Source organism: Asticcacaulis aquaticus (assembly GCF_028550415.1).
Classification (GTDB): Bacteria; Pseudomonadota; Alphaproteobacteria; order Caulobacterales; family Caulobacteraceae; genus Asticcacaulis; species Asticcacaulis aquaticus.
The window spans coordinates 1-111,500 of sequence record NZ_JAQQKX010000009.1; the positions used below are offsets into that span (position 1 = coordinate 1).

The 111,500-nt window shown below is 61.7% G+C and carries 113 protein-coding genes and 2 tRNA genes (1 of these 115 running past the window's edge); 37 read left to right on the forward strand and 78 right to left on the reverse strand.

Annotated features, from left to right (window positions below; translation table 11 throughout):
• Window positions 1-116: 116 nt before the first annotated feature.
• The 5 genes from PQU92_RS11575 to PQU92_RS11595 form a co-directional block, all read right to left on the reverse strand.
• On the reverse strand, window positions 117-2,600 hold the full coding sequence (locus PQU92_RS11575) for a lysozyme (RefSeq protein WP_272748382.1): 2,484 nt from the start codon (window positions 2,598-2,600) through the stop codon (window positions 117-119).
• 186 nt (window positions 2,601-2,786) lie between these two features.
• The gene (mgtE, locus tag PQU92_RS11580; RefSeq protein WP_272748383.1) at window positions 2,787-4,310 is read right to left on the reverse strand and encodes a magnesium transporter; all 1,524 of its coding nucleotides are present in this window, start codon (window positions 4,308-4,310) and stop codon (window positions 2,787-2,789) included.
• A gap of 176 nt (window positions 4,311-4,486) precedes the next feature.
• Window positions 4,487-4,571, reverse strand: a tRNA-Leu gene (locus PQU92_RS11585).
• Between the two features lie 109 nt (window positions 4,572-4,680).
• Window positions 4,681-5,079 carry a hypothetical protein gene (locus PQU92_RS11590; RefSeq protein ID WP_272748384.1) on the reverse strand — a complete coding sequence of 133 codons (399 nt, stop codon included), beginning with the start codon at window positions 5,077-5,079 and terminating at the stop codon, window positions 4,681-4,683.
• A 10-nt stretch (window positions 5,080-5,089) separates the two neighbouring features.
• On the reverse strand, window positions 5,090-5,347 hold the full coding sequence (locus tag PQU92_RS11595; protein ID WP_023461359.1) for a FliM/FliN family flagellar motor switch protein: 258 nt from the start codon (window positions 5,345-5,347) through the stop codon (window positions 5,090-5,092).
• A gap of 70 nt (window positions 5,348-5,417) precedes the next feature.
• Between PQU92_RS11595 and lipB the strand changes: the two genes are divergently transcribed.
• A complete protein-coding gene (gene lipB, locus PQU92_RS11600) occupies window positions 5,418-6,176 on the forward strand; it encodes a lipoyl(octanoyl) transferase LipB (protein WP_272748385.1) in 759 nt (252 codons plus the stop codon).
• Here lipB and PQU92_RS11605 read toward each other — a convergent pair.
• The 9 genes from PQU92_RS11605 to PQU92_RS11645 all read right to left on the reverse strand — a co-directional run bounded on the left by PQU92_RS11605 (window position 6,163) and on the right by PQU92_RS11645 (window position 15,124).
• Window positions 6,163-7,215 (reverse strand): DUF2167 domain-containing protein, encoded by a 1,053-nt coding sequence (locus PQU92_RS11605; protein WP_272748386.1) that lies wholly within the window; start codon window positions 7,213-7,215, stop codon window positions 6,163-6,165. The two genes, lipB and PQU92_RS11605, sit on opposite strands and share 14 nt — an antisense overlap.
• 305 nt (window positions 7,216-7,520) lie before the next feature.
• Entirely contained in the window at window positions 7,521-7,934 is a 414-nt protein-coding gene (locus tag PQU92_RS11610; protein WP_272748387.1) for a DUF805 domain-containing protein, read from the reverse strand.
• Window positions 7,935-8,237: 303 nt separating this feature from the next.
• Window positions 8,238-10,007 (reverse strand): TadE/TadG family type IV pilus assembly protein, encoded by a 1,770-nt coding sequence (locus PQU92_RS11615; protein WP_272748388.1) that lies wholly within the window; start codon window positions 10,005-10,007, stop codon window positions 8,238-8,240.
• Between the two features lie 128 nt (window positions 10,008-10,135).
• Window positions 10,136-11,536, reverse strand: coding sequence for a pilus assembly protein (locus PQU92_RS11620; RefSeq protein ID WP_272748389.1), 1,401 nt, complete (start codon window positions 11,534-11,536; stop codon window positions 10,136-10,138).
• 193 nt (window positions 11,537-11,729) lie between these two features.
• A complete protein-coding gene (locus PQU92_RS11625; RefSeq protein ID WP_272748390.1) occupies window positions 11,730-12,617 on the reverse strand; it encodes an RluA family pseudouridine synthase in 888 nt (295 codons plus the stop codon).
• A 39-nt stretch (window positions 12,618-12,656) separates the two neighbouring features.
• Window positions 12,657-13,127 carry a DUF805 domain-containing protein gene (locus PQU92_RS11630; protein ID WP_272748391.1) on the reverse strand — a complete coding sequence of 157 codons (471 nt, stop codon included), beginning with the start codon at window positions 13,125-13,127 and terminating at the stop codon, window positions 12,657-12,659.
• Window positions 13,127-13,366 carry a hypothetical protein gene (locus PQU92_RS11635; RefSeq protein WP_272748392.1) on the reverse strand — a complete coding sequence of 80 codons (240 nt, stop codon included), beginning with the start codon at window positions 13,364-13,366 and terminating at the stop codon, window positions 13,127-13,129. Before PQU92_RS11635 ends, PQU92_RS11630 begins: the two co-directional genes overlap by 1 nt.
• A 2-nt stretch (window positions 13,367-13,368) precedes the next feature.
• Window positions 13,369-13,746, reverse strand: a complete 378-nt coding sequence (locus PQU92_RS11640) for a hypothetical protein (protein WP_272748393.1) — start codon at window positions 13,744-13,746, stop codon at window positions 13,369-13,371.
• Window positions 13,747-13,768: 22 nt separating this feature from the next.
• On the reverse strand, window positions 13,769-15,124 hold the full coding sequence (locus PQU92_RS11645) for a replication-associated recombination protein A (protein WP_272748394.1): 1,356 nt from the start codon (window positions 15,122-15,124) through the stop codon (window positions 13,769-13,771).
• Window positions 15,125-15,215: 91 nt separating this feature from the next.
• On the opposite strand from PQU92_RS11645, the gene PQU92_RS11650 reads away from it, so the two are divergent.
• Window positions 15,216-15,509: a hypothetical protein gene (locus PQU92_RS11650; RefSeq protein ID WP_272748395.1), complete on the forward strand. Its 294-nt coding sequence runs from the start codon at window positions 15,216-15,218 to the stop codon at window positions 15,507-15,509.
• Here the strand turns inward: PQU92_RS11650 and PQU92_RS11655 are convergent.
• From PQU92_RS11655 to PQU92_RS11665, 3 genes are all read right to left on the reverse strand, one after another.
• Complete coding sequence (locus PQU92_RS11655) at window positions 15,506-15,895, reverse strand: hypothetical protein (protein WP_272748396.1); 390 nt, start codon at window positions 15,893-15,895, stop codon at window positions 15,506-15,508. The two genes, PQU92_RS11650 and PQU92_RS11655, sit on opposite strands and share 4 nt — an antisense overlap.
• 101 nt (window positions 15,896-15,996) lie before the next feature.
• Complete coding sequence (locus PQU92_RS11660; protein WP_272748397.1) at window positions 15,997-16,269, reverse strand: hypothetical protein; 273 nt, start codon at window positions 16,267-16,269, stop codon at window positions 15,997-15,999.
• Between the two features lie 154 nt (window positions 16,270-16,423).
• Entirely contained in the window at window positions 16,424-16,984 is a 561-nt protein-coding gene (locus PQU92_RS11665; protein ID WP_272748398.1) for an HNH endonuclease, read from the reverse strand.
• A gap of 160 nt (window positions 16,985-17,144) precedes the next feature.
• On the opposite strand from PQU92_RS11665, the gene gluQRS reads away from it, so the two are divergent.
• The 3 genes from gluQRS to PQU92_RS11680 all read left to right on the forward strand — a co-directional run bounded on the left by gluQRS (window position 17,145) and on the right by PQU92_RS11680 (window position 20,502).
• The gene (gluQRS, locus tag PQU92_RS11670; RefSeq protein WP_272748551.1) at window positions 17,145-17,978 is read left to right on the forward strand and encodes a tRNA glutamyl-Q(34) synthetase GluQRS; all 834 of its coding nucleotides are present in this window, start codon (window positions 17,145-17,147) and stop codon (window positions 17,976-17,978) included.
• Window positions 17,979-18,079: 101 nt separating this feature from the next.
• The gene (gene dxs / locus PQU92_RS11675; RefSeq protein ID WP_272748399.1) at window positions 18,080-20,020 is read left to right on the forward strand and encodes a 1-deoxy-D-xylulose-5-phosphate synthase; all 1,941 of its coding nucleotides are present in this window, start codon (window positions 18,080-18,082) and stop codon (window positions 20,018-20,020) included.
• A 23-nt stretch (window positions 20,021-20,043) separates the two neighbouring features.
• Window positions 20,044-20,502 carry a hypothetical protein gene (locus tag PQU92_RS11680; RefSeq protein ID WP_272748400.1) on the forward strand — a complete coding sequence of 153 codons (459 nt, stop codon included), beginning with the start codon at window positions 20,044-20,046 and terminating at the stop codon, window positions 20,500-20,502.
• A 55-nt stretch (window positions 20,503-20,557) separates the two neighbouring features.
• On the opposite strand, the gene PQU92_RS11685 is transcribed toward PQU92_RS11680, so the two are convergent.
• Complete coding sequence (locus PQU92_RS11685) at window positions 20,558-20,905, reverse strand: RcnB family protein (RefSeq protein WP_272748401.1); 348 nt, start codon at window positions 20,903-20,905, stop codon at window positions 20,558-20,560.
• A gap of 389 nt (window positions 20,906-21,294) precedes the next feature.
• A complete protein-coding gene (locus tag PQU92_RS11690) occupies window positions 21,295-21,699 on the reverse strand; it encodes an RcnB family protein (RefSeq protein WP_272748402.1) in 405 nt (134 codons plus the stop codon).
• Window positions 21,700-21,903: 204 nt separating this feature from the next.
• Between PQU92_RS11690 and PQU92_RS11695 the strand changes: the two genes are divergently transcribed.
• Window positions 21,904-23,505: an AbgT family transporter gene (locus PQU92_RS11695; RefSeq protein ID WP_272748403.1), complete on the forward strand. Its 1,602-nt coding sequence runs from the start codon at window positions 21,904-21,906 to the stop codon at window positions 23,503-23,505.
• A gap of 38 nt (window positions 23,506-23,543) precedes the next feature.
• On the opposite strand, the gene PQU92_RS11700 is transcribed toward PQU92_RS11695, so the two are convergent.
• A complete protein-coding gene (locus PQU92_RS11700) occupies window positions 23,544-24,635 on the reverse strand; it encodes an alpha/beta hydrolase fold domain-containing protein (RefSeq protein ID WP_272748404.1) in 1,092 nt (363 codons plus the stop codon).
• 75 nt (window positions 24,636-24,710) lie between these two features.
• Between PQU92_RS11700 and PQU92_RS11705 the strand changes: the two genes are divergently transcribed.
• Window positions 24,711-25,364, forward strand: a complete 654-nt coding sequence (locus PQU92_RS11705) for a hypothetical protein (RefSeq protein ID WP_272748405.1) — start codon at window positions 24,711-24,713, stop codon at window positions 25,362-25,364.
• 333 nt (window positions 25,365-25,697) lie between these two features.
• Window positions 25,698-25,901: a cold-shock protein gene (locus tag PQU92_RS11710; RefSeq protein WP_272748406.1), complete on the forward strand. Its 204-nt coding sequence runs from the start codon at window positions 25,698-25,700 to the stop codon at window positions 25,899-25,901.
• A gap of 83 nt (window positions 25,902-25,984) precedes the next feature.
• Here PQU92_RS11710 and PQU92_RS11715 read toward each other — a convergent pair whose 3' ends face one another.
• From PQU92_RS11715 to PQU92_RS11725, 3 genes are read right to left on the reverse strand one after another with little or no spacing between them, the layout of a single operon-like run.
• Window positions 25,985-26,899, reverse strand: coding sequence for a polyprenyl synthetase family protein (locus PQU92_RS11715; RefSeq protein WP_272748407.1), 915 nt, complete (start codon window positions 26,897-26,899; stop codon window positions 25,985-25,987).
• A 3-nt stretch (window positions 26,900-26,902) separates the two neighbouring features.
• Window positions 26,903-27,154 (reverse strand): exodeoxyribonuclease VII small subunit, encoded by a 252-nt coding sequence (locus PQU92_RS11720; RefSeq protein WP_272748408.1) that lies wholly within the window; start codon window positions 27,152-27,154, stop codon window positions 26,903-26,905.
• Between the two features lie 22 nt (window positions 27,155-27,176).
• The gene (locus PQU92_RS11725; protein WP_272748409.1) at window positions 27,177-27,749 is read right to left on the reverse strand and encodes a histidine phosphatase family protein; all 573 of its coding nucleotides are present in this window, start codon (window positions 27,747-27,749) and stop codon (window positions 27,177-27,179) included.
• A 250-nt stretch (window positions 27,750-27,999) separates the two neighbouring features.
• Between PQU92_RS11725 and PQU92_RS11730 the strand changes: the two genes are divergently transcribed.
• On the forward strand, window positions 28,000-29,952 hold the full coding sequence (locus PQU92_RS11730; protein WP_272748410.1) for a tetratricopeptide repeat protein: 1,953 nt from the start codon (window positions 28,000-28,002) through the stop codon (window positions 29,950-29,952).
• Window positions 29,953-29,955: 3 nt separating this feature from the next.
• Here the strand turns inward: PQU92_RS11730 and PQU92_RS11735 are convergent, their stop codons facing one another.
• From PQU92_RS11735 to PQU92_RS11755, 5 genes are read right to left on the reverse strand one after another with little or no spacing between them, the layout of a single operon-like run.
• On the reverse strand, window positions 29,956-30,561 hold the full coding sequence (locus tag PQU92_RS11735; protein WP_272748411.1) for a class I SAM-dependent methyltransferase: 606 nt from the start codon (window positions 30,559-30,561) through the stop codon (window positions 29,956-29,958).
• Window positions 30,562-30,582: 21 nt separating this feature from the next.
• Window positions 30,583-31,806 carry an SAM-dependent methyltransferase gene (locus PQU92_RS11740; protein WP_272748412.1) on the reverse strand — a complete coding sequence of 408 codons (1,224 nt, stop codon included), beginning with the start codon at window positions 31,804-31,806 and terminating at the stop codon, window positions 30,583-30,585.
• A gap of 54 nt (window positions 31,807-31,860) precedes the next feature.
• Window positions 31,861-32,280, reverse strand: a complete 420-nt coding sequence (locus PQU92_RS11745) for a DUF2177 family protein (protein WP_272748413.1) — start codon at window positions 32,278-32,280, stop codon at window positions 31,861-31,863.
• 31 nt (window positions 32,281-32,311) lie between these two features.
• Window positions 32,312-32,965, reverse strand: coding sequence for a ChrR family anti-sigma-E factor (locus PQU92_RS11750; protein WP_272748414.1), 654 nt, complete (start codon window positions 32,963-32,965; stop codon window positions 32,312-32,314).
• Window positions 32,962-33,618 (reverse strand): sigma-70 family RNA polymerase sigma factor, encoded by a 657-nt coding sequence (locus PQU92_RS11755; protein ID WP_272748415.1) that lies wholly within the window; start codon window positions 33,616-33,618, stop codon window positions 32,962-32,964. The genes PQU92_RS11750 and PQU92_RS11755 overlap by 4 nt, the downstream gene beginning before the upstream one ends.
• A 136-nt stretch (window positions 33,619-33,754) precedes the next feature.
• On the opposite strand from PQU92_RS11755, the gene PQU92_RS11760 reads away from it, so the two are divergent.
• The 4 genes from PQU92_RS11760 to PQU92_RS11775 all read left to right on the forward strand — a co-directional run bounded on the left by PQU92_RS11760 (window position 33,755) and on the right by PQU92_RS11775 (window position 37,415).
• Window positions 33,755-35,176, forward strand: a complete 1,422-nt coding sequence (locus PQU92_RS11760) for an NAD(P)/FAD-dependent oxidoreductase (RefSeq protein WP_272748416.1) — start codon at window positions 33,755-33,757, stop codon at window positions 35,174-35,176.
• Window positions 35,177-35,384: 208 nt separating this feature from the next.
• On the forward strand, window positions 35,385-36,185 hold the full coding sequence (locus PQU92_RS11765; protein WP_272748417.1) for a DUF1365 domain-containing protein: 801 nt from the start codon (window positions 35,385-35,387) through the stop codon (window positions 36,183-36,185).
• A 101-nt stretch (window positions 36,186-36,286) separates the two neighbouring features.
• On the forward strand, window positions 36,287-36,997 hold the full coding sequence (locus PQU92_RS11770; RefSeq protein WP_272748418.1) for a FadR/GntR family transcriptional regulator: 711 nt from the start codon (window positions 36,287-36,289) through the stop codon (window positions 36,995-36,997).
• A 16-nt stretch (window positions 36,998-37,013) separates the two neighbouring features.
• Window positions 37,014-37,415 carry a hypothetical protein gene (locus PQU92_RS11775; RefSeq protein ID WP_272748419.1) on the forward strand — a complete coding sequence of 134 codons (402 nt, stop codon included), beginning with the start codon at window positions 37,014-37,016 and terminating at the stop codon, window positions 37,413-37,415.
• Here the strand turns inward: PQU92_RS11775 and cckA are convergent.
• From cckA to fliQ, 4 genes are all read right to left on the reverse strand, one after another.
• Window positions 37,393-39,564, reverse strand: a complete 2,172-nt coding sequence (cckA, locus tag PQU92_RS11780; RefSeq protein ID WP_272748420.1) for a cell cycle histidine kinase CckA — start codon at window positions 39,562-39,564, stop codon at window positions 37,393-37,395. The two genes, PQU92_RS11775 and cckA, sit on opposite strands and share 23 nt — an antisense overlap.
• A gap of 161 nt (window positions 39,565-39,725) precedes the next feature.
• A complete protein-coding gene (gene flhB, locus PQU92_RS11785) occupies window positions 39,726-40,793 on the reverse strand; it encodes a flagellar biosynthesis protein FlhB (RefSeq protein WP_272748421.1) in 1,068 nt (355 codons plus the stop codon).
• 3 nt (window positions 40,794-40,796) lie between these two features.
• Window positions 40,797-41,603, reverse strand: a complete 807-nt coding sequence (fliR, locus tag PQU92_RS11790; protein WP_438263820.1) for a flagellar biosynthetic protein FliR — start codon at window positions 41,601-41,603, stop codon at window positions 40,797-40,799.
• A 255-nt stretch (window positions 41,604-41,858) separates the two neighbouring features.
• Window positions 41,859-42,122, reverse strand: coding sequence for a flagellar biosynthesis protein FliQ (gene fliQ / locus PQU92_RS11795; protein ID WP_023461398.1), 264 nt, complete (start codon window positions 42,120-42,122; stop codon window positions 41,859-41,861).
• A 144-nt stretch (window positions 42,123-42,266) separates the two neighbouring features.
• Between fliQ and PQU92_RS11800 the strand changes: the two genes are divergently transcribed.
• Entirely contained in the window at window positions 42,267-43,475 is a 1,209-nt protein-coding gene (locus PQU92_RS11800; protein WP_272748422.1) for a hypothetical protein, read from the forward strand.
• Here PQU92_RS11800 and fliE read toward each other — a convergent pair.
• The 3 genes from fliE to flgB are packed head-to-tail and all read right to left on the reverse strand — an operon-like array spanning window position 43,472 to window position 44,635.
• Window positions 43,472-43,780: a flagellar hook-basal body complex protein FliE gene (gene fliE / locus PQU92_RS11805; protein ID WP_272748423.1), complete on the reverse strand. Its 309-nt coding sequence runs from the start codon at window positions 43,778-43,780 to the stop codon at window positions 43,472-43,474. The genes PQU92_RS11800 and fliE overlap by 4 nt on opposite strands.
• A gap of 3 nt (window positions 43,781-43,783) precedes the next feature.
• Entirely contained in the window at window positions 43,784-44,206 is a 423-nt protein-coding gene (gene flgC / locus PQU92_RS11810; protein WP_272748424.1) for a flagellar basal body rod protein FlgC, read from the reverse strand.
• A gap of 15 nt (window positions 44,207-44,221) precedes the next feature.
• Window positions 44,222-44,635 carry a flagellar basal body rod protein FlgB gene (gene flgB / locus PQU92_RS11815; RefSeq protein ID WP_272748425.1) on the reverse strand — a complete coding sequence of 138 codons (414 nt, stop codon included), beginning with the start codon at window positions 44,633-44,635 and terminating at the stop codon, window positions 44,222-44,224.
• A gap of 185 nt (window positions 44,636-44,820) precedes the next feature.
• Between flgB and PQU92_RS11820 the strand changes: the two genes are divergently transcribed.
• Together PQU92_RS11820 and fliP are read left to right on the forward strand one after the other, a co-directional pair.
• On the forward strand, window positions 44,821-45,150 hold the full coding sequence (locus tag PQU92_RS11820) for a flagellar biosynthetic protein FliO (RefSeq protein WP_272748426.1): 330 nt from the start codon (window positions 44,821-44,823) through the stop codon (window positions 45,148-45,150).
• 2 nt (window positions 45,151-45,152) lie between these two features.
• Window positions 45,153-45,947: a flagellar type III secretion system pore protein FliP gene (gene fliP / locus PQU92_RS11825; RefSeq protein ID WP_272748427.1), complete on the forward strand. Its 795-nt coding sequence runs from the start codon at window positions 45,153-45,155 to the stop codon at window positions 45,945-45,947.
• 15 nt (window positions 45,948-45,962) lie between these two features.
• Here the strand turns inward: fliP and PQU92_RS18900 are convergent, their stop codons facing one another.
• From PQU92_RS18900 to PQU92_RS11840, 4 genes are all read right to left on the reverse strand, one after another.
• Window positions 45,963-46,250 (reverse strand): type II toxin-antitoxin system RelE/ParE family toxin, encoded by a 288-nt coding sequence (locus PQU92_RS18900; RefSeq protein WP_368407108.1) that lies wholly within the window; start codon window positions 46,248-46,250, stop codon window positions 45,963-45,965.
• Window positions 46,250-46,516, reverse strand: coding sequence for a type II toxin-antitoxin system ParD family antitoxin (locus PQU92_RS11830; protein ID WP_272748428.1), 267 nt, complete (start codon window positions 46,514-46,516; stop codon window positions 46,250-46,252). Before PQU92_RS11830 ends, PQU92_RS18900 begins: the two co-directional genes overlap by 1 nt.
• Window positions 46,517-46,573: 57 nt before the next feature.
• Complete coding sequence (locus tag PQU92_RS11835; RefSeq protein ID WP_272748429.1) at window positions 46,574-47,488, reverse strand: hypothetical protein; 915 nt, start codon at window positions 47,486-47,488, stop codon at window positions 46,574-46,576.
• 228 nt (window positions 47,489-47,716) lie between these two features.
• Complete coding sequence (locus PQU92_RS11840; RefSeq protein WP_272748430.1) at window positions 47,717-48,592, reverse strand: SPFH domain-containing protein; 876 nt, start codon at window positions 48,590-48,592, stop codon at window positions 47,717-47,719.
• Between the two features lie 541 nt (window positions 48,593-49,133).
• Between PQU92_RS11840 and PQU92_RS11845 the strand changes: the two genes are divergently transcribed.
• The gene (locus tag PQU92_RS11845) at window positions 49,134-49,778 is read left to right on the forward strand and encodes a DsbA family protein (protein WP_272748431.1); all 645 of its coding nucleotides are present in this window, start codon (window positions 49,134-49,136) and stop codon (window positions 49,776-49,778) included.
• Here the strand turns inward: PQU92_RS11845 and ybiA are convergent.
• From ybiA to uvrC, 10 genes are all read right to left on the reverse strand, one after another.
• A complete protein-coding gene (gene ybiA / locus PQU92_RS11850; protein ID WP_272748432.1) occupies window positions 49,764-50,204 on the reverse strand; it encodes a riboflavin biosynthesis intermediates N-glycosidase in 441 nt (146 codons plus the stop codon). The two genes, PQU92_RS11845 and ybiA, sit on opposite strands and share 15 nt — an antisense overlap.
• 3 nt (window positions 50,205-50,207) lie before the next feature.
• Window positions 50,208-53,264 carry a tetratricopeptide repeat protein gene (locus PQU92_RS11855; protein ID WP_272748433.1) on the reverse strand — a complete coding sequence of 1,019 codons (3,057 nt, stop codon included), beginning with the start codon at window positions 53,262-53,264 and terminating at the stop codon, window positions 50,208-50,210.
• Window positions 53,265-53,332: 68 nt separating this feature from the next.
• On the reverse strand, window positions 53,333-54,178 hold the full coding sequence (locus PQU92_RS11860; RefSeq protein WP_272748434.1) for a MotE family protein: 846 nt from the start codon (window positions 54,176-54,178) through the stop codon (window positions 53,333-53,335).
• A 19-nt stretch (window positions 54,179-54,197) separates the two neighbouring features.
• Window positions 54,198-55,031 (reverse strand): DUF6468 domain-containing protein, encoded by an 834-nt coding sequence (locus tag PQU92_RS11865; RefSeq protein WP_272748435.1) that lies wholly within the window; start codon window positions 55,029-55,031, stop codon window positions 54,198-54,200.
• On the reverse strand, window positions 55,031-56,206 hold the full coding sequence (gene fliM, locus PQU92_RS11870; RefSeq protein WP_272748436.1) for a flagellar motor switch protein FliM: 1,176 nt from the start codon (window positions 56,204-56,206) through the stop codon (window positions 55,031-55,033). Before fliM ends, PQU92_RS11865 begins: the two co-directional genes overlap by 1 nt.
• Before the next feature lie 40 nt (window positions 56,207-56,246).
• A complete protein-coding gene (locus PQU92_RS11875; RefSeq protein ID WP_272748437.1) occupies window positions 56,247-56,891 on the reverse strand; it encodes a flagellar basal body-associated FliL family protein in 645 nt (214 codons plus the stop codon).
• Between the two features lie 269 nt (window positions 56,892-57,160).
• Window positions 57,161-57,790 carry a CDP-diacylglycerol--glycerol-3-phosphate 3-phosphatidyltransferase gene (pgsA, locus tag PQU92_RS11880; protein ID WP_272748438.1) on the reverse strand — a complete coding sequence of 210 codons (630 nt, stop codon included), beginning with the start codon at window positions 57,788-57,790 and terminating at the stop codon, window positions 57,161-57,163.
• Window positions 57,791-57,900: 110 nt separating this feature from the next.
• A complete protein-coding gene (gene brnA, locus PQU92_RS11885; protein ID WP_272748439.1) occupies window positions 57,901-58,116 on the reverse strand; it encodes a type II toxin-antitoxin system BrnA family antitoxin in 216 nt (71 codons plus the stop codon).
• Window positions 58,103-58,366 (reverse strand): BrnT family toxin, encoded by a 264-nt coding sequence (locus PQU92_RS11890; protein ID WP_272748440.1) that lies wholly within the window; start codon window positions 58,364-58,366, stop codon window positions 58,103-58,105. The genes brnA and PQU92_RS11890 overlap by 14 nt, the downstream gene beginning before the upstream one ends.
• A gap of 41 nt (window positions 58,367-58,407) precedes the next feature.
• Window positions 58,408-60,306: an excinuclease ABC subunit UvrC gene (gene uvrC / locus PQU92_RS11895; RefSeq protein WP_438263821.1), complete on the reverse strand. Its 1,899-nt coding sequence runs from the start codon at window positions 60,304-60,306 to the stop codon at window positions 58,408-58,410.
• A 495-nt stretch (window positions 60,307-60,801) separates the two neighbouring features.
• Between uvrC and PQU92_RS11900 the strand changes: the two genes are divergently transcribed.
• Window positions 60,802-62,550, forward strand: coding sequence for a HupA family protein (locus tag PQU92_RS11900; protein ID WP_272748441.1), 1,749 nt, complete (start codon window positions 60,802-60,804; stop codon window positions 62,548-62,550).
• Window positions 62,547-63,872: a surface lipoprotein assembly modifier gene (locus PQU92_RS11905; RefSeq protein WP_272748442.1), complete on the forward strand. Its 1,326-nt coding sequence runs from the start codon at window positions 62,547-62,549 to the stop codon at window positions 63,870-63,872. The genes PQU92_RS11900 and PQU92_RS11905 overlap by 4 nt, the downstream gene beginning before the upstream one ends.
• A gap of 120 nt (window positions 63,873-63,992) precedes the next feature.
• Here PQU92_RS11905 and PQU92_RS11910 read toward each other — a convergent pair whose 3' ends face one another.
• On the reverse strand, window positions 63,993-64,538 hold the full coding sequence (locus PQU92_RS11910) for a tetratricopeptide repeat protein (RefSeq protein WP_272748443.1): 546 nt from the start codon (window positions 64,536-64,538) through the stop codon (window positions 63,993-63,995).
• A 129-nt stretch (window positions 64,539-64,667) separates the two neighbouring features.
• Between PQU92_RS11910 and PQU92_RS11915 the strand changes: the two genes are divergently transcribed.
• Window positions 64,668-65,825, forward strand: a complete 1,158-nt coding sequence (locus tag PQU92_RS11915) for an acyltransferase family protein (protein ID WP_272748444.1) — start codon at window positions 64,668-64,670, stop codon at window positions 65,823-65,825.
• On the opposite strand, the gene PQU92_RS11920 is transcribed toward PQU92_RS11915, so the two are convergent.
• On the reverse strand, window positions 65,758-66,231 hold the full coding sequence (locus PQU92_RS11920; RefSeq protein ID WP_272748445.1) for an NUDIX domain-containing protein: 474 nt from the start codon (window positions 66,229-66,231) through the stop codon (window positions 65,758-65,760). The genes PQU92_RS11915 and PQU92_RS11920 overlap by 68 nt on opposite strands.
• A gap of 212 nt (window positions 66,232-66,443) precedes the next feature.
• Here PQU92_RS11920 and PQU92_RS11925 point away from each other — a divergent pair, with 212 nt between their 5' ends.
• Window positions 66,444-67,193, forward strand: coding sequence for an SDR family oxidoreductase (locus PQU92_RS11925; RefSeq protein WP_272748446.1), 750 nt, complete (start codon window positions 66,444-66,446; stop codon window positions 67,191-67,193).
• 186 nt (window positions 67,194-67,379) lie between these two features.
• Here the strand turns inward: PQU92_RS11925 and PQU92_RS11930 are convergent, their stop codons facing one another.
• Window positions 67,380-68,405, reverse strand: a complete 1,026-nt coding sequence (locus PQU92_RS11930; RefSeq protein WP_272748554.1) for a polyprenyl synthetase family protein — start codon at window positions 68,403-68,405, stop codon at window positions 67,380-67,382.
• Window positions 68,406-68,529: 124 nt separating this feature from the next.
• Here PQU92_RS11930 and PQU92_RS11935 point away from each other — a divergent pair, with 124 nt between their 5' ends.
• Complete coding sequence (locus PQU92_RS11935) at window positions 68,530-69,390, forward strand: tRNA1(Val) (adenine(37)-N6)-methyltransferase (protein WP_272748447.1); 861 nt, start codon at window positions 68,530-68,532, stop codon at window positions 69,388-69,390.
• Here the strand turns inward: PQU92_RS11935 and PQU92_RS11940 are convergent, their stop codons facing one another.
• From PQU92_RS11940 to PQU92_RS11965, 6 genes are all read right to left on the reverse strand, one after another.
• Window positions 69,391-69,756, reverse strand: a complete 366-nt coding sequence (locus tag PQU92_RS11940) for a DUF5615 family PIN-like protein (protein WP_272748448.1) — start codon at window positions 69,754-69,756, stop codon at window positions 69,391-69,393.
• Entirely contained in the window at window positions 69,753-69,983 is a 231-nt protein-coding gene (locus tag PQU92_RS11945) for a DUF433 domain-containing protein (RefSeq protein WP_272748449.1), read from the reverse strand. The genes PQU92_RS11940 and PQU92_RS11945 overlap by 4 nt, the downstream gene beginning before the upstream one ends.
• Window positions 69,984-70,191: 208 nt before the next feature.
• Window positions 70,192-72,771: an ATP-dependent chaperone ClpB gene (gene clpB / locus PQU92_RS11950; protein ID WP_272748450.1), complete on the reverse strand. Its 2,580-nt coding sequence runs from the start codon at window positions 72,769-72,771 to the stop codon at window positions 70,192-70,194.
• 129 nt (window positions 72,772-72,900) lie between these two features.
• The gene (locus PQU92_RS11955; protein ID WP_272748451.1) at window positions 72,901-73,872 is read right to left on the reverse strand and encodes an alpha/beta hydrolase; all 972 of its coding nucleotides are present in this window, start codon (window positions 73,870-73,872) and stop codon (window positions 72,901-72,903) included.
• Between the two features lie 62 nt (window positions 73,873-73,934).
• On the reverse strand, window positions 73,935-74,456 hold the full coding sequence (gene infC, locus PQU92_RS11960; RefSeq protein WP_272748452.1) for a translation initiation factor IF-3: 522 nt from the start codon (window positions 74,454-74,456) through the stop codon (window positions 73,935-73,937).
• A 203-nt stretch (window positions 74,457-74,659) separates the two neighbouring features.
• On the reverse strand, window positions 74,660-75,805 hold the full coding sequence (locus PQU92_RS11965; RefSeq protein WP_272748453.1) for a glycosyltransferase family 4 protein: 1,146 nt from the start codon (window positions 75,803-75,805) through the stop codon (window positions 74,660-74,662).
• 43 nt (window positions 75,806-75,848) lie between these two features.
• Between PQU92_RS11965 and PQU92_RS11970 the strand changes: the two genes are divergently transcribed.
• Window positions 75,849-76,610 (forward strand): alpha/beta hydrolase family protein, encoded by a 762-nt coding sequence (locus PQU92_RS11970; protein WP_272748454.1) that lies wholly within the window; start codon window positions 75,849-75,851, stop codon window positions 76,608-76,610.
• 37 nt (window positions 76,611-76,647) lie between these two features.
• Window positions 76,648-78,390 (forward strand): gamma-glutamyltransferase family protein, encoded by a 1,743-nt coding sequence (locus PQU92_RS11975; RefSeq protein WP_272748455.1) that lies wholly within the window; start codon window positions 76,648-76,650, stop codon window positions 78,388-78,390.
• Here the strand turns inward: PQU92_RS11975 and PQU92_RS11980 are convergent.
• The 3 genes from PQU92_RS11980 to PQU92_RS11990 are packed head-to-tail and all read right to left on the reverse strand — an operon-like array spanning window position 78,387 to window position 80,871.
• Window positions 78,387-79,268, reverse strand: coding sequence for a Rossmann-fold NAD(P)-binding domain-containing protein (locus tag PQU92_RS11980; protein ID WP_272748456.1), 882 nt, complete (start codon window positions 79,266-79,268; stop codon window positions 78,387-78,389). The genes PQU92_RS11975 and PQU92_RS11980 overlap by 4 nt on opposite strands.
• An 8-nt stretch (window positions 79,269-79,276) precedes the next feature.
• Complete coding sequence (locus PQU92_RS11985; RefSeq protein WP_272748457.1) at window positions 79,277-79,537, reverse strand: hypothetical protein; 261 nt, start codon at window positions 79,535-79,537, stop codon at window positions 79,277-79,279.
• A 53-nt stretch (window positions 79,538-79,590) separates the two neighbouring features.
• Entirely contained in the window at window positions 79,591-80,871 is a 1,281-nt protein-coding gene (locus tag PQU92_RS11990) for a Y-family DNA polymerase (protein WP_272748458.1), read from the reverse strand.
• Between the two features lie 140 nt (window positions 80,872-81,011).
• On the opposite strand from PQU92_RS11990, the gene PQU92_RS11995 reads away from it, so the two are divergent.
• The 5 genes from PQU92_RS11995 to PQU92_RS12015 all read left to right on the forward strand — a co-directional run bounded on the left by PQU92_RS11995 (window position 81,012) and on the right by PQU92_RS12015 (window position 85,555).
• Window positions 81,012-82,322 (forward strand): MFS transporter, encoded by a 1,311-nt coding sequence (locus tag PQU92_RS11995; RefSeq protein ID WP_272748459.1) that lies wholly within the window; start codon window positions 81,012-81,014, stop codon window positions 82,320-82,322.
• Window positions 82,323-82,458: 136 nt separating this feature from the next.
• Window positions 82,459-82,535, forward strand: a tRNA-Arg gene (locus tag PQU92_RS12000).
• Window positions 82,536-82,711: 176 nt separating this feature from the next.
• Window positions 82,712-84,433 (forward strand): gamma-glutamyltransferase, encoded by a 1,722-nt coding sequence (ggt, locus tag PQU92_RS12005; protein WP_272748460.1) that lies wholly within the window; start codon window positions 82,712-82,714, stop codon window positions 84,431-84,433.
• Window positions 84,430-85,140: an NAD-dependent deacylase gene (locus PQU92_RS12010; RefSeq protein WP_272748461.1), complete on the forward strand. Its 711-nt coding sequence runs from the start codon at window positions 84,430-84,432 to the stop codon at window positions 85,138-85,140. Before ggt ends, PQU92_RS12010 begins: the two co-directional genes overlap by 4 nt.
• A 10-nt stretch (window positions 85,141-85,150) precedes the next feature.
• Window positions 85,151-85,555 carry a hypothetical protein gene (locus tag PQU92_RS12015; protein ID WP_272748462.1) on the forward strand — a complete coding sequence of 135 codons (405 nt, stop codon included), beginning with the start codon at window positions 85,151-85,153 and terminating at the stop codon, window positions 85,553-85,555.
• Between the two features lie 3 nt (window positions 85,556-85,558).
• On the opposite strand, the gene PQU92_RS12020 is transcribed toward PQU92_RS12015, so the two are convergent.
• The 9 genes from PQU92_RS12020 to PQU92_RS12060 all read right to left on the reverse strand — a co-directional run bounded on the left by PQU92_RS12020 (window position 85,559) and on the right by PQU92_RS12060 (window position 97,278).
• Window positions 85,559-86,116 carry a hypothetical protein gene (locus PQU92_RS12020; RefSeq protein WP_272748463.1) on the reverse strand — a complete coding sequence of 186 codons (558 nt, stop codon included), beginning with the start codon at window positions 86,114-86,116 and terminating at the stop codon, window positions 85,559-85,561.
• 73 nt (window positions 86,117-86,189) lie between these two features.
• A complete protein-coding gene (gene rodA, locus PQU92_RS12025) occupies window positions 86,190-87,353 on the reverse strand; it encodes a rod shape-determining protein RodA (protein WP_272748464.1) in 1,164 nt (387 codons plus the stop codon).
• 7 nt (window positions 87,354-87,360) lie between these two features.
• Complete coding sequence (gene mrdA / locus PQU92_RS12030; protein WP_272748465.1) at window positions 87,361-89,322, reverse strand: penicillin-binding protein 2; 1,962 nt, start codon at window positions 89,320-89,322, stop codon at window positions 87,361-87,363.
• Window positions 89,319-89,954, reverse strand: coding sequence for a rod shape-determining protein MreD (locus tag PQU92_RS12035; RefSeq protein ID WP_272748466.1), 636 nt, complete (start codon window positions 89,952-89,954; stop codon window positions 89,319-89,321). The genes mrdA and PQU92_RS12035 overlap by 4 nt, the downstream gene beginning before the upstream one ends.
• A 4-nt stretch (window positions 89,955-89,958) precedes the next feature.
• Entirely contained in the window at window positions 89,959-91,092 is a 1,134-nt protein-coding gene (gene mreC / locus PQU92_RS12040) for a rod shape-determining protein MreC (protein WP_272748467.1), read from the reverse strand.
• A gap of 144 nt (window positions 91,093-91,236) precedes the next feature.
• Entirely contained in the window at window positions 91,237-92,280 is a 1,044-nt protein-coding gene (locus PQU92_RS12045; RefSeq protein WP_023461448.1) for a rod shape-determining protein, read from the reverse strand.
• Window positions 92,281-92,596: 316 nt separating this feature from the next.
• Window positions 92,597-93,367, reverse strand: coding sequence for a TVP38/TMEM64 family protein (locus PQU92_RS12050; protein WP_272748468.1), 771 nt, complete (start codon window positions 93,365-93,367; stop codon window positions 92,597-92,599).
• 68 nt (window positions 93,368-93,435) lie between these two features.
• Window positions 93,436-93,813, reverse strand: a complete 378-nt coding sequence (locus tag PQU92_RS12055; RefSeq protein WP_272748469.1) for a hypothetical protein — start codon at window positions 93,811-93,813, stop codon at window positions 93,436-93,438.
• Window positions 93,814-94,017: 204 nt separating this feature from the next.
• Window positions 94,018-97,278 carry a TonB-dependent receptor gene (locus PQU92_RS12060; RefSeq protein ID WP_272748470.1) on the reverse strand — a complete coding sequence of 1,087 codons (3,261 nt, stop codon included), beginning with the start codon at window positions 97,276-97,278 and terminating at the stop codon, window positions 94,018-94,020.
• Between the two features lie 800 nt (window positions 97,279-98,078).
• Here PQU92_RS12060 and PQU92_RS12065 point away from each other — a divergent pair.
• Window positions 98,079-99,284, forward strand: coding sequence for a pyridoxal phosphate-dependent aminotransferase (locus tag PQU92_RS12065; protein WP_023461452.1), 1,206 nt, complete (start codon window positions 98,079-98,081; stop codon window positions 99,282-99,284).
• Window positions 99,285-99,438: 154 nt separating this feature from the next.
• The gene (locus PQU92_RS12070) at window positions 99,439-100,521 is read left to right on the forward strand and encodes a glycosyltransferase family 4 protein (RefSeq protein WP_272748471.1); all 1,083 of its coding nucleotides are present in this window, start codon (window positions 99,439-99,441) and stop codon (window positions 100,519-100,521) included.
• Here PQU92_RS12070 and PQU92_RS12075 read toward each other — a convergent pair.
• The 4 genes from PQU92_RS12075 to PQU92_RS12090 form a co-directional block, all read right to left on the reverse strand.
• Entirely contained in the window at window positions 100,511-101,014 is a 504-nt protein-coding gene (locus PQU92_RS12075) for a GNAT family N-acetyltransferase (RefSeq protein ID WP_272748472.1), read from the reverse strand. The genes PQU92_RS12070 and PQU92_RS12075 overlap by 11 nt on opposite strands.
• Window positions 101,004-101,432 (reverse strand): alternative ribosome rescue aminoacyl-tRNA hydrolase ArfB, encoded by a 429-nt coding sequence (gene arfB / locus PQU92_RS12080; RefSeq protein WP_272748473.1) that lies wholly within the window; start codon window positions 101,430-101,432, stop codon window positions 101,004-101,006. The genes PQU92_RS12075 and arfB overlap by 11 nt, the downstream gene beginning before the upstream one ends.
• The gene (locus PQU92_RS12085) at window positions 101,429-102,133 is read right to left on the reverse strand and encodes a DUF2459 domain-containing protein (RefSeq protein WP_272748474.1); all 705 of its coding nucleotides are present in this window, start codon (window positions 102,131-102,133) and stop codon (window positions 101,429-101,431) included. Before PQU92_RS12085 ends, arfB begins: the two co-directional genes overlap by 4 nt.
• Before the next feature lie 113 nt (window positions 102,134-102,246).
• Window positions 102,247-102,711 (reverse strand): Dps family protein, encoded by a 465-nt coding sequence (locus PQU92_RS12090; RefSeq protein WP_272748475.1) that lies wholly within the window; start codon window positions 102,709-102,711, stop codon window positions 102,247-102,249.
• A 276-nt stretch (window positions 102,712-102,987) separates the two neighbouring features.
• Between PQU92_RS12090 and nadA the strand changes: the two genes are divergently transcribed.
• The 6 genes from nadA (at window position 102,988) to PQU92_RS12120 (ending at window position 107,632) form a co-directional block, all read left to right on the forward strand.
• Window positions 102,988-104,103, forward strand: coding sequence for a quinolinate synthase NadA (gene nadA, locus PQU92_RS12095; RefSeq protein WP_272748476.1), 1,116 nt, complete (start codon window positions 102,988-102,990; stop codon window positions 104,101-104,103).
• A complete protein-coding gene (locus PQU92_RS12100) occupies window positions 104,100-104,471 on the forward strand; it encodes a hypothetical protein (protein ID WP_272748477.1) in 372 nt (123 codons plus the stop codon). The genes nadA and PQU92_RS12100 overlap by 4 nt, the downstream gene beginning before the upstream one ends.
• Before the next feature lie 154 nt (window positions 104,472-104,625).
• Window positions 104,626-106,170: an L-aspartate oxidase gene (locus PQU92_RS12105; protein WP_272748478.1), complete on the forward strand. Its 1,545-nt coding sequence runs from the start codon at window positions 104,626-104,628 to the stop codon at window positions 106,168-106,170.
• Complete coding sequence (nadC, locus tag PQU92_RS12110; RefSeq protein ID WP_272748479.1) at window positions 106,170-107,018, forward strand: carboxylating nicotinate-nucleotide diphosphorylase; 849 nt, start codon at window positions 106,170-106,172, stop codon at window positions 107,016-107,018. Before PQU92_RS12105 ends, nadC begins: the two co-directional genes overlap by 1 nt.
• Window positions 107,019-107,123: 105 nt before the next feature.
• Complete coding sequence (locus PQU92_RS12115; protein ID WP_272748480.1) at window positions 107,124-107,381, forward strand: type II toxin-antitoxin system Phd/YefM family antitoxin; 258 nt, start codon at window positions 107,124-107,126, stop codon at window positions 107,379-107,381.
• Window positions 107,378-107,632, forward strand: coding sequence for a Txe/YoeB family addiction module toxin (locus PQU92_RS12120; RefSeq protein WP_272748481.1), 255 nt, complete (start codon window positions 107,378-107,380; stop codon window positions 107,630-107,632). Before PQU92_RS12115 ends, PQU92_RS12120 begins: the two co-directional genes overlap by 4 nt.
• Here PQU92_RS12120 and PQU92_RS12125 read toward each other — a convergent pair.
• The 4 genes from PQU92_RS12125 to PQU92_RS12140 all read right to left on the reverse strand — a co-directional run.
• The gene (locus tag PQU92_RS12125) at window positions 107,574-108,713 is read right to left on the reverse strand and encodes an acyltransferase family protein (RefSeq protein ID WP_272748482.1); all 1,140 of its coding nucleotides are present in this window, start codon (window positions 108,711-108,713) and stop codon (window positions 107,574-107,576) included. The genes PQU92_RS12120 and PQU92_RS12125 overlap by 59 nt on opposite strands.
• Before the next feature lie 197 nt (window positions 108,714-108,910).
• On the reverse strand, window positions 108,911-109,900 hold the full coding sequence (locus PQU92_RS12130) for an HlyD family secretion protein (protein WP_272748483.1): 990 nt from the start codon (window positions 109,898-109,900) through the stop codon (window positions 108,911-108,913).
• A 14-nt stretch (window positions 109,901-109,914) separates the two neighbouring features.
• The gene (locus PQU92_RS12135; RefSeq protein WP_272748484.1) at window positions 109,915-110,643 is read right to left on the reverse strand and encodes an ABC transporter ATP-binding protein; all 729 of its coding nucleotides are present in this window, start codon (window positions 110,641-110,643) and stop codon (window positions 109,915-109,917) included.
• Window positions 110,640-111,500 carry the 3' portion of an ABC transporter permease gene (locus PQU92_RS12140; protein WP_023461465.1) on the reverse strand. It continues 270 nt past the right edge of the window, so only the last 861 of its 1,131 coding nucleotides appear in the window; its start codon lies off the right edge, out of view — the gene reads right to left on this strand; it ends in the stop codon at window positions 110,640-110,642. Before PQU92_RS12140 ends, PQU92_RS12135 begins: the two co-directional genes overlap by 4 nt.

Below are 111,500 nucleotides of genomic sequence, written 5' to 3' on the forward strand. Positions count from 1 at the left end.
TTGCCGACCATTGCACGTCACTAAGCCAGAACTCATGAGCCATAGCTTATCTCCTCGAATAAACGAAGAGAATCAATGTTTGCACCTTAAATCAATAGGATGATTAGGTTTTAAACCTAATCCTTCAACCCGCCCAGACGGCGGAAGATCAGCCACACCGACACGCAGACGCAGAAAATACCCGTCAGGGCCAGGGCGATCGATAAGGTGGTGAAGAACTCGTCATTGCCGTCCCCCAGACGCAGAGATTGCAGCATCTTCTGATAGGCCCCCGCCGCACCGCCCAGCGCTGCCAGACCGATGATCGAGATAAAAATCCATTGCAGGGTCGAGGCGATCATCTGCCACAGGCTGCGCTCATTGGCCTCGGACTCTTCCGCCGAGACCGCGATGCGGCCGTCTTCGCCGATCCACTCGTCCTCGTCGTCGAACTCGTCCGCCGGCAAGCCGACCGGCTGAACCACGGGGGCCGTCGCCAGCGCCGCCCCATGCGCCGCCCCGTGCGCCGTGTGATGATGACCGAGGCTCAGGGAATCGTCGGACTGCGTCGCACCGGAGACCGGATGCTGAAGCTGCTCGCGCCAGTGGACGCCCGGTGCCGGCGATTGCGGTGGCGACACAACCGGTTGCGGCGGCGCGGCGACCACGGTCGGCGGCGCCATCAGCGACGGGTTGGGACGCACGCCCGGCTCGATCTTGTGATGCAGACGCAGGACCTGCGGTGCTTCGTCCACCTCCGGCGCGGGGGCCGGTTCGGACTTGGTTTCCGGCCTTACCTCGGCCTTTGCCTCCCCTTGCGGTCTGGACGAGATTTCAAAGGCCGGTGGCGTTTCGGTTACCGGTGGTTTTGGCTGGGGTTGCGGCTGGGCTTGAGGTTCGGGCGCTTGCGGCTTCGGCTTGACCAGCGGCCCCATGCTGGCATAGGGCGAATAGAGCCGCATCAGCGCGGCCGCGGCCTCGGCCTTGCGGATCTCCTCGGCCTTGCGCGCCGCGTCGTCGGGCGTCGGGGCTTCCTTTGCCACAGCCTGCGCCTCGGCTTCGGCCTTGAACTGAGCTTCGAGCTCGGCCTTGCGGCGCGCCTCGTCCAGACGCACCTGCTCCAGACGCTCGGCCTCGCGGCGCACGATCTCGGCCTGTTCGGCTTCCTGACGCGCGGCTTCGGCCCGTTCCTTTTCCAGACGGTCTGCTTCGAGTCTGGCGGCTTCGAGTCTGGCCGCTTCAAGGCGCGCGGCTTCGAGTTTGGCCGCTTCGAGACGGGCCGCCTCCAGGCGCGCCTGATGTTCGCGCTCCAGACGCTCACGCTCCAGGCGGGCGCTTTCCTCCAGACGACGCGCCTCGTCCTCAAGGCGCAGCCGTTCCAGACGCTGCTGTTCCAGGCGCGCCTCTTCCTGACGGCGGAATTCGGCCAGACGCGCCTCTTCGGCCACCCGCGCGGCAGCCAGGGCCTGCGCCTGACGCAGGGCTTCCTCGCGCAGCAGGGTCTCCTGCCGCAGGGCCTCGTCGCGCAGACGGCTATCCTCACGCAGACGCGCCTCCTCCCGGACGCGCGCCTCTTCGCGCTGACGCACCTCTTCGCGGATACGGGCTTCCTCGCGCTGACGCAGTTCGTCACGCAGGCGGTTTTCCTCGCGGATACGGGCTTCTTCCTGCGCGCGGATCGTCTCGATACGGCGGGCTTCTTCACGCAGACGGGCGTCTTCGCGCGCGCGCGCCTCATCGGCCAGACGCTGCTCTTCGACGCGACGGGCCTCCTCCAGACGGCGCGCTTCCTCGGCCCGGCGCTGAACCTCGGCGGCACGGCGGTCGTCTTCGCGCTTCTGCTCCTCGGCGACACGCACAGCTTCGAGGCGGCGGAACTCTTCCTGAATGCGGGCTTCCTGCTCGGCCTTGAGCAGGGCGGCCTGAGCGTCGAGACCGGAGGCCGCCGATGGAGCCGTCAATGGGGCGGGGCTGGCGGCGATATCGGCTACCCGGACGATGGTCGGCTTGAACGGCGTCGGTTTTACCGTGTTTTCAGGCGCCGCCTGAGGGGCGTCCGTCGCCGGATCGGGCTCTGCCTTTACAGGCGTTTCCATTACAGGCGTCTGGGTCGAGCGAATGGTCATGCCCGGCTGCATCAGGTTGCCGTCCAGCTCGATTCCGTCCGCATCGGGCGTCAGGAACAGGCTCTTTTCGGCGGCGCGGCGGCGGATCAGCGGCGCCAGCACATAGGTCTGACCGTTGAAATCGGCGCTGGTCCAGTTGTCCATGGCGAGCGCCGCCTCGGTCGAACGGCCCTCATTGACACGCCGCAATACGTCCGACGTCGCGAAATGATCCAATCCCACATTGAAGCAGAACGACACCAGCGCATCGAACTGATTCTGGTTCAGGGGCGTGACGGCAAGGTTGTTGACCCCGTCGACGACCGGCAGCAGGTCGAAGCGCAGCAGAGCATCGGCGTCTTCCGGGGTGACGCGCGCGCCCTCACGCGCGGAAAAGGTATGGCCATAGCCGATCATCCAGCGCCCGTCGGGCAACTGCGAGGCCTGCTGACGCAGCCCCTCGAAACTCTTGATCAGCTCGACTCCGGCGCGGGAGACTTTGTGTCGCGCTCTCATCAACTCTTCCTGACCCAAAACGGCACTACCTGCGAGGTTAGGTCACCCCCCGAGCAAGATTCGCGCCTCACGCGTAACCCGGCCGGTGGTCTTTCATCCCGCCCGATCAGGTCTAGCACCCGATCCGTTAAGCTTAAGAAAAGAGATTAACCCCGCAGGTGCAGCATTCCACACAGTCCGTTAATTTTACAACAGAATTATCGCGGCCAGACCGAGGAAACTGAAAAAACCGACGCAATCGGTAACCATGGTCACGAAAATGGGCGACGCCGCGGCCGGGTCGCGGTCCAGTTTCGACAGGGTCAGCGGCACCAGCGTGCCGGCCAGCGCCGCAGCCGTCAGGTTGATCATCACGGCCAGAGCAATCGTGATCCCCAGCATCGGACTGCTGAACACCACGCCGGCGACAACCCCCAGAATTGCGGCAATCACCGCGCCATTGAACCAGCCGACCCTCAGTTCGCGCCACACCGTGCGCAAAGCGTTGGCCGTGGTCAGTTCGCGCGACGACAGGGCGCGCACCGACACGGTCAGGGCCTGCGTGCCGGAATTGCCACCGATCGAAGCGACCATCGGCATGAGCACCGCCAGCGCGACCAGCTTTTCGATCTCACCCGAAAAGACCGAGATCAGCGACGAGGCCATGAAGGCCGTCAGCAGGTTGACGCACAACCACGGCAGGCGCGACCGCACGACGTCGAAGACGGTCGAATCGCGGCCTTCGTCGTCCGACACACCGGCCAGGGCCAGGATGTCCTCGCGGTTTTCTTCCTGAATGATGTTAACGATGTCGTCGACCGTGATCTGACCGACAAGGCGACCGCCCGCATCGACGACCGGGGCCGAAATCAGGTGATACTTTTCGAAGATGTAGGCGATCTCTTCCTGATCCATGCCGACTTCGATTTCGGTGACCGGTTCCATGATCGCCGACAGCTTCACGTCGCGCGGGCTGCGCATCAGCAGCGACACCGGCAGGCCGCCGATGGGCTTGTGCGTCGGGCTGATGACATAGACGTCGAAGAACAGCTCCGGCAGGTCGGCGGCATGGGCGCGCATGTGATCGATGGTGTGGCCGACGTCCCAGAAATCCGGGGCAGCGACGACCTCGCGCTGCATCAGGCGCCCGGCGGTCTCTTCCTCGAAGGCCAGCGACGTGACCATGGCCTCGCGGTCTTCGGGGTCCATGGCCGCCAGAACGGCCTTCTGCTGATCGGCCTCCATGTCCTCGAACACGGCGGCGGCGTCATCCGAATCGAGCTCCTGCAGCACCTCGGCCAGATCGACCGGGCGCAGGGTCTCGACCACCTCTTCGCGGATGCCTTCGTCCAGTTCGGACAGGATGTCGGCCAGGGCGTCGGCGGGAATCCACGGAATGACCTGCTCGCGGTAATCCTCGGACAGGAAGCCCATCAGGTCGGCGACATCGGCCGGGTGCAGGGCGTCGAGCAGTTCGCGCAGGCGCATCCCGTCATTACGGTCAGCGGCGTCGATGACCAGCTCGATATATTGCGGATTGAGCGCGTAGTCGTCCTGAAGCGCGAAGTCCTCGATCTGCTCGGGCGTATTCAGTTCCGGCAGGTCGCTGTCTTCACCGGCGTCTTTGGCGGTTTCGCGGGCAACGGCCTCGGCAAGGGCTTTCAGCGAGCCTTGCATTTCATCGGTGGGGGTGGCCAGCGTATCCAGTTCGGCTTCGGTTTTTTTGACCATGGTCCGCCTCCCCTAAAACACTGAAATAGACGCTGAAATGAACGGGCTGAAAATATCGCTTTGAATGGGGAAGGAATGTGCCCGAATCCCTAATGTTTGCAAGCCTTTTCGGACTTTCCGTTATCAGGCACAAAAAAAGGTTCTGAGGCGAACCTCAAAACCTTTTTTGATCCGATTGGTGCGGTCAAGAAGACTCGAACTTCCACATCTTGCGATACAGCGACCTCAACGCTGCGCGTCTACCAATTCCGCCATGACCGCACACACCGGAAGGCGCGCCACTTAGCAAGCCCTGAGGGGTTTGTGAAGCGGCAAATGCGCTTTATCCCCGAAATTTGCGAAAATTCCAACATCGCCTGCTGTTATCGGCCTAAAGGAGGCGATCAGCTAAAAGCAACGACCAAAACTCAGCATATGAGGGCGCAATGATGCTTCCATCAAATGTATTGATAACAGAGCCACCTGTTAAAGGATTAAATCCAAAGACAAATGAACTCAAAGACCAGTCGGCAAATGCCAGAATTGGTTGTTTGGACCCATTATCCTGCATGGCTTGATCCATCGACCACACCGAAACAAACGAATCCGCTTCAAAATCACCATCGGTGAATCCGTCAAACTCGTTCATCAATCGTCGGACATCCGGATGAATTACACCACCTGCCCAAACCATAAGCCGGTTCAGAGTTTCTTCCTTTGCAGGAGGATTAAGCGCTACGTTTTTAGCTAACAACGCCTCTCGAATAGCCTTTGGATCAAAGGGCTGCATCTATAATCCGTCAATTCCCCAGCGCCATATAGTCGTAGACATTGGCGGGACGGGTCACCACGATCGATATCTTTTCTTCGAAAATCTGGATTTCGCCGCGCGCCACCGGGTGATTATTGGCCAGAATCCACACCTCGTCGTGTTCGCGCGCATCGAGCGGAATCACCGCGCCGCGGCCCATGCGCAGCAATTGCTGCATCGGCAGGACCGAACGCCCCAGAAGCACCGAGATTTCTACCGGTACGGAATTGACCTGATTGGCTGACACGCTCGACTCGGACCTCTAAAACACCCATATAGGGCCCACTGACGCCCTTATCGCTTCAAAATGACCAAACATGCTTAACGACACCCTAAATGCGGACGCCCTCCCCGACTTTTTCTTGCGTGACCCTGAGCGCGGCCTGCCGGAATGGCGCGTCGAGCCTGCGCCCGTCGCCTATCCGGACGCGGTCGCCTTCATGGATCAGCGCGTCGAGGCGATTCAAAAAGGCGAAGCACCGGAGCTGATCTGGCTGATCGAGCATCCCCCGCTCTATACCGCCGGCGTGTCGGCCAAACGGGAGGACCTGCTGACCCCCGACCGCTTCGAGGTCTTCGAGTCGGCGCGCGGCGGGCAGTTCACCTATCACGGGCCTGGCCAGCGCGTGGTCTATGTCATGCTGGACCTCAACCGCCGCACCAAGGACATCCGGGCGTTTGTCAAAGCGCTGGAAACCTGGGTCATCGACACCCTGTGGCGCTTCAATGTCGAAGGGCATATCCGCGAGGGCCGCGTCGGTGTCTGGGTCGAACGCCGTGACCGGGGGGTAACGCCGCCGCCCGAGGATAAAATTGCGGCCATCGGGATCAAGCTGCGCCGCTGGGTCAGCTTCCACGGCATCAGCCTCAATGTCGAACCGGACCTCAGCCACTTCACCGGCATCGTGCCGTGCGGCATCAGCGAACACGGCGTGACCAGCCTCGTCGATCTGGGCCTGCCGGTGACGATGGACGAGGCAGACTACGCCCTGCGCGCCAGTTTCATGGAGATTTTCGGACCCGTAGCCCCTGCCTCGCAACGCCGTGGCGAGGAGAACAACCTCACCGTCGGTTAGACGCGTCTTCGACGATGGACGGCGCGGGTTCAGGTGCGGACGGTTCCGGTTCCCCTTCTCCGTCCGGGCCACCCTCCGGCGCATCCGAAAAGGTACGCGTTGTGGCGGGTGTCTTCTTCCCGAACAGCTTGCCGAACCACGCCTTGACCGCGCCCGCAGCCAGGATCAGCAGGAACCAGCCCTTTTTCAGCACCACCAGAAGCAGGGCCAGCAGGCCGAACTTCTTGGCTGCCGCCAGCCCCAGCCCCGCCGCCACCATGCCGCCGACGCCGAAGGCTGCCTTGGCATCGCCGGGCTTGTACTGGGCATAGAGGAAGCCGTCGTCGAACTGACCGGTCCCCGCCAGTTGCCGGGCCTGTTCGCGAATGACCGGCAATTCCGGCAGGGTCGCGATCATGTTGATGCTGAGGACGCCCTGACGCCCCAGAAGCCGGATGTCGTAGTTGAGCGAATTGACCTCGGACCCTTCGAACTGGATATTGCGCGCCCAGACCATGCTGTGGCTGGCCTTGTCGTAGGACGGTGCCTGAGCCCAGCCGACCAGATGGGTCGTACCGTAGCCCGCCTCTTTGCGCGCCTTGTTCTCCTCGGCCTCGCCGGCCTGAAGGTCCTTGATATATTTGTCGTAATCCGTGCTGTTGGCGTCGTGATCGGAGACGTAGCCCGTCTCCTCGTAGGTGACGATGGCACCCCAGTCGTTGATCGGCGAACGGCCTTCCGGCACGATCATGCCCAGAACGCCGTCGGCCTGATCGGGCGGATTGCCCCAGATATCGACGATGACCTTGCGCGCCTCGGCGGCATTGAGGAAATAATAGGCCTTGCCGAGATGCAGGGTGGCATGGGCCTCCGACAGGGTGACGTCGCCGCGCATCGGATGCAGCCCGGCCATCAGGGCATCCGAGGCTTTGGCGAGTTCGGCTTCGGCGGAGGCCTGCGCCGCTGCGTCGGGCACAGGCGCAGCATGGACAGCGCCGGAAAAGGCCACGCCTGCGGCCATGACGGCCACGGCCGCCCATCGTGAAATCTGTGGAAGCATGTTTCCCCCGCCCCTATCTTAGAGACTGCTTGGGAAGTCTTCGGGTCGCTCCCGTGGTTATTTATTTCCGCCCGCTATGTTGGAAACTTGCCCCGATGTTCACATCGAGGCTTCGTTTCCGCCTTGCGGCCAAACTACGTTTTGCGAAAAAAATCCCTCACGGGCGCTCAACCGCTGACTTCCCAAACAATCTCTTATCGCGGGGAACCGTGCCATCGATTGCACGGCGAGGCAACGAAAATTACCGCAGGGCGTTAGCGGCCCGCGATTTCATCCACAGCGCAAGTCGCGCAAGCCTTGAGGAATCAGAGCGCTTCGGGCGCTTCGACGAACCGCGTGGCAACGCCATACCGGTTGGCACCGCGCTCACCGGGCATCAGCGCCAGATCGATGATCGCCCAGCCCAGCACCACCACCCCGACGAAATCGAACAGGCCTTCCGGCCGCGGCCACGCCATCATGAAGCCCAGCAGGATCACCGCCGACCACCAGCCGGACCGGCCCCGGTCGTGCAGGCGCTTGGACAGGACGCAGGCGGCGCAGAACAGCAGGACCGGATAGACGATCCACCCGGTCAGAACGCGCGGCGCGCCGGTGATCGCCGAATCGTAGATGAAGAACGCGATCAGCAGAACCGCCATGGCGATCAGGAACGGCATCTGCCGCACGCGTCCCGTCGAGGAGAAGAACAGTTCGCTCCAGTCGATTTTCTGGTTCATGCGCGGCATCCTGACAAAAAGGCGCAGGTACGGGCCCTGCGCCTTTTCGCTTAACATTCCTGTTCGCAGGGGAAAAGACATTACTTCGATCTGGATACGCCCTTTATACTCCCCCAGTTTACTGGGGGAGGTGGCGCCGAGTGAAACGAGGTGACGGTGGGGGGCTCGCATAGATGCCGCAAATAATTCTGTAGCCCATCGTCTACGTTACGACGACAGCGCAGGCCCCCAACCACCACATCTCGCTACTTCGTAGCTCGTGCGGTCCCCCTCCCCACGCTGTGTGGAGGTATAAAGCGCACACTACTTCGTCAGGCGCGTCTTTTTGATCGCCTCGAACACGTCCTTGAGCGCCTGATTGAGCTGCCCCGCATTGGTCAGGTCGTAATAGTATTCAGGCTTGGAGGCACATGCCTTGAGCAGGGCCGAATTGCCTTCCATCACGCGGATGACGAAGACCGTGATGCCCTTGTCCTGCGCCGCCTGACAGGCCAGCTTGGTGCGGGCGTCGATCTGGGCCGACTGCGCCGAATTGGTGATCCAGCGGTTGCGGGTATTTTCGCCATCTGTGACGACGATCATATATTTCAGCGTCACATCGTCCTTGAAGGCTACGCCACCGGTCATCGGTTCGCTGGGCGACAGGACCTCCATACCCCACTGCACCCCGATGGTGATGTTGGTATAGGAATTGGCCCCGCCTTCCTTGAGCGCCTGCACATAGGTCCGCGCCCCGGCGATGTCGGTCGACAGCGGTCGCACCACGCCCAGGGTCGCGGTGACGCAGGGCCGCGCCGGATACAGCGAGGCCGTCGCCGCGCCGGGCGAATCCGCCGAGATGTCGTAGGGCTGGGTCCGGTCGATGAAACAGCCGGTCCAGGCCGCGCGGTTGGCCGGGACGGCGGGCATGTAGATGGTGCGCGGCTTGCCATTGGTCGTGGTGGTCGTCGTCGAGGACGGCTTGCCGTCGTAGCCGTTGCTATAGCTGGCCGGATAGGTCAGGACGCTGGACGCGGCACTGGTATAGCCCGCCGGGGCGGTGCTGTAGTCGGTGAGGTTCGACTTGACGGTCGTCGTGCCGCTTTCGCCGTTATAGGTCGTCGTCGTCACGTTACGCGTACCGCCGGACGTCGTGCTGCAGGCCCCGGTTTCGGCGTTGCAGCTTGTCCCGCCCGAATAGTCCTGGGTCGTGGTGGTGGTATAGGTGCCTTCGGAATAGGTGCGGATCGTGTAGTTCGACCCCACCTGCTCATAGGCATACACCTTGACGTCGTAATAGGTCTTACCGCCGCTGGTCGAGGTCTTGTAATAGAGTTTCAGCGTCGACCGGCAGGCTTCGATATTGACGGCCCCGGTGCACACCTTGTCCGCCGCGTCGATCATGATCGAGCAATAGCTGCCGCTCAGGCCGGAACAGGATTGCGAGCTGGACGCCTGCCCCCAGTCGACCCAGTTATAGGACGTGCCCGGCGTCACGCGGACCTGCGTGTCGAACGGCACCATGCCGACCTTGGTTTCGGAGACATTGACCCCGCCTTCGAGCAGACCGGCCAGCACGGCGTCGACCGACGAGCGCAGATTGACCATCCGCGAATCCTTGGCCATCGAGCCGGTGGAATCGAGCACGAAGACGATCTCGGATTTGCGCATCTGCGCCTTGGCTTCGGCGACGATCTTGAGATTGAAGGTGCTCAGGCCGATCAGGCCCAGAAACAGGTTCTTGTTTGTCGCCTCGACATTGTAGGTCAAGCTGGTATTGGCGCCTTCGGTGACCCGCACCAGATTGCGCGACACGAAGCTCAGGCCCGACCGGTTCATGCCGGTGGCGTTCAGATTGGCGTCGAAGGCCTGATCGGCGGCGGTCTGCTGCGCCGCAGTGGTCGTTCCGCGCGCCATGGTCGCCGCGCGCAGCACCGCCGCGTCGGAGGCATCCTGAATCTTGGTCCGCATATTGACGGCGCGCGTGACGTCGATGCCGCCACCGACGGCCGCCAACAGCGCAAAGGCCGTCAGGCCGAAGATCATGGCGGTATTGCCACCACGGTCGCTACGAAAAGCCTTCAATATACCCATGTCGCGGTGCAGCCTCTTTCGACGGTTCTTCAGGGTGCGCTAAAAAACGACCCTGCCCCCCGACAAGGGGACAGGGTTCGAGGCTAACGCGAAAACCTTAAAATTCCGGCAAATGCGAAACCGATGGATTATTGAGTCAGGCGCGTACTCTTGATCGAGTTGAACACGTCGCTCAGAGCGCTGTTCAGGTCGCTGGTGCTCTTGAGGTCGTAATAGTAGGCCGTCTTGCTGGCGCAGTTCTTGAGCAGGGTCGAATCCCCCTGAAGAACTCTAACTACATAAACCGTGATTTCCAGATCCTTGGCACGCTGACAGGCCAAGGCCGTACGAGCATTGATATAGGAGTTATAATTTTCACCTACATACCAGCGGTTAGCCGAATTTTCTCCATCGGTTACGATGATCATGTATTTCAAGACTTCTGTGTCTTTGAACGCGACGCCGCCTGTGTACGGTGCCGACGGCGAAAGGGTTTCAAGCCCCCACTGGACACCGATGGTGATATTTGTACCACCCGACGACTTCATGTTCTGTACATGCGCGCGCGCCGCAGCGATATCTGTACTCATCTCCCGAACCAGCGACAGATCGCTGCTATCTTGCAGATTCCCGGTGCAGGGGCGAGCTGGATACAAGGCCGTCGTGCCCGAAGGGGCGGTTTCATTCACATCATAGGCCTGATCACGGTCAATCAGACACCCTTCCCATTTCGACTTAGCGTCGGCGATGGCCGGCATGGTGATTGTCTTATTGTTCCCGTTCGGGTTTTTAAGCGTAAGGCTGTAGGCCGCGCGCGCACCGTAACCATTGGCATAAGTAACGCTATATGTTGTGTTCGAGCAACTTGAATTATTACACTGGATATTAGTATAAGCTGCCTGACCATAGTCAACCCAAGCATAGCTTGTTGATGGTGTCACCTTTATTCGACTATCGAAGGGAACCACCGAGACCTTTGTTTCCGATTTATTTACGCCATTGGTCAACAAATCCGCCAAAACACTATCGACGGATGACTTGAGGTTGGTCAGGCGAGAGGGGTCATTGCCCATCGAGCCGGAATCGTCCAGCACCAGCGCGATTTCGGCCTTGCGCATGATGGTCTGGGCCTTGGCCACGGCGCTGATCTTGAGGTTCGACATATTGACCAGGCCGAGGAACATGGTCTTGACCGAGGCCGAGGCCGTATAGGTCGCCGTCATCATATTGCCGGACGTCGTCAGGGCCAGCGATCCGGTCGCCCCGGTCAGGTCGGTGCCGACCAGATTCTGCGCAAAGACGGTATTGGCGGCGGTCTGGGCCGTCGTCAGCCCTTGCTTCGACAGCAGCGCACCGCGCAGCACGGCGGCGTCAGCGGCGTCCTGAAGATTTGATCGCTGCGACTCTGCCCGTGAAAAGTCGATGCCCGCCCCGGCCGCCGACACAAGCGTCAGGGCCGACAGACCGAAGATCATGGTCGTATTGCCACGACGGTCCCGCCAGAGCGCCTTCACGGCCTGTGCCAATTTCGTCATCAAAGGCTTGTTCATATGTTCAGACACCCGACCCGACACACCCAATACGCAGCGTTCACGCGAGAAAATTTACTGAACAATGCTTAATAAGAGGCGAAGGAAAAAAGGTCTTATCGTGTCCAAATGACGTATTTTTGAATATATTTTTAATCAATACGGCACATATGATTTACAACATTCAAAAAAACAAGATTAATTCTCGTTTACTTTAACGACCACTTACCGTGAGCCCCAGCGCCGCGCAAAGCGCCTGTATGTCGTCGTTCAGCGGTGCCTCCAGAGTCTTGCGGCCGCCGTCGGGATGCGGAAATTCGATGGCGCGGGCGTGCAGCATCAGGCGTGGCACCCGTGTCCCGTCCAGACTCAAAGCCCCGCCATAGCGCACGTCCCCGGCGATCGGCGCGCCCAGATGCGCCAGATGGACCCTGATCTGGTGCATCCGTCCCGTAAACGGCTCGCACAGAACCAGCGCCGAGGTGTCGGTGCGGTCCAGCACGCGGTACGTCGTCTTCGCCGTCTGGGCGTCCGGATGATCGGCGTCGCAGACCCGTGAATAGGCCTCCTTGCCGATTTCCTCGCGGCGCAACGGTACGTCGATGACGCCGGAATCGGCCAGCTTATGCGGATTGCCAACGACGCACAGATAGGTCTTGTGCACGTCGCGACCGGCGATAGCCTTGCCCATGAAGGCCGCGCCCGGCTTGGTTTTCGCCGCCAGAATGATGCCCGAGGTATCGCGGTCCAGCCGGTGCAGCAGGCGCGGCTTCTTGCCGTTCGACCTGGCGAAGGCCCACAGCAGGTCGTCGAGATTGTGAAAATCGCCGCGCCCGCCCTGCGACGACAGGTTGGACGGCTTGTTGAAGCCCATGATCGCCGCGTCCTCATAGACCAGCATCGATTTCACCCACTCGATGGCCTCCTGAGGCAGGGTGATCGGACGGTCGATGGCCTTGGGGTGTTTCGGCACCTGTTTTGGGCGGCCGCCATTGGCCTCGCGACGCGCTACGGCTTCGGCGTGCTGCGGCGAATTACGCGACGCCTTCTTGCGGTTGAACTTGGCGATGCTCTTTTCGGTAAAGGTCTTGCGCGGGGTCATGCGCGGGCTTTAGCGCATTATGGACATATTGCCCAGACCTCAGTCGAAAACCTCGCTGACGGTCTCTTCGGGTTGAGATGGCGTCGCCCACATGAAGATCAGAGGAATGACACCCAGACCGAAACTCAGCAAAACCCACCAGCCGGAGCGGTTTATATCGTGCAGTCGCCGTACAGCGACCGATAGCAAGGGGATCACAAACGGATAGGATAAATATACCGGCCACGAAATGTTCGTTAGGGCACCGATACCCGTCAGACCGATATTCAGCCCCGCATAAAACAGATAGAACCACCAGAACTCGGACCGTGAGGCGCGGCCATAAAAGATGGCGTACTTTTTCAGGCAGACACGGATCGCGTCACTAAATTGAAGCGGCGACGGCATATAAGGCGTGTAGCGATTGGCACCGAGAGGCCGTTTGATTAACAATGGCAGGAAGGCCGGCAGAACCATAGTGGCCATTGGCACAAGCTGAAGCAGGGCAGTCACAAGGTTCGATTCAGGCACTATTCCCCCCGTTTACCCGATTTACTAAACGACCCGATCAGCGCCGACAGCACGATGATCGCGCCGATCAGAAACGCGGCCCAGATCACCAGATCCTGAATGCCGACCGTCAGATTCATCCCTCGCAAAAGCTTTACCAGAAGGCTCGGTTCATAGAGGGTCAGCAGAACGCCGACGGCAAATATCCCCGCCAGCGTCCACAGCAGACCCTTAAAAAAGCTTTGCACAATCTTAGGCACAATCATACCCCAGCCTGCGGACGAGCGCTTTTGCCCGAATGACAACGGGCATAGTTGTCATCCCACCCTTTCAATGCGCCTCTGGCCATTTCAGGCGGCATGGTCGTGTATTCACTATCGTTGCGAAGATGCGACCCGGTTGCGCGCGTCCAAAGAAACTTCTGAAATTCACCCCCCGCTCGCGCATATTCACCACAGACCATGCCCTTCCCCGATCGCAAATCCCGAAAGCGGAGTTGCCCCTCAGCCGCTACACGCCTCGATACCGCATCGCGGGCCGCGTTCTGATCAACGACGTTCATAAGACCGAATCCATCGAAGTACGAGAAAGCTGAAATGGCGGCGGCCGTCAGCACGCACCCCACGATAAAATTTCGCATCACCGCCCCTCTTTCGTCATAACTATTCCCCCCGCTGACGTTGCTTTGTGTCCCGCAGTTGCGCCCAATAGTCCAGGCGTTGCTTCGTCTTGCCCTCGTGGCCTTCGCCCTTGGGGTCGTAGAAGGTCGGGCGTTGCATCCCATCGGGGAAATAGTTCTGACCCGAAAAGCCGTCCGGATCATCAGGGTCGTAGATATAGCCCTCGCCGTAACCCAGTTGCTTCATCAGCCTGGTCGGCGCGTTACGGATGACCTCGGGCGGGTCGAGGGTGGCCGTGTCCTTCGCCGTCTTCATCGCTGCCTTGAACGCCGTATAGACCGCGTTCGATTTCGGGGCCGAGGCCATGTGGACCAGCGCCTGAGCGATGGCCAGTTCACCTTCGGGCGAGCCCAGAACCTCATAGGTTTCGCGCGCGGCATTGGTCATCAGCAGCGACATGGGATCGGCATTGCCGATGTCCTCAGAGGCCATGCGCTGCATCCGGCGGACGATATACAGCGGGTCTTCGCCGCCCTGAAGCATCCGCGCGAACCAGTAGAGCGCCGCATCGGGATCGGAACCGCGCACCGACTTATGCAGGGCCGAAATCAGGTTGTAGTGGCCTTCGCGGTCCTTGTCGTAGTTGGGACGGCGCTTTTGCAGGTTCTGCAACAGAGCTTCGGCATTGAGGGGCGCCTCAAACCCCATCGAGTCGAGCGATTCGATCAAGGTCAGCAGGTAACGCCCGTCACCGTCGGCCAGCCCTTTCAGGGTTTCGCGCGCCTCCGCATCAAGCGGCAGCGGGCGTTCCAGATGCGCCTCGGCGCGCTTCATGAGCTTTTCCATCGCCTCGTCATCGAGGCGTTTCAGCACGAAGACCTGACAGCGCGACAGAAGCGCCCCGTTCAGTTCGAAGGACGGGTTTTCGGTCGTCGCCCCGATCAGGGTCACCACGCCTGCCTCGACATAGGGCAGGAAACTGTCCTGCTGGGCGCGGTTGAAGCGGTGGATTTCGTCGACGAACAGGACCGAGCGCACGCCCTGATTGCGGCGCAACTGCGCGTGTTCAAAGGCCTTTTTCAGATCGGCAACACCGGAAAAGACGGCGGATATCTGCTGGAACTCATAGCCGACGGAGGTGGCCAGCAACCGCGCGATGGTCGTCTTGCCGACCCCCGGCGGGCCCCACAGGATCAGCGACGGCAGAAACCCGCGCCCAACCGCCCGCGCGATGGCGCCGCCTGAGCCCAGCAGATGGTCCTGACCGACGACCTCGCTCAGCGACTGCGGCCGTAACCGGTCAGCCAGAGGTTTGAACCCTTCCGGGGCGGCGGTGAGCGTTGGCGCTTGCGGGGTCAGACCGGCGGCCTGAAACAGGTCATTGGAGGCAGAAGACATGCGAACAGGTATAGAACAAAGCCGCTCTGTGCGAAACAGGAAATGACATGGCACGTCGCACGGCGTAGACTAGGCTCACACGGGGGTGGTCATGTCGCAAAAACGCGCCGTCTGGTTCCGGCCTATCCGGTTTTATTCAAGTTACTGGTGGGTACGTACCTTTATCAAAAAGCCGGTCGAACCTGACGAACTGTTCCTGTTTCCGTGCACCTGGCAAGGCGCACTGATCTATTTGTTTGCAGGGGGACTGGCCTATGGAACGGCGCGGCTGGCCTTGTATCTTTATACGATAAAGCCTGAATATGGTTGGGCGGGATGGGGTGGTTTCGCTCTGGTTTGTCTCGCGACAATGATGGTCGCCACCCATTTTTCCGATAGACGCTAACCCGTCCTCACATAGGGTGTTCCATCCGGCCATTTGCCCGTGCGGGCCGCGCGCTGTTCGCGTAAGGCGGCCTGTTTGTCGGACCAGCCCTTTTGCCATGCAGGTGGATCTTTGTCGGATGGGGTTTGCGGCTCCGCCGACACCTCGCCACTGCGTAGGGAGGAGGGAGTGATATCGACAGGCATCGGCGTCTTGTCCGTGGATTTCGTCTTCGTCAGCGGCGTGTGCAACTGCCGGATCAGGCGCGTCGCCACGCACAGGGCGCTGAGAACGGCGACGACCTCTTTCAGGGTCGAGGGTGTGGCGCGCTCGATCTCGGCGAGCATACGCTGGGCCTGAACCATCAGGCGGTCGTGCAAGGGGGCATAGGTACGGTCATGCCCCATGATGCGCACGGTTCGAAACGATGGGGATATATAGGCCTGTGACGCCCCCTCACCCTCGCCGGGCCGCGCCTAACCCTCTCCCCACGGGAAGAGGGGATAAGTCAGAGGCTCTCGAAATCCTCGCTCAGGCGCAGGTGCTCCATGATCGTCTCGCGCGCCTCGTCGTCGATCACCGACAGGTCGAGTACGGCGTCGCCGTTTTCCAGCACTTTCAAGGGGATAATCTCACCCAAAAAGCTGAAACGCGACACCTTGGGCCCGAACAGGCGCTCGCGACGCGCCTCTATGTGCACGTCCAGAGCCCGCGACAGCGCGGCCTCGACCGGTTTCAGCGAAATGACGGTCTGCCCCTTTTCACGGGGAAACCGGATCACGCCGAAATCCCGGCGATCCAACTCGTAGCGCACACGCGACATGCTCAAACAGGCCCGAAAAATACCCATCTACGACATTGAAGTGGTCGCGCATCTGATTCCGAAAACCGCCTGACACCTGACATAAGGTAACTGGGCACTTTTCGGGATGCGCTTAGGGTTCCAATGGCGTATCCCAATACAGATAATCTACCCAACTTTCGTGAAGATAGTGAGGTGGAAAACGACGGCCAAGGTCCTGTAGCTGATACATTGTTGGCCGGTGTGGGTTTTTTGTCAGGTTCATGTGCGCCTGCTGGGGTGTTTTTCCCCCTTTGCGCAAGTTGCACGGGGCACAAGCGGTGATGATGTTAGTCCAGCTCGACCGGCCGCCCTGCGACACGGGCAGCACGTGGTCGAAGGTCAGGTCCGACCGGCACCCGCAATACTGACAGGTGAACTGATCGCGCAGGAAGACATTATAGCGCGTAAAGGCCGGGGGACGGTTCTGGTCGATATAGGATTTCAGCGAAATGACGCTGGGCAGGCGCATCGACATCGACGGCGAGCGGATTTCGATATCGTAGGTCGAAACCACGTCGACCCGGTCTTCAAAGACCGCCTTGACGACCTCCTGCCACGGCTTGGTCGACAAAGGATAATAGGAGAGCGGCCTGAAATCGGCGTTCAGGACCAGGGCACGCCGGTCGGACGGCGGGTTTTTCAGGACCTGCATGACGTCCCTCCATGAAAAGGGTCTGCGGCATGAGGCGGAACAGGATAAGCGTACCGGAAGACGAAGCTCCTTCTGCTAAAAATAGTCCACAGACGAAGTAAGACCCTGATTCCGGCAAAAGGATAGTGAAATTTGCATGACGCCCCTGTAATCGTACGTGATGACCTATCGCACGCGCTTTGCCCCCTCGCCGACCGGCTATCTGCACCCCGGCCACGCCTTTTCGGTGCTGACCGCCGCGGCCGCCGCGCGTGACGCCGGGGGCGAATGCCTGCTGCGTATCGAGGATATCGACGCCACGCGCTGCCGCCCGGCATACGAAGCGGGCCTATACCAGGATCTGCGCTGGCTGGGGATTTCATGGCCTGAACCGGTGCTGCGGCAGTCGGAGCATCTGGCCGACTATGAGGCCGCGCTTGAGACCCTGAAGGCGCGCGGACTGGTTTATGCCTGTTACAGGACCCGCAAGGAACTGGCGCAGGCGGCTCAGGGCGCACCGCAGGCGGGCGATCCCATACTGTCGGACGATGGCGAGCCGGCCGCGCGCGAGCCGGCCTGGCGATTGTCGCTTGAGGCCGCACGCGAACAGCTTGGCGCCGATTGGGACCGGCTGAGGTTTAGCGAAACCGGTTCGGGGCCGGACGGTGAGACCGGCTGGCAGACGGCGCGCCCCGAAATGAACGGCGACGTGGTGCTGGGGCGCAAGGATATCGGCATCGCCTACCATCTGGCGGTCGTTATCGACGACGCGCGGCAGGGCATTACCCATATCCATCGCGGCCACGACCTGTTCGCGGCGACCCACACACAGGTTTTGCTGCAACACCTGCTGGGCCTGCCGACACCGGTCTATTGCCACCACGCCCTGCTGCTCGACAGCGACGGTCGCCGCCTGGCCAAGCGCAAGGGCTCGAAGGCCCTGCGCGACTACCGCGCCGACGGATGGACCGCCGCGGACGTCAGGGCGATGATCGCCGCGTCCGCGAAAGCCTGAGCAAAACACGCAACTGGACAAAACAGCGTCACAGTTTTATGTCCGTTACTGTAGAGACCATAAAAGACTGCCGGGGTTCCGGCGCAAGAGTGCACCCGTCAATGCCGCATCCCGATACCGCCCTCCCCGGCGCGCCGGTTCTCGACACGCTCGAGACCCCCGACGCCATCCGCAACCTGACGCCCGCGCAGCTGAAAACGCTGGCCGATGAGGTGCGCACGGAAACCATCGATGTGGTGTCGAAAACCGGCGGGCATCTGGGCTCGGCGCTGGGCGTGGTCGAACTGACGGTTGCCCTGCACCACGTGTTCGAGACCCCGCGCGATATCCTGATCTGGGACGTCGGCCATCAAACCTATCCGCACAAGATCCTGACCGGACGGCGCGACCGTATCCGCACCCTGCGTCAGGGCGGCGGCCTGTCGGGCTTCACCAAGCGGTCGGAAAGCGTCTACGACCCGTTCGGCGCGGCGCACGCAGCGACCTCGATTTCGGCGGCGCTCGGCTTCTGCGCGGCGCGCGACCTCAAGGGTGAGGACAACCGCGTCATCGCCGTCATCGGCGACGGCTCGATGTCGGCGGGCATGGCCTATGAGGCGATGAACAATGCCGCCGAGACGACGAAGAACCTGACGGTCATCCTCAATGACAACGACATGTCGATTGCGCCCCCCGTCGGCGGGATGAGCGCCTATCTGGCCAATCTGGTCTCCGGCGGCGCCTATCAGGCCGTCCGTCGCTGGGGCAAATCCGTCGCCGAACGCCTGCCGCGCTCGCTGTTCGAACTGGTGCGCAAAGGCGAGGAGTTTTCGCGCACCTACGTTACCGGCGGCACCTTCTTCGAGGAACTCGGCTTCTACTATGTCGGGCCGATCGACGGCCACGACATGGAAAACCTGCTCTCGGTGCTGAAGCGCGTGCGCGGCATCACCGACCGCCCGGTGCTGGTCCACGTGGTGACGCAAAAGGGTAAGGGCTACGTCCCGGCTGAGACCGCTGCCGACAAGTATCACGGCGTGGCGAAATTCGACGTCATCACCGGCGAGCAGTCCAAGCCCAAGGCCAATGCGCCGGGCTATACCGAAGTCTTTGCCGCCGAACTGATCAAGCGCGCCCATATCGACCCCAAGGTCGTGGCGATCACCGCTGCCATGCCGTCGGGTACGGGGCTTGACCGGTTCAGTGAGGTCTTTCCGGATCGCACCTACGATGTCGGCATCGCCGAACAGCACGCCGTGACCTTCGCGGCCGGCCTGGCGGCGGACGGCATGAAGCCGTTCTGCGCGCTCTATTCGACCTTCCTGCAACGCGGTTACGATCAGGTGGCCCACGATGTGGCGCTACAGGACCTGCCGGTGCGCTTTGCCATCGACCGGGCGGGCCTTGTCGGGGCCGACGGCGCAACCCATGCCGGGACCTTCGATATAGGTTATCTGGGGACGCTGCCCGGCATGATGATCATGGCCGCGTCGGACGAGGCCGAGCTGGCGGCGATGATCGCCACGGCCACGGCCTATGACGATGGGCCGTCGGCGTTCCGCTATCCGCGCGGCGAAGGCGTCGGGGTCGAGATTCCGGCTCTGGCCGAACCGCTTCAGGTGGGCAAGGGTCGTATCGTCCGCGAAGGCTCCAAGGTCGCCATTCTGTCGCTGGGGGCGCGTTTGCAAGAGTCGCTCAAGGCCGCCGATTGGCTGGCGGCGCGCGGCCTGTCGACCACGGTCGCCGATGCGCGCTTCGCCAAACCGCTCGACCGCGATCTGGTCATGCAACTGGCGAAACACCACGAATGCCTGATCACCGTCGAAGAAGGCGCGATGGGCGGCTTCGGGGCGTTCGTCCTGCATTATCTGGCCGCCGAAGGCGCGCTGGATCATGGGTTGAAGATCCGCACCCTGACCCTGCCGGACGTCTTCCAGGACCACGACAAGCCGGAGAAGATGTACGCCGATGCGGGCCTCGACGCCCACGGTATCGCGGCGGCGGCCATGAAGGCGCTGGGGTTCAGCGATGCGGACATCGCCAAGGCAGCGGTGAAGGGGTAGATTCTATCTGGCTCGGGGGGATTATGAACCGGTGGTTTAACGCGTTGATCGCGCTGTTTTCGGTTACCTATTTCGGTAATATTTTGCTTGTTCTGCTATTTTCACCCAGCTTTCCTATAGGGTCTGCTGGAGGTTACGATTTGGCTTTGAGTCAAATTTTCGCTGAAAACGGTGATGATTATAGCGCCGCTTTCTCCAGTCTTTATTGGACTGTCTATTATGTAAGCGTGACGCTTCTGATCGGTGGCTTGATTTTTCTGGGGCTTCGCAAAGCTATCGGCATATGGCTTTTCATCGCGTTCATATGTCTGGATGTGCTGGTTTTCTATTGGATGAATACCAATACGGTGATGGTAGCTCACAAAGTGCTTACGATATCCGGTGTGGTAACGTATCCGCTGCAGGGCGCTATTATTGCGCTATATTTTGCATGTAAAAAACAGCTTGGTTTTATAAGGAATTCTCCGGAATCAAGCTTCTGACGCAAAAACGGCGCTCCCGGAAAAGAGCGCCGTTTTGTTTTAGAGCCCTTAAGCCTTAGTGGCTCAGAATGATCGCGGTAATGATGCCGGTCGCGGCGGCGGCCAGGATGTAGCGGTTATCGACCTTGCGCCATTCATAGCCCTTTGGCGGCTTCGACAGGCCCCGGACCTTGCGGTAATCGACCGAGCGACCGCGCTGCCAGTCGTTGTAGGCGACGTGGCCGCCCTTGCGGAAATCGGACTTTTTGTGCCAGCCGCGATTGTCGCGGTCGTCACGGCGATCGTCGTGACGGGCGGCGGGCGCACGGTTGTCGTTATGTTGCGGCTGGGCGGCGGCGATATTGGCTGTGGCCAGCGAGGCCGTCATCATCAGCAGGATGGAAGCGGTAGCGATGCGTTTCATAAGGGTCTCTCCTTTGGTTAGGTCTTTTCGACACCCCCAGAATGCGTCCCGCGCGCTGAACTCTATATGAATGATTAAAGGTATCAGTGTGTTGCTTGTGTAAGCGCGGTGAAATGTTGCCGCAATTTTGACGTGGATGACGCGTTGTATTTCATACCTCCCCAGCTTGCTGGGGAGGGGGACCGCACGACGCGGCGCTTGCGCGGCTAGATGCGGTGGTGGGGGTTCTTGCTTACTTAAGACAGTGGCCGTTGAACCTCCGCAAGATACCCCACCACCACGCCTTTCAGGCGCGGTCCCCCTCCCCGACAAGTCAGGGAGGTATAGGGTGGGTGCACGCAAAAACGGCGCCCCTTGCGAGGCGCCGTTTCCGTTAGACTATGGCCGGTTTAGTGGCTGAGCACGATGGCCGCGATCAGGCCCGTGGCGACGGCGGCGAGGACGTAGCGGTCATCGACCTGACGCCACTCGTAGCCGCGCGGCGGGGCGTAAAGACCGCGGTGGCTGCGATATTCGACGTAGCGGCCGCGATCCCAGTCGCGATAGCCGACATAGCCGCCGCGGCGCCAGCTCGAATTGTCGCGCCAGCCGTCGCGATAGCCATCGCGGTAGTAGCGGCGGTCGTCGCGACGATCACGGCGGTCATCCCGATGGTCGTAGCGATCATAGCGGTCACGGCTGTCGTAACGGTCGTGGCCGTAGGCGTGACCTCGCGGCTGGGCCTGAGCCACATCGGCGATGGCGACGGAGCTGACCATCATGGCCAGAACAGAAGCGGTAACAAAGCGTTTCATGCCAAAATCTCCTTGGTTAAAACCCTCCCAATGACAGGCATCATACGCGCTTCGGCATGAACCCGACATGAACCATGCTGTCAGAATTAATCAAAAATACACCAAGGGTTCCGCTTCTTTTGCCGTGCCATCGATTGCATTTTGTCACCCCCATTTACAGACGCCGATCCTTGGCTAAGGCTGGGATTTTTGCGGGACGCGGACATGGCCAACACCCCTCTTCCGGACGATGCGGCACGACGCAGCAAGGGTTTTCTCGGCGTCATAGAACGCGTCGGCAACCTGCTGCCGGACCCGGTGATGATCTTCGTCTGGCTGATCTTCGCCCTGATGATCCTGTCGACCGTGGGTGCGTCGCTCGGCTGGTCGGCCTCGATTCCCTACACCGGCGAAGAGGCCCCGCACTGGGCGACGCTCGATAACGGCGTGGTCACCTATAGCGCCGAAAGTCTGTTCACCGCCGAAAATATAGGCCGTCTGTTCGTCGAGATGCCCAAGACCCTGACCGGGTTCGCGCCTCTGGGCGTCGTGGTCGTGGTGATGTACGGCGCAGCGGTGGCCGAACGCTCGGGCCTGTTCTCGGCTCTGATCAGATCCAGCCTACGCAATGCGCCGCGCGCTATACTGACGCCGTGCGTCATCGTCACCGGCATGGTCTCGCACCACGCGTCGGACGCCGCCTATGTCGTCTTCATTCCTCTGGCGGGTTTGATCTATGCCTCGGTCGGGCGTCATCCGCTGGTGGGGATCGCGGCGGCGTTCGCGGCGGTGTCGGGCGGCTATGCCGGTAATCTGACGCCGGGTCAGATCGACGTCCTGCTGTTCGGCTTCACGCAGGAGGCGGCGCGCATCATCGACCCGGCCTGGACGATGAACCCGGTCGGCAACTGGTGGTTCATTCTGGCCATCGTCGGCCTGTTTACCCCCATTGCCTGGTTCGTCACCGACCGCATCGTCGAGCCGCGTCTGGGCAAGTGGGGCGGCTCACCCGATACCGAGTTACAGGCCGAACTGGCCAAGTCCGAGGTCACTGCCGACGAGCGCAAGGGCCTGCGCCGGGCGGGCATCGTGGCGCTGATCGTCGTCGCCCTCTTCGCGGCGCTGGCCCTGTGGCCGGGCTATACGCCGCTGATCAACGAAGAGGCCACGGGTCCGGCCCAGCTTCAGCCCTTCTATCAGGCCCTGATTGCCGGGTTTTTCCTGCTCTTCATCACCACCGCCATCGCGTTCGGCACGGCGGCCGGAACGATCCGCTCCGACAACGATGTCGTCCGCATGATGGGCGAAGGCATCCGCTCTCTGGCCCCCTATCTCGTCTTCGCCTTCTTCGCCGCGCATTTTGTGGCCATGTTCAACTGGTCGCGGCTGGGGCCGATCACGGCGATCAACGGCGCGGAGATTCTGAAGGCCTGGGCCCTGCCGACGCCGCTGCTGCTGGTCAGCGTCCTGCTGTTTTCCTCGATTCTGGACCTGTTCATCGGCTCGGCCTCGGCCAAGTGGTCGGCCCTGGCCCCGGTCGTGGTGCCGATGTTTATGCTGGTCGGAATCTCGCCGGAAATGACCACGGCAGCGTACCGGATGGGCGACAGCTACACCAATATCATGACGCCGCTGATGTCCTATTTCCCACTCATTCTGGCCTTTACGCGCCGCTGGGATAAAACGATGGGCGTGGGATCGCTGCTGGCGCTTATGCTGCCCTATGCCCTGTGTTTCATGGTGGCGGGGATCGCCATGACGGCGGCGTGGGTGGCGCTCGACCTGCCGCTCGGGCCGGGCGCGCAGGTACATTATCAGGCGCCGTAACTACATCCTTCCCCGTTTACGGGGAAGGATGTAGGCACTTATTCCTCAACCCCGATCTCCGTCGTCAGGTCGCTCCACAGCCGGGCGATGTCCCGCGTTGCCTCGGCGGCATGGTCCGACACCCCGGCAAACAGCCCGAACCCCAGCGGCAGGGTGTCGTAGCGACGATAGACGACCCGCGTCCGCGCCTCCAGCAACCGTTTGACGTAGCGCTCGGCCTGATCGGCCAGCGGATCGAGCCCGCCCGACACGACCAGCGTGCGCGGTTGGCCGCTGACCAGACCTTCACGCAGGGGGGAAATCGCCGGATCGCTCAAATCTATCCCCGCCCCGGCATAATGACCGATGGCGATGTCGATATCCGCTGCGCTGACCGGCCAGCTTTTGGCATAGGGGCTGGTCCGCAGCCCGGCGTCGCTCAGATCGAGCAAGGGTGAGACCAGCAGTTGCGCCGCCGGCAACGGCTTGAAATCGCGGCGCAGATCGAGGCACAATCGCGCCGCCATGTTCGCCCCGATCCCGGCCCCGCCGACGGCGATCTGATCCGATGTCGCCCCAAGCTTCGTCAGACTGGTCGCCGCCCAGTCCCATGCGGCGCGGGCATCGTCGTAACCGGCGGGAAAGCGGTGCTCCGGCGCCAGCCGGTACTCCGGCAGAAAGACCGGACAGCGCGCCTCGGCGGCCAGCCCGGCGGCAAAGGCGAGGCTCAGGTCCGGCCCGCCCAGTACCCCGTTGCCATCGTGGAAAAAGACCAGCAGCGGCGCGTTGGCGCTGACCTGTGCCGGACGGATCAGACGCCCGCCGATCAGGCCGCCATCGCCGACCGTCTCGACCCTGACCTTGAGGGCTGAGGTATCGCCCATCAGGGTCGCGGCTTCTTGCCAGTCCTCGCGCGCGCCTTCGACCGAGGTGCCGGTGAGCGACAACGGCGTGCGGTGGTCCTGACGCGCGAAGAAGGTCTTCCATAGAAAGGTGATCTGGGTATCGAGGGTGCGGCCCTGCACATGGACCACCCCGCCGCCCGACAGGAATTTCAGCACCGAAAACGGCAGCGACAACAGGCCCCTGAGCCCCCAACGGCGCAGAACGGATTGACGAGGCAGGGGTTGTTTCAGGGAGGGCAGAGGCATAAGGGACCGTCTTGAAATCAGTGGCCTTAGTGTTATGCGTGTTCTTGAGAGCGGGGACAAGCGGGGACGCATCGGGTGCAGCGCGGCGATTTCTACAATACCACACCAAGGTTTTATCGTCGCCGCAACGGGGTGACGACGTTGTGGGGCAATGGCGTCCTGTCGGCGACGGGTATATTGAATATCCTCATGGTGACGATCGCCTTCGGGTTTATCGGCGTCGCGGCCTGGTTCTGCGTCACGGCATTGGCCTACGATATCGTCGTGCGACAGGTATGGACTCCCGGTGTCATGCTGGGGGTTCTGCTGACGGTCCCGGGGTGGCTGATCGCCAGCCGGTATATGGTGCGCGTGCACGGCCTGTGGTGGAAGGCGCTGTTCACGATCGCCGGGCGGCGCCTGCTGATATTCAACAGCCGTCGTCTGTGGGTGCGCGGCCTGACGCCGGGGCTGGGCGTGTCGTGGTCCGACGTTGAGGTGCGTTTCCTCAGCAAGCGCTATATGTGGATGGCCCCGTCCTACAGGGGGTATGGCCTGAAAACCAAAATATTCACGTCGTCCGGGCACCGGTTTTTCAGAGAATGGGACATCTGGCTGGCCGTTGGGCGCGACCTGAAGCCCATGCTCGTTTACGACCTCTGGCGTTATGCTCAACGCAACGGCAATGCGGCCGATCTGATCGATCTGAACGTGAAGCCGCCAATACCATATCCCGAAGGTTACGATTAAGCATAGTCGAACGCCTATACTGCGCAAACGATTGCGCAGCGGAGATTTCCGGCGATCACAGCGAATGTGAGGCGCAATCGGGTCAATAACGACGATTTTTCGTCGTTAACGACCAATCTATATGGGATTTTTATTTGACGGTTGCGGAAAGCTGCGGCTTACTCTCTATCGCAATTCGTTATTCTGGCTGCCGACTAAACGGCGTTAGGTACGTCTTTCCCGACGCCCGACACGCTCGCTATCAAACTGCTGCTACCGAGATACGACTTGTAGAGGAGGTATGGTCCTCCCGAACACCTCGATACTGGCTTTGTTTGATCTAAGGAGCGCAATATGGCTGAAGGTACGGTCAAGTGGTTTAACAGCACCAAGGGTTTTGGTTTCATTCAACCGGCGGAAGGCGGCAACGACGTGTTCGTGCACATTTCGGCGGTTCAGCGCGCGGGTCTTCAGGGTCTGGCCGACGGCCAGAAACTGTCCTACGAGCTGCAGACCGAGCGCGGCAAGACCGCCGCGGTTAACCTGCAAATCCTGTAAGGCGACGACGCCCTACAGTTTTAAGCCGTCCGTGTCCGCACGGACGGCTTTTTCATGCCTGTCTTTCAGGGCTAAAGCCCAAATCAACTTTGGCGTTTCAGCACGAAATCGACGCTGTCGCGCAGGATTTGCGCGTCGCTGCCAAACAGGTCGAGCCGCGCCTTGCACTGTTCCGACAGGAGCTGCACCCGCGCCTTGGCCTCGTCCAGCCCCAGCAGAGTGACGAAATTGGTCTTGCCCTTGGCCGCGTCCTTGCCCCCGGCGGCCTTGCCCAGCAGGTCCGGGTCGCCCTCGACGTCGAGCAGGTCGTCGGCGATCTGATAGGCCAACCCCAGATCCTGCGCGAAGTGGATCAAGGCATTGGCCTCGCGCTCGCTGGCATCGGCAATGATCAGGGGAATTTCGAAGGCATAGACGATCAGGGCCCCGGTCTTCAGGCGCTGCATCCGCGCTACGCCGCCGAGGTCGTCGGAGACACCGATCAGGTCGATCATCTGCCCGCCGGCCATGCCCTGTGCGCCGGACGCCAGTGCCAGACGCGAGATCAGCTCGACGCGCACCTGAGGATCTTCGTGCGTGTCTTCCGAGGCCAGAATCTCGAACGCCACGCTTTGCAGGGCATCCCCAGCCAGCACGGCGGTCGCCTCGTCATAGGCGCGGTGCACGGTCAGTTGCCCGCGGCGGATATCGTCGTCGTCCATGCACGGCAGGTCGTCGTGGACGAGGGAATAGGCGTGGATGCACTCCAGCGCGCAGGCCGCCCGCAGCACCGCCTGAGGGTCGGCGTCGAACAGCCGTCCGGCCTCCAGCGCGAAGAACGGCCGCAGACGCTTGCCCGGCCCCAGCGCCGCATAGCGCATGGCCTCGGTCAGGCGCGACTCGAAGCCTTCGGCGCGCGGCAGAAGCTCATCCAGCGCCATGGTTACCAGGTCGGCCGTCTCCTGCATCCGTTGATGCAGCGGCGGCAGGTCGGAATTGGCGGCGATGATCGTCGTCATGCGTCAGTTGAACTCCGCCGGGGCGACGGACTCGACCTGACCGGCCTTGTTCAGGGTAATCTTTTCGACCTGCAAGCGGGCGGCTTCAAGGCGTTGTTCACACAGGGCCTTCAGCTTCGCACCACGCTCATAAAGCTCCAGCGACTTTTCCAGCGGCGCCTGACCCGATTCGAGCTCCGACACGATACGCTCAAGCTGGGCCAGCGCGTCCTCGAAGGACAGCGTCGACAGGTCGGGCGTGGCGGAATCAGTCATGGAAATCTCACTATCTTAAAGACTAGGCGCGCATTTCGTAGCGGCGGCAGCCCCAGTACTTAAACCCCTGCTCGCAGGTTTGGCTATAGCCTAATTTTTTCAGCTCCAGCGAAATGGTGAAGTTGAAATAACCGTGCGCCAGCAGCAGAACGTCTTCGCCGGTCAGGGCCTTTTCGTGCAGCAGAAGCGCCGCCTCGCGGGCGCGGGCCTCGGCCTGGGCGCGGGTTTCCTCGCCCTGATGGTGATTGAAGGCCCACCACCACCAGCGCGAAATCCCGCCCCAGTATTTCGGCGAAAACTTCATGAATTTCGGGAATTTCGGCGGCGGCAGGGGGGCCTCGACAAAGACCGGCAGCGACACGAACGGCTTGCCGCGCGTCACAGCGCGGGCGGTCTCGATCGAGCGCAGAAGCGTCGAGGAGAAGATATAACCCGCCTCTTTGGCAAATTGCAGCAGCATCGGCGGCGGCATCTGACCTTCGAGCAGGCCTGCCTTTTCGTAGCGCGCCCACCAGTCGCGATAGCCGTCGGAATCGAGCTTCACGCGGCGCGACAAAGCCGGTTCGCCGTGGCGCACAAGCGTAATCGCCCCCACCTTTTTCCGCTCGCTTCCACCCGTAGCCAAACCGACGCCCCGCCGCGAAAACCGATGCAAACGATTCCCGCCAGAAGTTAATAGAACAGGTGTGGTAGCCCGCCCGCCCTGGGGTGACAAGTGTTTTTAACCCGGCCGGCGACACGGCCTGTTTGCAACCGCGCTTATCCACCCTCACCTTTCGGCATTTGTAATTGGCTGGCTTAGGGCTCACCGGATACTCTTGCGCCCTCGGCAAGGGGGATATGACATGCGCGGTCTGATCTTTAGTCTGACTCTGGCAGGGATGCCTGTGGCGAGCATCGCGGTAGCAGAAATTCCCCCAGCACTCCTGCCCGATCGCATCGAACCGGCGAAGGCCACCTTCCTCGCCTATCATCTGGCCCGCCTCGACGGAAAGCCACCCGAAGGCGACCGGGTCGAGGGGCTGGCGCTCAACATACTGATGGTCGACCCGGACAATGGACGGGCCATTGCGCGCTATGTGAATGCCGTGGGCGAAGACACGGACCGGCGCGTGCTGGAGCTTCAGGCCCGTCATCCGGACAATGCCGACCTTAACTACGCCCTTGGCCGCATCCTGTGGCGCGACGATTTCAACGCGTTTTCCGTCCCCTATCTGAGGAAAGCTGCCGATGCGACGGGCAATCGCGACTGGCTGATGGAGACGGCGCTCACGGCCTATTTTGCCGAAGATTACGCTACCTGCGTCGCCTATTACGACCGCGCCTTTGTCGGCAATCAGGCCCACTGGAGCGACCGCATCAAGCGCGGCGAATGCCATGCCTTTCTGGGGCACAAGGCCGAGGCGAAGGCCGATTTCGATCAGGTCGTCTCGGAGAACGAAGGCCAGAAATGGGCCTATTCGGTACGCATGTTCAAGGACGGCGTATTCAACGGTTGCAAGGGCAATCCGGACGGCAAGGTCGAGAGCGGCTGGCGTAACCGCCGCAGCGGCAAATATTACGAAGCCTATCGCGACGCGCACCTGGCCCTGATGTGCAATCCCAAACACATCGGCGCGCTGGAGCTGCGGCTGGAGATCGAAAGCAATGACCGAAACCTGCGTCGGCATCAGCTGTCACACGCGGTGGCGCTGGCCAATGTGAAGGACAATGGGGCCACCTATCGCGACCGCGCGGCGAAGCTGGTGCCGCCCAAGCCGTCGGAAACCCTGAGCGAGGCACTGGCCATCGACATCCTTTCCGGCGGACACGACGCCAATTTCCGACGCCGTAAGGCCGCCTATCTGGCCACGATCGTGCTTCAGGCGGAGCCGGACAATGCGCAGGCCCGGCTATGGCGGGCGCGGGCCCTGACCAATATGGGGGTGGCCAATCTGGCGCCACTGGCCTTTGCCGATGCCACGGCGGCGCTAAAAACCCCGGCCACCGCGGCGGCGGCGCACAATGTGCGCGGCGTGCTCCTGTGGCGGAACAAGGCGACGGCCGAGGCGCTCAAAGAATTCGACACCGCCATCGCCCTTGCCCCCGACCGGCCCGGTCCCTATGGCAACCGGGGAACGTTGCGCGCCGAACTGGGTCAGACCGACGCCGCCCTCGGCGATCTCAACCGAGCCATCGCCGATACGCCGACGGAAGGCCTTCTGATCGTGCGGGCGCAGGTTTACCTGAAAAAGAACGATCCCACCCACGCCCTGGCCGATGCCGAAGCCGTGCGCAAATTCAACAGCCGCAATCCCGTTGCCCGCCGCGTGCAGATCGAGGCGCTGGATCGTCTGGGGCAGAAGGACAAGGCCGACGGCTGGCACATCGACTTCGTCATCGAGGACGAAAAGGCCGCTCGCGCCGACCCCTATCTGAGCCAGCGTGACCCGACCATCTATGCGCGCGCCACAGAGGTGGACTCCAAGATGCAGGCCTATCAGGCCGCCCAGCGCATCGTCGCGACGACCAACGGCATGTTCGAGGATGTGGGCACCGTTACGCGCTATATCGACCGGGCGCGCGGCGCGTCGTCGGCTGCTGCCGCCGTGCGTCCTCTCAGAAGCGCCCGAAATCTGGCCGAGAACTGCGTCAGTCGCGGCAAGGCGCTGCTGGCGCGTGACGGTGCCTATTTCACGGCCGAGGACCGCACGCGCTACGATCAGGCCTTCGGCGCGTGTCAGAAAATGGTCAGCGAACTGGGGCCGATGATCGATCAGCTGTCCGGCACGGACGGTGACGACGGCGATTACGACTGACCGCTATAGTCTTACGGCCAGCCAGATCGTCGCGCCGCCGCAGCTGGCATCACCAACCACGCGCTCAATCAGCCGCAAACCGTTATCGGCCAGCACACCCTCGTAGTCGCTGAGGTCGAGGCTGGCGTGATAGAGCGGTTCGCCACGCCACTGCCCGACCGTTTCGCCGCGTTCGGTGCCGCTGGTAAACATCAGCGGCGCACCGGGCGTCAGGTGCCGGGCAAGGACGGGAAACATCGCTGCCTGATCGTCCGGCGGCAGGTGAAACAGGCTGTGCCAGAGCAAAAGCCCGCCGAACCGGCCCAGATCGATCCGCCGCATATCGGCTACGACCCAGGCCTGATCGGGAAAGCGCTCACGGCACAGGGCGATCAGCGACGGTGAGGCATCGACCCCGGTCACCGTCAGACCGGCCGCCCGAAGGTCCGGCACGATCGGCGCGCCCGATCCGCAGCCCAGATCGAGGACCGATGCGCCCGACCCGGCCAGAGCGGCGAACCGGGTAATCCATGCGGCCTCACCGTCCGGACGGCGGTGACGTCGATCATCGTCCCAGCCCGCCGCGTGGCGGTCATAAAGCCCGGCAATGGAGTCGGCGGCGGTGGTCATGCCGCCACCCTAACCCGGAACTCAGGCTTTCTGAATGCCGAAATGCACGACGTCGGTGCGGCCCGTGCGGAACCCGGCCTCGCAATAGGCCAGATAGAACAGCCACATCTTGCGGAAGGCGGCATCGAAGCCGGTAATCCGGCCCTCGTTCCACGCCGCGTCGAAGCGCTGGGCCCACAGTTTCAGCGTATGGGCATAGTCGTGGCCGAAAGCCATGTCGGACATGACCGTCAGACCGACCTTGTCCGTCTGCTGCCTCAGTTTTTCCAGCGACGGCAACATGCCGCCGGGGAAGATATATTTCTGGATGAAGTCCGGCCGCTGCCGGTACTCCTCGAACAGGTCGTCGCGGATGGTGATGATCTGCAACGCTGCCTTGCCCCCCGGCTTCAGGCAAGCCTGCACCTTGCGGAAATAGTCGCCCCAGAACTGCTCGCCAACGGCCTCAAACATCTCGATAGAGACGATGGCGTCGAATTGTCCCTGCACGTCGCGATAGTCGAGCATCAGGACCTCGACCCTGTTGTCGAGACCCAGCCGCTTCATGCGCTCGACCGCGTAATCGTGCTGAGCCTGAGAGATGGTCAGGCAGGTGGCGCGGGCGCCCACGACCTTCGCCGCATATTCGGCGAACCCGCCCCAGCCGCAGCCGATTTCCAGCACGTGCTGCCCGGCCTTGAGATCGACCATACGCGCCAAGGCGGCGTATTTAGCGGTCTGCGCAGCCTCCAGGTTATTGGTGTCGCGGAACAGGGCCGACGAATAGGTCATGGTCTGATCCAGCCACTGACCGTAAAAGGCGTTGCCGAGATCGTAGTGCGCGAAGATATTGCGCTTCGACCCTTCCTTGGTGTTGCGGTTGAAGAAGTGCGCCACGCGGTTGATCATCTGCACCAGCGGATTGCCGGTCAGGAAGCGCTTCAACCGGTCGATGTTCAGGGTGAACACCTCCAGCAGGGCGGCCAGATCCGGTGTGTCCCATTCCCCGGCCACATAGCCGTCGCAAAAACCGATATCGCCCGCCGCCAGCACGCGCTTGAGGAAACGGAAATCGCTGACCTTGAGCACGCCCGCCGGACCAGGCTCATGACCGCGAATTTCGAACACCTTGCCATTGGGGAAGACGATGTCGAGGCTGCCGCGATGCCAGTTGTGGCGCAGGACTTTCAGCGGTTGCCTAAGCGCGGGTGGCACGATCTTGAGGTCTGCGATCAGGGTCGTCTGATCCAAGGTCGTCGCTATCATCCGTCGCCTCCATTCGTATTTATTAATAAGGGAATGCCAGTCGGCATAAAAAATCTATAGGCGGAATAGTCGCGCTACCATGACCGCCGCATGGGCGCTCGCGGTCGTGATGACCATGCCCCACGCCGTATCGATGAGCGTCAGTTTGAGCGACCAGTCGCGGATCACCGCCAGCGCCGTCAGATTATAGGTACCGTAGGCCAGCAGCCCCAGAAGGGCCGCATTGATCGTCAGGGCGACGCCTGCCGATAAACCGTTGGTCGGCAAGGTGCCGTTCAGCGCCGGAAATACGAGGAACCACGTCACGCCAAAGCCGTACATCAGGTAAAAAGCGACCGCCGCCACCATGTTGAATTTGTCTGCCAGCAGACTGCCCATCAAGGGGCGATAGAGTCGTCCGGTCATGGTCCCGAGCCACAGGCCATCGAGGATCGCAAGGGCAAGAAGGGTGAGAACGAGGGCGATCAGGAACATCTTCATTTCTCACCTATCAAAAGCATTTGATTTAGATACGTGCGAACGGCTTGAGCAGTTTACCCAAAAGCGTTTTTGGCGCGATCGGTGCCAAGGCCGCGATCAGGCACAGGCAGTCCTCGCCCGCCGCGATGGCCGGGGCATGGTGGTCGCCTTCGGCGCAGCTAATGCAGTCACCGGGTCGATAGACGCCATTGTGGTCGCTGAACGTCCCCGTCAGGACGAGCGTCATTTCCAGTCCGTGGTGATCGTGGACCGGCATTTCCATGCCGCCCTTGACGTGCATCAGATAGGTCAGCGACTTGCCGTCCTTCGGCGTATCGACATGCGCCATCCAGACGCCGGGCGCGGCCCAGTAGCGCTTTTTGAACGCCGTCTGACGCAGAGTTTCAGGCAGGTCGATCCCTTGCAGATAGGGAGGCACCACCGGTGCCGCAGGCGCTTCCCCCTCTTCAGGGCGCTCGATCCGCGCCAGAGCCAGTTCCAGCGCGTCGGCGCGCATCGCTACTGGCGGCATATCCTGCAACAGCGCCGCGCCAATGGCATCGAACAGGCGCAATTGCGACCGGCAATGGCCGCACATCTCTACATGCGTGGCGACCAGCAGGCTTTGACCGGCATTGAGCCGTCTGTGGTGGTAGTCGAGCAGCAAAAGCTCGTCGATGTGATGGGATATTTTACTCATACGCGGGTACCTGTATCGAAAGCGGTGCGCAGGCGCATCATGGCCAGTCGGAGGCGCGACTTGACGGTCCCCAGCGGGATCGACAACGCCGTGGCGATATCGCCGTGCGACAAATCTTCAAAAAACGACAGCCGGATGACCTCGATCTGCTCCGGCGGCAGGGTGTCGATCAGGACGGCCACGGTGCGGGCGTCCTCGGCCCCGATCACCGCGACGTCAGCCGCCGCATCGGGTTCCGGCGCCCACAGATCCTCCGGCAAATCGCGGGCGCGCTTCTGCTTGCGCACCCCGTCGATATGCAGGTTACGGGCGATGGCATAGATCCAGGTCGTGGCCGCGGCCTTCGACGGATCGAAATAGCCGGCCTTGCGCCACACGCTCAAAAGCGCGTCCTGCGCCAGATCCTCGGCCTCGTTGGCGCTGAGGCCGCGCCCCATCATGAAGGCCTTCAGTTTCGGCGCGTAAAGGGTGAACAGCTGCGCATAGGCGTCGCGGTCGCGCGTTGCGGCAATGCGGACGATAAGCGCTTCGGGGGAACCGTCCGCCCGGCCCGTCGAGGTGTGGTCGCTGACGATCATGGCGACAGATGACCCCAGAAACGTGTCCGGGTCAAAAGGCTTTTTGTCGGCATGAGCGGTCATTCGCGTGGTCATGCCGGTTCTACGCGGTTGGGCGGCCTGCGGATCAGTCCCTATCGAAAACAGATAAAAATAACTGCGTTGTCAAAGGCCTCATGATCCGTGCGCGGTGTCCGGGCGTACCAGTCGTGAAAAAAGGAAAGACGCCCGCATGTACGATTCCCGCCAATATAATCGCCGCCAGAAGATTGCCATTGTCGGCACCGGCATTTCCGGTCTGTCGGCGGCGTGGCACCTGCATAGGCACGCGGACATCACGGTTTTCGAAAAGGACAGTGCCCCCGGCGGTCACAGCCACAGCGTCAATGTCGGCACCGACTCTGAACCGCTGTGGGTCGACATGGGGTTCATCGTCTTCAACACGCCGTGCTATCCGAACCTGACGGCGCTGTTCGACCATTTGGGCGTTACGCATCAGCTGTCGGATATGTCGTTCGGCGTTTCCATTGATGAGGGCGATCTGGAATATGCCTCGGTGTCCCTGTCGGGCCTTCTGGCGCAATGGCGCAATGTCGCCCGCCCCCGCTTCCTGAAACTGCTGTGGGATCTGATGCGCTTCTATAAGCAGGCCCCGATCGACAAAGCCTCGACCACCTGCGATGACCTGACTCTGGGGCAATATCTCAAGCGGAAACGCTATTCGCGCGCCTTTGTCGAGGACCATTTGCTGCCGCAGGCCGCCGCCATCTGGTCGACCTCGGCGGCGGAAATCATGGACTACCCGTTCCGCGCCTTCATCACCTTCTTCGAAAACCACGGCCTGCTCAAACTGACCGACCGCATTCACTGGCGCACGGTGACCGGCGGGTCTCAGGCCTATGTCAAGGCGCTCATCGCCCCGTTCCGCGATCGAATCCGCACGGGCTGCGGTATCGTCTCGGCCACGCGTCACGCGGGCGGCGTCACCCTCACCGACCAGCACGGCGAACACCACGACTTCGATCAGGTCGTCTTCGCCAGCCACGCGCATGATACTTTGCGGATACTGACCGATGCCGATGCGACCGAGCGCGATATTCTGGGGCAATTCCACTATACCGACAATACCGTCGTCCTGCACACGGACGAGGCCTTGATGCCAAAGCGCAAACACGCCTGGTCGAGCTGGAACTATATCGGTCGCGAAGACGAGGTGAGCTCGGGCCGGATGCTGTGCGTCACCTACTGGATGAACCTGTTGCAGGGTATAGAGCGCATTCCGAAAAGTGTGCAGCGGTTTTCGGACTCAAATGCGCGACAAAATCAAAATCAGGGTCGCGATCTGTTCGTGACGCTCAATCCGGTGCGTCCGGTCGATCCGGCGAAAATCATCAAGACCATGCAGTTCGACCACCCCCTGTTCAATCAGGCCGCCATCGCCGCGCAACACCGGCTGGGCGAGATTCAGGGCGCGCGAAAGACGTGGTTCTGCGGGGCCTATTTCGGGTCGGGCTTCCACGAGGACGGCCTTCAATCAGGCCTCGCCGTGGCCGAAGCGATCACCGGCGTGGAACGTCCATGGGCCTTCGATTGGGGCCGCTCGCGCATCCACTGGCGTCCGGAAATGTCGGTAGCGCTGGAGGCGGCGGAATGAGTGAAGACACCATCTTACTCCCCCGCCACGCGGGGGAGGTGGCACGCTTTAGCGTGACGGAGGGGGGCCTTGCTGGCGTTTCAACAAAGGCCCCCACCACCGCATCTAGCGCTGCGCGCGTCGTGCGGTCCCCCTCCCCATGGCATGGGGAGGTATCAAGGAAGGCCAGGTTTCCCTGCCTTCACCTATCGCGACGGGGAGGCGAATTATGATCACACCTGCCCTTTATGCCGGTCCGGTGACGCACCACCGCTTTGCGCCGAAGGTCCACCACCTCGAATATTCGATCTTTCAGATTCTGCTCGACCTCGACCGGTTAGAGCAAACGATCCGTCCGCTGAAAACCCTCGGCCTCAATCGCTTCAACTGGCTGGGCTTTTATGAGCGCGACCACGGCCCGGTCAAAGGCGACACCACAGCACCGCTGCGCGACCGCATCGTCGCGCTGCTTGCACCAAGGGGCCTGTACAAGGCCACCGATAAACTTTTCCTGCTCGCCATGCCGCGCGTTCTGGGCTTCGTCTTCAACCCCATCGCGCTCTATTTCGTGCAAAAGGCCGATGGCGGCCTGCGCACCGTCGTCTATCAGGTCAACAACACCTTCGGCGACCGTCATTGCTACGTGCTGCCCGTGCGCGAGGCAGGGCCTATCCATCAGGCCGCCTCCAAACGCCTGCACGTCTCGCCGTTTATGGATATGGACATGGCCTATCGGTTCGACCTGATCCCGCCGGAAGAACGGTTCAGCCTGCATATTCTGCTGGAGCAGGTGACCGGCGACCGGCGCGACCGGATGCTGACCGCGACCTTCAAAGCCAGACGCGAGCCGCTGACCGACCGCGTATTGATGCGTTATTTCCGCTCGATGCCGCTGATGACGCTCAAGGTCGTCTGGGGCATCCACTGGGAAGCGCTGAAGCTCTGGCTCAAGGGGATAAAATATCGTCCCGGCCCGAAATCGCCCCCTGAACCGTTCAGCGTCGGCGATAAAACCCCTGAAAACGCCTGATTTTCAAGTCATCGTATGATTGGTACTGGACATTGCGGATAAAATTTGCCGTTTAAATAGCCTATAAAAAGACTCATCTGACGACAGGGCTATTTATCCTCATGCGTACTCCCCAAGGCGTCAGCCTGACCTACGGACTTCTGGAAACCCTGGGACAATCCATCGTCTCCGGCTTTTACGATGGTCGCAGCTTCCCCACCGAAGCCGACCTGTGCACGCAGTTTTCGGCCAGCCGCACCGTGGCGCGCGAAGCCGTGAAGATGCTGACGGCCAAGGGTCTGCTCAGCGCCCGCCCGCGTCAGGGGACCAAGGTCGAGCCCGTCGCCAAGTGGAACCTGCTCGATCCCGACGTCACTCGCTGGCTGATGGAACGGCCCTTCTCCAATACCATCTACCGAGAATTCACCGAAGTGCGTCTGGCGATCGAGCCCGTGGCCGCCTATCTGGCTACTCGCCGCGGTGACCGGGCCGATATCCGCCGTATCCGCGACGGATTGAACGCCATGCGCGACCACGCCGCCGAACCCGATCAGGCGCTGCAGGCCGATATCGACTTCCACGTCTCGATCCTGCGGGCGTCGGGCAATCCCTTCTTCTGGCAGTTGCGCGAGCTGATCAATACGGCCCTGCGTCTGTCGATCGGCATCACCAACAAGGTGTCCGGCCATACGGCCTCGATCCCCGCGCACGAAGCCGTCCTCATCGCCATCGAAAAAGGCGACGCCGACGGTGCCCATGCGGCCATGCGCGCCATCCTGCTGGAATCTCTGGAACTGATCGAAATCTACGACCCGACCACCACGGCGGAATGATTTAGGGCGGCGCCTTATGAAAACGGGTAATTATGGTGTTGTAATCACTTATATTATCGGACTTTTCTCTGCGGGCGTTTTTGCTTATCAAGCCGCTTTGAAGGGCTTTGATGCTGCCTTTTTCAGTCCATACCAGTTGGCGATTTTCATATCCGCTCTATGTATTCCAACCTCTTTGCAGATTAATAAAGATATATCGGCAACACTTAATTCTCAGAAAAATAAGATAAGTGCTCATGCACTCATTTGGATACCAACATTATTAGGCTTAATCTGTTTTTATTTTGCTGTAAGCGACTATCTACCCCTTTCAAAAGACAGAATATATTTCTTCGCCGCAGGCATCGCGTTTTCTGGTCTTATGTGGGCGGCTTACTTCTATTTAAGATTCAAGATCAAGCCGCCAGCTGTTCCTTGACCTTTTCGGCCAGAGTCTTGATATCGAGCGGCTTGGGCAGGAACGACACGCCCGTCTCGTCCTCCAGCAGGTCCGAGAACTCCGCCTCGGCATAGCCCGAAATGAACATCACCGGCACATTGCCCAGATGCGGCCGCGCCTTCTTGAGCATCGACGGCCCGTCCAGCCCCGGCATGATCACATCGGAGATAAGAAGGTCGAACTTGCCTCCGCCTTCGATGATGTCGAGTGCCTCTTCGCCGTCGCAGGCCTCGGTCACCTCGTAACCACGCTGACGCAGCAGACGGGCGGCGATACCGCGCACGATCTCCTCGTCCTCGACGAACAGGATGCGGCCCGCCCCCGACAGGTCCTTAGGCGTGACCTTGACCGGCTCGGCAGGCTTCACCTCACCGGCCGGCTTTTCGACGCGCACCTTGACCGGCAGGAAGATTTTGAACGTCGCGCCGTGGCCTTGTTCGGGGGCCACCACCGACCGAATGACGATGTGGCCGTCGGCCTGATTGACGATGCCATAGACGGTCGCCAGCCCCAGCCCGGTCCCCTCGCCCAGCGGCTTGGTCGTAAAGAACGGCTCGAAGACCTTGGTCATGATGTCGGGCGGGATACCGGGTCCGTTGTCCGACACCTCGATCAAAGCCGCGCCCTGTACCGGCGCATCGGCCCAGCCCTGCGCCACGGCTTCGGCCTGTGACAAGGCCGCCGTCTTGATCTTGACGCGTCCGCCGCCTGCGGTGTGCACCGCGTCGCGGGCATTGACGACAAGATTCATCACCGCCATCTCCATCTGCCCCTTGTCGGCGTGGATATCGGGCAGGTCGCGGCCGTATTCGGTCTCCAGCTTGACGTCTTCGCGCATCAGGCGGCGCAGCAACACCTCGGACTCCGAGATAAGTTCGCCCAGATTGTGCGTCACGCGCTTGACGGTTTGCTTGCGCGAGAAGGCCAGCAGCTTGCGCACCAGGTCTTCGGCGCGGACGCTGATCTGACGAATTTCGTTCAGCCCGTCATAGGACGGATCGCCGAGCGGGTGATTGTGCAGCAGGTCTTCGACGCGAAGCTTAAGGCCCGTCAACAGGTTGTTCAGGTCGTGCGCCACGCCGCCGGCGAATTGCCCGATGGCCTGCATCTTCTGCACCTGAGCGAGGCTCTGCTCAAGCTGCTTCTGCTCGCTGATGTCGAACAGGTAGAGCATGTAGCCGCCGTCAGAGGGCGCGAACAGCACCTGCAACGGCAGGTCCTTGTTGCCGTCCAGCCGCACCTCGAACGGACCGGTGGATTTCAGGTCGAGCTTGGTCTGCATCTCCTCGCGCGCCCCGGCCTCCAGCAGGTCGCCCCACACCGTACCCGTCAGGTCGGATTGAGAGCGCCCCATCAGGCGGGCAAAGGCCGTATTGAGATGGACCAGTTCGCCCCCCAGCAGGGTCTCACCGCGCAGCAGAGCCTGACCGAAGGGCGCCGCCGTCCCGTCGAAGGTCGCGGGCGCGATATCGACCACCGGCGCGCGCGCGTCAGCCTCGCTCTCGACTTCAGTGTCGAGGAAGGCCGGGCCGCTGACCGCCGCCGGGGCGACCTCGTGATTGAGCAGAAGCCCGGTGCCGAGCACGCCCTGCGACCCGGCGCGGACCAGCACCTGTTCGTCGCCCAGCCGCGAGACCAGCATCTCGAAATCGAAGCTGCCGAGGCGAACCAGGGCGCGCCCCGTCCCCTGAGAGCGGGCTTCGCGCATGGCGGTGAACAGGGCGGGTGCCTCGTCGCCCTGAGGCAGACGGCGCAGATGGCCGCCCGCGTCGCGCCACGCCGGATTGACGGACACGATGCGCCCGTCAAACCCGGCAATCGCCGCGGGTTCGGCCAGCGCGTCGACCAGCTGCTGCGTCCCCAGACCGGCGTGGTCGTCATCGGCATCGGTGGTAAAGGTGAACAGGCCCAGCGACACCACGATCCCCATGGCGATCAGCAATATGGCCAGCACCACGCCCGCAGGCAGGTCTCCGGCGATGACCCAGACCGCCGCGCAGGTGACGATAACCCCGACCGCCACGGCGCCCAGCACCCACGGGCTGGCGAAATCGCGGATGCGCTCAAGCGCCGATGCAGGGGAAGCGGACGGGCGCGCAGCGGAAGCGGCAGGAGACGACAGAGACAAGGCCGGACCTCAGTATCAGAGCCCTTTAAGGGCAAACGAATCGGTCGATATTAACCTGTTTTGCCCGTTCTGACTGCTTATTCTGCAAGGTAATCTTTTTAGGAAACGCGCATCTGATCCAAAAACCGGTACCCACTTTTTGGGATGCGCTTGGCCAGTGTCTAAAAGCCACGTTTCTTCCGCGTCATGACGAACGAGATGATCTTCGCCACCGCCTGAAAATGAGCTTCGGGGATGATCTCGTCGACATCGATCGCCGCATAGAGGGCGCGGGCCAGCGGCGGGTCTTCGACGATGGCGATGTCGTGCTCCCCCGCCACTTCGCGGATTTTCAGCGCCACGGCATCGACGCCCTTGGCGACGCAGGTCGGTGCCGGCGTATCGTTATCGTAGCGCAGCGCCACAGCGTAGTGGGTCGGGTTGGTGATGACCACGGTCGCCTTTGGGACGTTCGACATCATCCGCTGGCGCGACTTTTCCATGCGGATCTGCTTGAGGCGGCCCTTGACGTGCGGGTCGCCTTCGGCCTGCTTGTACTCGTCCTTGACCTCGGTCTTCGACATCTTCATCTTCTGCGCGAAGCGGAACTTCTGGATGACGAAATCGGCCCCGCCCTCCACCGCCAGAAACAGGCACACCGCCACCGCCAGCGAAATGAACACCTCGCGCGAATAGGGCAGGATCAGCATCGGCGACGCCCCCGTCAGGCCGTTGATGTCGATCGCTCGCGCCTTCAGGATCAGGTAGGTAATGAAGCCCACCGCGACCAGCTTGATCAGGGTCTTGGCGAACTGAATCAGGGCATCGACCCCGAACAGGCGCTTGAACCCCGCCATGGGATTCAACTTGGTCCAGTCGGGCTTGAGCTTCTCGGCATTGAACATCAGGCCGGTCTGGGCGACATTGCCGATCACCCCGCCCGCCGCCGCGACCAGCATGATCAGCCCGATGATGGGCAGGACCTTCATCATCACCGCATTGGCGATGGTCAGTCCGCCGTCGCCACGCAGCGAGTCGAGCAGCTGGTGCGGCATGGCCACGAAGACCGTCAGGGTCTCGGTCAGGGAGAGGGCGATCTTCTCGCCGTACATGATGACCAGGGCGCAGGCAAAGATCAGGGACAGGGCCTGCGGAATATCGCCTGACTTGGCGACGTCGCCCTTTTTTCGGGCCTCGGCCAGTTTCTGTGCCGAGGCCTCTTCTGTTTTGTCTTCACCTTCCTCAGCCATCTATCACCTGCTTCTGATGAAGATGTTGAGGAACTCTTCGTAGTGTTCGATGAACACCATGCCCGTTGCCCCCAGCCCTACGGCGAAGATGGACAGGCCGAAGAGGACGCTGAGCGGCGACACGGCAAAAAAGACCGGAAAGGCCGGCATGATGCGGCCGACGAACCCGGCGGCGATATTGAAGACCAGCCCGAAGACGATGACCGGGGTCGACATCTGAAGCGCCAGCATGAAGGTATCGGCCACCGTGCGGATCATCAGGCTGCCCGCGTCGCTCACCATGACGGGCTTGAGCGGCGGAAAGACGGCATAGGAATCGAGCATGGCGGCGATGAACATATGGTGCAGATTGGTCGCATAGATCAGGACGAGGCCGAGCATGGCCAGAAAGGTGGCCACGCTGGCGCTGGGCTGCGCCTGGGCCGGATTGGCGGTTTGCGCGAACGACAAGGTCGTTTGCAGCGAGACGATTTCCCCGGCGATGAGCAGCGCCGCGATGAAGGTGCGCATCAGCATCCCCAGCATCAGACCGATCAGCACTTCGTGGATGACCAGTCCCGCCATAGCCCCCAAAGTCGGCGGCAGGGCGGGCATCTGGGTCCGCAGCACGGGAATCAGCATCAGGGTGAAGACCGCCGCGAACGACAGCCTGATCCGCGGCGGTACGGCCTGATCGCCGATGCCGGGCAGCAATGTCGCCACGGCCCCCAGCCGTATGAAGATCAGCATACCGGTGAACACGATCTGCGACGTCCCGAAAAAGGAAGTCACCTCGGTCGCGAAATCGGGCGAAGGCGCGGTGGGGATCATGACCGCGCCTTAATACTCCCCCAGTTTACTGGGGGAGGTGGATCGGAGCGAAAGCGACGAGACGGAGGGGGGCTCGCGTAGACAACATGAAACTGAGCCAGTGGGTGCTTTTCCGAGCCCCCACCACCACATCTCACTTGCTGCGCAAGCTCGTGCGGTCCCCCTCCCCAATGAATTGGAGAGGTATGAAGAATGGCACTTCTGTTCACATTCCGCGTCATAAACGCCACCTATGCCGCGATTCCCGCGACCGGACTACATCCCGGCGATCTTGCCGGCGATCTCCTTCATGAACCCCGTCAGCAGCGCCCCCATCAGCGGCAGCACCAGCAGCAGGGTGACGAAAACGGCAATGATCTTAGGCGCATAGATCAGGGTCTGTTCCTGAATCTGGGTCAGGGCCTGAAACAGGCCGATCACCACACCGACGACAAGGCCGACGATCAGCACCGGCGCACAGAGCTGAATGGTCAGCCAGATCGCATCGCGGCCCACGCCCAGAACTTCGGTACCCGTCATCGCAAAACACCCTTGATTACTTTATAGGCAGATTTTGCCGCCCTCACGGTTAATTTGGAGTTAAGACTTCGCCGCATTGAATAAAGGCCATCGACCTTTCCAACCAGCCGCGCCCGATCTAAACTGAGCCAAACGGGGGAAATCATGAAAATCATCGCAAGTCTGTCGCTGGCTATCGGCATCGTCTGGGCAGCCCCGGGACTCGCCGCGGACCAACCGGCGATTTCGGCGGAAAACCTGCTGAGCGCCCCTCTTCGTCTGGCCGAAGCCGAGACGCTGAAACATCATAGCGACGTCGCCCGCCGTGAAGGCTCTACCCTTATCATTACCCGCTTCGCCGGGACGTCGAGCGCCCGGGAGGCCGGACGTTTCACCGATGATGACGGTGCCTGTGAACGATACCAATTCGTCGGCGTGAAGGCCCTGTTCAGCCCTTACCTTCATGCCATTACGCAGGTACCGGAACTCAACTGCGACAACGGCGACATCGCCGCCCGCTTTCTCCTGCGCGACAGCGGAAAACCTTTCTATACGTTCGGGCGCTCCATCGCGTCGTCGGATGGGCAATTTCTCGTACTGGAAGGCAATCCCGTCTATGCGGCGCGTCCATCGACAGAGGTTATCAACTGGCAATACGCCTTTGCCGAAGCCCGCTTCGATATCGCCTGCCGCGAGGTGACCGCGCAGCCGCAAAACCAGTTCATGGCCACGTGTCTGGATTTCTACGGCATTATTTCGGAGGACAAGAGCTGGAACGTCCGGCTGACGCGTTATTTGAATGGAGACGAACCCTACCAATCTACCCGTTTCGACAGCCGGACCATATCCATATCGAATGGCGGTAATGTCTTCGAAGACACACAGCGCGAAGCGACCCGAATCGCTCTGAAACCCGGCATGGCCCGCCGCGACGGCCCCGACCTCATCATTCTGGATAAGGGCAAAGAGATGCGACGGCTGACCGACGCTCAGGGATGCGAACGGTACTGGTTCGACACGACCATGGAGCTGTACGACGCGGACCTGAGCAAACGTGTCCCGGTCGCCGTGGTGACCTGTCAGCAAGGCGAGTTCGAGATGTCGCAACTGGTGCCAGCAAAAGGCGATATCCTGCAAATCCCGCAGGGCGCGGTAGCGTCGGACGATGGGAAAACCGTTCTACTGATGTACGGATCGACGGAAATCGTCGACTGGCCGACGCGCAAGGTGTTACTCAGGCTCCCGGAACGTTGCGTGGATGCGCAGTTCGTCAGGCCGGGGCTGTTCACGGCCAAATGCGAAAACTACGAAACACATATATCGCGGCGAGTGCGCTTCGAGCGCGATGCTTCCGGCACATGGACGGCGTCTTAAATCGGCATCCGCAGGATTTCCTGATACGCCGAAATCACCTGATCACGGATAGCAATAACGCTTTCCAGAGACGCCTCCGCCGAAGCCACCGCCGTCACCGCGTCGATCAGTTCGGCCTTGCCCTGCGATTGCAGGGCCATCTGGGTTTCCGCCGTCTGGGTCGATTTGTAGGTCTGCTCGATCGCGCCTTGCAGCACCTTCGAAAAATCGGCGCCGGTGCCCGACGCGGCCTTGCCTTCGTCGTTGAGGTTGGACACCTGCTTCTGAACGGCGCCATAGGCGCGGGCGGCGAGTAACGGGTTCATCTATTATCTCTTCAGGATGTCGAGGGTCTTCTGTTCCATCGAGCGCGCGGTCTCGATGACGTTCAGATTGGCCTCGTAGGCGCGCTGGGCCTCGCGCATGTCCATGGTTTCGATCAGACTGTTGACGTTCGGGCGCTTGACGTAGCCATTGGCGTCGGCCGCCGGATGGCTGGGGTCGTAATCCATCTGAAAATCGCTCTGGTCCTTCTTGACCGAGGCCAGCTTGACGCCGGTCGCGCCGTCGATCTTCGAGGCCTCGAACACCGGAATCTGACGGCGGTAGGGCGTCGCCCCCGGCGTCTGCCCCGTCGAATCGGCATTGGCGATGTTTTCGGCGATGATGCGCATCCGCGCCTGCTGCGCCCTGAGCGCGCTGGCGGCGACCGTCATGGCCGGATTGGTTTCGGGCACCTTATTAATAGGCATGGTCCTTACCTTTTACTATCTGCCGGGCGGCTTGGCGGCCATGCGCAGCAGGCCGAGCGATTTCTGATAAAAGCCGATGGCGGCTTCGTACTGCATCCGGCTTTCGGCCATCTTGAGCATCTGTTCTTCCAGCACGACCGAATTGCCGTCCATGGTCGTTTCCGAATCCGGCGTCACCACCGATTTCGGCGCGAAGGTCCCCGCCCCTTCGATGTTCATGTGCCCGCTGCTGGTCAGACTCAGACCGAGGCCGGTCTGTTCCGCCTGCCCCTTCATCATGCCGGCGAAGTCCATCTGCTTGAGATCGCGCGGCTTGAAGCCCGGCGTCGAGGCATTGGCCACGTTCTGCGCGACCAGCTTCTGGCGCTGGGACAGCCAGCCCATCTTGCCTTTCAGCGCGCCCAGAAGGCCGATATCGTCGATACTCATCGCGGGCTCCTTCTGGCTTGGCGCGACTCACCTTAGAGACAGGTGCATCGGCAAATTATGCCCCCTTCTTGGTTAACGAGCCTTTAAGGTTTGCGGCGTAGCAGTTTTTGCAGTTTTAGAGCGCGCATCTGTCCCAAAAACCGCCATACACTTTTTGGGATGCGCTTAATGAGAGGGTTGGCCCGATGGATTTCTTCCTGAGCCTGTTGCGCGCGGCGTTCGCGCTGGTGCTCGTGATCGGGCTGGTCGTCGGCCTTGCCTACGCCCTGCGCCGTTATGCCCCGCAACTGATGGCGAAGCTTCAGGCCCAGCGCGGCGAGCGGCGGATGAACGTGGTGGAAACCCTGGTGCTCGATCCCGCGCGACGGCTGGTGCTGGTGCGCATCGACGATGAGGAACGCCTGCTGCTGCTCGGCGAAGGCCACGAACTGCTGGAACCGCGGCAACTGCCGAAACCGAAACCGGTCGCCGCCCCCCTTCAGCCTAAACCTGTTCAGCCCAAATCGGTGATCTGACCATGGACACCGTTGCCGCGCCCAAACCCTCGAAGCGAGCCTATGCCGCCGCCCTGCTCGGCGGCATCATTGGCTTTGCCCTGCTGATCTTTCCGGTCGACGTGCTGGCGCAGTCGATCAATCTCGACCTGGGTCAGGGCGGCACCCTGACGGCGCGCGTCGTGCAGATGGTCGGCCTGCTGACCGTTCTGTCGCTGGCCCCGTCGATCGTCATCATGACGACCTCCTTCATCCGCATCGTGGTCGTGCTGTCCCTGCTGCGGACCGCGCTCGGCCTGCAACAGAGTCCGCCCAACGCCGTCCTGATCTCGCTGGCCATGTTCCTGTCGGCCATCGTCATGGCCCCCACCTATCAGGCGGCCTACGATTCCGGCATCCGGCCCCTGATGGATCAGGAAATGGAACTGCCTCAGGCGTTCGATGCGGCGTCGGAGCCCGTAAAGGCCTTCATGCTGTCGCAGGTGACCAAGAACGGCACGGGCGATCTCGACCTGTTCATCCGCCTGTCCAAGGTCGAAAAGCCCGCCAACAATATCGACCTGCCGATCACGGTCATCACCCCGGCCTTCATGATTTCGGAGCTCAAGCTGGCTTTCCAGATCGGCTTCCTGCTGTTCGTGCCGTTTCTGGTGATCGACCTGGTCGTCGCCTCGGTCCTGATGAGCATGGGGATGATGATGCTGCCGCCGGTGGTGGTCTCGCTGCCGTTCAAGCTGATCTTCTGGGTGCTGGTCGACGGCTGGCGGCTGGTCTGCGGCTCGCTGGTCGAAAGCTTCCAGCGCGCAGGCGGGGGATAGGGTTTTCAGGCGGCTTTATAGATCGCCTTCGTCAACATGGCGTGTGCTGTGCAGAACCCGGAAAATGGTTACGGTTTCGTCCGTGACGCCATAATAGATGTTGTAATTTTTATGGGGTAACAACTTCACCCCTGCAATCAGGGCCGATCTATTTGCCCCTCGTAAAGGAAGGTCCTTTAAAGATCGGCATTTATCTCGCAATTCCTCGACAAACGACTGCGATCTTCCCGGATCATCAAACGCTATATATCGCCCGATAGCCATCATATCCTGACGCGCAGAGCGGGTGAATCTGACACGCATCAGGCAGACTTTTTCTGTTCCACGCTTGCTATGTCTGCCAACACATCGTCGAACACATCTTCCAGGTCATAAAATTCGGTGTCGTCCATCCCTTTCTGGATCTCCGCACGCAAGGCCTCCAGCCGGCGTTGCTTTTCCGCCTCGCGGTCTTCCAGCATCCTCAGTCCGTCGCGCACGACCTCGCTGGCATTGTTATAACGCCCGGACGCCAGCTGGTCCTTGATGAACTGTTCGAAATGCGCACCCAGCGCCACGGAGGTCGGCATGGTCGTCTCCACTAACTGTTATTAATAGATAATACCATGCCGCCGGTTCAGCGCCAATCAGAAGATATCCAGATTGGTCTTCTTGCGCGCCAGGGTCTGATAGGCCGACACCGCTGCCCCGTGGATCAGGGCATAAAAGACGCCCGAAAGCAGACCGCCAACGACAAGCTGGATCACGAAACCCGGCGTCAGCAGCGCCGACAGAGACGTTACATCCGGCTGGCTCATCTGCTGAATCGAGGACATGAAGTCGCCGCCCGCGCCCATAGTGATCCCGAACATGACGCCATAGACGATGATCATGAGGATAATCGTGGCCAGGACCAGCAGAAGGTAGCCGCCCAGCAGGGTCCAGCCATTGCCCTCGGTCAGCTTGAAGCTGCCGAAGATATTGATCTTACCCTCGGCATAGGTCTGCACCATGACCAGCGACCAGCGGCACAGCACGTAGAAGAAGGCCACAAAGGCGCCAACACCAGCGACGAAGATCAGCAATCCCCCCAGAATGCCGCTGATCTTTGTCACCAGACTCAGCAAGCCGATCACAATCCCGACCGCCAGAGCAAACAGAAGATAAAATACGAAAAACGCGAGCGTCCAGAGAATGGTCGCCAAAATCTGCCGGATTTCGGCAGCGCCCAGTTGAAGATAGGCAAAACCACGGGCCTCAGGTTCAAGCTGGCTTCGGAACACCGCGCACTGAATGACGGCCGCGACGGTTAGCCCGATAATAACACTGAGGATGATCGCCGGTGCCATGTCGCCAATCGCCCCGAAAACGGCCATCGGATCGCTCGGCGGGGACTGTTCATAACCTTTCAGGGTCGACAAGGCGGAACCCGCCAGCACAATCGTAACCACATTGGTCACCACACTGACCACAAGGGCCACCGCCCCCCAGATCAAAACGGCAAGCGGGTTTTTCTTGATAATTTCAATGCCGGCAAAGGCAAAATCGATCGACAGTTTCATATGTCCCCTCATGAATTACCTGAGCGATATGCCAAAAAGTGTACAGCGGTTTTTGGCATTAATATCGCGACAAATTGATAATCTGAGCGGCATGACGATTCTATCCGAAGTCGTGCCGCTCAGGAAGCCTGCAGCCCCCTCCGGGGCGGCAGCCTAACCTAAAGGCGAACCCCGAACAAGGTCGCCTGACGAAGGGAAGAGACTCGCGCCCCTCCCCCATTTGCGTCCTTAATCCGCCTTCTTCAGGTCGATGAACGGCGTGGCCGAACCGGTAACCTGAGGCAGCTTGCCGTCCCACTTTTCGATCGCGCGCAGCTGCACGACCTGCGGGCTGGACGCGATCGACTGCGCCAGCAGGCGGTTGGCCTCGGCCTGACCACGGGCTTCTTCGATCTTGGCGTCGGCCTGCGCCTTGGCGACGGCGACCTGCGCCTGAGCGGCGGAGGCGTCGGCGTCGGCCTTGGTCTTGGCCTGGATCGAGTCGAGGATCACCTGCGGGTAGCGGATGGTGCCGATCCAGTCGAGCTGACTGACATTGACGCCCTGCGGCTCCCACTTGGCGCGCACGCGGGCCAACGCCTTCTGGATCACCTGCTGGCGACCGCCGCGATAGAGGAACTCGACGCTGACCAGTTCGGTTTCCGCCGCGATGGCCGAACGCACGTCATTACGCAGCGGGCCTTCGAAGATCTGATCGAAGGTCAGACGGTAGCGTTTGTAGAGCGCCGGGGCCTTCGCCTGATCGATGCGCATGACCAGCTGAACGTCCGCCGTCATCGGCAGGGCGTTGTTGTCCGAGAAGGTGACCTCCTCGTTTTCCGGTCCGCGCTCGTCGTGTTCGCGCGTATAGGTATAGGTGCGCTGGATCACCGGGAATTCGGCGATGCGTTCGCCCGGCAGGTTGATGTGCCAGCCCGACGGCAGCGGCGTCGGATCGACCCCGGCGCTGGGGCCCAACGTGCGGATCTTCACCCCGACATTGCCAGGCTGGATCGTCTGGCCGCAGCTGGCCAGACCGAAGATGCCCAGAAGGGCTATGCCGCCCAACGGGGCCAGGACCTTCCAGCGGGCGGGGATCGACACCTTGGGGCGGAGGGTATTCATGTTCATATGCGTGTTTCGCAGCCTTGCTTCGGCCGCGACCTTTCAAAGGGTTGAGGTTGAGAGAAAAACGCAAGGGGTCGCGCGCGCGTTCTGATGGTCGCGCATTTATTCCAAAAACCGCTATACACTTTTTGGAATGCGCTTACAGTGAAGCGACAAAATCGTCTTGGTTTCGGGGGCTTGATCGCGAGTAAAGCAAATATGGGCTGTGGCCGAGATTTCGACTACCGGACGGTCTGACAGAGATTTGGTAAACACCCTGACTCTTCGCCTTGATTTTGAGGCCGCGCGTCTAAACTTGCGGCGATGCTTTTTAACTAACGATCATATTCCTTCACTTGGTTCATATTCCCCAAACCTTGGAGAATGGAAATATAATACATGGCCACATATCCGCCTTAAAGCGAAACCGGACAGCGATCACGCGGATGTGATCCTCCCACTTTCAGACAATCGCCAAGCAATCGATTGTATAAGGCCATAATTCCGCCGCCTTGTTTTCGGCTCATCGCGCAAGACCACGCCCTGAGGATTCCCCGACATGACCACCCTGATCGTCCGCCGCTCTGCCCTGACCGGCCTTATGGGGTTGACGGCCCTGAGCCTTGCCGCCTGCGGTCAGTCGGGCCCCACCGGCAAGATCAGCGTCGATGAGATTACAGCTGGCAAGGCCGATGCGCCGGTAACCGTCGTGGAATATGCCTCGGTCGCCTGCCCCATCTGCGCGCAGGTCAATGAGACGATCACGCCCGCCCTGATGAAAAAATATGTCGAGACCGGCAAGGTGCGCTACGTCTATCGCCCGATGATGACCGGCAATGCCGCCGTGGCCGCCGCCGGGCACATGCTGGCCAACTGCGTGGCGAAGGACAAGGCCCTGACGGTTGTCGACGCCATCATGCGCGCCCAGCCCGAGATGGATCAGGGCGGTGCCCCGGAGCAATACGCCAATGCCCGCCCGGTCCTTTTGCGCATCGCCCAGTCGACGGGGATGAACGAGACGCAGTTCAATGCCTGCGTCACCGATCCCGACGGCCTCAGCAAGCTCAACGATCTCAACCAGGACGCCCTTTCGGCCGGCGTCACCGGCACGCCGACCTTCATGGTCAATGGCAAGACGGTCCAGATCACCCGCAACGACGCCAGCGAACTCGAAGCCGCCATCGAACCGCTATTGAAGAAGTAGAAGCTCTGTGCGGACCTGCATGAGGATTTCGCCCAGCCGGTTCAGGCCCGAACCATCACCGCCCGCACCCCAGTAGAAATCATTGGGCGAGGCCTCGGCGAGGGTTTCGTCGCCGGTCGAGAGCAGCAGCGTTTTCAAAGCTGGATGGGTGGTGAATTTCTTCCGGACGGCCTCAAGCATGACGACCTCCCGGCGTTCGTCCCAATCGGCATGGATCGGATGGGCGCGCGACTGTCCCATCGCCTTGGCCATTTTGGGCGTCGAAGCCTTGGCGATTTTCAGCCGGTAATTGGGATCGATGAACTTCTGCGCCTGAAAATAATGCTCGACGGTCGGCCACCACACGCCGTCCATCTCGATACCGTGCGGCGAGAAGTTGGAAAACTCGCCGTAGGCTTCCCCTTTCGAATAGAAGTACAGCGTCAAGCCCTAGGCCTTCTTCGGCGCAGGCGCGGCGGCCGGGGCCTGAGCCTGTTGGGCGGGCGCGGGTGCGGCAGGCGTCTTGCCCTGTTCGCGGAACTTCTGCTTCATCGAGGCGACCCAGCCGGTGAAGCTGTCGGTCTGCGCTGCCGCCATGGCGAAGTCCGACGCGCGCAGCGGACCGTTGTCGAGTCCGGCCAGCGCCACGCGCATCGCGTCGCCGTTCTGCGCCGTGTCGGCGAACTTGCCGAAGCGTTGCGACAGGCGATCGAGCGATTTCTGATCGGACGCCAGACTATAGGCCACACCCGCGCGGATCAGATTGGCCTCTTCGGCGAGGCTCAGATTGCCGTCCTTCTTCCAGCGCTCGCCCAGACGCTTTTCGAGCAGCGCCCCGGCCTTGACCCAATCCTTTTGCCGCCAATAGATGTCGGCGCGCACGTCAAGCGCTTCGGGCGACATGTCGGTCCCCAGCACCTCAAGCGCATTGTCGGTGCGGTTCAGGTCGTTGAGCGCCCGGGCTTCCAGCACCCGGCGCTCGGCCATGACCGCTTTCGGCAGCAGCGTCGTGCGGGTCTTCCAGATGGCTTGCAGGGCTTTTTCCGGCTGACGGTTCATCAGGTGGATGGCGGCCAGATCGGCGGCGACCTGCGACTTCGCCACGCCCTGTAAACGGTTCTCGACCTGATAATCGAGCAGGTCGGCGGCTTGCGACAGCAGATCGACCTCGACCAGACGCCGCGCCATGCGCCGCACCATCAGATCGCCGTCGGCCCCCACCGGCGTCAGATCGCGGAAGTCGTTGAAGAGGCCCAGCGCCTCGACCGGCTGCAGACCGTCGGCCATACCGTCGAGGAACAGGCTGCGGAAGGCGGCGTTGAGCTTCTGGTTGATCTCCACGGCTTCGGGGCGGCTGAAGAACGACATGCCGCCGCTTTTCAGCACCTCCAGCGCCTCGCGATAGCGGCCCTGGGTGAGGTAGATGTCGCCGACCGTGCGGATCAGCTCCAGTTCGGTATCGTCGCCGCGCCAGCGGAACCGCAGGGCGTTCATGGTCGCTAGGGTCTCGTCGGGCTTGGCCTCGCCCAACTCCAGCTTCAGACGCGCCGCGCGCATCTGGGCCGGGGTATTGAGGCGGTCGGAGGTCGATTTGGCGATGGCCGTATAGACACGCAGGGCGCGGCGTTTGTCGCCCTGCGCCTCGATGATTTCGGCCTGCACCAGCTGTGCCTCAAGCCGGTCGAGCGGCTGTACGTCCTGCGTCACCGCATAGCCGATGATCTGCGCCGCGCTGGCCAGATCCTTGGTCGCCAGCGCCGCCTGCGCATTGGCCGTGGCAAAGCGCGTGCGCCATTGCGGCGGGAAACCATCCAGCGCCGGGGCCCCGGCAGCGAAGGCCTTGCGCGCCTCCTCATAATGGCCGGTCTTTTGCGCGATATAGCCGCGCCACAGATTGGCGGCCGGATCGCTGATCAGAGCCGTCGAATCGAGATCGGCCTGCGCGTCGGTCAGACGGCCGGACAGGACCTTGGCCACCACCCGCAGGCCGCGCATCTGCGGGTCGCCGAGGCTGCGCGGATTGGTCTTGCCCAGCAGGTCGAGCACGCCCTGCGCCTCGAAATTCATCCCCTGCCCCACCAGAAAGCGCGCCAGATCAAGCCGCGCCGTATAGGGGCCTTCGGCGCCCAGGCCCTGCTCCTCGGCGGCGCTGACCTGAAGGGCATTATATTTCTTGAGGAAGCCGTCGGGCGGCGTCTCGCTCCACGAGGCGTCAGGCGCGGTCGGGAACAAAGCCGCGCGATAGCCGGTCTGGATGGTGCGCGCCTCGGTGCCGTTGTCGTCGGAGGACATGAGCAAGCCGCCCGGACGCGTCACCGCCACGCGGTCACCATCAAGCGTCACGGTCACATCGGGCGCCATGCGCTCGATCATCACGCCCTGAGCGGTCGAACCGATCGAGGCCTGCACGGTGGATCGATCGTCGCGGACGGCCTTGACCGGACCCGGCGCGGTCACCACGGCGATGCGGTCGCCGACCATCGGGTCGCGAATCCACGCGACTTTACGCGCCCCGGCCAGATTCAGCGTCAGGGTCGCTGCGCCGGACGTATCGTCGCGCTTGACCGCCACTTCGGACAGCGGTGCATCCAGCGCCTTGCCGCCGATACGCACGCGCCACAGCGCCCCTTCGGTATCGACCGACAGGCTGCCGCCCGCCGGCGCGATCAGGCGCAAAGCGGTAAAGCCGTCATTGCGCGCCCAGTTGGCCTGTTCGATCACGACGCCGTCTTTCAGAGTCGGCGGCAGGCGGAAATCGACCTCCTTGTCGAAGACCATCCACACGGCTTCGCCCCGACGGAAGACGGCAGCCCCGGTCACGTCGGGGAATGGAAAATCGATCTGCACCCCGTCTTCGAGTTTGACGTGTTTGAGCGCCACGACGGGATAGGTGGTTTTCGCCGGGGCTTGCTCCGACGCCGACGATGAGGCACTGGCAGACGGGGTTTCGCCCGCCTGTTGCATGATCAGCTTCGCGGTATCGCCTTCGACGTCCTTGGTTTCGATCTGGACATAGACCGCACCGTCCGAGCGCCCGAAACGCGCCTTGGCCCCTTCGGCCAGGGTCATGACGATCTCGCTGGCGCGGCTGTCCTGACGCAGGGCCACCGCCGTCACGCCCATCGGCGGATTGGCACGGAAATCGCCGATATCGGGCGTCTTTTGGCCGGGCAGGCGGATGACAACTTGACCTTTTTCGCTGCGCACCGAGGCGCGCGAGCCGACGCTGCCGTAGATTTCCAGCCGCCCCATCGAAGCGTTGCGCCCGACGCGGAAATCGATCTCGGACTTGGGCGCGATAATCCCTGCGGCCATTTCGGTCATGGCAGGCGCCGACACCGCCAACCCGGCGGCAGCGGCCCCCGACAGGGCGACGATGGCGGCAGTCGATCTGATGGCCTTCACGGACCAGCCCTGCGTCTCGCGCGCATCGTCGCGCCAGCGCGCCTGCGTTTCCGCAGTCAACGCCGCTTTCAGACGGGACAGGTCGGTGGTGGGACGGGTCATGACACGACTATCTTTGGCCCGATGCGGCTTAAACTAGGGTTAATTTCCGCGTAACAGGAATTAAGATTTTACTTCTTCGGCGGGGTTTGCGTATTCGCGGCGGGCTTGGGCGCGTTCGCCGCCTGATTGGCCGCACCGGGGGCCGTGGCCTTGTCCAGCTTGTTTTGCAGGTCGTCGGCCTTCTTCATGCGCTGCGCCAGCTTTTCTGTCAGGTCGCGCGCCTTGTCGGGCGTCATCTGAGCCAGAACGGCGGCCAGATTGCGCTCCTTCATCTTCGAGGCAATTGGCAGGCGCACATCGTCTTTCAGTGTCTCGAACACCTTGGCGGCGTCCTTCGGCTTCATCGATTCGTAGACCTTGACCATGCGCAGGACGTCCTGGTCGCCGGTCTTGCTGGCCTCATCGAGCAGCCCCTGCACCTGACCTTTCAGGTCGGTCAGTTGCTTGATGCGCCCGTCGAGCTTGGCCTCGGCCGTCGCGATCAGTTGCTCCTGCGTGGCGATCTGCTTTTCGCGCGCATCCAGTTCGGCACGGCGTTGAGCGAGGCTTTGCAGAACTTGCAATTCCGACGGCGACATCCCGGCCTGCTTGGCCAGATCCTCGACCGAGGTGGCGCAGACGGGGGCCGCCTTCGCCGCGGCGGGCGAGGCCATGTCGAGGATGCTCAGGGCGTCGTCGCCCGAAGCCGAACCGGCGTCGGCGGCCTCTTCCGTGGCACCTTCGTCACCGGCGGGCTTGGGGTCTGCCTTGGCGTCTTTCTTGGGTTCGGGTTTGGCCTTTTCCGCGCCTTCGGCCCAGGCCGTGGCCGATTTCAGAAAGGCGGGCATGGCCTCGATCGAGCCTACGGCGCGCACGGCGATAACGCCGCCCACGGCGACGGCGATCAGCGGCAAAAGGCGAAGATTATAGGCCATAAAACTCTAACTACTCGAATTAACGCAAGCGCCGGAACAGCGGGCGCGGCGGGGTCGGATCGGCGTCCTCGGCCTTACCGCCGAACAGTTCGTCGTCGAGCACGGACGGCTGACGGCTGCGGGGGCTGGCGGGGCGCGGTGCGGGCTCCGGCTTGCGTTCTGGCAAATCGTCACGCGCGGATGGGCGCGACGAACCGGTCCCCTCAGGATCGGCGAAGGCCCTCAACATTTCGTTAATAGCTTGCAGCCCGAATTCGGAAACCTGTTCCTCATCACGCTTCGGCGCCGATTCCCGACGCGAAAGCCTGTCGTTCAGATCGCGCAACCGCCGCGAATCGGGCAGCGGCAGGTCGTCGTCCTCGATCTCATCGTCGAAGGCCGGACGGCGGTTCCCGGCATAGGTTTGCCGCGCCTCAGCCCCCCGAACGCGGGACCATTCTTCGCGCTGTTGGGCCTCACGCTGTTGCGTTTCGCGTTGTTGGGTCTGCACCCGCAGCGGTGGCTCTTCGACAACCTCCACAGGCTCGACCCGTGCGGTGGCAATCCCGCTTTCCAGATCGCGCTGCGCCCGTTCGGCGCGGTTGATCTGGCTTTCCAGCTTGTTGAGCAGGTCGCGTGCCGCCATGATCCGCCCGTGCAGCAGCTCCTGCGACTCTTCGGCATTGTGGTGCAGTTCGCGCAAGGACGCATGCGCCTTGATCGCCGCCTGATCCAGCTCGCCCACCGCCTTGATGAAGCTTTCCTGTCCGTTGCGCAGGTTTTTCAACCGACCGTTCAGGCGCACGCCGAACCACAGGGCGGCCAGCAGCAGCCCCATCAGCACGACATCCATGATCAGACCGGCAGCGGTCATTATTTCTTCTTGAACTGGGTCAATCGACGCTTGGTGGACGCCGCCAGGGGCTGATCGACCCGGACGGCGATATTGTGGCCCTTGCGCCCCATCCTTCCTTGCGTCAGCGGAATATTCCCGCAACGCAGCTGGACCGGAGAATCAGCATTGGCATTGAGCACGATGGTCTCACCCACCTTCAAGTTCAAGACCTGAGACAGCGGCAATTGCTGTTCGTCGAGCACGGCGCGCACTTCCATCTGAGTCGTCCACAGTTCCGTGGCCAGGTGGCTTTCCCAGATATTATCGCGGCCGAACTTTTCACCCATGAACTGCTGAAGCAGCATCTTGCGGATCGGCTCCAGCGTCGCATAGGGCAGCAGCAGCTCGACGCGCCCCCCGCGGTCTTCCATGTCGATGCGCAGCTTGACCAGAATCGCCGCATTGGCCGGACGTGCGATGGCGGCGAAGCGCGGATTGGTCTCAAGGCGGTCGAGGTTGAAATTGACCGGCGTCAGGGGCTCGAACGCCATCTTGGCGTCGTTGAGCACGACCTCGACCATCCGCTGCACCAGCACGCGCTCGATCGTTGTATAGGGGCGGCCTTCGATACGCAGGGCTGCCGTGCCGCGACGCCCGCCCAGCAGCACGTCGACGATCGAATAGATCAGGTTGGAATCGACCGTCAGCAGGCCGTAATTATCCAGTTCCTCGGCACGAAACACCGCCAGAATCGCCGGCAGCGGGATCGAGTTCAGATAGTCGCCGAAACGGATCGAGGAAATATTGTCGAGCGACACTTCGACGTTGTCCGACGTAAAGTTCCGCAGAGACGTCGTCATCAGGCGCACAAGGCGGTCGAAGACGATTTCGAGCATCGGCAGACGCTCGTAAGAGACCATTGCCGAATTGATGATCGCCCGGATGCCCGAGCGCTCGTTATATTCGTCTTCGGAAAGGTCGAAGCCCAGCAGGCTGTCGATTTCGTCCTGATTGAGGATGCGTTCGGCGCCCGTCGGCACGGCAAAGCGCGCATCGCCGCCCCCGCCGCCGACCATGGCTTCCCATTCGGCCGCCAGATCACCCGCGCCGTCGCCCCCGCCCCCTCCGCCGCCCCCACCGGTCGAGGCCTCGGCCTCGGCGGCAAGTTCGGCCTCCCACTGGGCCATCATAGCTTCCTGATCGACGTCAGCCATATACTCGTTTACTCACTCAGTGGGGTTGAATAGAACCGGATCAGGTGATCAGCATTTCCTCGATCAGCACCGCATTGATCTTGTGCGGAGCCAGAACGAGGTTGACGCGGCGCAGGATTTCCAGACGCAGCTGGTAATTGCCCTGCGAACCCGCAACGTCCTCTGGACGCAGTTCACGCAGGAAACCCTGAAGCACGTCGTCGATGCGCGGCAGACTTTCGGTCAGAAGTTCGACCGTTTCATGGTCGGCGACCTCGAAGGTCAGTTTCAGCTTGAGATAGGTCGCCTTGCCGGTCGTGCTCTGGATATTGGACAGGGTGTCCGGCAGGGTGAAATAGGTGATACCGTCCGGGCCTTCGGCGATCACCGGCTGGGTCTTGGGGTCGACCTTTTCGCCGCCGCCGCCATGACCGCCCTTCTCTTCCTTCTTCTTGCCGTGGCCGTCGTCTTTTTTCTTTTCGCCGTGGCCGTCCTTGGCCTCTTCGCCGTGCGCACCGGCCTCGGCGGCGGGTTTGGGCTTGAGGAACAGGAAATAGGCCGCGGCCCCGCCGCCGCCCAGCACCAGAACCCCCGCCGCGATGGCGATGATCAGGATCGGCGGGCCTTTTTTCTTCGGGGCTTCGCCTTCCGCACCTTCGGCGGGCGGGGCTTCGGCTTCCTTTGCGGGTTTTTCTTTCTTGGCCATTATGCCGGGTACACTCGATCAGGCGTGGCATGGCCACAGACGTAAGGGATGCCGCATCCTCACAAACTATGGTTAATGAAGTGTTGGGATTTGGCCGCCGCCGTTAACCTTTCGCCAGATTCGCGAACCGACGCGACCAAAATTAAATCTTTCGCGCGCACCCAAGCAAAAAGCCTTCAATTTGGATGAGATGGCAGGAGCCTAGAGCCGCAGGTACATAAGTACCTGCAAGCGACGGCGACGAACCAGATCGCCAAATTGAAGGCTTTTTAGAGTTGGTGCTTGGTGCCGATGAAGTATGCCGCTCCGGTCCATACGGAAATCACCGCCGCCAGCCACAGGGCGATATAGGCACCGACAAAGAAGGGGTCGTACCAGAGCGGCATAAGGTCCGTCAGCTTGAAGGCGGCCCAGCTTTCGGTGAGCAGAAGCGCCCCCAGCGCCACCATCTGGAGCGTCGTCTTCCACTTGGACAACAGGGTCACTGGCAGGGATATGCCGCGTCCGGCGACCGATTCGCGCAGCGACGATACGGCAAATTCGCGGAACAGGATGATCGCGCCCGGCAGGACGAAAATCGGGTCGCCCTTGTGCATGGCGAACAGGCCCAGAATGGTGCCGCAGACGAGAATCTTGTCGGCGATAGGGTCGAGGATGGAGCCCCACTTCGAAACGGCATTGAGCCGGCGCGCCAGATAGCCGTCGAGAAAATCGGTCGACGCCGCAATGACAAACAGTGCGAAGGCCCAGCGCTGAAGACCGAAGATCATGTCGGGCATGACCGAAATCAACGGGACCGCGTCACCTGAAACCGCCATGAGCAGAAACATGACAATGCCCAGCAGCAGACGCAGGCTGGTTAGTATGTTGGGTATCGGGTTGACGTTCTCGCTGGTCATGACGGATCGCTCCTTAAGGCACGCCCCGTTCGAGGCTGCGCCTGTTTGGCACTTTTACCGCCAAATCTCAAAGGCAAAATGCGTTTATCCCATAAAGGGAAGATGTCGTCTTAGCCCAACCGCTCGGCGATCCACAGCTTGATGAGCGATTGCCGCGTAACACCCAGACGCTGCGCCTGCCGGTCGAGGCCTTCCACGACCCAAGCCGGAAAATCGACATTAACCCGGCGCGATTCCAGATTGGGACGCCGTGCCGCCGACCAGTCGATCTGAGCGTCGATGTCGTCACCGTCATCGAATTTTGTGTCGAATTCATGCGCCTTCATAATAGTTTATCTCCTGTTTGCGGGCGCGCCGCACCGAAATGATCCGAATGACTTCACCGCGCCGTGCGCATACCGCCGACCAGTGTTTGCCAGTGATTTTCCCAATCACCAGAAACCGTGGCTCGTCACTGGTCAGGGCGGGGGCTTCGACATAGCGCTCATCAAGCCACAAAGCTTGCGCTGCATCGAAATCGATACCGTGCTTGATCAGATTGGCCGTGCTCTTGGCCGGATCATATTCGAATGACATGGGTTATTTTAGCATAAAAACTATACCATTTTCAACTCAGGTTACCCATGAAAGAAGTCGTATATGCGCTGAGCCAGCGCCTCGTTGATACCCTCGACCTTGCGCAGGTCCTCGATCTGCGCCTTGCCGACCTCGCGGCCTGAGCCGAACGCGGCCAGCAAAGCCCGCTTCTTGCGCGGGCCGATGCCTTCGATTTCGTCGAGCGGGTTCTTGGTGATCGCCGCGTCGCGCTTTTGCCGGTTGGCGCCGATGGCGTAGCGGTGGGCCTCGTCGCGCAGGCGTTGCAGATAATAAAGCACCGGCGACTTCGGCTCCATCATGAAGGGCGCGCGTCCCGGCATGAAAAAACGCTCCATCCCCGCGTCGCGGTCCGGCCCCTTGGCCACACCGACGATCTTTATATCTTCCATGCCCAGCTCGCGCATGACCTCCAGCACGGCGTCAAGCTGCCCCTGCCCGCCGTCGACCAGCACCAGATCGGGCCGCCCGAAACCCTCTTCGTCGGTGGCGGTATCCGAGCGATTCTTCAACCGCAGGAACCGGCGGCGAAACACCTCGCGCATCATGGCGTAGTCGTCGCCACTATTGATCTTGTCGAGGTCCTTGATGGTGAACTTGCGGTACTGGCCCTTCATGAAGCCGTCAGGCCCGGCCACAACCATGCCGCCGACGGCATGGGTGCCGCCTAGGTGCGAGTTGTCATAGACCTCGATGCGCTCCGGCGGCGCGGGCAGCTCGAAGATATCCGCCACACCTTTGAGCAGCCGGGTCTGGGCCGAATGCTCGGCCATGCGCCGCCCCAAGGCCGACCTGGCATTATTGAGGGCGTGGGCCACGACATCGGCCTTTTCGCCGCGCTTGGGCGTATGGATCTCGACCTTGCGGTCGGCGCGCAGGGATAACGCCTCCATCATCAGGTCGGGCTCCGACAACGGGTGCGACACGAGGATCAGCTTCGGCACCGGGCGGTCCTGATAGAACTGCCCCAGAAACGCGTCGAGGATTTCGCCCTCACCGCTGTCGGCTTCCTCACCGCTATCGGGCACGCGCGGGAAATAGGCGCGGTCGCCCCAGTTCTGGCCCGCCCGGTAGAACACCGCCTGGACGCAGGCCGAGCCACCCTCCGAGACCACGGCGAAGACGTCAGCCTCGGCTTCGCCCAGCCCGATCGAGGACGACATGGTGATATGGTTGAGCGCGCGCACCCGATCGCGCAGGAAAGCGGCCTTTTCGAAATCCATATCGTCCGAAGCGCGCATCATCTGCTGCGTCAGATCGTCGATAACGACACGCGAGCGGCCCCGGAGGAAGTCCTGCGCCTGCCCGACCAGCCCGTTATAGTCCTCAAGGCCGATTACCCCGGTGCACGGCGCGGAACAGCGGCGGATCTGGTGCAGCATGCACGGCCGGGTGCGCGCGGCATAGACGCTGTCGGTGCAGGTCCTCAGCAGAAACGCCCGTTGCAGCGTATCGAGCGTGCGGTTGACCGCCTGAGTCGAGGCGAACGGTCCGTAATATTCGCCCTTGATCGAATGGGCACCGCGGTGCTTAGTGATCTGCGCCGCCTCGTGGTCCTTGCGCACCAGAATCTCGGCAAAGGACTTGTCGTCGCGCAAAAGCACATTGTACCGCGGCTTGAGCGCCTTGATCAGGCGCGCCTCCAAAAGCAGGGCCTCGCCCTCGGTGCGGGTGCGCACAATGACCATCGACCGCGTCAGATAGACCATCCGTGCGATGCGCTGGGCGTGCACGCGGCCCTGCGCATATTGCAGGATGCGTTTTTTCAGCGACTTGGCCTTGCCGACATAGAGCACCTCGTCGTTTTCGCCGATCATGCGATAGACGCCGGGCTTGTCCTCGGCCAGCCGCGCCTCACGCAGGATCAGGGCCGCGCCGGTCAGTATCGCTTCCGTATCCGGTATGGGCTGGTCTTCTGTCAACGAGTCAGGCCTCAATGTACACTTTATGTTCGCATAAATGCCCTTAGCCGTGTCACGATACAAGCCGCCCTACAGTAAAAATTACGCGCCGAGAGTCATTTCATATTCAAAATATTTCGCACATATAAATTGTAAGTCGCTTTTCCATATGCCATTTAGAGCTGTTTTCCGGCGGTCTGGGTAGATCGCCTGCGTAGAGGGGGCGGGGGAATGAAATCCAGAACATATTTGCTGGCGACGGCCATGCTGATGGTCGGCGCAAGTTTGTCTGCCTGCGGCGGCGGAGGTGGAGGCGGTGGCGGTGACGTCTATACGCCTCTGCCATCCCCACCACCGCCTCCACCTCCACCTCCACCTCCACCTCCACCTCCACCTCCACCACCACCTCCTCCTCCGCCGCCAGCGGGTATCGGTAGCAACGACTGTGCGACCAAACCCGCTGCTATTGCCTGCTTAGGCACGCCTCTGACTCTGACTGGGGCGACGGCCTTCACGGTGAACGCCCTGGCATCGGCATTCAAGGCCGATGATCTCAATGCAAACGCGACAATTACGATGACCGCGGGCAGCGCCGGGACAGCCGGCGACGAGACCTATCGCGTCCTCTATAAGCTCAACGGCCAGACCTACGATTTCGAGGTCGGCGGCGCAGGGGAATCGATCACGGTTTTCGGCTTTCCCACCAAACGCCTGAGCTGCCTCAACCCGGTCAACTGCCCGGCGACGGTAAACCTTATCTACGCCACTACGTCGGAATCCGGCAGCCTGGATTACGTCCTGCCCTATATGCTGTCGAACACCATGACGCAGATATATGGGATCGCCGGTCGCGAGACGGGCGTTTTCAGCCCAGCCATGCAGACGGGTACAGCCCTGTATGCCGGGACGGCCTTCGGTACCTATGGCACGCCGACCAGCGGCGGCACCGCTCAGGGTCGTCTGCGCATGGATGTCAATTTCGGAACCGGCGTTCTGGAAGGCGGCATCGTCGATTTCGTGACGTCGTCTTCGACGCCGATCGTGCTCGATTTCCTGTTTACGGGGTCGCTGAACAACAGCAATGGCAGGTTCACCGGCTCGGCGCTAGCCCGTCAGTCGGGCAGCGCGCTGGTCGGCAATGTCTACGGCAGTTTCTATGGTCCTTCCGGGCAAAAGCCGGACGAGGTCGGGCTCAGCTATTACCTGACCTCGGCGACCTATCAGCTGACCCTCACGGGCGTTGCCGTCGGCGGAGCTGCCAGCGCAGCGGCACCCCTGCCGCCACCGCCACCGACGGCAACGCCGCCCGTGTCACCTCCGCCTCCGCCACCACCACCGCCGTCTCCGCCGCCACCGCCACTGCCTGGCACACCCGTTCCAGGTTCCGACGCTACCTGCGCCAAGTCGAAGTGCCTGACCGGGAAGACCTATTTCAACGGCCCCTCGACCCTGATTCAGGTGCGCAACGCCAATCCGGGTTCGGCGACGCCTATTGCGGGAACGCGTATCGACAACCTCTCAAACATGGTCCACGTCATGATCGATCCGGGCAGCAGCGCCTCGGAATCCGACGACGTCTACAGTGTGCGCTACATGATCGGCGGCAACAGCTATGAGCGCAATTTCAGCGTTCTGGTGCCGGTGACCAATGTGCTGGGGACGCTGAAAGTTGCGCTTCTGGCCGACGGATCGACCGATAGCTTTTTCCTCGTCGACCTCGACTCCGCACTAGCGGGGGCGGCGGACTACGTGCAACTGGCGGCATTCAGTCGCGAAGTCGGCAGCACCGGCGCGGAACTCGGCTTCATAACCTTCGGTCGCCTGACCGACGCCAAGGACATGCCCACCACCGGCAGCGCTACCTATGTCGGTCAGACTCGCGGCATCTATGTCACCACCACCGGCGAGGTGTTCGATACAGCCAGCGCCATCGACATGACGGCAAATTTCGGCACCGGCAAGGTCACCGGCCTGGCCTCGAACTTCAAATTAATGAACGGCAGCGGGAATCTGGTCACGCGACCGGAAAAGCTCGACTTTCTCTATTCAGCCGACATTAACAGCGGTACGGCAACCTTCAGCGGCACGGCCTTCAGTGCCTTTCCAGGTAGCGCCGGCGGGCTGGGAATCACCGGTCAGGTCGAGGGCGCGTTCTTCGGCCCGAAGGATAAGCCACCAGCAGCAGCGGGACTGACTTACAAGCTGGGGGTGCCGGTCACCGGTTCGTTCATGTCTGGCGGCGCGGTGCTGGGTCCCAAGCCTTGAGGTCAGAATATTTCGGCATTGCGCTCGCCTTGGTGGCGGGCGTAGCGGCCATACCGGTCGAGGCACAGACAACACAGACCTCGTCGGCGGTCGCGTCTGCCGACGAAAAGGCTTTTGCCGACGAACTGATGCGGCGGTTGCGGGCAAACGACTATGCCGGTGCGCTCGACTGGCTCGATGCGCGCCCCGATATCGCCGCCCGGCCAGAAGGTCAGAAGCTTCGCATTCAGTTGTTGATGTTTCTCGACCGCGACCGTGAAGCTCAGGCCTTAAGCGAAGCCTATCTGTCGGTGCACCCGGACGACGCCACGGCCCGCTTTCAACTCGGCGAAATCCATTTTCGCGCCCGCCAGGATCAGCCCGCGGCCTTCGCCTACCGGTTGGCTGTCGCGGGCGATCTCGACGAAACCCGGCGTCAGGCGGCATTGGCGCGGCTGACGCAGATCGACGGGCGCAAACGGTGGCGGTTCTGGGTCGGCGGCTCGGTCGCACCAGACTCCAATCTCAACTCCGCGACCGATGCCACGCGTGTCGACCTGTTCGGCCTGCCCTTCGCCCTGAGCGACGATGCTCGCCGGCGCAGCGGCGTATCGGTCAATGCCTTTGGCGGCGTCGATCGCACCGTGCAACTGTCGCCCACCCTTGCCGTGCGTCTGAGCGCCATCGGAAGCCTGACCGACGTGCCGGGTGAGGAGTCAGATCTTCAATACCTATCCCTGCGCGCCGGTCCGCAATGGCGACTGGGCCCCACAACCACGGTGTCGGTTCAGGTCAAACAGAGTCGCCGCTGGTACGGCGGCGCCGTTTGGGAAGATGCTCAGGGCTTCGGCCTGGAAGGCGACACTTACGGCAATAACACCCGCTGGACCGGAGCGTTCAACGCCGAAGGTATCGATGCTAAGGTTAATCCCGCACGCAACGGTCGCCTGTTCAGTATCGAAGGGGCCCGTACGCGGTATCTCGGCACCTCGTCTCTTTGGCGGCTGGGTGCCGTTGCCGTCCGACGCGAGGCCGAATCGTCGACGGAAGCCTACACGCAGGGGCACATCAGTCTCGGACGCCTGTTTCAGGGTCCGCATGCGACGTTCATCTACGCCGAGGCATCGACCGGCCTGCGTCGCTATGACGTCGCAGCCATCGCCTTCGGCACGCGGCGCGAAGATCGCGAAGCCTCGCTCGAATTGCGCCTATCTAAGCGCGACTGGTTTATCTGGGGCGCGCATCCGTTCGTGTCGATGTCCACGTCGCGCAATCGGTCCACCATCAACATCTATACCTACGACCGGACGCGTATGGAGTTCGGTTTCACACGCGAATTTTAGCCACGGCTCGTTCGTAATATTTGCCCGTAATATTGGGTTGTCACAATTTTGTTGGCCCACGGCCACGAATGACCTGCACAGAGCCAGCATCCAGTCGATATAGTGGCTGGGCGACCGTCTTTACCGGCTATCTTTCCTTAAGCTTGCAGCCCTGCGCCAATCCCTCACCGCACCGATCATATCGCCGGTCAGGGCACGCGCCCAGCCCCGGTCCAAAACGGTGCGCGCGAAATCCGGCTCAAGCTCTATGGCGCGCGTAAAGGCCGCGACCGCCGAGGGAAACCGCCAAGCCTCACCAAGGGCATAGGCCAGACACCGCCACAGGGGCGCATCCTCCGGCTCAAAACGCAGGGCCTCACGGAACATCTCCGCCGCCTCCGCCGGGCGTTTGCGCAGCGAGAGAAACTGACCGAAGGCATAGAACGGCAGAGAATCGTCAGCCCCCTCGGCCAGACCAGCCCGGTAATGCTGCTCGGCCTCGGCAAAACGGTCACGGGCAAACAAGGCCTGCGCCCGATTGTGCAGGGCATAGCGATTGCGCGGGTCGCGGATCAGGTGCGCCTCGGTCGCCGCCAGCACGTCGTCCCAACCCAGGTCGTCGTCGATAAAGGCGAAAAAATAGGTCTGGCCGAGCCGTTCGGCATTGGAAGGCGTATCGATATCCATGCCACAGTCTAACCGCTTTCACCGCGCCTGTAACGTTCCGTTGTCACAATTTTGTTGGCCCACGGTCACGAATGACCTATGGGAGACGAACCTCCCTCCACCCGGTTCTCATAAAAAGTGTCGCGTTCCATGCCGGACTCCGCCGTCCCCGTTGCTGCCAAATCCGGTGAAATCCGCGCCCTGACGGGTCTGCGCGGCGTGGCGGCGCTCTATGTCGTGCTCTATCACGCCACCGGCTATTTCCGCTTCCCCGAGCCGTGGCAGCATTACATCAAGCACGGCTATGTCTCGGTCGACCTGTTCTTCGTCCTGTCGGGTTTCGTCATGGCCATGACCTATGGTCGGATGTTCGAGGGCAAGTTCGAAGCGAAGGCGTTCGGCAGGTTCATCCTCCTGCGCGTCGCGCGCGTCTGGCCGCTGTTCGCCCTGATGACGGTGATCACCGCCCTGCTGATCCCGACGGTTCTGGGGACGCGCTACTATTTCGAAGACCTCGGCCACGCGATCCTGCCCAATCTGACCATGACTCAGGCCTGGGGGCTGGCCAATTCCATCGTCCGCCCGTCGTGGTCGATTTCGACCGAATGGGCGGCCTATCTGCTGTTTCCGCTGATGGTCATGGCCGCGCTCAAGCCCACATGGCAAAAGGCCCTGCTGGCCGCCGCCGGGGCCGCCGCCCTGCTGGCGCTGGTCGCTTACGGGCCGCTGTGGTTCGGGCAAGGTCCGCGCCGCACCGGCCCGCTCGATATCGCCGCCTCCTATGCGTCCGGCACCATGCTGCGCTGCCTGCTGAGCTTCTTCATCGGCATGGTTGCCTTCCGTTTCCGCGCCCTCATCCCGTCGCGCGCCGCTCTGCTGATCCTCGGCCTGTCGCTTGTGCTTCTGGCGTGGCGTCCGTCGGACCTGATCCTTGTCGGCCTATTCGCCCTGCTGGTGATGGCCCTGTCAACCGACGAAGGCCCGGTCGCCAAGGCTTTGGGCAGCGGCGTCGCCTACTGGCTCGGCCTGTGGTCCTACGCGATCTATCTGATCCACGATGTCGTGCTGTTCGGCATCTATCGCACGCTGCCGAAGTTCGGTCTGGCCCTGCCGGGCGAGCGCGTCCACTGGCTGTGGGCCTCGATCGCGGTGACGATCGCCCTGTCGGCGCTGGCGCACCACGGGTTTGAAAAACCGTCGCGCAACTGGCTGCGTGCCGTGATCGGGCGGAAAAAGGCCCCTACCACAAAGGATCTGGGGGAAACCCTTGGGTCACTTCCTGTATCCGCCGCAGAGACCCCCCGTTGATATTGTCGGGCAAGGCGTCGAAGTCGAAAAAGGCGGCGTTCTTGATTTCCCCGTGCGACGTGAGTTCGCCCTTTTCGAAGCGGTCGATGCGATAGATCAGCACGTGGTCGCCCGGAAAAAAGCGCTCGTTCGAATGGATCGAGATCAGTTTCGGCGGCTCAAGCACCGTGATACCGGCCTCTTCGCGCAGTTCGCGCATCACCGCATCACCGGTGGTTTCCATGGCATCCACGCCGCCACCGGGCAGCCACCAGCCTTCGAGATAGGTGTGTTCGACCAGAAGCACCCGCGCATTGTCTTCGATGACCATACCGCGCACCCCCAGCGTCTTGCCGCGCGTCATGCGCGAATGCGCAAAGAACAGAGGCCGCGTATAGGGCTCGACAAGGCGTTTCCAGTCTTCCATGTCTTTAGAATGAACGCTGCGCCGCCATTTCTCAAGTCACAGTTGTCGTGCGCACGATTTTAATCCGGCAGCGCCTCTTGAGTTGCGATCCGCACAGGGTTAAGCACGTAAGACAGATTTATTCTCGGAGCGCTTTTCCATGCTGGCCATCGCAATCATGCTGGGTTTCCTCGGCGTCGTCGCCCTGATCAACTTTATCGACTTCGGCCGCATTGACTAAAACGGCGCTCGTTACGGGTGCGGCCAAGCGTATCGGCCGCGCCGTCGCCTTTGCTCTGGCGCGTCAGGGCTACGCTATCGGCGTGCATTACGGTACGTCGGACGCCGCCGCATACGACCTGGTGCGCGAACTCCGGGCGCTGGGCGTGCGCGCCGAAGCCCTGCAAGCCGACCTGTCCGAACCTGACAGCGTTAAATCCCTCGTTCCCGCCGCCGTCAGCGCGTTTGGGTCCCTGAGCCTGCTCGTCAACAATGCGTCGGTGTTTTTCGATGACCGGCTGGGCTCGATGACCGTCGCGTGCTGGGATAAGCACATGCGGACCAACCTGCTGGCCCCGGTGCTGCTGGCGCAGGCCTTTGCCGCGCAAGGCGATGTTCCCGATGGGGCGGCCGTCATCAATCTGATCGATCAACGGGTATTGAAGCCCTCGCCGCCGTTCTTTTCCTATGGATTGTCCAAGGCCGGCCTGTGGCACGCCACGCGGACTCTGGCGCAGGAACTGGCGCCGCGCATCCGCGTCAATGCCGTCGGCCCCGGCCCGACCCTGCCGTCGATCCACCAAAGCGCCGAAGCGTTCGAGCTTGAGGCCGCCTCGACCCTGCTGCAAACGCGCGTGACGCCGGACGAGATCGCCGACGCCGTGGTCTATCTGGCGCAGGCGCGCTCGGTCACGGGGCAGATGATCTGCGTCGATTCCGGCCAGCATCTGGGCTGGCAAACCCCGGATATGGAAGGGCTTTAAACATACCTCCCCGGCTATGCCGAGGAGGGGGACCGCACGAGATCGCGAAGCGATTGAGATGTGGTGGTGGGGGTTCTTGCTTTCTTAAAACCGAGTTTGTTGAAACTCAGAAAGACACCCCACCACCATTTGCTCCGCAAATGGTCCCCCTCCCCGCGCAAGCGCAGGGAGGTAGATTTTGTTGGCTTACTTCGTGCGTTCGACGCTGTAATCGGCCAGAGCTTCCAGCGCCGCTTTCCACTCGCTGGCCCCGAATACCTTCAAGGCATCCTTAGCCTTGCGGGCATAGACCTTCGCGCGATCGATCGTCTGGGCCATGGCACCGGACTCGATCATCAGAGCCTGCGCACGGGCGAAATCGCCCTCCTGCTGCTGACGCAAGCTTACCGTGCGGTGCCAGAAGTCTTTTTCCGCCTCGCCCGTCGCGGCGATGGCGAGGATCAGCGGCAAGGTCGCCTTACCTTCCGCGAAGTCGTCACCGGCGTTCTTGCCCAGCGATGCTGCCGTGCCGCCGTAATCGAGCGCATCGTCCTGAATCTGGAAGGCCAGGCCGAGGTTCATGCCGTAATCGCGCAAGGCTTTCTGCTTCTCAACTGAAGCCCCCGCCGCCACCGCGCCGCTCTCGGACGCCGCCGCAAACAAGGCCGCCGTCTTGGCCGAAATGATGTCGATATAGATGGCTTCCGACAGGCCGACATCGTAGGCCTTCATCAATTGCAGCACCTCGCCCTCGGCGATGACGCCCGCGGCTTTCGACAGGATTCCCAGCGCCTGAAGCGAGTCGGTTTCGACCATCAGTTCAAACGCCCGGGCGAACAGGAAGTCGCCGACCAGTACCGAGGACGGCGCGCCCCAGATCAGGTGGGCGGCGACCTTGCCGCGGCGCAACTGGCTGGAATCGACCACGTCATCGTGCAGAAGCGTGGCGGTGTGGATGAACTCGACGGCGGCGGACAGCTTGTGATGGTGCGCATTGGTCGTCCCGGCGATGCGCGCCGCCGCCACACAAAGCAGCGGGCGCAAACGTTTGCCGCCGGCGCTGATCAGGTGCTCGGCCAGCGCCGGAATGATCGAGACGTCGCTTTGCATCCGTTCGGTGATGGTGGCGTTGACCGAGGCCATATCCGCTTCGCACAGGCGCACGAGCGCGTTGACGTCTGCTTTAGAAGACGTTTCTGCATAACGGGTTTTTTCGATATTGGCCGTATCCAAGGCTACCTGCTCCGGCGGTACAAACACATGATTTCCCCACTTAAACCCGCTTTTCGCCTTAGTCCATGCCCGCGTTAAGACTTTGTGGTATATCGCGGTAAAAGTTGCCGTTACATCACCCTCTATGCACAGCCTTACTCCCCCTCCCTTCCCCGAAGTCGTCGAAACCACCCTGCTGGGCGGTCGCGTCCGGCTGCATCAGCCCGCCAAAGGCTACCGCATCGGCATGGATGGCGCACTATTGGCGGCGGGCGCGGCGGGGATCATCGCAGAAAAAAAATCACGCGAAAGAAATGAGGCACCATACTCCAACAGGGCCCAAGCGGGCCCCGGCGACACTTCGCCGCCCTCGCGGAGGCCTGAGCGTAGCGAAGTAGCCGTGAGCGTATTAGAACTGGGCTGTGGCGTCGGCGGGGTGTTTTTGTCGCTGGCGGCGCGTTGCCCGCAGGTGATGGCCACAGGCATCGAGCGCGACGCGCCGACCTTTGCCCTGACCGAAACCAATATCGCGGCCAACGGCGGCGGACACAGCGCCATCAATGGCGATATTGGCAGGGGATACAAAAGCTTCGACCTGCCGCGCTTCGATATGGTTCTGAGCAACCCGCCCTATTTCGACGATCCCGACACCCTCCGCGCGCCGCATGAACTGAAACGCCCGGCGTGGATCGCCGACGACGGCCTGGCCGCGTGGCTCGACTTCGCGCAGGCGGCAGTGAAGGACGGCGGCGAGATCGTCTTCGTCCACCGCGCCGACCGGCTGGGGGATATCCTTAGCGGTTTGAACAAATGCGGTTCGTTTATCATCCGCCCGATCCAGCCGTTTATCGATAAGGACGCCAAGCGCGTCCTTATCCGCGCCAAACGGTTGGGCAAGGCCCCGTTGCGGCTCCTGCCACCGCTGATCCTGCACGACGACGGCGAGCGCAAACACACACCAGAGGTCGAAACGATCCTGCGCGGGGATGCGGTTTTGGGTTGGTGATTAGGTAAGCGGTAAAAGGCGCAACCGTGAACGTTGTGTATCTATGGTCAACAACGCGCCAGCTTCCAAATCCAATTGCACTTGTCGAATCGCATCGATAACCGCTGCGCCAATGACCTCCGGACTGACATTGTCAGCGCGGATTTGCACGACACTCGGCTTGAGACCCTTGGTCGCCGCCAGTATAGCGCTGAAATCAAGATCATGCGTCAGGACTACAAGATTATGCCCGTGAGCATATTCCATGAGTTCAGTATCTGGTGCATCCATCGCACCTAACTGCGACCAGTGTGACGCTTCATGACCAGCAGCCTGTAGCACAGCGCACCAACGTGGCGTCAGGTTCATATCGATGAGAAACTTCATGCGCGGATCAGGTCGATCTCTCGCTCTTCGGAACGCCACGCCGCGTAAAGCAAGGCTTCCATAACATCTTCGCGTTCAAGGTAAGGATAATCTGTCAGGATTTCGTCCACCGATCGACCCGCACCAATCTGCCCGACCAGCGTACCAACGGTCACTCGCAAACCCCGAATACAGGCTTTACCGCCCATGACATCAGGCTTGAATGTGATACGTGACAAGGCGGGCATAACAAACTCCTATTGGAACAAACTATACCATCTCGGAATAAAATATTCCATCTTGGATTACGGAATACCATTTCGGAATAAACAACCCCGCCGCGTAAACCGCGACGGGGCCATTTGCTCCAACTAACGGGTGCAGGGTCCGCGACCCTGCATTTTTGTTTGTCGCGCAATTGAGTCCAAAAACCGCTGCGCACTTTTTGGATTGCGCTTAGTTCACCGTCGGGCGACCGATCAGCAGATGATCACCGTCGAAGCCCACGCTGATCACGTCGCCGTCGCCGAACTCGCCATTGAGGATGCGTTTAGCGATAGCGTCGACCAGTTGCTTCTGGATCACCCGCTTCAAAGGCCGCGCGCCGTAGGCCGGTTCGTAGCCCAGTTCGGCCAGATGGTTCAGCGCCGCGTCGTCGATGGCCAGCGTCATCTCCCGGTCGCGCAGCAGCTTTTCCAGACCCTTGAGCTGGATACGGACGATATTGCCCATATTGGCCCGGCCGAGGCGCTGGAAGAGGATGGTCTCGTCGATCCGGTTGAGGAATTCCGGGCGGAAGTGGCGCTTGACCTCGTCCATGACCAGCGGGCGGACCTGTTCGATATCGGTGCCGTCCTCCATATTGACGAGGTACTGCGAGCCGAGGTTCGAGGTCATGACGATCAGGGTGTTGCGGAAATCAACCACACGCCCCTGCCCGTCGGTCAGCCGCCCGTCGTCCAGCACCTGCAAGAGGATGTTGAACACGTCCGGGTGCGCCTTTTCGACCTCGTCGAACAGGACGACCTGATAGGGCCTGCGGCGCACAGCCTCGGTCAGGGCGCCGCCTTCGTCGTAACCGACATAGCCCGGCGGGGCGCCGATCATGCGCGAAACGGCGTGCTTTTCCATATATTCGGACATGTCGAGGCGGGTGATCGCCGCTTCGTCGTCGAAGAGGAACTCCGCCAGCGCCTTGTTGAGCTCGGTCTTGCCGACGCCCGTCGGGCCCAGGAACAGGAACGAGCCGATCGGACGGTTGGGGTCTTTCAGCCCCGCCCGCGCCCGCCGCACGGCGTCGGAGACCGCGACCAGCGCCTCGTCTTGCCCGACCACGCGCTTGCGCAGTTCGTCTTCCATGCGCAGCAGCTTGTCGCGTTCGCCTTCGAGCATCTTGTCGACCGGGATGCCGGTCCAGCGCGACACGACCTGCGCGATCTGCGACGCGTCGACGACCTCAGGGGTCAAAGGTGCCGCTTCCGACTTGGTTTCGGCCTCGGCGACCTGCTTTTCAAGCTGCGGGATCTGGCCATAGAGGATTTCCGACGCCCGTTGCAGGTCGCCATTGCGCTGCGCCGCCGCCAGTTCGATACGGGCGCGGTCCAGCGCTTCACGGGCGCGCGAGGCGGCCCCGACCTTGTCCTTTTCGGCCTTCCAGCGCGCGGTCAGTTCGGCAGATTTGCCCTCCAAGTCTTCCAGTTCGTCGGTCAGCTTTTCCAGCCGCGTCCGCGACCCGGCGTCGGTTTCCTTTTGCAGGGCCTCGCGCTCGATCTTCAACTGCACGATGCGGCGGTCGAATTCATCGAGTTCCTCCGGCTTGGAATCGACCGCCATGCGCACGCGCGAACCGGCCTCATCGATCAGGTCGATGGCCTTGTCCGGCAGGAAGCGGTCGGCGATGTAGCGGTTGCTCAGCGTCGCCGCCGAGACGATGGCGCTGTCGGAAATCTTGACGCCGTGGTGCAGTTCGTACTTTTCCTTCAGCCCGCGCAGGATCGAGATGGTGTCCTCGACGGTCGGTTCCTGCACGAAGACCGGCTGGAACCGCCGGGCCAGAGCCGGATCCTTTTCGACGTGCTTCTGGTACTCATCCAGCGTGGTCGCGCCGACGCAGTGCAGTTCACCGCGCGCCAGGGCGGGCTTGAGCAGGTTCGAGGCATCCATCGCGCCGTCGGACTTACCGGCACCGACCAGGGTGTGCATCTCGTCGATGAACAGGACGATCTGGCCTTCGGCCTGAGTCACTTCGTTGAGAACGGCCTTCAGGCGCTCTTCGAACTCGCCGCGGTATTTCGCCCCGGCGATCAGCGCGCCCATGTCGAGCGACAGGAGCTTCTTGTCCTTGAGGCTTTCGGGCACGTCGCCATTGATGATGCGTTGCGCCAAACCTTCGACGATGGCGGTCTTCCCCACACCCGGTTCGCCGATCAGGACGGGGTTGTTCTTGGTGCGGCGGGCCAGCACCTGAATCGTGCGGCGGATTTCTTCGTCGCGACCGATGACCGGGTCGATCTTGCCATCGAGCGCGTCCTGAGTGAGATCGCGGGCATAGCGGTTCAGCGCGTCGAAGCCATTTTCGGCATTGGCCGAATTGGCGGGCTTGCCCTTGCGGAACTCCTTTTGCGCGTCCTTGAGTTGCCCCAGCGACGTCCCCGCCGCCTTGAGCAGGTTCGCCCCGTCGCTGTTGTTCAGCGCCGCGACCAGCAAACGGTCGGCGGTCACGAAGGCATCGCCGCCCTTATTGGCGTCGTTTTCGGCCTCGGTGAACAGTTTGGCCGTGTCGTTATGCAGATAGAGTTGCGTATTGCCGCCGGTCACCGACGGCAGTTTGGCCAGCGCTGCATCGACTGCGCCGATAAAGGCTTCAGGTCGACCACCGGCGCGTTCCAGCAACGGACGCGCGACGGACTCACGGTCCTCGGTGAGCGCTTTCAAGATATGCAGCGGGGTGAAATACTGATGGTTGCGGCTCTGGGCGATGGCCTGAGCGCTCTGGATAAGCTTTTGAGTTTTCTCGGAGTATTTTTCGATATTCATGGCTTTGGGCTCCCCATTTCGGCGGATGAATTCGAGTGGCCCTTGCTCAGAAGCAGCCTCTCATGCTCATCGATATGGTGTGATTATTGCGCCACACAAGAGGCCCTGCCATGGGAATTTTGCCGCAGGTTACGCGCCGATCTTCACCTTGTATTGCGCCATCAAAAACGCTGCCGTGCGCTCGATGGTGGGTGTGAACCACGGCTCGACCAGCCAGAACGGGTGCGGTGTACCGGCGGGCATGTCGATGATCTCCGACACGATACCGAGTGCATTCAGCCGCGCCTTCATCTCCGGACGGCCGGGCAGGACCGGCGTCGGACGGTTGGAATTGATGAACAGGGTCGGCGCGCTCTGCCGACCGACATAGGTCAGGGGTGAGGCCGCGAACCACGTTTCGCGCCGCGTCGAATAGTTGCCGCCCAGATAGCGCGAGGTCGCCCCCAGCCGCTCCTCTTCACGCTTGATCAGCACCGCATCCGGAAAAGACGCCGCGCCGTCGATATCGACTACAGCATCAATACGGCTATCGCCGGGTGCATCGTCGAACGCCGTCACACCGTTGCTGGCCCCCAGAAACGCCGCCAGATGCCCGCCAGCCGAACCACCGGCGATAGCGACGAAGCGGGAGTCGATATCATATTCCGCCGCATGGGCGCGGACCCAGCGCACCGCGGCCTTGAGGTCGAGGACATTGCCGGGAAAACGTCCGCCCTCGCCCAGACGATAGCTGACCGGGATGGCGACGAACCCCAGCGCGGCCATGCGTTTGCAAAAACTGCGTTCCATCTGGCGTGACCCGGACTCCCAGCCGCCGCCGTGGACCATCAGAACCGCCGGGCAGGCCCCGGCCTTGGCCGGACGATAGATATCGAGCGCCAGCTTTTCGCTGCCCCGCGTCAGATAGACCACGTCTTCCTGCGCCGTGATCGTCCGCGTTGGCGGCAGGTCCGGGGCGCGCACATTGGGAAAGTCTTTGCTCTGCTGGCTGATTACGCCTTCGACGGTGAACGGCGACGATCCCGATACCGGGGTTTGCGCCGCCGCGGCCTTGGCCACGACCATACCGGCGGCCCCCATGAGAAGGGTTCGTCTGTCCATTTGTTTCTCCTGATATGCAAAAAGGCTCCGGTTGAACCCGGAGCCTCGTTATTTTGTAAAGCTTACTTCGGCGCCAGGATCATGATCATCTGGCGACCTTCCATCCGGGGCTCGTATTCCACCTTGGTGGTTTCCTCGAAATCGGTCTTGACCTGATTGAGCAGCTTCATGCCCAGTTCCGGGTGCGCCATTTCACGGCCGCGGAAGCGGAGCGTCACCTTGACCTTGTCGCCTTCTTCGAAGAAGCGCGTCATGGCCTTGGCCTTCACTTCGTAATCGTGCTTGTCGATATTCGGACGAAGCTTGATTTCCTTGATTTCGACGACCTTCTGCTTCTTGCGCGCTTCGGCCTTCTTCTTCTGCTCCTGGAAGCGGAACTTACCGTAGTCGAGAATCTTGCAGACCGGCGGGTCGGCGGTCGGGGAGACTTCGACCAGATCAAGACCGGCTTCTTCGGCGGCTTCAAGCGCGGCGGAGGTCGGCATGATGCCTTGTTTCTCACCGTTCTGATCGATCAGGAGGACGCGGGGCACCTTGATGTCCTGATTGATACGGGGGCCGTCTTTAGCGGGCGGGGCTTGCATTGGGCGACGAATAGCAAAGTCTCCATGGACTGTTGATGGGGTTTGGACTCATGTCCGAATTTGGGGCCTAATTATAGGAAGGGCACGGGGGTGATCAATCCCCTTTGTCGCAACCGCGATTTTAATTTTGGTCTGTTGTAAGCGCATCCCAAAAAGTGGGCACCGGTTTTTGGATCAGATGCGCGTCCAGAATAGGCTACCGGCTATATAAGCAACGACCTGTAAACCGCAAGAGTGGCTTCGCACATGGCCTCTAAGCTGAAGTGTTCGCGCACGCGTACCTGACCGGCAGCGCCCATTTCGGCGCGGACGTCGGGCGTGGTCAGGGTCGCGGCCTTCATCGCATCGGCCCAGGCCAGTTTGTCGCCCGGTGCGATCAGCCACCCGCTCACGCCGTCTTCGACCGTTTCGACTGTCGCACCGTGTTTCGCCGCCAGCACGGGCTTGCCCATGGCCTGCGGCTCGACCGCCGTGCGTCCGAAGGCCTCCGGCTCCAGCGACGGGGCCAGCGCGAAGTCGCACAGGGCATAGGCGGCAGGCATATCGGAGCAATGGCCAGCCAGCGCAACCTGATCACCGAGCCAATGGGTTAAAATCCGTGCCTTAAGTTCAGTGGTGTACTCGGCTCGCCCCTGATCATCCCCCGCCAGAATGAGTTGAACCCGGTTATCGGCCAGTTGCGCCAGAGCCTCGATGACCAGCGCCTGCCCCTTCCAGCGCGTCAGGCGACCCGCCAGCAGAAACCGCGTCCGGCCATCGGTTCGATCGATCCCCCATGCCTTGGCCAGCTTGTCGAGGCGCGCTTCATCGACCGCTGCCGGATCGAATTTGCTGAGATCGACGCCGCGCGGAATAGCGATGACCTTGGTCGGATCGACGTCGTAGGTTTTGAGAATATGATCGCGCGTGTAGTTGGAATTGGCGATGGTGATGTCCGCCGTCGTCATCCGTCCGTTGTACCAGCGCTTGGCCGCCGACCCGGCATTATAGATGCCGTGATAGGTGGTCACGGTCTTCACCCCCAGCGCCTTCGCCGCAGGCAACGCCGACAGCGCCGGGGCCCGCGACCGTACATGGACGATATCGGCTTTTTCCTGCTTGATCAGGGCCTTGAGCGCGAAATAGTTCTTCCACTGCACATAGGGGTTCTTCGAATGGACCGGCAGGCGATGCACCACCGCCCCGATCGATTTGAGATACCCTTCCAGCCGCCCGCCTTTCGAGACGACGACGGCCCGCCCTCCGGCCTCGATCACCGCGCGGGCAATATCGACCACGGTCTGCTCCACCCCGCCGGTGTCGAGTTCCGGCACGACTTGCAGCACGGTGTAGGGAAAGGCGTTCGGCATCGGGACTTGTTCGCAGGCAACAGCAGGATTATGGCTTATGCGCATGACCGATAGCGCAAATCAAGACACTCAACTGTTTCTCACCGGCTCCGACGGCACCGAAATCGCCTTCCGCCACGTCGCGGGTGACGGCCCCACCGTCGTGTGGCTGGGCGGCTTCAAATCCGACATGACCGGTTCGAAGGCGCAGGCTCTCGCCGATGCCGCCCGCACCGATGGCTGGGATTTCCTGCGTTTCGACTACGCCGCGCACGGCGCCAGTTCAGGCACATGGGAGGACGCCCGCGTCGGTCAGTGGCGTCAGAACGTGCTGGACGTGGTGGATAGCCTGACCACCGAACCGCTGGTGATCGTCGGCTCCAGCATGGGCGGCTGGATGGCCTCGCTGCTGATCCGCGACCGGCCAGACCGCGTCAAGGCCGCCGTGTTCATCGCCCCGGCCCCCGATTTCGCCACCGAACTGATGCTGCCGTCGCTGTCGCCCGAAGACCGCCGTGCGCTGGAGGTGTCCGGCTTTTTCCACCTGCGCGGCTATGATTACGACGTGCCGATGTCGCAGGCCTTTTTCGACGAGGCGCGCGACCATCTGGTACTCGATAAGCCCCTGCCCTTCGACGGCCCGGTGCACATCCTGCACGGCCTGAACGACGAGGTCGTACCGTGGCAACACGGCGTGCGACTGGCGCAGCATATTTCCGCGAAGGACGTCACGATGACCCTGATCAAGGGCGGCGACCACCGGCTGTCGAGCACGGCGGACCTGACGCGACTGGTCGAGACAGTACGCGGCCTTGCCAAATCGTAAAATCTGATACCACATGGGTCAAACCGGAGTTTGACCCATGCACCGCCGCAGCTTCCTCGCTACCTTGCCAGCCCTCGCCGCATCGCCCGCCTTCGCGCTCGATCCGATCAGGGGCGGCGACCGCGTCACCGGTGCGCAGTTCGCCGGGCGCTCGACCGTCTGGGGGACGCAGGGCGCCGCCGCCACCGCTCACCCGATGGCCAGCCTGATCGGTATCGACATCCTGCGTCAGGGCGGCTCGGCCATCGACGCGGCCATCGCCATCAATGCGGCGCTGGGCTTTCTGGAGCCGATCTCGTGCGGCATCGGCGGCGACGCCTATGTCATGCTGTGGGACCCCAAGGTCAAAAAGGTCATCGGTTTCAACGGGTCGGGCCGCTCACCGAAGGGCATGAGCCTTGAGCACGTGCGCTCAAAAGCAAAAGACGGCCATATCCCGTCGTGGGGCAGCGTCTCGGTCTCGGTGCCCGGCGCGGTCGATACCTGGGGGCAGATGCACGCCAAGTACGGCAAGCTCAAATTCGCCGAGGTGCTGGCCCCGGCTATCGCTTTGTGCGAACGCGGCGTGCCGGTAGCCCAGACCATCGCCTATTACCTCAATGCCAGCTATCGCCGCTTTACCAACCCGGCGTCGGGCATCGAGGAGGTGCAGAACTTCCTCAAGACCTACGCCCCCAACGGTCGCGCCCCGCGTGAAGGCGAAATTTTCCGCAATCCGGATCTGGGGGCGACCTATCGTTATCTCGCCGCCAACGGCCCACGCAGCTTCTATGAGGGCCAGATCGCCGACACCATCGATACCTATTTCAAGCGCATCGGCGGGCACTTACGCAAATCCGACCTCAGCGCGCACAAGGGTGAATATTCTGAGCCGCTGAAAACCACCTATCGCGGTGTCGAGGTGCTGGGGCTGGGGGCCAATACGCAGGGCCTGTCGACGCTTCAGATGATGAATATTCTGGAGAACTTCGACCTGAAAGGCATGGGATTCCAGACCACCGCCTCGCTGCACACCCAGATCGAGGCCAAGCGGCTGGCCTTCGAGGACCGCGCGAAATTCTTCGGCGACCCGGACTTCTCGAAGATGCCGGTCGAGGCCCTGCTATCGAAAGCCTATGCGAAAGAACAGGCGTCGAAAATCAGACAAGACGCTATCCTGCCGCGCGTCGTGCCCTATGAGGCTCCGGCGCGCGGCGATACGACCTATTTCACCGTCTCGGACAAGGACGGCATGATGGTCAGCTGGATTCAGTCGAACTATCGCGGCATGGGCTCGGGCCTCGTCGCCGACGGGCTGGGCTTCATGTTTCAGGATCGCGGCGAGCTGTTCTCCTTGCGCGACGGCTCGCCCAATATCTACGCGCCGGGCAAGCGGCCGTTCCATACGATCATTCCGGGTTTTGCGTGCAAGGACGGGCAGCCGTGGCTCAGCTTCGGCGTCATGGGCGGCGACATGCAGCCGCAGGGTCAGGCGCAGATCCTCGTCAATATGATCGACTACGGACTGGGCCTGCAGGAGGCCGGGGATTCGCCGCGCTGGCACCACGAAGGCTCTTCCGAACCGACCGGCGAAATGGCCACCGGCACCGGGACGCTCAATCTGGAAAACGGCGTGCCGCTGGAGACGCGGGCGGGGCTGGAAAAGCTCGGCTGGGCGATCAAGGCCGCCCCGGGCGGTTATGGCGGCTATCAGGCGATCATGACGCAGAACGATCCGCTGGGCCGCGCCTATGCGGCGGCGACCGAGATGCGCAAGGATGGCTTGGCGCTGGCCTATTAATCCCATCTCCCCGCAAGCGGGGAGAGGGGGTTGAGTTGCCGCCATACCTCGGTCAGCCCCTCACGATAGGTCGGATATTGCGGTCGCCAGCCCAGTTCGGCCTTGGCGCGGGCGTTCGAGACACGCTTGTTTTCGGCATAGAAACGCTTCATGCCGGGGCTTAAGCCCGGGTCGTCGAAGGCGATTTCCGGCGGCACGTCGAAGCCGAAGGTCTGCGCCGCCCAGACCATGACCGCATCCGCCGGGGCCGGTTCGTCGTCGCACAGATTATAGGTCGCGCCCGCCCGTGGCCGCTCAAGGCTGCGCGTCAGGGCGTCGGCGCAGTCTGTATCGTAAAGCCGCGAAAAAACCTGGTCCGGTTTGTGGATGCGGCGCGCCGTACCCTCTCTCAAACGCTCGATGACGCTGCGCCCGACGCCATAGAGGCCAGGCAAACGAAACACGGCGACATCGTGCAACAGAGACAGCCCCAGCCATTGCGATTCGGCCAGAACGCGGCGGCGACCTTCGACTGATAGCGGCGTCGGGGCCTGATCCTCAAACGCCCAGCCCCCGCCCCGGTCGCCATAGACGCCCGTGGTCGACAGGTAACCGATCCATTTGCGCGGGACCGTTTCGAGCGCTGTCGACACAGCCGCAAAGGCCGGACACCCCGCGTCGTCCGGTGCCGGCGTGATCAGAATGGCCGAGGCGGCGCGGGCGGCGGCCTTCAGGGCCTCAGCATCGGTCGGATCGATGGCCGCGATGCCCTGCGCGGTCAGGCAGGCGCGCTTGGCGGCGTCCCGGGCGGTGGCGGTTATGGCGTAGCCCCGCGCGCGGCACAGCTCGGCGAAGGCCGCGCCGATAAAGCCGTAGCCGAAGATAAGGACGGCGGTCATGAAACGGTTTAGTTGACGGGCGCCGCAGAGGCCGCGTCGCCTTCGGCTTGCGCCTGAGCCCGGGCGGCGCGTTCGGCCGCTTCCTCGGCGTGGCGCTTTTCCTTGCGTTCGGCGCGTTCGCGTTCGGCCCGCACCTGATCGGGCAGTTCGATCGCATGACCGAAGGGCGCGGGCGAGCGCACCCCCAGCCCCTGCGGCCAGACGAGGCTGAGAGCCACCATGCCCAGCGCAATCAGCGCGGCGACGGAATAGAAGACCTTGTCGTTCATGCCTTAGCTATAACCGCCCTATCCAACCTTGAAAAGCCTAATTCCCCGGTAAATCATTCCCAGAACTCCTCGACTTCCGGCACACGGTTGAAGGCGATCTTGGCGCCGACGAAATCGTGCAGCTTCGGTCGTGGCCCTATGCTGACGCGGTCCTTGCCGAAGCGCTCGTTCAGGCCGTCCAGCGCCTTCAGAAGCTTCATGTGCCGACCGTCCTCCTGCACCGCCGGACTGTAGCCGAACAGATCCGGCGGCGTGTCGGCGGGGATCATGCGCAGGCACGTCACCGACACCTTCTGGATGCGCGGCTGGTTCAGCGCCCCGACGCACTGGTGCCACATATCGTCGATGGCCTCCAGCAGCCGAAACGTGTCCGACGTCGCCGGAAACACGCGCTCGGCCTGCGCCCGGCCCGACGCTGTGCCGCGGATCGACAGATGCAGGCCGCCGCACCTGAGCCCCATCCGCCGCAGCCGCGTGCCGCACTTGACCGTCAGCCGTCGCGCCACCGGTCGCGCCGCCTCCACAGGCCGCAACTCGGACGCCAGCACGTGCGAATGGCTGATCGAATGGCGCTCGGTCACGGTTTCCGGCGGATCGACCCCGTGCAACGCATACCAGAAGTTATCGCCGCCGATCCCACCCCACAATTGCCGCATCCGCGACGGGCTGAGGTGCCACAACTGCCGCACCTCCGAAATCCCCGCCTTGAACAACCGCCCCTTCATCGCCGCGCCGATACCCGGAAAATCATCGACCTCCAGACCCAGCAACGGCCCCGGCAGGTGATCCATACGCAGGACGGTCATCCCCAGCGGCTTCATCATGTCCGCCGCCGTCTTGGCCAGCATCCGCGAGGGGGCGATGCCGATCGAAGCCGTCAGGCATTCGCCGATCCGTTCCAGAATGCGCTTTTGAATGCGGTGGCCCAGCGCCCGCGCGGCGGCCTCGTGCCGCTGCGGTCCCATCAGAAGGCAGGCGACCTCATCGATGGAGCAGACCTTTTCTACCGGCATGACCGTATCGACCACATCGAGAATACGATGATGGATATCGACATAGAGATCGGGCCGCGCGTCAACGATGGCGAGCCCCGGACACATCTGTTTTGCCAGCTTGACCTGCGTGCCGGTCTTGATGCCCAGCGCCTTGGCCTCGGCACTGGCGGCGATGGCGCAGGTATAGTCGCTCCTGACCGGCACCACGATCAGAGGTCGCCGCCGCAGTTCCGGCCGCATCTGCTGCTCGCAACTGGCAAAAAAAGCGTTCATGTCGAGATAGAGCCATTTCAGCCCACCCCCGTCGTCTCCTGCCTGTCCCGTGCCTGCTTTTTGCATTTTAAGAACATAACAAGAACATGTTTCGCAAGTCAAGTCATTGAGGCGTCTCAAGGGAAAGGCTCTAAAAACTCCGTGATAAGTGCGCCCACAGCTAATCAGACGTTCGCAATCGCACACAAATGGATTATAGGGGGCAAATGTCAGTTACCCCGCCCCAGCCGCACCTGCCGGAACCGGACGCCGAGACGCCTTTGGACGAATCGTGTGCCGAGCCTGCCTCAAAAGCGGCAAAAGCCAAAAAAACCACAATAAAATCAGCCATTCAGGACAATAGCGCCCTCAGCGTCATGTTCGGCGTCGTCTTCATCAATCTGGTGGGGTTCGGCCTGCTGGTGCCCTTGATGCCGTTCTTCGCGCAAAAGCTTCAGGCCGATGCCTGGCAGGTGACTCTGATGTTTGCCGCCTATTCGTTGGGGCAGTTCTTCGCCGAACCGCTGTGGGGCTCGCTGTCGGACAAGTGGGGCCGCAAGCCCGTTCTGGTCATCACCACGGCGTCGAACATCCTGCTCTATGTGTTGCTGGCCTTCGCGCCGAATATCTGGTGGGCGATCTTCATCCGCTTCTTCAACGGCATGGGGTCGGGCAACGTTTCGTGCATCCAGTCCTATGTGTCCGACATGTCCGAACCGCACCAACGGGCCTCGCGCATGAGCCTGATCGGTGCGGCCTTCTCGCTGGGCTTTGTCATCGGCCCCGTGATCGGCGCCATGCTGGTCACGCGCGACACCGGCCCGGCGGGCTACCATCTGCCGCTGTTCGTCGCCGCCGGCTTGTCGGCCATCGCGACGCTGGGCGTGCTGTTCTATGTCCGCGAAAGCCGCGTCCGCACGCCGCAATCGACGCCGTCGGTCAGGTTCGCCGTCCTCTTCGCCGAGGCGCGCAAGGACCCGATCATCAGCCGCCTGATCCTGGCCACCCTGTGTTACATGGCAGCCTTCGCAGGCCTCGAAGCGACCTTCGCCCTGTGGGCCGAGGCGCGCTATGGCTGGCAGGAAAAGGAGGTCGGCTTCATCTTCCTGTTCATCGGCGTCACCGCCGCCCTGATGCAGATGGTCTTTACCCGCCCGCTGGTCCGCCGCTATGGCGAGGCGCGGGTGCTGGCACTGGGCCTGACCGTGTTCGGACTGGGCTTCGTCCTGCAGGGGATCAATCAGTCGCCCCTGCTCATCACGCCCCTGACCATGTTCGCCACCCTGGGTCAGGCGGTAATCTTCGCCTCGATCTCGGCGATCATTTCCAAATGGACCTCGCCCGACCGTCAGGGGGCCATGCTGGGGCTCAACATGGCCACCGGCGCGACCGCACGCATCGCCGGCCCGATCGTCGCCGGATTCCTGTTCAGCCAGATCGGCCCCAACGGCCCGCTGTGGTTCGGCGCCCTGATGTGCTTCCCCGCCGCGCTGCTGGCGCTTCAGGTCGAACGCGTCGAACGGCGCATTCGCGGCTGAATAAGAGGTTTTGACAAAAAAACGCAAAAACAGGGGAAAACTTGGTTTTGGGCCTTGCGTTTGAAAATCGAAAAGACTAATTGTCCGCCCTCGCCGCCGCGGAGGTCACTCACCGGCAGCGGACACGGAACGGTAAGCACTCGTAGCTCAGCTGGATAGAGCATCAGACTACGAATCTGAGGGTCAGGAGTTCGAATCTCTTCGAGTGCGCCATCCAACAAAAAAGCCTCCCTTCGGGGAGGCTTTTTTGTTGGATCGTACCGCCCACGGCCTGAAGATGGCGGACGCGCCCTGATTTAGCGGGCCTCACGATCAGATAAAGGGCTTTTCATTTGCCCTCACGTCCGACGCGCCTATATTGAACCTTGAGTTCAAGAAATGAGGCCGCCATGCGCTCCCCCGCCCTGATGACGCGCCGCCTGTTTGCTTCCGCCCTGCTGGTGCTGGGCCTGAGCGGCTGCGCGACCCTGCCCCCGAAATCCGAACCCGCCACCTTCAAGCCAGTGGTGGCCGCCGCCAATCCGCTGGCGGCGAAGGCGGGTATGGACATACTGGAAAAGGGCGGCACGGCCATCGACGCCGCCGTGGCGGTGCAGGCGGTGCTGGGGCTGGTCGAGCCACAAAGCTCCGGCCTCGGCGGTGGGGCCTTCATGGTCTATTACGACCACAAGACCGGCAGGACGACCGCCTATAATGGCCGCGAGACTGCGCCGAAATCAGCGACCGGCAAGCTGTTCCTCAAGGACGACGGCACGCCGCTCCCCTTCGGTGAGGCCGTCGTGTCGGGCCGCGCCACAGGCGTTCCCGGCGCGATCCTGATGCTGGAAATGGCCCACGCCGAACACGGTAAGCTCAAGTGGAAAGACCTGTTCGGATCGGCGGAAACGCTAGCTGATGAAGGCTTCATCATCTCGCCGCGTCTGGGCGACTATCTGGCGTCGGCCGCCTTCCCGCAGAGCAAAACCACCGACGTCATCGCCTATTTCGGCGACGGTAACGGCGGATGGAAAAAGACCGGTGAGCGCCTGAAGAATCCGGCCTATGCCGCCACGGTACGCACCCTGGCCGACAAGGGCGCGGTGATCTTCCACGAAGGCGCTTTGGTCGACGCCATCATTACCAAAACGCACGAGGGCCCCCTGCCCGGCGATTTGCAACCCGACGATTTCAAGACCTATTTCCCGAAGCAGGGCGAAGCGGTCTGCGACACCTACCGCATCTATATCATCTGCGTCCCGCCGCCGCCGTCGTCGGCCGTGTCGCTGCTTCAGGCGTTGAAGATCGTCGAAGCCTTCCCGATGCGCGACTATGGCGCGGGTGACGCCCGCGGCTGGCAGGTCATCATCGAGGCCGAACGCCTGATGTATGCCGACCGCGATCAGTATCTGGCTGACGACGAGTTCGTCGATGTGCCGGTGAAGGCCCTGCGCGATCCGGACTATATCAAGAGCCGCGTCGCCTTGATCACCATCGGCAAGGCGTCGCCCGCCCCAACGTTCGGTATGCCGTCGAAGGCGGTCGCCTGGGCGAAAGACAATACGCATGAGCCGGCCGGGACGACGCACATGGTCATCCGCGACCGCTACGGCAATGCCGTGTCGATGACCACGACCGTCGAAAGCATCTTCGGCACGGGCCGCATGGTCGGCGGCTTCTTCCTCAATAACCAGCTGACCGATTTCTCGTTCACGCCGGTCACGAAGGACGGGCAAAAGGTCGCCAACGCCGTCGAAGGCGGCAAGCGTCCGCGCTCCTCGATGGCCCCGGTGCTGATCTTCGACAAGGACAAGAATTTCATCGGCATGGTCGGCTCGCCCGGCGGCACCTCGATCCTGTCCTATAACCTCAAGGCGCTGGTCGGTGTGCTCGACTGGGGCCTGTCGATGCAGGACGCCGTTGCCCTGCCCAACGTCGTGGCGCGCGGCGAGGCCATCCGCATCGAAGCCCCGCTGATGAAGCCGGATATCCTGCAAGGGTTGAAAGGCATGGGTTACACGATTCAGGAAGTGACCGGGGAAAACTCCGGTCTGCACGGGGTCATGTTCCGTGGCGATAAGATCGATGGCGGCGCCGATCCGCGCCGCGAGGGCGTGGTGCTGGTAGGGCAATGAAACCGGCAATCGTCATCCTGACCGGGGCCGGGATCTCGGCGGAATCGGGGGTGCCGACCTTTCGCGCCTCTGACGGTCTGTGGTGCGGCCACCGCGTCGAGGCCGTCGCTACACCGGAAGGCTTCGCGGCCAATCCGGTGCTGGTGCATGACTTCTACAATCAACGCCGCGCGCAGTTGAAAGATGTCGCGCCCAATGCCGCGCATGAGGCGCTGGCAAGGCTTTCAGCGGAATACGACGGCGACGTGCTGCTGGTGACGCAGAATGTCGACGACCTGCACGATCGCGCGCATCGCAATATCGTCCCGAAACGCGGCTTCGGCCTGATCCACATGCACGGCGAGCTTTTGCGGGCGCGCTGCGTCGAGACCGGTAAAAGCTGCGACTGGTTGGGCGATATGCTCATTGACACGCCGTCGCCGTTCGGAGCCGAAGGCCTGCGCCCGGACATCGTCTGGTTTGGGGAAATGCCGTTCGAGATGGACCGCATTTACGACGCCCTGTCGGGATGCGGGTTGTTCATCTCCATCGGCACGTCGGGCAATGTCTATCCGGCGGCGGGCTTCGTGCAGGAAGCGACCCGTGCCGGAGCCCATACGGTCGAGCTTAATCTGGAACCTTCGCTGGGGCAGAGTTTGTTCGATGAGAAGATCTACGGACCGGCGACCGAGGTCGTTCCGGCGTTTGTGGAGCGGTTGTTAAGTTAGGGGGAACGCAATGCGCTTAGGTCTTATAGTTGGGCTTTTCGCTTTCGGCCTTGTTGCCTGTGTGGGAACGCGTGGCGACAATATTCAATTGAAACAGGGCTCGGAAGAGCAAATGTCGGGGCAGGTTTTCTCGAATTTTGAGAACTTCGTCTTCATTACCTGCAAACCCGGCATGCCGGTATGCGATCTCGCCTCTCAAACCGAATACTATTCGATCAAATGCGAACCCGAAGTTTGTACCAACCTATTGGCTTACATCAAAACGCATGAAAAAACGCCCGATCAAGCAGTCAACCTCAAAGTCGTTTTGACGGGGCAACGCGATCTGACGAAATCAGAATCTCAATATTTGGGTGATCCCGGCCAGACTGTTCATATTAAACGGATCGATAGATTTGAGCTTTTGGGCAATTGAGGCTTAAAACACCTTCACGCCCGCGCAGCCGTTCATCTCGATCAGCAACAGCAGGTCGATCAACGCCTGAACCGGCGCGGTGCCGAAATCGACGTGCAGATTATCCCCGTCGATGATCAGCGAATGGATATGGCCGGAAAAGCGCGAATCCAGATCGACATTGACGTCTTCCGGGTCGAACCAGGTCTCGAACCATGCCTCGATCCCCTGCACGCCGCCACCTTCGTGCGGCATGGGCGCGTCGACAAGCGTCAGGTTCATGTCGTGCCAGCTCAAGGCCTCGACGGTCATCTCCATCTCGCCCAGCGTCACCTCGATCGGCTCGAAGGTGACCTCTTCTTCGGGGGCCAGTTCGATGATGCGCGGGGCTTCGGACTCTTCCGGATCGACGGTGATAAAGTCGGCACAATAGAGCCCGCGATAGAGGCCGGAGTCCTCGGCGACCATGACCTTGATTTCCGGCGTCCCCTCCGGATAGGTCTTCAACTGCGTATCGGCAAAGTTTACGAATTGCCCGACATAGGAGTCGCGCGCCAGTTCGATCAGTTCTTCAAATTCCATAGTCTTTTCTTTCGCGCTTCTGATTCCAAAAACCGCTGCACACTTTTTGGGAAGCGCTCTCCTCTCTCACGCCCTACTCGAACTGCGCGAAGAAGGACTGCGAGCGCGGCAATTCCTGATAGCGGTGGACCTTGACACCCATGACGAGGCCGAAGCCGATCATCACCGTCATCATGACCGAGCCGCCGTAGGACAAAAGCGGCTGCGGCACGCCGACAACGGGGGCCAGACCCATCACCATCGCCCCGTTGATCAGAACGTAGAGCGCAAACGTCGCCGTCGTGCCGGCCGCCGCCAGCCGCCCGAAATGGCTGTGCGACAAGGTGGCGATCCGTAGCGCCATATAGACAGCCAGACCGTAGAGCGCGAACACCGTGAAGCCGCCGACGAAGCCCAGTTCCTCGCACACCGCCGCCAGAATGAAGTCGGTGTGCTTTTCCGGCAGGAAGTTGAGCTGCGACTGCGACCCCAGCCCCAGTCCCTTGCCCAGCAGACCGCCGGAGCCCATGGCGATCTTGGATTGCAGAATGTGGTAGCCCGCCCCCGACGGATCGGCTTCGGGGTTGAGGAAGGTCAGGACGCGGTCGCGCTGATAGTCGTGCATGACGAAGATGACGAAGAACGGAATGGCCACCGCGCCCGCCGCCGCCGCCGCGCCGATGATGCGCCAGTCGAGGCCCGCCACGATCATCACCGTGACCCCGGTCAGCAGGATCAACATGGCGGTGCCGAGGTCCGGCTGGTGCGCCACCAGAAGGACCGGCACCATGATCATGGACAGGGGAATGATCAGCTTCCACGACAGGGTGGCGTCCTTCACTCCCGCTTCGTGATACCAGCGCGCCAGCGCCATGACGATGGCCAGCTTCATGAATTCCGACGGCTGCATCGAAAACGACCCGATCGACAGCCAGCGCTGCGCCCCCATGCGCACGTCGCCGAACAGTTCGACCGCCACCAGCAGCAGCAGCGAAACGGCATAGATGGGATAGCACAGTTGCAGCCACCAACGCAGATCGACCAGCGACAGGGCGATCATCAGGACGAAGCACAGACCGAAGCGCAGGAGGTGGTTATAGGCCCACGGCTCCCACGACATGCCGCCGACGCTGTACAACACCAGCGCCCCGATCCCCGCGATCAGCGACAGGACCAGCGCAAAGCCCCAGTCGACCTGAAGCAGCTTGACATCGTAGCGTTCGCGTTCACCCCGCCGGGTCATTGCGCTTTCGGCCATGGCGTCCTCAGTCGGCAGGAGGGATGGTGGGGTCGGGGTTCGGCACGTCGGTGATGTCGGGCAAAGCCTCGGCGGAGGCCGCCGCCGCATCCTCGACCGGCACCGGACGCACGATGCGCGCCTGCATGGCCGGGTCCTTGAGCAGGGCCACCTTCATGATCTCGCGCGCCTTGGGTGCCGCGAAGGCCGCGCCGCCGACCCCGTGCTCCAGCACCACGGCCAGGGCGTATTTAGGGTTATCGGCGGGCGCGTAGCAGACGAACAGGCCGTGGTCCTTGAACTTCCAGATACTGGCCTTGCGCGTTTTGGCGTTATCGTAGGAATGGACCTGCGCCGTCCCGGTCTTGCCGCACAGCTTGATGTCGCCCAGATTGAGCTGGGAGTTGCGATAGGCCGTGCCGTCGGCGTCGTTCGACACCATGTACATGCCGTCTCGGACGACCTGAAGATGTTCGGGCGGAATGTCGATCGGCTTGAAATCGAAGTCGGTATCCACCGCCCCCACCTTCTTGATGAGGTGCGGGGTGATCGCGCGGTTGCCGTTGGCGATGCGCGCCGTATAGACGGCCAGTTGCAGGGCCGAGACGTGGGTATAGCCCTGCCCGATGGCCACCGACAGGGTCTCGCCCGGATGCCATTTCGGGTCTTTCTTGAAGGCTTCGCGCTTGTAAGCGGTCGACGGGACAAGGCCCTTCTTCTGACCGCTGATCTCCAGATCGAACAGTTCGCCCAGACCCAGCTTGTGCGCGGTGTCGTGGATGCGGTCGACCCCGGCGCGGTTGCACATGTGGTAGAAATAGACGTCGCAGGAATATTTGATGGCGTGCCGCATATCGACCGGCCCGTGGCCGCTCTTCTTGTGGCAGTAGAAGGTGCGGTTGCCGAAGCGGTAGGAGCCCGGGCAGTTGACGCGCTCGGTGTCCGACACCCCCGCCGCCAGCAGGGCCAGCACCGTGTTCATCTTGAAGGTCGACCCCGGCGCAAAGGTCGAGCCGATGGCTTTGTCGAGCAGCGGCAGACGCTCGTAATCGGCCAGCAGGCGGTACGCCTTGCTGGAGATACCCGACACGAACAGGTTCGGATCGAAGGCCGGGGCCGAGGTCATGCACAGGATTTCGCCGGTATGGATATCAAGCATGACCGCCGCGCCGGAATCCTGCTCGAAGACCTCCAGCGCGCGGGCCTGAATCTCGGCATCCAACGTCAGGGTGATATCCTCGCCCGGCGTTGGCGGCTTGGTGCCGTTGGGGTCTTCGGCGACGATATTGCCGCGGGCATTGACCTCGATCTTCTGCGCGCCCGAAACACCGCGCAACTGCTTCTCGAAGGCCTTTTCGACGCCCTGCTTGCCGATGCGGAAGCTGGGGTGCAGCAGCAGCGAGTCGGGGTTCTCGCCCTCGGCCTTGACGTCTTTCTCGGACACCTTGGACACATAGCCGACGACGTGGGCAAAGGCGCCGCCGTAGTGATAGACGCGGATTTCGTCCATCACCGCCTGCACGCCCGGGATTTCCGAGGCGTAGAGATTGACGCGCGAAAAATCTTCCCAACTCAGGTCCGAAGCGACGACCGTCGGCACGAAGCGTTGCGACTGGCTGACGTCGCGCACGATGCGGCGGCGGTTGGCCTCGGTCTGCGGCAGGACGTAGGAAATCTGATCCAGGGTCTGATCGAGATCCTCGATCTCGTTGCGGATCAGCAGCACCCGGAAGCTGGGACGGTTGCCGGCGATGACATTGCCGTTGCGATCGAGGATCTGCCCGCGCGGCGGCGGCAGGATACGGAAATTGAACTGGTTCGCCGCCGACAGCTTCTTGTACTTGCCGCCCTGCACGATCTGGAGCAGGCCCAGTTGCCCGACCAGCGCGAAGATGCCGAGCGCCGTCACCCCGCCCATCAGGAAGATGCGGCGGTGGAACGTCCCCTGCTTCTCGTTGACGTCCTCGAAAAAGATCGAAGGCTCGCTCAATTGAACCTCACATCGGCGTGGAGATACCGCTCAAGCAGGGCATGGACGAAAAAGACCAGCACACCGGTGGCCAGCATCTGCTCAAAGACGCTGATCAGGCGCGGCACCATGCCGGTGTCGATGACCGTCAGGATCGTGCCCAGAGCGAAGAACAGGAAAACCGCCAGACCATAGGCGACGGTGACGACCCACAGGTCCTGACCGACGATATAGCTGCGGATCAGCAGGGTGACGCCATAGACCGCCATCAGGCACAGCACGTAGAAACCGATCGGTGCGCCCCAGAAATAGTCGAGGAAAAACCCCAGTCCGGCCAGCAGGAACGGCGCGATATAGCTGGGGCGGATCAGCGGCCAGCTGAAGGCCAGGATCATCGGCCACACCGGCTCCGGCAGGTCCCAGCCGAACGGCAGGGGGATGTCGGTGGCCAGAACGAAGGTCGCTACGATACACAGCAGCGCCGGATACAGCAGCCAGTCCTGCGGCCCGATGGTGCGGCCGCCGCTGGTCCGGCGCGGGGCGCGCTTGTCGAAAACCGCCTTAGCCAGACGCGCGCGACGAAGGGCGCGGCTGGCGTTCTGATTGCCCCGACGGGTGCGCGTGGTGTTTTGACGATGACGGCCCTGAAGCACGGCTTTAGCCTCCGCTGGAGGCGCTGGCCGAAGTCTCAGCGGGCGGGGGCGGATTGCTCGCGGAGGACGACGACGCGGCGTTATTCACCGGGCGCGGTTTGGGGCGCGTGACGGGGGTCTGCTGCGATGACGCGGCGGAGGACGAGGACGCGCCATTATTGACCGGCGTAAACCCGGGTGCCGCGCTGGACGCCGAGGCGCTCGACCCGATGCCGGTAATGTTTACCGGCGGCGGGGGCGGCAGGACGTCGGTCACCAGCGGCGTGCGCAGCACCTCGTCGGCGCGCGGCAATTGCGAGAAGTCCTCGAACTTCAGCACCTTGACCATGTCGATGGGGGCGCGGTTGGTATAGAGATCGACGCGCCAGACGCCGTCGACGCCGCGCCTGGCCTCGCCCACCGGCAGGCCGCGCGGGAAGATGCCGCCGTCACCCGATGTCAGGATCTGATCGCCTTTTTTCAGCACGTCCTTGCCGCCGCGCACGAACTCAAGGCGCGGGAAACCACCGCCGTCGCCGACCATCATGGCGCGGGCGTCAGAACGGGCGACCATGACCGGGATACGGCTGACCACATCGGTGACCATCAGGACGCGGCTGACGTCCGGGCTGACGCCGACGACGCGGCCGACAAGGCCATGCTCGTTGATCACCGGATTGCCGAACTTGATCTTCTTGGACGCGCCCGCATCGATCAGGCGGTTATTGTTGAACGGGCCACGCGACACTGAGACCGAACGCGCCGTCACCGTATCGACCGCCGGTTCGGTGCGCAGGTTGAGCAGCACCTCGTAGCGGCGGTTGAGCTCCCTAGCCTGAATGTAGGAGTCGCGGTATTTTTCCAGCTCCGCGACCTTCTTTTTCAGGATGCGGTTTTCATCGGCAGCGAAGAAATAATCGTCGAGCCAGTTGGCCCCGTCTCCGACCACGTGCGCCGGCGTCGAGAGCAGGTTATTGCTCTTGGCCGCCACGCCGTCGAAACCACCGCGATTGCCGTAGGACGCCGCATCCAGCCCGCCGCGCTTGTCGCCGAGGAACATCAGGGCCCCGACGACGCAGACCCCGGCAACGATGATCATCACCCCCCACGTCAGCGGGAGCTTGAGATTCTCGAATGGCTGATTATCCCCGTATGACACGCCGGTTTCCTCAAGAGCCCACCCAGACTCTTTACTTACAAACTTGATATTGAGGGCTTCACAGCCCCAATATCAAGGAGATTTTCGTCAATTGAATGACGGCGCCGATGTTCTTATTAGAACATAGCCCGAGCCGGTCACGGCTCAGAACATCGTCGAGTCGAGGATGCCCTTCATCCAGCGCGGATGCTCAAGCACCTTGCCGCAGCCGATGGCGACGCACGACAGCGGGTCTTCAGCGATGGTCACCGGCAGGCCGGTCTGGTCGCGGATTTCCGAGTCGAGGCCGCGCAGCAGCGCGCCACCGCCGGTGAGCATGATGCCCTTGTCGGCGATGTCGGCGGCCAGTTCCGGCGGGGTGGCTTCCAGCGCGACCTTGACGGCCTCGATGATCTGGGCGACCGGTTCAGCCAGGGCCTCGGCGGCCTGACGTTCCGAGATGCGGACTTCGCGCGGCACGCCCTGCATCAGGTCGCGGCCCTTGACCTCGATGGCCAGACCTTCGCCGTCGTGCGGCACGCGGGCGGTGCCGATGTCCTTCTTGATGCGTTCGGCGGTCGTTTCACCGATCAGCAGGTTGTGGTTGCGGCGCATGAAGTTGGTGATCGCCTCGTCCATCTTGTCGCCGCCGACGCGGACCGACTTGGCATAGACGACGCCCGACAGCGACAGGACGGCCACTTCGGTGGTGCCGCCGCCGATGTCGACGACCATCGAACCGGTCGGCTCATGGATCGGCAGGCCCGCACCGATGGCGGCGGCCATGGGCTCGGGCAGCAGGCCGACGCGGCGCGCCCCGGCGTTCAGGCACGAGTCGTTGATGGCGCGGCGCTCGACGGCGGTGGCGCCCGACGGCACGCAGACGATGACCTTGGGGTTCACAAAACCCTTGCGGTTATGGACCTTGCGGATGAAGTACTTGATCATTTCCTCGGCGACTTCGAAGTCGGCGATGACCCCGTCGCGCATCGGACGGATGGCTTCCATGTGGCCCGGCGTCCGGCCCAGCATCTGCTTGGCCTCTATGCCCACGGCGTGGACGACCTTGCGGCCGCCGACGTTACGCAGCGCCACCACCGACGGCTCATTGAGCACGATCCCGCGCCCTTTCTGATAGACCAGCGTATTGGCCGTGCCGAGGTCGATCGCGATGTCGTTGGAGAAGCTGCCGAAAAAGGGCTTTAACATTGAGCACTACCGCTTGAGAAAGTCTGTCTGGGGGGCGCCGGAACCTCCGGCATACGGGTATTCGTACAGGCAACGCCCTCATATCCAAGCCCGGACTGTACGGAAAAACCTCCCTTGCCCGTATCTGGAGTCAATTTCAAGGCCCTCAATGAAAAACTTGGATTCAACCCCTTGGGGAAAAAGACAAGCCTTTGATTCGCTTTGAAATTACCCCGCGTGACAGCGCATGATCACACAAAATGTCATCGAAAAGAGCGCACCCTTTGCGAAACAATCGCAATTGCGGCAAAACCTTGTCCGCAAATGACTTAAAAGGTTAACCGCGGCGTTCCTGCCACTTGGCGATCAGATGCCGCGCCGCGACGACCAGCGCCAGCCACAGGAGCCCGATCACCGCGATCAGCAGCGTCCCTTTCCAGTCGCCGCCTTCAGTCAGGCGGGTGAAGAAGGTGCCGAAAATGGCCACCAGCGCCGTCTTGGGGATCGAGCCCAGCGCCATGCCTAGCATGAAACCGACGAACGGCGCATTCGATACGCCGAACGCCATATTGACGATGATGAACGGCGCCGACGGCACGTTACGCACGATGAACGAGGCCGAAAAAGCGTTTCGTCCGATATAGTCCGACAGGCGCTGCATGTGACCGCCGCCGATCCTGGCGAAGGTCTCCGCCCCTACCAGCCGGCCGACATAGAAGGTCACCGCCCCCGATACCACCGTCGCCACCCACGAATAGACGAAGCCCCACCACGGCCCGAAGGCCACGACGCAGGCGGCGATCAGCACGAACTGCGGCGCGCCGATGAAGGCCGACAGGGTAAAGACAGCGATGACGATGAAGACGCCCCACGGCGAGTCGCGGTACTCGGCCATCCAGGCTTCGAATTCGTGGGTGACCTCGTGGCCGAAATCGGTCTTGCCGATCAGGAAGACGACACCGATCATGGCGAACAGGGCCAGCGTCACCCAGATGGCGCGCACCGTCTTCGAATCCATCTCGACGAGGAAGTCGTAGCCACGCCGCCAGAGCGGGGCTTTGGGGGGCGGCTTCTGAGCTTCAGGCAGGGGTTCGGGTGCGTCGGTCATGAAAGCGGTTTGTGCGCCTCACGCGCCGTGAAATCAAGACAAGACGTGTTACCGTTTTGTAAAGCCGCTCAGCCGATGCCGGCACAGTGCTGTTTGACTATATTTTCCGTCTCCTGGATTTTAGCCTTAACCTGACTCAGTCCTCTTTCGCCTCCGGCACCGGCGTAGATATCGGGCACGACGGTCCTGGACTCGACCAGCAGCGCATAGGCATTCTGCATCGTGACGACCTGTCGCCGCGCCGTGCGGCAGAGCAGAGTCATATCCTTATTGGCCGCCGCCTTTTCCATCGTGGCCGAGGCCATATCCAGCTCGTCCTTGAGGAACCTTAATTCCTGCCTGATCTCTTCCGCCCGCGCCGCCTTCGACACCGGTTTAGGCTGCGCCAGCACCGGTCCGGAGAGACCAAGGCAGACAGCCAACATGATGATGGAACGAAACGTCATAATATATTCCCCCTCTATGACACCTGTGTCTTAACACCGGGCCATAGCTCTGTCACCCGTCTCCCTGTATGGGGCTCTGCCCACGGATAAAAAACCGCCGCCCCGGAGGAGGGGGCGGCGGCAAGGTGGTTCTCTTGCTAAGGAGATCGAGCGCGTCCAAAACGTGGGTAACAGGTTTTGGACTCAAATGCGCGACAGGAACACCTATTCGAACTTGGCGCGGAAGCCGATATAGAAGCGGCTGCCGTTGTCGGCGGTATCGTAGGTGATGGGGATCGAACCCGACTCGTTGAAGAGCAGGTAGTCCGAGTTGTCGCGGCTGATGACTTCGCGGGTCAGGTTCTTGCCTTCCCAGAACAGCTCGATCGTGCGGTTGACCTTATAGGCGACGCGGGCATCCAGATATCCGGTTTCACGACGGAAGATCGGCGCACCGGGATAGAAGGTGGTGCTGACCGAGGCACCCGACGTTCCCGTCAGAGGCGTCAGGCCCGCCGCGTTACGCACACCGCTGAAGCCGGTACGGTATTCGGCGCGCGCCTGCCAGGCGATACGGGCATTGAGGCGACCATCGTCGTACCACAGGTTGACGTTGTAGTAGTATTTCGACTGCGACAGCAGCGGCAGGTCACGGCCCGTCACCGGGTCCTTGTCCACGGCGCTGCCGGCGACTTCCGAGGTGCCCAGGTTGAAACCACCACCAGTGTAGCGCAGCTTCCACGGCAGGTAGGTGAAGGCCGTGCGGGCGGCGACTTCGTACCCTTCGGTAATGCTGCCCGGACCGTCGGCATAGGTCGGAATATCGTACTTCTTACCGTTATATTCCATGTTGTAATAGGTGACGGCGATCGGCGCGCCGACGCTGGTATTGATGCGGAACACCCCGAAGCTCAGCTGGGTGTCCTTGTTCGGGTACCATTCCAGCGACAGGTTGGTCGTGCGCGCCTTGTAACCCTGCAGGTCCGGATTGCCGAGGCGGCCGGAACAGGTCGAATCGATATCCTCACCATTGGCGTCGGTCAGTTGTTCGTACTGCGCGGCGATTTCGTTACAGGTAATGACCGCGCCACCCGTGACCTGCGTCATGCTGGGGCGGGCCGCGACCTTGGCCAGCGAATAGCGGACGGCCAGCTTGTCTTCGATCGGCCAGACGGCCAGGTTGAAGCTGGGCAGGACGTCTTCGGTGCTGCGATCCGCCGAACGCTTTTCCGTCGACCTAAGGGTGTAGGTATAGGTGTAAACCCCCGCTGTCGACGTCGCCGCCGGCACCGCATCGCGGAAGATGACATAGGTCGTGCCGGTGACGTTCCACTTGTTATAACGAACCCCGAGGTTGCCGGTCACATCCATGCCCAGCAGGCGTTGCTCGAAGTTCCCCATCAGATAGGCGGTCTGAGCCGATTCCTGACCCGAATAATAGGGCTGTTCATAAACCTTGCCGTCCGAGGCCGTGCAGACCTTGAGGCAGTTCATGTTGTAATTGTTCAGCCCGAACCAGTCCTTCATCATGCTGAAGGCCTTGTTGACGTCGATCGAGGTCCAGGTCGTCGGCAATGAGCCGCGGTTCGAATAGCCCGACATGAAGTCCTTGCCCGGCAGGTCGATCAGGGTGTTGGTGACCAGCGACAGATACTGATCCGGCGTCAGCGTATAGACGTTACGCAGCGAGCTGGTGCCTGTACCGGCCGTCGTCCCGTAAACGCAGGGCACGGTCGTCGTGGCATAGGCGGTGTAGCAGGTGCGGAAATTGTCCTGAAGGATGGCGGTCGGCAGGGTGACGCCATTGCCCAGTTCCGCGCCGACACCGCTCCAGGCCGTGTTCTGGTATTTACGCGCCTGAACGCCGAACTTGATGCTTTTCAGCGGCCCAAGCGACTCGAAATTCTTGGTGACGTCGATTTGCGCCACGTCTTCGGTCGTTTCCGACATATAGGGCGTGTAGTCGATCCGCACATTGGAGGAATAGGGGTTACGCGCCGTGCCGACGCCCGCCGGAGCGACCGCGCTGGGCATATAGAGTGCCGGATTGCTGGTATCGACCGATGACGGCAGGGTGTAGGTCCACAGGCCGTTGGTGGGATCGACCTTCCACGAGATCGAGGAAATGCCCGACACCGAATAGGAGATGACGTTCGATTCCGACTGATAATCGGCCGAGGAACGCCCGAAGCGGCCCGTGATCAACCAGCCGTCCTTCTTGTAGTCAAAGCCGGTTTGCAGATAGGTCGTGCCGGTTTCCGCCGCGAAATCGCGGTTCTGCGTCGTCAGACCGGCATTGGCGATATCCGCCGACATCAGGAAGTGATTGTCGCTGAACGTCATGTTGGTCATGGTCGTTTGCACGACACCGGTCGAGACGAGCGTGGTCACCGGCGCCGTCAGACTGAAATTGTTATCGTTCAGGCGACGTTCGATCTTGTTCGGATTATAGTTCAGGAACACAGTCAGGGCGTCGTTGACCTTATAGTCGAGACGGATCTGCAGCGACTGACGCGTGTCGTAGCGCAGCCAGCGGCTATAGCGCGGCAGCGAAGGCACATAGTCGTTCCACTGGTTGTAACAGTTGGCGCGGCTGTTGGTGCCGCCGTTCGACGTGCTGTTCGACAGCGCGGCGCAGCCCGCCTTGGTGGTAACGGCGGCTGCGGCGGCGTCCCACGACGCCGGGATGGTGTAGGTCTTTTCCGCCGAACCGTCGAGGTCTGCGGTCTGGATATAGCCCTGCTGGTTGTTGGACGTGCGGGCGATATCGCCGCCATAGACCGTCTTGTCGTAGCTGTAGTTGACCAGAACCCCCAGACGGCCATCGAGGAACTTGCGCGAGGCGACGATGGTCGCGCGCGGCGTCCAGCCGTCGATCAGACTCATCTGCTGGTATTGCAGATTGAACTGTACATAGGGCTTTTTGAAATCGAGGCCGTTGCGCTGTTCGATGCGCACCGTACCGCCGATGCCGCCCGAGGTCATGTCCGCCGTCTGGCCCTTGACCACGTCGACGCTTTTGATCAGGTCGGACGACAGGTCGGTCAGGTTGGCCGAACGCCCGTCCGCCGACGCTGCACCGAGCGTCGACATACCGTTGACTTCGATGCGCACCAGATCGGCGCCCATGCCGCGGATGCTGATGCCACCGGTCGCGCCGTCTTCTGCACGATCCAGCGCCACACCGGCGATGCGCGAAATGGCTTCGCCGACGTTCTTGTCCGGGAACTGCGCCACGTCGTCGGCGACGATCGAATCCTGGGTCGTCGCGGCCTTCTTCTTACGCTGAATGGCCGACTGTTCGGACTTGCGGACGCCCACGACGACCACGTCCGTGACCTCGTCGCCCTTGGCCGACGTTGCGGTTTGGGCCGGCGTTGCGGTTTGCGCCTGGGCTACGCCCGACGCGCTCAGAATGGCAACCAGGGCCAGCCCCGTGCCACTCATCAGATACCGGGCAAAAGCGCCTCTGGGTAATGTGTGCATTTATATTCCCTCTCATACACCGCCTGTGCGGCGTGCCTCTAAGCACTACGGTCCACAAGGCGGCAGGAAGGGCGCGACAGGAAACGACAGGGCGCACGCTCCCGGCCCCGCGAATGCAGGTCACGAAAGGCACACGACCGGTACGCCAAAAACGGCGAGCAATACGGTCGTCCTGTTCAGAATCGCTGGTTAACTCACTCCCCGGCCAGGACCCTTGTTTTTATGCGGGCCTCAGGCTGACACACCTTGTCGGATAACCGTGATCATTATTGATCGATTTTGAAATGGTCAAGCTACACTTCGACCAAATTCGACAATAATATAACAAATGCTGCAATCTAAATGGAAAAGTGATGAAAATAACACAGACAATAATTGTTTAATTGCTGAATTAATGCTTCATTTTTGAAATAAAAAGCAACTTTATTACTTATTTCTACATGGAAATAGAATTGCCATATTTCATTTCAATTTTGAAATAAATTATTATATGCGTCTGAATTTGCGAAATTATATAGGACGCGCAATCCCTTTTCTTGCGCGAAAATATGGCGCAGCCCATTGCACGATCGATCATGATCGATTTTGCACTTTTATGCCTTAATTGACTCAGGCACGGCCCCCGGCCGCCGCCCTTTGGATACCGTTGCAACCATTTCCCGCCACCAAAGCCTACCTCAGGGAACACACCCGGAGAAAATGTCGCAAAAGCGGCTCATCAAGGCTGGACAAACCTCTCCGCGCGCGCAAAAGAGAGGGCACTTTCCGTTCATACTTCCAGCAGCCAAGAAGCGAAGATCATGACCTTCCTCGAATCCGATACCCTCAAGCGCGTCAAGCCGTCCCCTACCCTCGCCGTCACCGCCAAGGCGCGTGAACTGGCCCGTCAGGGCAAGAAGGTCATTTCGCTGGGCGCCGGTGAGCCGGACTTCGATACGCCGGAAAATATCTGCGATGCCGCCATCAAGGCGATCAAGCGCGGCGAAACGCGCTATACCGACGTCGACGGCATCCCCGAACTGAAGGCCGCCATCGTCGAGAAGTTCAAGCGCGAAAACGGCCTGACCTACAAGACGACGCAGGTTTCGGTCTCGCCGGGCGGCAAGCCGGTCATCTATAACGCCATGATGGCCTCGGTGAACGTCGGCGACGAAGTGATCATCCCGGCCCCTTACTGGGTGTCCTATCCGGACATGGTCCTGCTGGCCGGCGGGACGCCCGTCTTCGCGGTCGGCGAGATGGCCGACGGTTTCAAGCTGAAGCCGGAAACGCTCGAAGCCGCCATCACGCCCAAGACCAAGTGGCTGATCCTCAACTCGCCGTCGAACCCGTCGGGTGCCGCCTATACCGAAGCCGAACTGAAGGCCCTGGGTGAAGTGCTCAAAAAGTATCCGCACGTGTGGATCCTGACCGACGACATGTACGAGCACCTGACCTTCGATAACTTCCACTACACCACCATCGCCCAGGTCGTGCCGGAGCTTTACGACCGCACCCTGACGATGAACGGCGTGTCGAAGGCCTATTCGATGACCGGCTGGCGCATCGGTTACGCCGCGGGCCCCGAGCCGCTGATCAAGGCGATGTCGAAGATCATCTCGCAATCGACCTCGAACCCCTGCTCGATCGCGCAGTGGGCCGCTGTCGAAGCGCTCAACGGACCGCAGGACTTCATCCCGCAACGCGCCGCCGTCTTCCAGAAGCGCCGTGACCTCGTCGTCGCCGGTCTGAACGCCGCCGAAGGCATCTACTGCCCCGTGCCGGAAGGCGCCTTCTACGTCTATCCGTCGATCGAAGGCCTGATCGGCAAGACCGCGCCGTCGGGCAAGGTCATCCAGACGGACGAGGACTTCGCCTCGGAACTGCTGCAAACCGAAACCGTCGCCGTGGTGCATGGTGCGGCGTTCGGCCTGTCGCCGTTCTTCCGCATCTCCTACGCGACCTCGGAAGCCGTGCTGACCGAAGCCTGCGAGCGCATCCAGCGCTTCTGCGCCTCGCTGAAGTAAGATTGCCCCCCCTTCCCCCTCTCCCCTGCGGGGAGAGGGTTGGGGTGAGGGGGAGTCTTAGAACTCCGACCTTTTATTTCCGCACCCTTGCCCCCTCCCCCGGCCTTTCAGGTCACCCTCTCCCCGTAGGGGCGAGGGGTTTTGAGGTGCGCCCATGATCGAAGTGTGGATCGTACCGCCCCTGATCCTGCTGGCCGCGTTCGTTCTGTCCGCGCTGCTCGCCGCCGGATTCACGCAACTGGCCATCCGTGGCGGCCCCGTCGACATCCCGCGCGACCGCGGCGCACACAAGGCCCCGACCCCGACCAGCGGCGGGCTGGCGGTCATGGCCGCCGCAGGCCTGAGCCTTGGCCTTGTCGTCTGGCTCTGTATCCCCGGTAAATCCGACAGCGTCCATTCCGGCGCGCTGCTGTTCGCCTTCGCCAGCCTCGCCGGATTGTCCGGTGCCATCGACGATGTGATGGACCTGCCCGCCAAAGGCCGTCTGCTGTTTCAGGTTCTGCTCTGCCTCGGTTTTGCCTGGCTGTTTCCGGCGCGGGAGCTGGTGTTCGGCCCCGGCCTGTCGCTGGCCCTCCCCTTGCCCGTCGGGATCATCGGCTCGGCCCTGTGGCTGGTGGTCGGCATGAACGCCATCAATTTCATGGACGGAGCCAACGGTCTGGCCATCGGCACGCAGATCGTCTGCCTGCTGATCTTCGCCGCCTTTATCGTCGTGCTGGGGCCGCAGACCTATTCCGGTCTGCTGATGAGCGGCGTCCTGCTGGTCTGCCTCACGGCGGCGGGCGCGTTCAGCGGCTTACTGCCGTTCAACCTGCCGCTCAACAAGGTGTTTCAGGGCGATGCCGGGTCGCTGTTCGGCGGGGCGCTGGTCACCGGCAGCGTGCTGGTACTCAACACTCACGAAATCGCCTCGGTGTGGCTGGGCGGGTTCCTGCTGGCACCCTTTCTGGTCGACGTCATCCTGACCCTGATCTGGCGTAGCCAGCGCAAGAAAGACCTCTTCACCGCCCACAAGGACCATCTGTATCAGCAATGGCTGATCCATCGCGACCCCAGCCATTTCCGTCTGGCCTTACGGGTATGGGCCCTGTGCGCCCTGTCGAGCGCCATCGGCGTCGGCGCGCGGGTTCTGGACGAAGTGTTCAGCACCGACCTGCGTTTCGCCGCCCTGTGCCTGGTCATCGCGCTCTATACGGCGGGCTGGTTCTGGGTGCGCCGACGGCTGGTCAAAGCCTGAGGCCGAAACAGAGGTCGTCCTCGACCGTGCCGTCAGCCAGTCGGACGCGGCCGCGCAACCGGCCTTCGAGACTGAATCCCAGGCGCTCATAGAGTGCAATTCCCCGCTGGTTACCTTCGCGACAGAGCAGTTCCACGCGCCTGATATGCGGCAGGTTCGTCCGGACCTCCGTCAAAAACGCCGAAAACAGCCGATGCCCCAATCCTTGTCCCTGAGCGGCAGGGGCAATGGCCAGGGTCAGGTCGCTCAGAACGTGCGCGAACTGACGCGGAACCGGCGCACAGGCGTGGATTTCCCCTACACAAACACCGTCCTGCACGGCCACAAGGCACAGACCGCGCGACAGGGCGGCGCTGAGATTACCGTCAATATAGTCCGGCGTGATCTCCGACTCGGTGCGCGCCAGTCCCCCGCTGACACGGGCGACCTCATGATACAGCGCCAGAATGGCCGTAGCATCGGCGGCGGTGGCGCGGCGGATCTCATTCGTCATCGTCGCTGACCTTCTGACGATTGGATTTCACCGTCGCCCGGATCGATTTGGCGACCAGACGACGGCGCACCGCCCCTTGGGTCGGTTTGGTTTTGATGCGCGGTGGCGGTGGCGGTGCCGCTGCCTTTTGCAGCAATTCGACAAAGCGTTCGCGCGCTTCTTTGCGGTTCATGTCCTGTGTGCGGTGGGTCTGCACGAAGAGGACCAGAACCCCGTCCTGCGTCACGCGGCGACCGCCGAGTTTGATCAGGCGTTCCTTGACGTCATAGGGAATGGTCTGGTTTTCCCAGATCGAAAAGCGCAGTTCGACGGCGGTCGAGACCTTGTTGACATTCTGCCCGCCCGCCCCCGACGACCGGACGAAGCTTTCGCTCAGCTCGGCGTCGTCGATCGAGATTTTGGGCGTGATGAAGATCATTGGGTCTTGTGCGGGATTTTGGCTGTGGCTTCAACCCCGGCCCGCCATTTCAGATCGAGCATGAACAGGGGCGCCAGACCATCGATCATCGGCGTCGTCGGCAGACCCGCTGCGTCGAGTTGGTCCGCCGTCCAGTGATTGCACAGGCGCAGGATCGAAAAATGCTCCGTGCTGTCGAAGAAGGTATCCGTGGTGGCAATCTTCGCTCGAACGGGTGCGCCCTTGTCTTGCGCAAAGGAGGCTTCCATGCGCTGCGCCAAAGCTTCGAAACCGGCTTGCGAGATTATGACCGGCACGACTTCGGCATCGAAGGCCTCATCCGGGCGTCGTCCGACGCCGAATACGCGCACAACCGACGGATTGCCCGGTTTGAACAGGGCCCGCAGACCGTCGAACGCGCGCGCCACCGAAAAACCTTTGGCTGTATAAAACCCCGCATCGCCCCAACCATAGACGACCCATGCCTTATCACCGGCGGCCCGCCCGGCTTCGGCCAGAAGCCCGCCATGCGCCTGCACTACTTCGCTGGGTAAGACGATGTCCGTATGGAAACCGTTATTGATAACATAAAGGGTCACATCGCCATTCGATGGCGGATAAAGTCCCAGATCACCCGGGCGCGACGTCAGAACGACCGCCACAAAAAACAGGCCGAAAGCGATAAGCAGCGCCTTGCCCGTGCGACGATAAGAAAGCTTCATTTTCCCCTCCCTCAAGGTATCGCCCACCAATATCACGAAACCGTGATCAAAATTAAGGCAACAAAAAACCCGCCGGTTAAGGCGGGCTCTTAATCTCTTAATCTCTTAATCTCTTAATCTTCCAGCGTCGCCGAGATCATCCAAAGGAATTTTTCGTGTGCCGCAAGGCGCGTGGTCAGGAGGTCGACCGTCGGATCGTCACCGGCATCGTCGGCGACCTTGAGCGCGTTTTTCAGCGTGGCGATCAGGGTCTTGTGCCCGTCGGCCAGTTCTTTCAGCATGGCATTGGCCGAGTTGGTCGCATCGCCTTCCTTGATCGAGGACAGGTTGCCGAAGGCCGAGCCCGACATGGGGGCCAGTTCGCCCAAAGCGCGGATACGTTCAGCGATTTCGTCGAGCGCAGTCCACATCTCGGTATATTGCGTCATGAACATGGTGTGCAGGCTATTGAACTGCGGCCCGCGCACGTTCCAGTGATAGCCGTGCGTCTTGAGATAGAGATTATAGCTGTCGGCCAGAACCTTCGACAGTTCGAGACAGACCGGGGTATCGGCCAAATTTTCAGACGCTTTCGCCATAATGAAATCCTTTTGAAATAGAGCCCTGCTGATATGAGCAGAGGCCCATAAACTTTCAATGATAATTCCCGCTTTCACGACATTTTGTCGCGGGGGATGGTGGGAATATACCGCCACGCCCCTCACCGATCCTCCGTGTCCGACACAATAGGTGATCACTTTTTTATCGCCGTCCTCTTGCATTAAGCGGTCAAAGGCGTATTTTAATGCCACTTATGCTGAATTTGAGCATAAGGGTCGAGCGCAGAGACGAACGACCGCACAGGAGACGAAGACATGCTGCACAGCAAAAACCCGATCGTGGATGAAGCGCTTGGCGCGCTCAGCTTCACCGCCGAGGTCGAGGCCGAAACCGCCGACATCTATGCGCGTCTAAAGGGCAAGATTTCGCCGATCGAATGGCAGCTTCAGGCCCCGCTGATCGCTGCGATCAATCGCAAGAAGCGTGAGCTGAACGCGGTCGTGCTGGCGCATAACTATATGACGCCCGAGATTTTCCACGGGGTCGGCGACTATGTCGGCGATAGCCTGGGCCTCGCTCGCGAAGCGGCGAACTCCGATGCGAAGATCATCGTTCAGGGCGGCGTGCACTTCATGGCCGAGACCTCGAAGATTCTGGCGCCGGAAAAGACCGTCCTGATCCCCGACCTGCGCGCGGGCTGTTCGCTGGCATCGAGCCTGACGGGTGAGCAGCTGCGCCTGATCAAGCAGCGCTATCCCGGCCTGCCGGTCGTCACCTATGTCAATACCACGGCCGACGTGAAGGCCGAAACCGACATCTGCTGTACGTCTGCCAATGCCGTGCAGGTGGTCGAATGGGCCGCGAAGGAATGGGGCGTCGACCGCGTCATTCTGGTGCCGGACGAGTTTCTGGCCCGCAACGTGGCGCGGCAGACCAATATCGGCATCATCGCCTATAAGGGCTCGTGCGAAGTGCACGAACGCTTCAACGCGCAGGATATTCTGGACGTCAAGGCCGCCAATCCCGGCGCGGTGGTGCTGGGTCACCCCGAATGCCCTCCGGACGTCATCGCGGCCTGCGATTTCACAGGATCTACGACGGCGATGGCCGACTATGTGACGCAGCATAAGCCAAAACAGGTGGTGCTGATCACCGAATGCTCGATGGCCGACAACGTCACCGCCGATGCCGGTCCGGACGTCGAGTTCCTGCGCCCGTGTAACCTGTGCCCGCACATGAAACGCATCACGCTGGAAGGCATCTATGCGTCGCTCCTGACCCTGACGCATGAGGTGACGGTGGACGCAGCGATCATCGACAGGGCGCGCCTGTCGGTGCAGCGGATGATCGACATGCCGCCGCCCGCCAGGCCCGCGCGTTATGACATGATCAAGGCACGGCACCATGTCGATGTCGAGTTGATCTCATGAGCGGGGACGCACTTACCGTGACCATTTCCTCAAAAATGATCCGGATAAAGGCCACCGATCCCAAAACTCTGGAGCAGGCCTATCGTGAAATCAGTGACGTCAACATCTTGAAAAATTACTCGCCAATCTTTTCGGAGGCGGTGTTTTTCAAACGAACCCACACTGACATAAGCATCGAAGCGCTTCCTCGTGGAAACAATACGCTTTGGCACGCATGTTATTTTGAGTTCCTAAGTTATGCAGAACACCTTAGGCGGCAAGAGAAACCATTCACACCGTCTGACTTACGCATGTGTGTATGGGGTATTGCCGACAGAGTGCTTAAAACAAACGAAGCACATAAATATTACTACGATGTCACTCACTAACCCTCTCCCTTCGCCCCCCAATTCTTAACTTCCGGGGGGAGAAGGTGGCTGACGCGCAGCGGAAGCCGGATGAGGGGGAGTCCGGGGCACAAGTGTTGCCCCCTCACCCTAACCCTCTCCCCACAGGGAGAGGGAATTTAGGAAAGGCGCTAAAATGCCTGAAGTCTATATCCACAACGGTCCCCTCGTTATCGGGGCCGGTCTCGCCGGGCTCTCCGTCGCACTCAATACCGCGCCGCAGCCGACGCTGGTCCTCGCCCCCGTCGCTCTGGGCGTCGCCTGCTCGTCGGCCTGGGCACAGGGCGGGATCGCCGCCGCCCTGTCCGATCAGGACTCCCCCGCCGCGCACGCCGAAGACACGATGGTCGCCGGCGCAGGCATCAACGACGCCAATGCGACGCGCCTTTTGACCGAGATGGGGCCGGGCGTCGTCCATCGTCTCAACGACCTTGGCGCGCCCTTCGATCACAATGCCGACGGGACCTTCGTCCTCAACCGCGAAGCCGCCCACGGGCTGGCGCGCGTCGCCCGCGTCGGCGGCGATCTGGCGGGCAAGAAGATCCTCGAAGCCGTGGTCGCCAGGGCCAAGGCCGCGCCGCACATCGAGATATGGGAAGGCGCGATCGCATCCGGCCTGATCAGGTCCGATGCCGACACGGTGATCGGCGCAGTCGTCGAGCTGGGCGGCAAGGTCATCGAAGTCTTCGCCCCGGTCGTGGTGCTGGCGTCGGGCGGGTCCGGCGGCCTCTATGCCGTCACCACCAACCCGGCCAATCTGCGCGGCGAAGGCATGGCCATGGCCGCTCTGGCCGGGGCCGAGATCGCCGATCCGGAATTCGTGCAGTTCCACCCGACCGCGCTCAAGGCCGGGATCGACCCCGCCCCGCTGGCGACCGAGGCCCTGCGCGGCGAAGGCGCGACCCTGATCACTAGGGACGGCTACCGGTTTGCCTTTGACGATCACCCGGACGGCGAACTGGCCCCGCGCGATATCGTGGCCCGCGCCGTGCACCGCGCCAATCTGACGCTCGGTGGGGCTTTCCTCGATTGCCGTGAAGCCATAGGGGCGCATTTCCCGCACGAGTTCCCGACCGTCTTTGCCTCGTGCATGGCGGCGGGCATCGACCCGCGGGTGGCCCCCATTCCGGTGGCTCCGGCGGCGCACTACCATATGGGCGGCATCCGCACCGACATCGATGGCCACACCAGCCTGCGCAACCTGTTTGCCGTCGGCGAATGCGCCTCGACCGGCGTGCACGGGGCCAATCGTCTGGCGTCGAACAGCCTGCTCGAAGCCGCGGCCTTTGGCGAACGCGTCGGCCATGCGGCGGCGCGCGAGCTTGAAACCTTCACACCCGACACGACGAACGCCCTGCGCCCGGCCAGGCCGCCACGCCTGACGCCCGACGCCGTGCAAACTCTGCGCGATGGCATGGCACAGCACGCGGGCGTCATCCGCGACGCGAAAGGCCTCGAAACACTAATCGGGCTTATCGGAAGTCTCGAACTTTCGTTCAAAGGTGCGTTACCTCTGGTCGCAGCGCGCCTGATCGCCGAATGCGCCTTGCAAAGGCACGAGAGTCGCGGTTCTCATTACCGTCAGGACTTCCCCGCTACCGCGTCCGAGGGTGAACGCACCTTCGTCCGGCTGAAAGAGGGTCGCCTTATACGGACGGAAATGAACAGAGAGATTGCCTGATGTACATCACCGGATTGCCCGACATCCTTGTCGAACCCGTCGTGCGCGACGCCCTGCGCGAAGATCTCGGCCTGGCGGGTGACGTCACCGCCGACGCCGTCATTCTGCCCAAGGCGCGCTTCCGGGCCGAGTTCAACGCTCGCGAAGCCGGGATCGTGGCTGGGCTCGACTGCGCCCGCATCGCCATGAACCTGATGGACCCCCATATCCGTTTCGAAGTCCTCAAGCCCGACGCCGCACACGTCGTCGCCGGTGACGTCATCGCCCGGGTCGAAGGCAGCGCCCGCGCCATTCTGGCGGCCGAGCGTGTAGCTTTGAACCTGCTCTCGCACCTGTCGGGGGTCGCCACCCTGACCCAGACCTATGTCCGGGTGCTGGACGGCCTGCCCGCCCGCATCGCCTGTACGCGCAAGACCCTGCCCGGCCTGCGCGGTCTGCAAAAGCACGCGGTGAAGTGCGGCGGCGGACACAATCACCGCTACGGTCTCGACGACGCCATCCTGATCAAGGACAACCACATCGCCATCTGCGGCGGGGTCGAAAAGGCGCTGGAACTGGCCAAGGCCGCCGCCGGCCACACCATGAAGATCGAGGTCGAGGTGGATTCGATCTTCCAGCTCAAGCAGGCTTTGCCGTTCAAGCCCGACGTCATCATGCTCGACAATTTCGATCTGGAGACCCTGCGCGAAGCGGTCGGCATCGCCGGAGGCAAGACCATTCTCGAAGCCTCGGGCGGCGTCAACCTGACCACCGTGCGCGCCATCGCCGAAACGGGGATCGACGTGATCTCAGTGGGGGCGCTGACGCATTCGGCGCCGGTCTTCGATATAGGGCTGGATGCGGTATAAGCGCATCCCAAAAGAGGCTGAAGCGGTTTTTGGGATGCGCGTCAGAGAGAAATCTGGACTTCCGTTGAAAATTATTGTACAAGTATACGTACAGGAAATTTTCATATGAAACACGTTACCTATTCCGCCTTCCGTGCCGACCTCGCCAGCCATATGGACAAGGTCAACGAGGACCATGCACCGCTGCTGATCACGCGTCAGAACGGCAGCCCCGCCGTGCTTATTTCACTCGAAGACTTCAGCGCCTGGCAGGAAACGGCCTATCTGAAAGCCAGCCCGAAGAATGCGGCACGCCTCGATGCCGCGATCAAGGAGCTACGTGAAGGCCGCGGCATTGTACGCGACCTCATCAAAGACGAATGAAGATCGTGTTCTCAAGTCAGGCGTGGGACGATTATCTTCACTGGCAATCGACCGACAAGGCTATGCTCAAGCGATTGAATGCTCTGATCAAGGACATCACGCGCCATCCGTTCGAGGGCATCGGGCAGCCGGAACCGCTCAAACATGAATGGTCGGGCTTCTGGTCGAGGCGGATCGATCAGGAACACCGGATCATCTACGAAGTAAGCGACGATTCGATTTATCTGGCGCAGTGCCGCTACCACTACTGAGCCGTTGCGACACCAACTGGCTCAAGGGCATGTCGATCAGGGCATCGAACGCAAACGCCACGACGATAGCGGCGACGATCGACAAACCCCACAGCCCCCAGTGCGCGACCGGGTCGACGCCGATGCGCGCCATCAGCATGCCGTCAAGGCCCAGCGCAATCGCACCGACCAGTGAGTGGGTCAGGAACAGCGAGAACGACGCGCGGCCCATGCGTTTCGTCAGGTGGTTCTCATTCAGGGTCACGCTGGCCGACAAGGTCAGCACACCGGCCAGCAGGCTCAGGATCACCACGTCACAGAATGCGTGGCGCGGGAGGCTGGCCAGGCCGATAATGCCCAGCAGGCAAATCGTCAGACCCGCCGCATAGACACGTTTCGGTACGCGCATATGAGCGACCATTCGCTCCAGCAGGCTTCCCGCGATGAACAGTGGAATGGCGCGTACCAGTCCCCAGCGGAACGGCAGATCGACAAAGGCATGATCGGCGAAAGCGGCCACGACAAAGCCCAGAGCCAGTACGGCAACGATCCCACCCGCCAGCGCCCACGGCTTCCAGCGACGCACCATCGGCACATAGAGCGTGAACAGCACATAGCACAGGATCAGGGCCGACAGGGTCCAGGTCGGCACGTTCCAGCCGGGCTCTTCGCTCAGGCCCCAGCCGTGGATCAGGAAAAACTGCTCCCAGAACGACCAGACGCCGTATTTTTCCATATGGCCCGGCGGATGGCCTTTCAGCGTCGCCAGAGTCACCACGATAAACATCAGTAACAGCACGACCACGTGCGACGGCCACAGGCGCAAGAACCGCTTTTTCACGAAATTAAATGGCGACACGCGGCCTTCCTGCAAACGCGGTCCATAGGCGCGCATCAGGATAAAGCCCGATAGCATCAGGAAAAAGTCGGTCGCCAGCCAGCCCTGCGCCAGAACCGGCGACACCTCATGCAGGTCGCGCGGGGCGGATTCACCGAAATGAAACAACAGGATAAACCCGGCCGCCAGAAACCGCAGCACGTCGAGGCTGGCCCCACCGGCGCGCGGCGTATCGGCAGTCTGAGGATGGGTCGGGGCAGGCACGCGGGAAATTTCCTTGGTCACAGAACATTAGGCTTAACGCACCCGGGTTAAGATTTCCCTTGTGGCGCAAGGCTTTCATAGTGACGTGAAACGACCGAAGCATGTCAAGTCCGACACAATACACAAAAAACTCTGGACACAAAAAACCCCGGATCGGTCGACCGATCCGGGGTTTCGATGCCTGAGCAAACGGCTACCTATTTCTTGACGGGGGCGACCGGCTTGGGCACCTCGCGCTTGATACCGGCCTTCTCGCCCGGCTTCATGAACTTGACCAGCACGCGCTGACCAATCAGGAACGGCGCGTCGCCGGCGGTGATCACCACCTCGACAACGCGTTCGTCAGAGGCTTCGTTACCGGAGTCCGAGATCAGCTTGCGCGCGCCGAAGGTGGCGGCCACGCGCTTGACCGTGCCGACAAAGGTCTTGGTCTGGTCGGTTTCCGGGATGATCTCGACCTCCTGACCCGGCGTCACGTCGGGGATAGAGCTTTCGACGATTTCGGCACGGATGATGCGCTCGGTCTGGGGCTCAAGATCGAACATGGTCGAGACGTTGAGCGTCGAGGCGCCCGCCCCCGGATTGGCGTAACGGCGCACGATGCGGCCATCGACCGGCGCGCGGACAAGGGTCTGCTCCAGATCGAAATTGGCCTGATTGAGGGCCGCCTGCGCCGTCTGGACCGAGGCCTGCTGCGCCGCCAGACGGGCCTCGGCTTCGCGGATGGCGTCGCGCTGCTGATCGAGCTTCTGACCGGCGACGAAATTGGTCGCCGCCAGCTTTTCGTAACGCTCATATTCGCGACGCGCGGTGTCGAGATTGACCTGGGTCAGGCGCATCGAGGCCTGAGCCTCGTTGACATTGGCGCGGGCGCGCTGCACCGACAATTGCGCGGAATCGGCCTCCTGACGGGCGAGGATCTGGCCCTTCTTGACGACGTCGCCTTCCTGAACCAGCACCTCCTGCACCACACCGGCGCGGCGGGCGGCGACCTGAATGACGCCACCTTCGACGTCGGCCTTACCGTTAGCGATGGCCGCATAGGGCGACGGCGGAGCCTTGACCTCGGCGGCGGCGTCTTTCTTGGCACCGGGCTTACCGGGTTCCCCCGGCTTGCCGCCACAGGCCGCCAGCGACAGAACCGCCGGAAGCAGGACCAGAGCGAGAAGCGATTTTTTGTATGACATGGGTATTTCTCTGATCACGAAACAGGCGTCTCAACGACGTCTTGAGGTTGATTGACGAAATGATCGCTGAGGATCTTGCCGTCTTCCATATGGATGACGCGGTCGGCATAGGCTTCGAGGCGCGGATCGTGGGTCACGACGATCACCGCCGCGCCGTGTTCCTTGGCCGCGCGATGCAGGAGCTTGATGACCACCTGACCCGACACCGAATCGAGCGCTGAGGTCGGCTCGTCCGCGAACAGCAGTTGCGGGTTTTTCGACAGGGCCCGCGCGATGGCGACGCGCTGCTTTTCCCCGCCGGACAGGGCCGACGGCGTCTGCTTGAGGCGCTTTTCCAGCCCGACCTCGGTCAGGGCGGCCACCGCGCGCTTCTTCGCTTCCGACTTTTTGACCTTGCAATATTTCAGCACCTGCTCGACCTGCTGGGTGGCATTGAGCGCCGGGAACAGGTTGAAGCCCTGAAAGATAAAGCCGCAATGATCGAGACGGAACCGGTCGATCTTGCTTTTCTTCTTCTTCCACAGGCTTTCGCCCAGGGCAATGACCTCGCCCTCATCAGGTTTCATCAGGCCGGACAGGGCCGCGATCAGGGTCGATTTGCCCGATCCCGACGGCCCCATGACCATGGTGACCTGACCGTGATAGGCGTTGAAATCGACGTCTTTCAGGACGGATTGCTTCTGCTTGCCGATCTTGTAGGCCTTCGACAGGCCCTTGGCGTCTATGGCTAGTTTTCCATTCATCGCAACAGATCCGCAGGCTGGCTCTTTTTCAGGACGCCGAGCGACAACAGGCCCGACAGGACGGAGATAATCAGAAGCATGATGGCGATGGTGATGACCGACCACAGGGGATAGAACATGGTCAGGCCCATCGCCCCGGCCAGCGCCGTGACGCCGACCAGCAGGATCGCGGTCATGCCAAGGCCCGCCACGCCGACCCAGAAACTCAGCTCCATGATGATCAGATTGAGGCTACCGATCGATACCCCCAGCGCCCTCAGCGAGGCGAACTCCTTGATATTGGCCAGAATCGCCCCTTGCAGGGTCTGCCAGGTGATGACCACGCCGATGAAGACGCCGACCACCAGCATGAAGCCGAGCAGGATCGAGATGAACGAGTTCTTGAACATCGATTCCTGATTGCGCTTGGACAACTCCGGCTTGGTCCACGCCTTGAACTGACCCTTGCCAATGACGTTCAGTTCCGCCGCGACCGTATCTGTGCGCGCCGGGTCGCTGACCTTGACGAGGATGGCGCCGACGCGCGGCCCTTCGCGGACGAGGCCCAGAAGCTTCGCCGACTGACGCGAGGTGAAGATCATCGAGTTGAACAGGCTGGGGTAGCCGCTGATCGTGGCGCGCACCGTCACGGTACGACCGTTGATCTTGGCCTTATCGCCGACCTTGACGCCCAGCTTGTTGAGCGAGGTTACGTCGAGGATGACCGAATAGGGCTCCTGCAGCGCCAGGATCACGTCTTCGGGGAAGTCGGTCGGCAGGGTCACCGCGCCGGGGATCGGATCGACGACGTAGATCTGTACGCCTTCGCGAACGGCCTTCTGCTCGCCCTCGGGGAAGTTGGTGAACTGCCCCCAGGT

Excerpts from the sequence above, each read along its gene's own strand:
- PQU92_RS11575 (WP_272748382.1), bottom strand. The coding sequence starts at position 2,600 with ATGAGAGCGCGACACAAAGTCTCCCGCGCCGGAGTCGAGCTGATCAAG.
- mgtE (WP_272748383.1), bottom strand. The coding sequence starts at position 4,310 with ATGGTCAAAAAAACCGAAGCCGAACTGGATACGCTGGCCACCCCCACC.
- PQU92_RS11590 (WP_272748384.1), bottom strand. The coding sequence starts at position 5,079 with ATGCAGCCCTTTGATCCAAAGGCTATTCGAGAGGCGTTGTTAGCTAAA.
- lipB (WP_272748385.1), top strand. The coding sequence starts at position 5,418 with ATGCTTAACGACACCCTAAATGCGGACGCCCTCCCCGACTTTTTCTTG.
- PQU92_RS11605 (WP_272748386.1), bottom strand. The coding sequence starts at position 7,215 with ATGCTTCCACAGATTTCACGATGGGCGGCCGTGGCCGTCATGGCCGCA.
- PQU92_RS11610 (WP_272748387.1), bottom strand. The coding sequence starts at position 7,934 with ATGAACCAGAAAATCGACTGGAGCGAACTGTTCTTCTCCTCGACGGGA.
- PQU92_RS11615 (WP_272748388.1), bottom strand. The coding sequence starts at position 10,007 with ATGGGTATATTGAAGGCTTTTCGTAGCGACCGTGGTGGCAATACCGCC.
- PQU92_RS11620 (WP_272748389.1), bottom strand. The coding sequence starts at position 11,536 with ATGAACAAGCCTTTGATGACGAAATTGGCACAGGCCGTGAAGGCGCTC.
- PQU92_RS11625 (WP_272748390.1), bottom strand. The coding sequence starts at position 12,617 with ATGACCCCGCGCAAGACCTTTACCGAAAAGAGCATCGCCAAGTTCAAC.
- PQU92_RS11640 (WP_272748393.1), bottom strand. The coding sequence starts at position 13,746 with ATGCGAAATTTTATCGTGGGGTGCGTGCTGACGGCCGCCGCCATTTCA.
- PQU92_RS11645 (WP_272748394.1), bottom strand. The coding sequence starts at position 15,124 with ATGTCTTCTGCCTCCAATGACCTGTTTCAGGCCGCCGGTCTGACCCCG.
- PQU92_RS11650 (WP_272748395.1), top strand. The coding sequence starts at position 15,216 with ATGTCGCAAAAACGCGCCGTCTGGTTCCGGCCTATCCGGTTTTATTCA.
- PQU92_RS11655 (WP_272748396.1), bottom strand. The coding sequence starts at position 15,895 with ATGGGGCATGACCGTACCTATGCCCCCTTGCACGACCGCCTGATGGTT.
- PQU92_RS11665 (WP_272748398.1), bottom strand. The coding sequence starts at position 16,984 with ATGCAGGTCCTGAAAAACCCGCCGTCCGACCGGCGTGCCCTGGTCCTG.
- gluQRS (WP_272748551.1), top strand. The coding sequence starts at position 17,145 with ATGACCTATCGCACGCGCTTTGCCCCCTCGCCGACCGGCTATCTGCAC.
- dxs (WP_272748399.1), top strand. The coding sequence starts at position 18,080 with ATGCCGCATCCCGATACCGCCCTCCCCGGCGCGCCGGTTCTCGACACG.
- PQU92_RS11680 (WP_272748400.1), top strand. The coding sequence starts at position 20,044 with ATGAACCGGTGGTTTAACGCGTTGATCGCGCTGTTTTCGGTTACCTAT.
- PQU92_RS11685 (WP_272748401.1), bottom strand. The coding sequence starts at position 20,905 with ATGAAACGCATCGCTACCGCTTCCATCCTGCTGATGATGACGGCCTCG.
- PQU92_RS11690 (WP_272748402.1), bottom strand. The coding sequence starts at position 21,699 with ATGAAACGCTTTGTTACCGCTTCTGTTCTGGCCATGATGGTCAGCTCC.
- PQU92_RS11695 (WP_272748403.1), top strand. The coding sequence starts at position 21,904 with ATGGCCAACACCCCTCTTCCGGACGATGCGGCACGACGCAGCAAGGGT.
- PQU92_RS11700 (WP_272748404.1), bottom strand. The coding sequence starts at position 24,635 with ATGCCTCTGCCCTCCCTGAAACAACCCCTGCCTCGTCAATCCGTTCTG.
- PQU92_RS11710 (WP_272748406.1), top strand. The coding sequence starts at position 25,698 with ATGGCTGAAGGTACGGTCAAGTGGTTTAACAGCACCAAGGGTTTTGGT.
- PQU92_RS11715 (WP_272748407.1), bottom strand. The coding sequence starts at position 26,899 with ATGACGACGATCATCGCCGCCAATTCCGACCTGCCGCCGCTGCATCAA.
- PQU92_RS11720 (WP_272748408.1), bottom strand. The coding sequence starts at position 27,154 with ATGACTGATTCCGCCACGCCCGACCTGTCGACGCTGTCCTTCGAGGAC.
- PQU92_RS11730 (WP_272748410.1), top strand. The coding sequence starts at position 28,000 with ATGCGCGGTCTGATCTTTAGTCTGACTCTGGCAGGGATGCCTGTGGCG.
- PQU92_RS11735 (WP_272748411.1), bottom strand. The coding sequence starts at position 30,561 with ATGACCACCGCCGCCGACTCCATTGCCGGGCTTTATGACCGCCACGCG.
- PQU92_RS11740 (WP_272748412.1), bottom strand. The coding sequence starts at position 31,806 with ATGATAGCGACGACCTTGGATCAGACGACCCTGATCGCAGACCTCAAG.
- PQU92_RS11745 (WP_272748413.1), bottom strand. The coding sequence starts at position 32,280 with ATGTTCCTGATCGCCCTCGTTCTCACCCTTCTTGCCCTTGCGATCCTC.
- PQU92_RS11750 (WP_272748414.1), bottom strand. The coding sequence starts at position 32,965 with ATGAGTAAAATATCCCATCACATCGACGAGCTTTTGCTGCTCGACTAC.
- PQU92_RS11755 (WP_272748415.1), bottom strand. The coding sequence starts at position 33,618 with ATGACCACGCGAATGACCGCTCATGCCGACAAAAAGCCTTTTGACCCG.
- PQU92_RS11760 (WP_272748416.1), top strand. The coding sequence starts at position 33,755 with ATGTACGATTCCCGCCAATATAATCGCCGCCAGAAGATTGCCATTGTC.
- PQU92_RS11765 (WP_272748417.1), top strand. The coding sequence starts at position 35,385 with ATGATCACACCTGCCCTTTATGCCGGTCCGGTGACGCACCACCGCTTT.
- PQU92_RS11770 (WP_272748418.1), top strand. The coding sequence starts at position 36,287 with ATGCGTACTCCCCAAGGCGTCAGCCTGACCTACGGACTTCTGGAAACC.
- PQU92_RS11775 (WP_272748419.1), top strand. The coding sequence starts at position 37,014 with ATGAAAACGGGTAATTATGGTGTTGTAATCACTTATATTATCGGACTT.
- flhB (WP_272748421.1), bottom strand. The coding sequence starts at position 40,793 with ATGGCTGAGGAAGGTGAAGACAAAACAGAAGAGGCCTCGGCACAGAAA.
- fliR (WP_438263820.1), bottom strand. The coding sequence starts at position 41,603 with ATGATCCCCACCGCGCCTTCGCCCGATTTCGCGACCGAGGTGACTTCC.
- fliQ (WP_023461398.1), bottom strand. The coding sequence starts at position 42,122 with ATGACGGGTACCGAAGTTCTGGGCGTGGGCCGCGATGCGATCTGGCTG.
- PQU92_RS11800 (WP_272748422.1), top strand. The coding sequence starts at position 42,267 with ATGAAAATCATCGCAAGTCTGTCGCTGGCTATCGGCATCGTCTGGGCA.
- fliE (WP_272748423.1), bottom strand. The coding sequence starts at position 43,780 with ATGAACCCGTTACTCGCCGCCCGCGCCTATGGCGCCGTTCAGAAGCAG.
- flgC (WP_272748424.1), bottom strand. The coding sequence starts at position 44,206 with ATGCCTATTAATAAGGTGCCCGAAACCAATCCGGCCATGACGGTCGCC.
- flgB (WP_272748425.1), bottom strand. The coding sequence starts at position 44,635 with ATGAGTATCGACGATATCGGCCTTCTGGGCGCGCTGAAAGGCAAGATG.
- PQU92_RS11820 (WP_272748426.1), top strand. The coding sequence starts at position 44,821 with ATGGATTTCTTCCTGAGCCTGTTGCGCGCGGCGTTCGCGCTGGTGCTC.
- fliP (WP_272748427.1), top strand. The coding sequence starts at position 45,153 with ATGGACACCGTTGCCGCGCCCAAACCCTCGAAGCGAGCCTATGCCGCC.
- PQU92_RS18900 (WP_368407108.1), bottom strand. The coding sequence starts at position 46,250 with ATGCGTGTCAGATTCACCCGCTCTGCGCGTCAGGATATGATGGCTATC.
- PQU92_RS11830 (WP_272748428.1), bottom strand. The coding sequence starts at position 46,516 with ATGCCGACCTCCGTGGCGCTGGGTGCGCATTTCGAACAGTTCATCAAG.
- PQU92_RS11835 (WP_272748429.1), bottom strand. The coding sequence starts at position 47,488 with ATGAAACTGTCGATCGATTTTGCCTTTGCCGGCATTGAAATTATCAAG.
- PQU92_RS11840 (WP_272748430.1), bottom strand. The coding sequence starts at position 48,592 with ATGAATACCCTCCGCCCCAAGGTGTCGATCCCCGCCCGCTGGAAGGTC.
- PQU92_RS11845 (WP_272748431.1), top strand. The coding sequence starts at position 49,134 with ATGACCACCCTGATCGTCCGCCGCTCTGCCCTGACCGGCCTTATGGGG.
- PQU92_RS11855 (WP_272748433.1), bottom strand. The coding sequence starts at position 53,264 with ATGACCCGTCCCACCACCGACCTGTCCCGTCTGAAAGCGGCGTTGACT.
- PQU92_RS11860 (WP_272748434.1), bottom strand. The coding sequence starts at position 54,178 with ATGGCCTATAATCTTCGCCTTTTGCCGCTGATCGCCGTCGCCGTGGGC.
- PQU92_RS11865 (WP_272748435.1), bottom strand. The coding sequence starts at position 55,031 with ATGACCGCTGCCGGTCTGATCATGGATGTCGTGCTGATGGGGCTGCTG.
- fliM (WP_272748436.1), bottom strand. The coding sequence starts at position 56,206 with ATGGCTGACGTCGATCAGGAAGCTATGATGGCCCAGTGGGAGGCCGAA.
- PQU92_RS11875 (WP_272748437.1), bottom strand. The coding sequence starts at position 56,891 with ATGGCCAAGAAAGAAAAACCCGCAAAGGAAGCCGAAGCCCCGCCCGCC.
- pgsA (WP_272748438.1), bottom strand. The coding sequence starts at position 57,790 with ATGACCAGCGAGAACGTCAACCCGATACCCAACATACTAACCAGCCTG.
- brnA (WP_272748439.1), bottom strand. The coding sequence starts at position 58,116 with ATGAAGGCGCATGAATTCGACACAAAATTCGATGACGGTGACGACATC.
- PQU92_RS11890 (WP_272748440.1), bottom strand. The coding sequence starts at position 58,366 with ATGTCATTCGAATATGATCCGGCCAAGAGCACGGCCAATCTGATCAAG.
- PQU92_RS11910 (WP_272748443.1), bottom strand. The coding sequence starts at position 64,538 with ATGGATATCGATACGCCTTCCAATGCCGAACGGCTCGGCCAGACCTAT.
- PQU92_RS11915 (WP_272748444.1), top strand. The coding sequence starts at position 64,668 with ATGCCGGACTCCGCCGTCCCCGTTGCTGCCAAATCCGGTGAAATCCGC.
- PQU92_RS11920 (WP_272748445.1), bottom strand. The coding sequence starts at position 66,231 with ATGGAAGACTGGAAACGCCTTGTCGAGCCCTATACGCGGCCTCTGTTC.
- PQU92_RS11935 (WP_272748447.1), top strand. The coding sequence starts at position 68,530 with ATGCACAGCCTTACTCCCCCTCCCTTCCCCGAAGTCGTCGAAACCACC.
- PQU92_RS11940 (WP_272748448.1), bottom strand. The coding sequence starts at position 69,756 with ATGAAGTTTCTCATCGATATGAACCTGACGCCACGTTGGTGCGCTGTG.
- PQU92_RS11945 (WP_272748449.1), bottom strand. The coding sequence starts at position 69,983 with ATGCCCGCCTTGTCACGTATCACATTCAAGCCTGATGTCATGGGCGGT.
- clpB (WP_272748450.1), bottom strand. The coding sequence starts at position 72,771 with ATGAATATCGAAAAATACTCCGAGAAAACTCAAAAGCTTATCCAGAGC.
- PQU92_RS11955 (WP_272748451.1), bottom strand. The coding sequence starts at position 73,872 with ATGGACAGACGAACCCTTCTCATGGGGGCCGCCGGTATGGTCGTGGCC.
- infC (WP_272748452.1), bottom strand. The coding sequence starts at position 74,456 with ATGCAAGCCCCGCCCGCTAAAGACGGCCCCCGTATCAATCAGGACATC.
- PQU92_RS11965 (WP_272748453.1), bottom strand. The coding sequence starts at position 75,805 with ATGCCGAACGCCTTTCCCTACACCGTGCTGCAAGTCGTGCCGGAACTC.
- PQU92_RS11970 (WP_272748454.1), top strand. The coding sequence starts at position 75,849 with ATGACCGATAGCGCAAATCAAGACACTCAACTGTTTCTCACCGGCTCC.
- PQU92_RS11975 (WP_272748455.1), top strand. The coding sequence starts at position 76,648 with ATGCACCGCCGCAGCTTCCTCGCTACCTTGCCAGCCCTCGCCGCATCG.
- PQU92_RS11980 (WP_272748456.1), bottom strand. The coding sequence starts at position 79,268 with ATGACCGCCGTCCTTATCTTCGGCTACGGCTTTATCGGCGCGGCCTTC.
- PQU92_RS11985 (WP_272748457.1), bottom strand. The coding sequence starts at position 79,537 with ATGAACGACAAGGTCTTCTATTCCGTCGCCGCGCTGATTGCGCTGGGC.
- PQU92_RS11990 (WP_272748458.1), bottom strand. The coding sequence starts at position 80,871 with ATGCAAAAAGCAGGCACGGGACAGGCAGGAGACGACGGGGGTGGGCTG.
- PQU92_RS11995 (WP_272748459.1), top strand. The coding sequence starts at position 81,012 with ATGTCAGTTACCCCGCCCCAGCCGCACCTGCCGGAACCGGACGCCGAG.
- ggt (WP_272748460.1), top strand. The coding sequence starts at position 82,712 with ATGCGCTCCCCCGCCCTGATGACGCGCCGCCTGTTTGCTTCCGCCCTG.
- PQU92_RS12010 (WP_272748461.1), top strand. The coding sequence starts at position 84,430 with ATGAAACCGGCAATCGTCATCCTGACCGGGGCCGGGATCTCGGCGGAA.
- PQU92_RS12015 (WP_272748462.1), top strand. The coding sequence starts at position 85,151 with ATGCGCTTAGGTCTTATAGTTGGGCTTTTCGCTTTCGGCCTTGTTGCC.
- PQU92_RS12020 (WP_272748463.1), bottom strand. The coding sequence starts at position 86,116 with ATGGAATTTGAAGAACTGATCGAACTGGCGCGCGACTCCTATGTCGGG.
- rodA (WP_272748464.1), bottom strand. The coding sequence starts at position 87,353 with ATGGCCGAAAGCGCAATGACCCGGCGGGGTGAACGCGAACGCTACGAT.
- PQU92_RS12045 (WP_023461448.1), bottom strand. The coding sequence starts at position 92,280 with ATGTTAAAGCCCTTTTTCGGCAGCTTCTCCAACGACATCGCGATCGAC.
- PQU92_RS12050 (WP_272748468.1), bottom strand. The coding sequence starts at position 93,367 with ATGACCGACGCACCCGAACCCCTGCCTGAAGCTCAGAAGCCGCCCCCC.
- PQU92_RS12055 (WP_272748469.1), bottom strand. The coding sequence starts at position 93,813 with ATGACGTTTCGTTCCATCATCATGTTGGCTGTCTGCCTTGGTCTCTCC.
- PQU92_RS12060 (WP_272748470.1), bottom strand. The coding sequence starts at position 97,278 with ATGCACACATTACCCAGAGGCGCTTTTGCCCGGTATCTGATGAGTGGC.
- PQU92_RS12065 (WP_023461452.1), top strand. The coding sequence starts at position 98,079 with ATGACCTTCCTCGAATCCGATACCCTCAAGCGCGTCAAGCCGTCCCCT.
- PQU92_RS12070 (WP_272748471.1), top strand. The coding sequence starts at position 99,439 with ATGATCGAAGTGTGGATCGTACCGCCCCTGATCCTGCTGGCCGCGTTC.
- PQU92_RS12075 (WP_272748472.1), bottom strand. The coding sequence starts at position 101,014 with ATGACGAATGAGATCCGCCGCGCCACCGCCGCCGATGCTACGGCCATT.
- arfB (WP_272748473.1), bottom strand. The coding sequence starts at position 101,432 with ATGATCTTCATCACGCCCAAAATCTCGATCGACGACGCCGAGCTGAGC.
- PQU92_RS12085 (WP_272748474.1), bottom strand. The coding sequence starts at position 102,133 with ATGAAGCTTTCTTATCGTCGCACGGGCAAGGCGCTGCTTATCGCTTTC.
- PQU92_RS12090 (WP_272748475.1), bottom strand. The coding sequence starts at position 102,711 with ATGGCGAAAGCGTCTGAAAATTTGGCCGATACCCCGGTCTGTCTCGAA.
- nadA (WP_272748476.1), top strand. The coding sequence starts at position 102,988 with ATGCTGCACAGCAAAAACCCGATCGTGGATGAAGCGCTTGGCGCGCTC.
- PQU92_RS12100 (WP_272748477.1), top strand. The coding sequence starts at position 104,100 with ATGAGCGGGGACGCACTTACCGTGACCATTTCCTCAAAAATGATCCGG.
- PQU92_RS12105 (WP_272748478.1), top strand. The coding sequence starts at position 104,626 with ATGCCTGAAGTCTATATCCACAACGGTCCCCTCGTTATCGGGGCCGGT.
- nadC (WP_272748479.1), top strand. The coding sequence starts at position 106,170 with ATGTACATCACCGGATTGCCCGACATCCTTGTCGAACCCGTCGTGCGC.
- PQU92_RS12115 (WP_272748480.1), top strand. The coding sequence starts at position 107,124 with ATGAAACACGTTACCTATTCCGCCTTCCGTGCCGACCTCGCCAGCCAT.
- PQU92_RS12120 (WP_272748481.1), top strand. The coding sequence starts at position 107,378 with ATGAAGATCGTGTTCTCAAGTCAGGCGTGGGACGATTATCTTCACTGG.
- PQU92_RS12130 (WP_272748483.1), bottom strand. The coding sequence starts at position 109,900 with ATGTCATACAAAAAATCGCTTCTCGCTCTGGTCCTGCTTCCGGCGGTT.
- PQU92_RS12135 (WP_272748484.1), bottom strand. The coding sequence starts at position 110,643 with ATGAATGGAAAACTAGCCATAGACGCCAAGGGCCTGTCGAAGGCCTAC.